We start from the raw sequence: 115343 nt of genomic DNA, 5'->3' as shown, positions 1-115343 counted from the left end.
GCTGGCTTGATAAAATTCACTTAACCTTATTACCCAACAGTAAATTACAGATTGACACAGAAGTCACTGGGCTAAAGGAAGAGTCTCCCTTACTTTCGACCGGATTAGGCCATAGTCAGGCTCAAATAGAGATCATGAAGGAGATTTTACTCATCGGGGAGCCCTTAAAACCTGATTCCTTTAAATTAAAAGCTACCGATGGAAAAATTAACGCTCAACTAAAAGCTAAAAACTCTTCTACTTCTATACACGCAAAGATTGAACAAATTCAATGCAGAATGGAAGATAATGTCGAATGCATTTTTGACTTAAAAGCTAAGTCACCTGAGCTTATCGACAAGCTAACCGACATTCGTTTAAGTGAAATGAATATAGATTCCAGAGTTCATTTCCTGACAAGTGCTAACACCCAGATTATAAAACTTGAGCAGATGAAAGCATCATTCGATGAGTTAAAGACTAAAGATTTCCACATTAGCCAAGGGAAAACTCAGTTCCCTAATACCAACTGCAAATTTTCTAAAAATGCTACAAGTTGCACCAGTGAGAAATCGAGTAACCAGTTTAATACTTTCACTAGCGAGTATACGACTCTCTCTGGAAATCTCGATGTTAGCAACTTTAAGCTAGTATCCTCACTAGGAAACACAGAGTTCAGTGGTAACTTTGGCAGTAGTAGGCTTGAAATAGAATCACCTGAAAATTATGCCCTACAGGCCTCACTTATTGGATCATTCTCTTTAAGTGGAAATAAACTACAAGGGCAAAGCCAGCTAAAGGCCGGCAGTTTACAATTTAATTCTAGCTGGCAACATGATCTAGAGCTGGCTGCTGGAGCAATTCAATTTTCTTTACCAAAAGTCAATTTTGATTCCAAAACGCCTCTCAGCAAGTCTGTCCGTAGTTTACCTGTAGATATTGTTTCCGGAAGCCTTGCTGCCAATGGCACTATATCCTGGCCCCCCCTACAGACAAAAGATACTATTGCTATAACCCTTAACGATGTTGCTGCTGTCTATGATGGTAGTTTTGCCACAGGTATTGACGGGAGTATCCTGGTAGAAAACCATGGAGAGCATTGGTTTACACCCAAACCACAACCCTTGACAATACAATCTATCAACGCAGGTTTACCTTTGAGTAAAGTGTCCTTTTCCCTGACCATGGACAGAGATCAGGATCTTGTTTTGGAAGGTTTTTCTGCAGAATTTCTCGATGGGAAGCTAAGCTCTGATGCACTGTATTGGAACCTGGATAATAAAGAGCGCAGCAGTATCTTGTACGCAAAGGACGTGTCTTTAGAGCAACTTGCTGAAGTCACCGAGTCTGAAAACTTTAAGGCTAAAGGACGCCTCAACTTGACCATTCCTGTCACTACCGGTCCCCGTGGAGTCACTGTAAATAATGGCCACCTGGAAGCAATAGAGCCTGGTGGAGAGCTTAGATATTACGGGGCATTCTCTCCGCAAATGCTCGCAGGTAACCCGCAGCTTAAACTGATTTCCAACGCTCTTGAGGACTACGACTTCCGCACACTGGAGGGCAATCTGCAATATCCCCCCAGTGGAGACCTGCAACTCAACCTAAAACTTGTAGGGCGTAGCGAGTCTATGGACGCAGAGCGAGACCTGATTATTAACCTCAACCTTGAGAATAATATCCCTGCAATGCTGCGCTCTTTGCAGGCCAGCCGCGACCTGACCACAGCCCTGGAAAAGCAACTGGACCAATAGGTTAGTAGTAAAGTAGGCTTCCCCCATTCGGGGCAGAATGGTCGGCTAGTTCAGAGCTGGTTAAGGTAGAACCTATACAATAAGCAACTGTGGTCACTCCCGACACAGTTGGCGAACCTGGCCTGATATTGACGTAACTGCTAATTATGCAACAAATACAAGGTGCCAGAGAGGTACCGTAAGGAGTATCAGATGAGGGCCAGCCGGCTGATTCCTATAGGACTGCTGTACGTTATGGTTGCTGCAGGATGTACGCCCACTGTTGCAGTAAAGGCCCCTAGCGAGCCTATTACTGTTAACCTGAATGTTAAGATTGAGCACGAAATCCGAGTCAAAGTAGACAAGGATCTCGAAAACCTGTTTGACGACAAGGAAGGCATTTTCTAAGGAGACACAATATGAGTATGTTTAAAAGAGCTCTATTATTGTTGGGCTTGATGGTGGCGTTACCCGCAATGGCGATCTCCCTGGATGAGGCCAAAAAGCAGGGGTTGGTGGGAGAGGCTAACAGTGGCTACATCGCCATCGTAGACGCCAGCTCACCCGATCTGGAGAAGCTGGTGAAAAAGGTCAATGCCGAGCGTAAGCAGGCATATACCGAAATCGCCAAAAGCCACAATGTGGATATTGCCCAAGTCGCGGCACGCGCTGCAGAGAAACTAGAGGCTCGCTTGTCCCGAGGTGAGTACTATCAGGACAACCTTGGCCGTTGGGTGAGAAAGTAAGCCGGACCAGAGGAAAATTGTAACTCTAACAATTTACATGGCTCCCCCAGGTTGTCCCAGGAAACCCCACAAAACACGCCGTTCATGGGGTTTCCTTATCTAGGGGCCAACTTTAAAGATTTCCAAACAGGGACTGCCCATCAAGCCCTTGCTTTTCCATGACTTCCCTAAGACGCTTGAGCGCATCAACCTGGATTTGACGAACCCTTTCACGAGTAAGGCCAATTTCACGCCCAACTTCTTCCAGAGTACTCGCTTCAAAACCACGCAACCCAAATCGCCTGGAAACAACTTCACATTGCTTGTCTGGAAGCTCACCAAGCCAACGGTTAATGCTGTCGAAAAGATCGCTATCCTGAAGAAGCTCCGCGGGATCAGACTCCTGCTGGTCAGGAATGGTATCAACCAATGTCTTTTCTGAAGAGGGGCCTATAGGGGTATCAACGGAAGTGACCCGCTCGTTGAGCCCTAACATCCGCTCAACATCCTCTACAGGTTTCTCCAACAAGTTAGCAATCTCTTCTGCGGATGGCTCGTGATCCAGCTTCTGCGCAAGCTCACGAGATGCTCGAAGGTATACATTTAACTCTTTTACTACGTGAATGGGCAGGCGAATAGTACGAGTCTGATTCATAATGGCTCGTTCTATTGTCTGACGTATCCACCAAGTAGCGTAAGTAGAAAAGCGGAAACCTCGCTCTGGATCGAACTTCTCAACAGCGCGAATTAACCCCAAGTTGCCCTCCTCGATCAGGTCCAGCAAGGCAAGGCCACGACTTACATAGCGACGAGCGATTTTTACAACAAGGCGTAAATTACTCTCAATCATACGCTTTCTTGCCGCAGCATCACCACGTAAAGCCTTACGAGCGTAATAGACCTCTTCCTCAGCGGTCAGTAGGGGAGAAAAGCCAATTTCATTTAGATAGAGTTGGGTGGCGTCCAGGTTCTTCTGTAGATGACTATCGCCATCCAACCTGCTAACCCTACTCTTCTCAGTGGGGGAGGATACGGAGTTATTTTTTGCCGTGTTTCTCCGCGTACGGCCACTACCTTTTCCTTCTTTGGGATTTAGTTTCTGCTCATCATTCTCAACCGCCAACTCAGGAGGAAAGTCTTCTGCCTGGCCAGCCGCCATGGACTGGTCTTGCCGTTGTGCTTCCATTTCCCCTGCTCCTTGTACTTTGCCAATATCAACCGCATAGCATGAGCCCAGAATTGGTCAAAAATACGACCAACTATGTGCACATGTGCGACAGCCACTGAATCGGCTTGACCCTTTGGTCGCCACGATTACGGTGACTACCCCAAGTGGTATTAGTTAAAAGTCCATTTTTATTTGCAGAGCTTTAGAACACCCTCCCGACTCACGGTAGATACGCAAGAGGATCCACTGGTTGACCGTTTTTTCGTATTTCAAAGTGGAGCTTGTCGCGGTCGGTACCACTCGAACCCAGTTCCGCTATCCGTTGTCCAGCTTTGACCTTACTACCCTCTTTCACCAGTAACCGGTGATTGTGAGCATAAGCACTTAGGTATACCTCACTGTGCTTAACGATCAGCAGTTTTCCATACCCTCTCAACGCACTACCAGCGTAGATAACGGTGCCATCAGCTGCTGCCGATACAGATTCTCCCTTTTCACCGGCGATATCAACACCCTTCCTCAAGGGGTCTCCAGGGCGGAACTTGCTAATGACTTGCCCACTGGCTGGCCAGCGCCAGTGAATCGTCCCTGTATGCTTAGTTTGAGGCTTTTGGCGCGCAGAACTTTTCGTTAAAGATTTTTTACTCTTGGCGGGAATAGCTTTCTTTGGTGTTACCGGCTTAACCACGGGTTTTTTAGTGATCACGGGTGATTTTGATGCAGCCTGAAGCGGTACAACGCCACTCAGTTTCAGACGTTGGCCCGGATAAATACTGTAAGGGGGTTTAATGCCATTGATTGCCGCCAGCTGCCGAAAGTCCTTACCGTAACGCCAGGCAATAGAATACAGGGTATCCCCGCGGCTCACAGTATGGTGGTTGAGGCGGATACTGGGAGGCTGCTTTAGGGAACTGCTGGGTGCCCTGTGGCCGGCACAGGAAACCAGGGCCAGGAGCACTATAGCAACGCCTAATATTTTTAACGGCAAAGTCAAAAAATGACCAATATTAGGGTTATTGTTCCGCCAAAAAAGGCCCTTAACACGTCGTAAAAGATGACATTCCATTATTCTCTTTTTACATCAGACCACGGCATTTATGGAAAAAGTGTCTAAAGAAAAGCTCTAAAAATCTCTGAAAAAGCTTCATAAAAAGCTGCCATACCGAGATATTCCAGATCTTATTGCGGCGTGGCGTAGGATTTTCCTCGTTGGCCCCCGCCAAAATAGTCCACCGCAAGAACCAGTATCGCTGCTGCCAGGGCCGCAATAACCGCCGGCCCAAGACTCGCATTTTCACCAGTTTGGGCCATAAAGTTCGACGGGGACGTATTAGCGAGCAGAGGCGTGAGCTTACTGGAAACGGGTTCAGCGCCATCCATTGGGAGCTTCCAAGGCCAAATTATTTTTAGACTACCCAGTAAAATTCCGGCAAGGAAAGCCAATGTTCTGGCAGCATATTTATGCATCAGCCAGGAAAGTAATCGGCTAAAGAGCATAAGTCCCAAAGCTGCTCCAGCAGCGAAATATAATAAATTCGATATTTGTAGCTCATGCACTGCAGCAAGCACTTTAGGGTAGATCCCAATCATGAGCAGGATAAAGGCACCGGATATTCCGGGTAATGCCATCGCACAAATAGCCAGTGCCCCAGAAAAAAATAATGTGAGCGGAGTGGCCGGGATATCTCCGGGACGAAGCTCACTGACAGCAACTGCCAGCGCAATCCCCAACAAAAGAAAGACAACCGTCGAAAGAGACCACTTGGGAATATTGCGAAGGATCGGGAAGGTAGAAGCCAACACCAGGCCAAAGAAGAAAGACCAGACCAGAATAGGGTATTGCTCCAATAGGCTGCTAATGATCCTTGCCAGACTGAAAATACTGATCAACACCCCTAAAAACAGGGATAACAGGAAGCTACCATTAATATACTTCCAAGTTGCCGACAGCCCTTCATCCCGCAGAATTGTGATGCAGTGAGGGCCTATCCGGCTCAAAGAATCGAGTAACTCCTGGTAGATACCAGTAATAAAAGCAATGGTACCCCCGGAAACCCCCGGAACCACATCTGCTGCGCCCATCCCCATTCCACGCAGTACTACGCCCGGGTAACGGCTCTTGAAGAGCTCACTAAATTTCATCGAACAACACCACTTAGCAGTGGTACAAAACGCACTGCTTCTAGCTTCTCCACATCGAATTGATCAGTATCCTGGCGCCGAGAGATCATCATCAGGTGCTGCTGCTCCGAACCCACCGGAATAACCAAGACACCGTTGGGACCTAACTGCTGCTTCAGCTCATCGGGGATTGTCGAAGGAGCCGCTGCTGCCAGGATTGCATCATAGGGCCCTTTTTCCGGCCAACCAAAACCACCACTGCTGAGATTGTATTCAATATTCTGGTAACCCAGCTCGGTCAGGCGCTGTCGAGCCTTATCCAATAGCGGTTCGACACGCTCGACAGAAAAAAGTTGTTCAACCAGTCGAGAGAGTATGGCGGTTTGATAACCGGAACCAGTGCCTACCTCCAATACCCGGTGCAGAGACTTGGCTCTACTCAGCAGCAATTCCGTCATACGGGCAACGATATAGGGTTGGGATATCGTCTGGCCATAACCTATTGGCAGGGCGGTGTCCTCATAGGCGCGGATCGCCAGGGCTTCATCCAGAAACAAATGCCTTGGAGTTGAAGCCATTACATCGAGGACTTCTTCATTGCTAATGCCCTCATCCCGCAATCGCTGGATCAAGCGATTACGGGTGCGCTGGGAGGTCATCCCTAAGCCTTCGTGTCTCAAGCGGTCCATAAGCTGTCTATTTCCATCCCCTGTATAACTCTCTCGCTTTCAGCCACAAATTTTATGTGTCCGAGTTCACATTGACCAGCTGTGCCACCTCCCTGAGTAGGGCTGTTGCAAATGCGCCGGGCGGTAAAGCAAACTCCAAAAGGAGGTCGTCAGACTGCCACTCAAAACGAAAGGCCTCTGGACGGAGAATCAGCGGTCTGCGCTCCTGCTTGAGCCCGCAATGCTCCAGCCAGTTACACCAAGCCTGCCATTTCTCTAATACTCGCTGCTCTATTTCGCCTTGAGGACCCGAGGCGAGGTTCCTGCCGCGCCCCCACAGAGGGCCAGTTGACTCACTTTGTGGCTCACCTTCAAGACATTGCTGCCAGTTATCGATAGTAACTCTCTCAGCCAATATCTGATTAAACAGCCAGCTGCGCGCAGCCGACATCGCGAAGGCCTTTTCGCTCTTGCGGCAACGCCCCTCTTCTTCTGCCAGATTACGCACCAAATCCAGGTTGCCGCCATTAATACCGAAGCGCTGCTCACCAAAATAATTTGGCACTCCACCGCCAATTTGCTCAAGCACCTTTTCCGCAGCCGCCCGATCACCGCAGACGTTGCGAAGGCGAATTTTAAACCGATTACCAGCATGCTCACCGCGACGCAGCTTACGGGCACCCCTGAAAAACTGCAGAAGTGAAACCTCATCACTATTGATCTGTGACCAATCTGCCTCTGGTTTCTGTCCGAGCCAAACACTAAACCACTGCGTGGTAACTGCATGCCGATCCTTTAGCCCAAAGTAGCTCACATCCAGAGGACGCACTCCGGCGAGTTTAGCCAGTTGCTTTGCCACCCAGGCAGTGTTGGCACCCCGCTTCTTGATATGCAGGTAGACATGCTCGCCATCCTCTGATGGCTCGGGAAATGCCAGCTCATCGACAACAAAATCTTCCGCAGCCGTGCGGAAATCAGCGGAGATTGCCGCCCCACCCAAAGCGCGGGGCCAATTCAGATTCCAAACCTCAGACATCACTTCGCTCAATTAACACAACGGCCTGAGCCGCAATTCCTTCGCTCCGACCGGTAAAACCAAGTTTCTCCGTAGTCGTTGCTTTCACACTAATATCCGCGACATCCACACCACAATCTGCCGCAATGTTGCCGCGCATGGCTTCGATATGAGGAGCCATCTTGGGTGCCTGGGCAACCAGTGTGGTATCCGCGTTCACCAGGCGATATCCCTTCTCCCTTAGCAGGGCCATAACATGCTGCAAAAGGACACGACTATCAGCACCACTATAGCGCTCATCCGTATCGGGAAAATGATGACCGATATCACCGAGTGCCAAAGCACCAAGGAGTGCATCGCACAAGGCATGTAGCAACACATCCCCATCGGAATGGGCCTTTAATCCAAAGCTATGGGAGATTTTTACTCCACCAAGCACAACATGATCACCAGGGCCAAACGCATGAACGTCAAAGCCCTGGCCAACTCGAAAACTCACTATCGATGATCCTCTGTGGGAGCGTAGCGCAGGCGTAAAATGGTCTCTGCCACTACAATATCGGTGGGATGGGTCACTTTGATATTGTCGCTCCGCCCTTCAACAAGTTGGGGAGAGTGACCAAAAATTTCCAGGGCACTGGCTTCGTCGGTAACAGCTTCACCTTGCTGTAAGGCCTGGCTAAGACAGGAGCGCAGTAGCTCAAGAGGGGCTCGTTGGGGGGTCTGCGCAAGCCAGACCTGTTTGCGATCCAGGGTTTGCTCTACACATGGAATGCCACCTATCTCACGGCTTCGCTTGACTGTATCGCTGGCGGGACGCGCCAACAGCGCAGTCTGTGCAACCTGGCTATGCAACAGTGCATGAATGTCTCCCAATGCTACACATGGCCTCGCGGCATCGTGTACCAGCACTGGGGTATCTGCCTGCTCCCTTTGAGCGAGAAACTCCAAGGCCGAGAGGACAGAATCTGCCCGCTCAACACCACCAGTCACGGTATGTATTAGCGGGTGCGAAGCTTCTTTCAGGTGTGGAAAAAATGCATCATCTTTTGATAAGGCCACAACAACACCAGCGAGCCCCGGCCAGGTTAAAATATTTCGCAGGGTGAGGGACAACAAGGGGCGCCCCAATAATGGTAAATACTGTTTGGGACGGTCTGCCCCCATGCGTTTACCAACGCCTGCAGCGGGTACAATCACCCAATAATCTGTAATCACTTTTTAGCCTCTTCCGAATCCAGGAAGATAAACAGGGTTTCCCCTTCCTTTATCAACCCCAGATCATAGCGTGCCTTGGCTTCGACACCATCAGTGCCCTCTTTCAGGCTTCGCACTTCTCTCAATAACTGGCGATTTTCCCGCGCCAAGGCTGCATTTTTTTCCTGTTGTTGGGCGAGTTGTCGTTTGAGACGGGTAACTTCGGCGAGACTGCCATCACCGACCCAGAGACGATACTGAGTGGCAAGCAGAATAAAGGTAAGAATTCCCAGCAGCCATTTCATACGAGATTACGATATTTCGCTTGTTCGTATTAGAGGTATTGCAGAGGAAGCCCTCTGCAATACCAGTGTGCAATTCAAAAGTTGATTATTTGAATTCAGCACGGCCGCGGTATGGTGCAGAACCGTTCAGTTCAGCTTCGATACGCAGCAGGCGGTTGTACTTGGCAACGCGATCGGAGCGGCACAGGGAGCCGGTTTTAATCTGACCGGCAGCGGTAGCTACAGCCAAGTCGGCAATAGTGGTGTCTTCGGTTTCACCGGAGCGGTGAGAGATCACAGCGGTGTAGCCGGCATCTTTAGCCATCTTGATCGCATCCAGAGTCTCGGATAGGGAGCCGATCTGGTTGAACTTAATCAGGATAGAATTACCCACACCTTTCTCGATACCTTCTTTGAGGATCTTGGTGTTGGTTACGAACAGGTCGTCACCGACCAGCTGTACTTTGTCACCAATCTTATCGGTGAGCACTTTCCAACCATCCCAATCGCTTTCATCCATGCCATCTTCGATAGACAGGATCGGATAGTTTGCGGAAAGCTCGGCCAGATAGCTGGCGAAACCTTCGCTATCGAACTGCTTGCCTTCACCTGCCAGGTCATACTTGCCATCTTTGTAGAATTCAGAGGAAGCGCAGTCCAGAGCCAGGGTAATGTCATCACCCAGGGTGTAGCCGGCTTTCTCCACGGCTTCAGCAATGACTTTCAGAGCAGCTTCGTTGGAAGGCAGGTTCGGAGCAAAACCACCTTCGTCGCCAACAGCGGTGTTGAGGCCGTTGCTAGACAGTACTTTTTTCAGGGAGTGGAAAATCTCAGCACCCTGACGCAGAGCTTCGGCAAAAGACTCAGCCTTAACCGGTTGCACCATAAATTCCTGAATATCCACATTGTTGTCGGCGTGCTCACCACCGTTAAGGATATTCATCATCGGTACCGGCATGGTGTATTGACCGGGAGTGCCATTCACTTCGGCAATATGCTGATACAGCGGAATTTTCTTGGAAGCTGCTGCAGCCTTGGCTGCCGCCAGGGAAACTGCCAGGATGGCATTGGCACCCAGCTTGGCTTTGTTTTCAGTACCATCGGCATCGATCATCGCTTTATCCAGGGCGCGCTGATCCGTTGCATCCATACCTTTGAGCAGGTCGGCGATAGTAGTATTGATATTCTCAACCGCTTTCAATACCCCTTTGCCCAGGTAACGGCTCTTATCGCCATCGCGTAATTCCAGAGCTTCGCGAGAACCGGTAGAGGCGCCGGAAGGAGCGCAGGCGGAACCAATGGAACCATCCTCCAGAATCACATCGGCTTCAACGGTGGGGTTTCCGCGGGAATCCAGCACTTCATAGGCTTTAACAGCGACAATCTTGCTCATTAACAATGGGCTCCGTATTGGTACTAACTAAACTTGTTACGTATTAAAAATTGGTAATGACTGAAAGAAGTTTACAAATGACCGCGCGCAAAACTTAGAACGCTTATTCTTGGGATACTTATTTCAAAATTTGTTTTTGAGAATATTTCTGATGGCCGCCTCTATAATTATGACAGCCTCAGAGTAAGTACCAAGCGCCCTACAGTGCGCTAACCTACAGTGCGCTAACCTGCAGTGCGCTAAAAGGGCGCGCGCAAACTAATTCTTTCTTTTATTCGGTATCCAGAGGCGTAAAGCCTTTAATCAAATCATCCACGGCTTTCATCTGTGCGAGGAATGGCTCAAGCTTGTCCAGGGGCAATGCACTGGGGCCATCGCACAGGGCTTTGTCTGGATTTGGATGTGCTTCCAGGAACAAGCCAGCAATGCCAATAGCCAGACCTGCACGGCCCAGTTCGGTTACCTGGGCACGACGGCCACCAGAAGCTGCACCGGAAGGGTCGCGCATCTGTAAAGAGTGCGTCACATCAAAAATCAGTGGTGCACCGCCGGAAGCATTGATCATGGTTCTGAAGCCCAGCATATCGACGACCAGGTTGTCGTAACCAAAACAAGCTCCACGCTCACACAGGATAATGTTTTCGTTACCGCATTCAGCAAATTTCTCCACCACATTTTTTACCTGGGGTGGGCTCATGAACTGCGGTTTTTTCACATTGATTACCGCACCGGTAGCGGCCATAGCAGCAACCAGGTCGGTCTGACGAGCGAGAAAGGCTGGCAGCTGGATAATATCCACGACCTCGGCTACAGGCGCAGCTTGGTAGATCTCATGGACATCGGTAATCAAAGGAACCTTAAAAGTGTCTTTGATTTCCTGAAAAATCTTCAGCCCCTCTTCCATTCCCGGCCCGCGATAAGAGTGCACGGAGGAACGGTTGGCCTTGTCAAAAGACGCTTTAAAAATATAGGGAATACCCAGCTTTTCGGTGACTTTTACGTAGTGTTCAGCCACCTGCATCGCCAGGTCGCGGGACTCCAGTACATTCATGCCACCAAACAACACGAAAGGCTTGTCGTTGGCAACCTGGATATTTCCGACTTCAATGGTTTTCACTGTTTACTTCCTGTTATCTTCCCAAGCCTATCGAGCCAGGGATGGAATTACTCTTTAACCCTGGTTTTCACGCTGCTTCATTGCAGCTGCAATGAAGCTTTCAAACAGCGGGTGGCCATCGCGTGGAGTAGAGGTAAACTCCGGGTGGAACTGACAGGCAACGAACCAGGGGTGGTTCGGCAGCTCAACCATCTCTACCAGAGTGTCATCGGCAGACCAGCCGCCAATTTTTAAACCGGCCTGCTGCAGACGATCAACGTAGTTATTGTTCACTTCGTAACGGTGACGATGACGCTCAACGATGACGTCGGCACCGTAAATTTCACGGGCCTTGGAGTCTTTGGCCAGGCGACATTCCTGGCCACCCAGACGCATAGTACCGCCGAGGTCAGACTGCTCGTCACGCTTTTCAATTTTACCTTCGCTATCGATCCACTCAGTGATCAGACCAATAACCGGATGCGGGGTCTTGGTATTGAATTCAGTACTGTTGGCGCCTTCCAGGCCGAGTACGTTGCGTGCATACTCGATAACTACAGACTGCAAACCAAGGCAAATCCCCAGGTAAGGAATATTATTTTCACGAGCGTAACGCACCGATTCCAGCTTGCCTTCCAAGCCGCGCTCGCCAAATCCACCGGGAACCAGGATCGCATCGGCATCTTTGATCAGGTCGATGCCGTTCTCACCCTCAACGTCTTCGGCGTTGATAAAGTCGATATCCACCTTACAGCGGTGTTTTATACCCGCATGAGTCAGGGATTCGATCAGGGATTTGTATGCGTCCAGCAGCTCCATGTATTTGCCAACCATGGCAATTTTCACTTCGTGCTGAGGGTTCAGCTTGCCATCGACCACTTGGTCCCACTCGGATAGATCCGGTGCCTGGCATTCCAGCTGCAGCTTCTCCACAACGATATCATCGAGGCCATAGCCATGCAGCAGGCGCGGTACGCCATAAATGGTCTTGGCATCGGGCAGCGGTACTACAGCGCGCTCTTCAACATTGGTGAAGAGTGCGATCTTGCGACGGGAATCCTCATCGATCTCGCGCTCAGAGCGGCACAGCAGAATATCCGGCTGCAAGCCGATAGAACGCAACTCTTTTACCGAGTGCTGGGTCGGCTTGGTTTTGGTTTCACCGGCAGTGGCGATAAACGGTACATAGCTCAGGTGGATCAACAGGGCACGGTTGGTGCCCATTTCCACACGCAGCTGACGCACAGATTCCAGGAACGGCTGAGATTCGATATCACCTACGGTGCCACCGATTTCAACAATAGCCACATCGACATCGCGGCCACCTTCTACAACGCGGCGTTTGATCTCGTCGGTAATATGGGGGATCACCTGTACGGTGCCACCCAGGTAGTCACCACGGCGCTCTTTACGCAGTACGGTCTCGTACACACGGCCGGTGGTGAAGTTGTTACGCTTGGACATCCGGGTACGGATAAAGCGTTCGTAGTGACCCAGGTCCAGGTCAGTCTCGGCACCATCCTCGGTGACATACACCTCACCGTGCTGGAAGGGGCTCATGGTACCCGGGTCTACGTTGATGTAGGGGTCCAGTTTGAGGATGGTAACCTTGAGGCCACGGGCCTCCAGAATGGCGGCCAGAGAGGCGGAGGCGATACCTTTCCCCAACGAGGAAACCACGCCACCAGTTACAAAAATATAGCGCGTCATGCAAAACCTTGGTCAGTTGAGCGCTCGATGAATGTCGAGCTTACAGGGCTGGCCCGGGCGGATAATCCAGCTTCTCCCGGTGCCTTTGAGACGGGGCGCCAGGGTAGCAGAAAACCCCTTCCCGCTCAATCGAAAAACCGCCAGCTGGGCGGTTTCAACAACTGCGCTCCTGGCACAGTTGAGCCCGCCTTACAGCAGAACAGCCCAGCGACAGCCACCAGCTTCCCATTCAGGTAGACCAGGGGTACCCTGTCCCGCAGCCAGGGTTCCAGCGCCCACTCCTGCAAAACCTTCTTGAGCGTCTGGGAACGTGGCCGAATGCGAGGTTGAGTGCGCTCACCACCCCGGCGGTACCTCACTTGATATGCTCCCTGGGGCCAGTCTGGCGCCGGTTCCAACACGCCACCTCTAGGGAGTGGTAGTGCTGAGACACCGTCCCAAAGGAGTACTTCATCGGTGCTGACAAAGGATTCCAGGATGGGGGTGAGATATAAACGCTGGTGAAAGCGGCGTACAACGCGTCGACCCAAGCGCACTTCCACTTGCGCATCGGCACTCGCTCTCTCTATCTGCGCCAAAGCTTCCTGTAAGGCCACTGATTCCGGCGCCATACCAGCTTGTCGCAAAATCCAGTTCCGCAATAGATTTTTGCGTCGCGCAAGACTCAAATCGCTAAATGCCGAAATAAGGAGGCTCTCCCCAAACCTTTCTTTCCTGATATCACAGGCCTGCATGTCAGCAAGTGCCAACTCCTCCAGTAGTAACGCTGACTCCCTGAGATTATCCGCAGCCCGCTGAATACTCTGCCGCGCCGGCCAGCGTGCGGATAACAGAGGCATGACCTTTCGGCGCAAGTAGTTGCGCTCAAAAGTCTCATCGGCATTACTCTCATCCTCAATCCACCTGAGCCCATGTTCAAGCGCCCATGCTTCCAGCTCATTGCGCCCGACTGACAACAAAGGGCGAAGTAAGGATTTTCCTTCGCCCAACGGCCGACTCTCCGCCATCCCCGAAAGCCCAAGGGCGCCCGCTCCACGCATTAGCCTATATATAAAGGTTTCCGCTTGGTCATCCCCATGGTGGCCGAGCAACATTTGATCACCGGAGGACATCACCGAATCAAAAGCCTTGTAGCGAGCCTTGCGCGCCCCCTGCTCCACCCCTCCATCGCATCTATCAACTTGCATACGCACCGCAGTGAAAGGCACCTGCAGCTCGCGGGCAAAGACTTCGCAATGGCGAAGCCAGCGCTCGGCATTACTGCTGAGGCCGTGGTGCACATGCACTGCCCGAACGGGGATACCATTCTGATTGAGAAGGTGCAGCAAAACAGTGGAATCCAAACCACCAGAAAACCCTACCCACAGCTGCCCGTTTGCCGGGTGACGCTGCATCGCGGACTTTATAAGTTGCGGAAGAAAATTTGCTGCGGATTTGGAGATCACTGCCTATGCCCTGGAACTGAGATCGACACAGTATACCTGTGCTGGGAACTGGCGTTGATGGACTGTTAAGCGGGAAGCAGAATATTGAAGGGCTGTGGCTTGCCAGCAAGCTATCAGATAGGTATCTGATAGGCACCTGCGATGCTGGAGTTTTAACCTCTAGGATTGAGTCCCTAAGAGATGCGGCCCAGGCCCCAATGCTGGCTGGCCTGGGCACTTCATGAATAAAAGTCGCTAGGAATGAAAGTGACTAGCCGTCACAGCGAATATCGGCAGACACTGCGGCATCGGGCACCAATCGTACATTGGCTACGGCTATCGCTGCGGCCCCCTCACTCTCCAAGCGGAACGCACTGAAAACCTTGCTAAAGTCAGCACCAGCTTTGGCAAAGCATTGCAGGTCTACCGAGAGACGGGTCCAATCATTCAGAGGCATACTTTTCAGGGTGGACTGCAGTGGCACCCTGGCAATACAGCCCTCTCCACAGGTCACTGCAGCTTGTAACGGCTTACGCAGTTCCTGATCAATGCGAATATTCAGACTCAGAGCTGAACCCTCCTCCAAATAAACGCCCAAGTTCTGCATATACTCCGCAGACAACTGCACGGCACCAGGACGCAGGCCCTTCCACTCGAATAAACGCGCATCTTCCTGAGACGACATATCGATCGAAGTTACAACGATATTGTTATCCTCACCACTGGCTGCACGATTACCATTCACTGGAACTACCTCGGCTCCGTCCTCGGCAATATTCAATACCCAGGGAGCGCGCGGACGGGAGACCAACAACCAGGCATCCTCCAGTCCTCCTGCAGCCATATTTTCGCTAGCCTCAGGTAAGTCATTGCTGACCAAGGATTCCTCACTCGCGCTCAAGCCGTAACCCAAGGCAAACAGGGGATCGTAGTGCTCATGATATGGATTCAAAACCGTTTGATTGGTGTACATCGGCCAGCTAAAGGGCAATTTACCAGTGAAGTCGTAGCGAATCTCACCTTTGGCATCTCGGAATAACACATCGGCCACACCGGCACCCTCAGAGCCCGGCAGCCAGGCAGCTACGAAAGCATCCGATGCATTCAGTTCACTATTCACCCAGAGCGGGCGACCAGATAGGAAAACACTGACAACTGGAATTTCCTGCTCACGCAATTTCTTCAACAGTGCCAGATCTTTCTTGTTGCCCCGCTGATACTCAAGGTTGGTGATATCCCCATGCCATTCCGCGTAGGGCTCCTCACCATAAATGGCGATAGCCACCTGGGGTGCCTTGCCATTGACAAAGCTGGCATGGTTAAAGCTTCCATCCTCACTCAGTATGGCTTCACCACCCGCTCCCTTTACCGCTGCAACAATGCCTTCAAAGATAGAAGTGGCACCGGGAAAATCTTCACGGGTATTACCAGTGCCCTGCCAGGATATTGTCCAACCACCACTTTGCTTGGAGAGGTTGTCGGCCCCATCGCCGACGACTAGAACATTCTGCTTCGGAGCTAGCGGCAACAACTGATCATTGTTTTTCATTAGCACCAAAGACTTGCGCACCGCCTCTCTGGCAATAGCGCGGTGCTCGGCATTACCGAGAATCCCAGCCTTGCCCGCCAAAGGCATGTTGCGCTCGAACAGACCCGCGCGAAGCTTCACTCGCAGTATGCGGCGCACCGCATCATCCAAACGCTCAGTGGGGATTTCACCGCTCTTCGCCTGGGCCAAGGTATTGTTGTAGAGGGCCTTCCAATCCGCAGGCACCATAAACATGTCCAAACCGGCGTTAATTGCGGCAGCACAGCTTTCCAGGGTGCAACCCGGCACGAAACTGTGGCCATTCCAGTCCCCGACTACAAATCCATCGAAACCCAAACGCTCCTTCAAAACATCTGTGAGCAAGTATTTATGGCCGTGCAGCTTCTCACCATTCCAACTATTAAAAGAAGCCATTACCGTTTGCACACCAGCGGGCAAAGCGGTCAGGTAACCAGCCGCATGCACTTCTGCCAGTTCCTTTTCAGGCACAGCGTTATCCCCGCGGTCGATTCCGCGTGCAGTTCCACCGTCACCGACAAAATGCTTAGCCGTGGCCACCAGGTTTTCCCCGCGCAGGAAACCGGCATCACCCTTGGCCCCCTGCAAGCCTTTCACCATGGCTTCCGCATAGTCAGCCACCACGGCCGGATCTTCAGAGTAACTTTCGTAAGTGCGCCCCCATCGGTCATCCCGCACTACCGCCACAGTGGGAGCAAAGGTCCAGTCGATACCGGTAACAGCGACCTCTCGGGCGGTCGCGCGACCAATACGCTTGATAAGCTCGGCATCCCTCGCCGCCCCGAGGCCAATATTGTGTGGAAAAAGGGTTGCCCCAATAACGTTATTGTGGCCGTGTACCGCATCGGAGCCCCAAATCAGGGGAATGGCAACACCACCATCGGAAGTGTCCATGGAAGCCTTGAAAAAGGCATCGGAAAGCGCCAGCCAATCTTGAGGCGTGGCAAACTTATCGTTGTTTGGGAAGGCACCACCACCGTTTAGCACAGAGCCCAGGTGATATTTCTTAACATCTTCAGGGGTGACGTGGCGGATCTCCGCCTGAATCATTTGCCCCACCTTCTCTTCCAGAGACATGCGTGACATGATTTCGGAAATACGCGCTTCCAACTTTTCGCTGTGTGGAAACGCGGGCTCGAGTAGCGGCCAGTTTTCCAGGCTACCGCCACTGCTTATCTGGGAGCTATCCTCTTTTGCCGGAACTTCTTCCCCCTGCGGCTGACAGCCAACAAGTGCCGAGACACAGAGCATTAAGCTCAGTGAAAATCGTTTTTTAAATTTCACGGATAACTCCCAAAGTTTTCCCACGCTTGCCCTTCTGCCCTACCAATTCCATCGCTATCAGAATGAGTAACACAGATATTATTATTTCAGTGCAAATCCCAAACTCCAGCCACAGCCAATAAGGCCCCGATTGGATTTCAGGTATTCCACGCAACGGTATCAACGGAGCAAAGTGCAATACTTGTCGAGGAGCGCCAATAGAAATCCGATGGATTGGGCCAAATCACAGACAAGGCGGAAAACATTTTCTAGCCGGACTACTGAAAAAATAGCCTGGTGCAAAGTTTCAACTGCCTTTGTCCACTACTCCATCGCAGCGCCACGCAGAGTCGGAGAAAAAGCACCGTAATAAGCGATATAGCAGTAGCACAGCAGCGGTACTAAAAAAGAAAGCTGGATACCCGCTTCATCGGCGAGCACTCCCTGAAGCAATGGAATAACCGCACCGCCAACAATGGCCATGCACAGAACACCGCTGCCCTGACTGGTGTACTGACCCAAACCTCGCAGCGCCAGGCTGAATATGGTTGGAAACATAATGGAGTTGCAAACCCCCACAGCGACAATCGACCATACAGCCAGGTAACCAGAGGAGAGCATCGCCACCCCGATAAGCACTACGGAACCTAGCGAACACACCGCCAGTGTTTTTCCCGCAGAGACATAGCGCAGTAATAAAGCCCCGGCAAAGCGGCCTACCATAGCGCCACCCCAGTAGTAGGAAACATACTTTGCCGCTTCAAATAACTGCATTTCAGCAACAGAGGATTCACTAAAGAAGCTAACCAGGAAACTTCCTATAGCCACCTCGGCACCTACATAGGCAAAAATACCAATTGCTCCCAGAGTCAACCTGGGAAAGCGCCAGATGGAAAAAGTCTCACTGCGAGACGGGTTTGTACGGTGAGAAAGGCGGTGTTCGGGGATCGCCGGCAGGCGAATCCAGGAGAAATAAGCCACCATCATCAACAGCACTACCGCCAACCAGAAATAGGGTTTTTCCACCAAGGCTGCTTCCCTAGCGCGAAATTCATCGACACTAGTGGCCGTATCGGGATCAGCCCCCATTGAAATCGCGGCAAAAAAAACGGCACCACCGGCAACCGGCGCCAAGGTAGTTCCCAGAGAGTTAAATGCCTGGGTCAGGTTTAAACGACTTGGAGCCGTTTTGGCACTGCCTAAAGCGATAACGTAGGGGTTTGCCGATACTTGCAATACTGTAATTCCGGAAGCCAGTACAAAAAGCCCCAATAGAAACACTTCATAGATTTGCAGGCGTGCCGCAGGAATAAAAACCAGGCAACCGGCACAAGCCACCAATAATCCAAAGACCAGCCCCAACTGGTAGCCAACTCTACGCAATAGCAACCCAGCAGGAACAGAAACCAGAAAATAGGCCGCAAAAAAGTAAAACTGTACCAGGACAGCGCGGGTATAACTCAGCTCAAAAACATTTTTAAGGTGTGGCACCAGAACATCATTCAGCCCGGTAATAAAACCCCACAGAAGGAAAAGAGAAGTCAACGCTGCAAGATTTAAATACCCTGGAGAGCGCCCCTCTTGGGCCTGGGCATCTGAATCACAAACAGCCATTTCGTTCGAGTGAAGACTCGACTCGGGCAACATCTGGCGCATTGGAAACCGATCCCCAAATTTCAAACTCGTTTCTCGGCGATTATACTGTTCTTCCTAAACGCTTTTGAGTCGCCAGTGGAAAATTAAGGACAAAATGTGCAAATTTTTAAAGCCCTTAATTAAAAACACTTTCACTCAATGAAAGTTGTCATATGGGTCCAGATTGCCGAAAGTAACTTGACTAATCACCCCGGAAAGCGACAAAAAGGACCAAATAAGGGCTAAGCTGGAATCCCGGCGCACAGGCCCACTGGCGGGCTCCGGTAAGCCAAGGTAATATCTTCCGGATAATAATGAACGCGATGATGAGCGTCTATCCCGTCATTTTCACAAAATTAAATATACGGGACATCATGCAGTACTCTACCCGTCAATACTGGAATGCAACTGCGGAAATTCCTTCGACCCGCTGGTTTTGGAAATTACAGCTGGTCAGCTGGATTGGCATTTTGTTGGTGACATTTCTCTCCCTGACTCTCTGGCATTCACCCACTGAGTGGCCGCGCTTCGAGCCGGCAAATACTATTTTCCAATGTGCTGTGGCTTTTGTTCTCTCGGTATTCCTGAGACCCATTTTTGATATCGCCTGGTACTCTGAACTGGCCGTTCGCACAGTTATTTATCTACTCGCCGTTGCGGTGATTTCCGGCATCTGGACCCTGGTGCGCATGGAGGCCTATATCCGCCTGAGCGGGGAACACTCCATCTGGTCTGAATTCGGCGGCTGGTATTATGCCTCCCTCTTTGTCTTTCTCTTCTGGAGTGCACTCTACTGCGGGGTTAAATACCACATACTGCTTCAGGGTGAGCACAAGAAAATGCTTGAGGTAGCTGCAGTCAACGAGCGCGAGCAGCTGCGCAGGCTCCAGGCAGAGGCTATCGCCAATGAGGCCCAGCTTAAAATGCTGCGTTATCAGCTCAACCCACATTTTTTGTTTAATACCCTGAATTCCATCAACGCCCTGATTCGCTTTCAACAGGCCGATGAAGCACGCGAAATGGTGGTACGTCTCAGCGATTTTTTACGCCTCTCCCTTAAGGAGAGCCCCATGCAAAAGGTAGAGCTCGAGCGGGAAGTGCAAGCGGTACTGCTCTATCTGGATATTGAGAAAACCCGTTTTGCCGACCGCCTGGCCGTTGACCTCAGTATCGATGAGACAGCCCGGCATGCACTGGTGCCCAGCATGTTGCTGCAGCCACTGGTTGAGAATTCAGTTAAATATGCCATCGCTCCCAATGAACTGGGCGGCACCATTGGAATCCATGCGAAGTGTAGTGGCCAACGCCTGTTACTGGAAGTACAGGATTCAGGCTGCTCAGAAGATTGCACCGGCGAGAGAAATTTTCAGGCCAGCTCCACCGGTGTCGGACTTAAGAATGTACGGGAGCGGCTCTCCAGCCTATACCCACAGAATTACCGTATAGAACAACAGGAAAAACCTGATTGCGGCATGTCGATACGGATCGATATACCGTTGGAAAAATCCACGCACCCCACCAATGAAACACAGGGAGAAGTCCAATGAACAAACTCACTGTCGTGCTGGTGGACGACGAACCCCTAGCCCTGCGCCTGCTGCAAAGCATGTTTGAGGAATTCCCGGATATAGAGATTGCCGCCTGCTGCCGCAATGGGCGTGAGGCATTGCAAGCCGTATCTGAATACAGTCCAGACCTACTGGTTCTGGATGTACAAATGCCAGGCATGAACGGCTTTGATGTGGTCAGTCGTCTACAGGCCGATACCATACCATTGGTAATATTCGCCACTGCTTTCGACGAATATGCCCTCAAAGCTTTTGAGGTTCACGCTGTCGATTATGTTTTAAAACCCTTAGATAGCGCTCGCCTAGAAACCGCCCTTGATCGCGCACGCCAGCGCTTGCAATTGGCACATGCCGGCAAAAAAGACATCCACCAGGAAGAAAAAAACCGGCTGCTGCGCTCTATTGAGGAAATGAGTTCAACCAAGGGACAAGCCTCTGAGACTCGCACCCCAGTGATCAACAATCGCCTAGCGATTAAGGATCGCGGCAGTATTACTATGGTCAATCAGCAGGATATCGAGTGGATAGATGCTGCCGGTGACTATATGTGTGTGCATGTAAAAGGGGAAACCCATGTTATGCGCAGCACCATCAAAGACCTGCAAAAACAGCTGTGCCCGGATAATTTCAAGCGTATTCACCGCTCCACCCTGGTAAATCTCAACTATATCGAACACATCAAAGTACTTACCAAAGGGGAGTACTTTCTCACCCTAACTAGCGGCGCCAAAGTTAAAGTCAGCCGTAACTATCGCCTACCGATCAAGGAATTTCTTGAAGCCAATCGACGCGTAGCTTCGGAAGTTTCCTGATAAGACGTCCACTTCCATTCACTCAATACTGGCAGGGATTTGCCAGTATACCTAAAATTCTCAAACGAGAAAAACATCAGCCACATTGCCCACTAGTTAATACAGGGTAATTATTTCTTTATAAGCAAAAAAAGCCGGTATGGAAATACCGGCTAAACGAGCTCAGAAGAGAAGAAAAAATTAAGCGCGTTTGTCTGGGCGGTGACCAATGGCACCGTAATAAAGAATGTAGAGGTAACAGAAAATAGGCAGCACAAATGCCAACTGGATACCCACTTGGTCCGCCAATAATCCCTGCAATAACGGCACTATAGCGCCGCCGACTATAGCCAAGCACAAGATACCAGAACCCTGGCTAGCCGCCTTGCCAAGTCTCGCAAGAGCTAAACTGAAAATTGTTGGAAACATAATGGAGTTACACAGCCCCACCGCCAAAACAGCATACATTGCCAGGTAGCCATCAGCCGCCACGGTAATAAGCAGAAGTAGACAGGAACCCAGGGAACAAATTGCCAGTACTTTCCCCGCGGAAATAAAACGCATAATCAAGGCACCGGCAAAGCGCCCAACCATGGCCCCACCCCAATAGAGTGAGATATAAAAAGCCGCCTCAGACTCCTCCAGACCTGCTATGGAGTCTTCGGCAATAAAATTCACCAGGAAACTGCCGATTGAAACTTCCGCGCCGACATAGACAAAAATCGCTACCGCTCCTAAAACGAGATGGCGATAACTCCAGGCTGAAGCTTCACCTACCTGCGATGAAGTCTGTGAAGTATTACTGACAATAGATGGCAGATTCAAAAACGCAAAAACCAGGGCCAATACGGCTAGGGTAGCCGCCAGAATCAGGTAAGGCACCTCGATCACCGAGGCACTGACTGCGCCGGCAGCAACTCCCGCAGCTGGGAGAATTAATAATGCACCGAATTGTGGGGCTACGGTGGTACCTAGTGCATTAAAGCCCTGGGTCAATGTCAGGCGGCTGGGTGCCGTGCGCTCATCTCCCAATGCGGCGACATAGGGGTTGGCCGATACCTGTAAGATAGTGATACCGGAAGCGAGAATAAACAGGGACCCAAGGAATAATCCATAGACCTCCATACGCTCCGCGGGAATAAATAGCAGGCAACCCAGCACCGCAATAGTGAGGCCTGTGACAATACCTTTTTGGTAACCGATTTTACTCACCAGGCTACCCGCCGGCAGGGAAACCAAAAAATAAGCCCCAAAAAAGCAGAACTGCACCAGCATTGCCTGGGCATAGTTCAGTTCAAAAATACCCTTCAGATAGGGAATCAGGATATCGTTCAAACAGGTTATAAAACCCCACATAAAAAACAGTGAGGTCAAAGCCACCAGAGCAAATTTTTGCCCTGCTTGATCGCCAGCTTGCAACTGTCCAGCATCCGTTGCCGTATTACTTTGCAAAATCGCCATATTTATTTTCCAGAAACTTCTGCTGTGGCTATACCGTAAACCGCAAGCCAGCACCTAAACACTTGTTATTCTTTTTACTTTCTACCATGAGGGCACAGAGGCCTTGCAGCGGTTTTCGATAAGGAGGGCCAAAAATGGGGGCAATAGGGCACTACGCAAAGTGTCTTTGATGCGTTCAAGTAGCGAAGCGAATCAATAATAAGAGGCGAATGGCCGGTCTAATATAAAGGGATGCCGTAAAACAGACAGCTTGAATCGAATAAAAAGAGGCAGGGCTCCCAGGAGGGCAAACCAGGAGCGTAAAAAGGGACAGCTCCGTGATAGGGAGCTATCCCTCGGAGAATATTAAGAAACGATATTGCCGTAGCTCATCAGGCGCTGGTAACGCTTCTCCAGCAGCTCATCGATGGGGATAGCACTTAGCTGCTCCAGTTGCTCACCGAGGCGCTCCTTCAGACTCACGGCCATAGCATCGGGATCGCGGTGGGCACCGCCGAGGGGTTCGGGGATGGTTTCATCCACAATACCCAACTCTTCCAATACACTGGAAGTCACCCCCATAGCCTCAGCCGCCAGCGGGGCCTTCTCTACGGTTTTCCAGATAATATTCGCGCAGCCCTCAGGGGAAATCACAAAGTATGTGGAGTACTGCAGCATATTAAGCTGATCGCCGACGCCAATCGCCAGGGCGCCACCGGAGGAGCCCTCACCGATCACGGTGCAAATAATCGGCGTGCGCAAACGGGACATCACTGCCAGATTCTGGGCAATGGCCTCACTGATCCCGCGCTCTTCACTGTCGATACCCGGATAAGCCCCTGGAGTATCGATCAGAGTCAACACCGGCATTTTGAAGCGCTCGGCCATTTGCATAATACGCAGCGCCTTGCGATACCCCTCAGGCTTAGGCATACCGAAGTTACGAGCGACTTTTTCGTTAACAGTACGACCCTTCTCTTCGCCGATCACCGCGACCGGCTTGCCATTTAAACGGGCGATACCGGCAATAATCGCCTTGTCATCACCGAAATGACGATCGCCGTGCAGCTCGTCCCAATCGGTAAACAGTCGCTCGATATAGTCCTTGGAGTAAGGCCGCTGCGGATGCCTGGCCACCTGGACTACCTGCCAGGGGCTCAGATCTGAGTAGATGGACTCGGTCAGAGTTCTGCTCTTATCCCGCAGTCGGGTCACTTCATCGGCGATATTCAGCTCATTGTCGTCCCCGACCAGCTGCAACTCTTTAATTTTGCTTTCCAGCTCTGCAATCGGCTGCTCAAACTCGAGAAAGTTGAAATTCATGAAATCTGCGCCTTAACTCTTTTCCATGCCACTGGGCAATCACAGCGACATAGCTTAACTGTACAGAACCGACCAGTCGAGCCCAGTGGACTTTAACGCCGTTCGGCGTATTGAAGCGCCACCCGCTCCCGGCCCAACAGCTCCCGTAGGGACTGGACCATCTGGTCATTCGGCTCCACATTCCACTGTGGAGGCAGGCGGTAGAGACCTCGCGCATCGTGGCGCAACACTTCCAGGCTGACCCCGCACTGGCCGCCGGTATAGGGCTGCAAACACGAGGCCAGGCGCTTGGCTAGTCCAGGTGCCACAACACCGGTATCGACTTGCAAACGCACACCGGTCACCCGGCTCTGGCGCAGCTCATCCAGGGTGGAGACCCCATTTACGGTCATTTTCAGACCGCCACTGTAATCGTCATTGGCTACAGGGCCTTCGAGTACCAGCAATGCATCCTTGGCCAGCTTGTCGCGGTGCTCACCAAACGCCTCGCTGAACATGGCCGCCTCAATGCGACCGCTGCGATCATCCAGGGTAACAATAGCCATGGAATCACCGCGCTTGGTCTTCATCACTCGCATGGCAACCACCAGACCTGCCACTTTTTGTGCTTCACGGCCGGGTTTTAAATCGGCGATTCGCGCCTTGACTAGGTGCTGTAACTCATCGGCATATTCGTCGATGGGGTGGCCGGTGAGGTACAGACCCAGAGTGTTTTTCTCACCCTCCAAGCGCTCGCGAATACTCCAGCAGCGGGTACGACGGAAATCCTCGTACACATCGCCATCGGAAGATTGGGGCACCACCTCGCCGAATAGGTCCATCATGCCGGCATTTGCATTGGCCTTTTGCTGTTCCGCCGCCTTTACCGCTTCATCCAGTGCGTTAAACAGCACCGCGCGGGAATAATCCAGTCCATCGCTGCCGCCAGTATCCGGCCCGATAGTGTCAAAAGCACCGGAGCGCACCAGCGCCTCTAATGCACGCTTATTCACCTTGCGTGGATCGACACGGGAGCAGAAGTCAAACAGGTCGGTAAAGGGACCGCCCTCCTTTCGCGCCGCAATAATATTTTCAATCGGCCCCTCACCCAGGCCCTTAATAGCACCGAGACCGTAAATAATGCGGTTGTCGATATCCACCGAGAACTGGAAGCTGCCCAGATTCACATCCGGCGGCACCAACACCAACTCCATGGCGCGGCACTCTTCGATAAAGGTCACCACCTTATCGGTCTTATCCATATCCGAAGACATGGTCGCCGCCATAAACTGGGCCGGGTAATGGGCTTTCAGCCAGGCCGTTTGATAGGACACCAGTGCGTAAGCTGCCGAGTGAGACTTGTTAAAGCCATAACCCGCGAACTTCTCTACCAGGTCGAAGATCTTAATCGCAAGTTCGGGGTCGATGCCTTGCTCTTTTGCCCCGTTTTCAAAAGTGGCCCTCTGTTTGGCCATTTCCTCCGGTTTCTTTTTACCCATTGCCCGACGCAACAGGTCGGCGCCACCGAGGGTATAACCCGCCAACTCCTGGGCGATCTGCATCACCTGTTCCTGGTAAACGATCACCCCGTAAGTGGGCTCCAGGATCGGTTTCAGCTTCTCGTGCTGGTATTTTGCATCCGGGTAGGCCACCTGGGCGCGGCCGTGCTTCCGGTTAATAAAGTCATCCACCATGCCCGACTGCAGTGGGCCCGGGCGGAACAGGGCCACCAGGGCGATCATGTCTTCGAGGTTGTCCGGCTGCAGGCGCTTGATCAGGTCCTTCATTCCCCGGGATTCCAGCTGGAATACCGCGGTGGTCTCCGCTCTTTTGAGCATTTTGAAGGTTTCTTCATCGTCCAGCGGCAGCGCGGCAATATCCAGGGGCTCCTCACCCTCGCGCGCACGGGTCTCGTCCACCATGCGCTTGGCCCAGTCGATGATGGTCAGCGTCCGCAGGCCGAGGAAGTCGAACTTCACCAGGCCCGCATCTTCCACATCGTTTTTATCGAACTGGGTGACCAGGCCCGCGCCGGTCTCGTCACAGTAAAGCGGCGCAAAATCGGTGAGCTTGGTGGGGGCGATAACGACACCACCGGCGTGCTTGCCCACGTTACGGGACACCCCTTCGAGCTGCAGGGCCATCTCCCAGATTTCCTGGCCCTCGTCATCGTGGTCGAGGAATTCCCGCAGGATCTCTTCCTGGTCGAAGGCCTTTTGCAGGGTCATACCCACGTCCGGGGGAATCATTTTGGACAGCTTGTCGGCGAGGCCGTAGGACTTGCCCTGTACCCGCGCCACGTCCCGCACCACCGCCTTTGCGGCCATGGTGCCGAAGGTAATAATCTGGCTCACCGCCTGGCGGCCATAGTTATCCGCAACGTAACCAATTACCCGGTCGCGCTTCTCCATACAGAAGTCGATATCGAAGTCGGGCATCGACACCCGCTCCGGGTTGAGGAATCGCTCGAACAGCAGATCGTATTGCAGCGGGTCCAGATCGGTAATATCCAGCGAGTAGGCCACCAGGGAGCCGGCACCGGAACCCCGCCCCGGGCCCACCGGGATATCGTGGTCTTTGGCCCACTGAATAAAGTCCATCACGATCAGGAAGTAGCCGGGGAATCCCATCTGGATAATGATATCCAGCTCAAAGCGCAGGCGGTCCTCATAGACCTTGCGACGCTCGGCATAGTCCGCAGCGGATTTGTCGAGGATGGTGGCGAGGCGCCGCTCCATGCCCTCGTAGGAGACCTTCTCGAAGAACTGGTCCTCAGTCATACCCTCGGGAATGGGGTACTCCGGTAAGAAGTATTTACCCAACTGGATTGGCGCGGAGCAGCGTTTGGCGATCTCCACGGTATTTTCCAGGGCTTCGGGGATATCGCCAAATAGCTCCCACATCTCTTCCGGTGTACGGAAATACTGTTCGGCGGAATAGCGGCGCTCGCGGCGGGGGTCGTCGAGGGCACGACCTTCGTGGATACAGACACGCACCTCGTGGGCCTCGAACTCGCTCTCTTCCATAAAGCGCACATCGTTAGTGGCCACCACTGGCAAATTCAGTGTCTGTGCCAAATCCACCGCCGAATGCAGGTAGTCTTCATCGCCAGCGCGACCGGTGCGCTGTAACTCCAGGTAATAGCGGCCGGGAAATAACTCCGCCCACTCCCGTGCCAGTTCCTCTGCCTGGGCGCGACGCCCCGCAACCAAGGCTCGGCCTACATCGCCGTACTTGGCACCAGACAGCATCAGCACCCCATCGCTGTACTCTTTCACCCACTCGCGCTTGATATAAGCGTTACCATGGTACTGGCCCTCCATCCAGGCGCGGGAGATCAGCTCGGTGACATTTCGATAGCCATCGGCATTCATCGCATAAAGCGTGATTAGCGTGGGCTTGCCTTCGCCGCCCTCGCTGAGCCAAAAATCCGCTGCGGTAATTGGCTTGATACCGGCACCCAAACAGGCCCGGTAGAACTTGATCTGGCCGTAGAGGTTGCACTGGTCGGTAATCGCCAGGGCCGGCATTTCCAGCTCCTGGGCACGGGCAATGGCCGGTTTGATACGTACCAGGCCATCGATCAGGGAAAATTCCGAGTGAATTCTTAGGTGGACAAAGGGTTGAGTCATAGTCGCGTTTAGTTCCGGGCCCTGCGAGGCCCGGCCCCGACAAAGCGCTATCGATTGTTTACCAGATTCGGCCCATTTGCCGCGCGCGCTCGGTGCAGAGCTTTAACACTGCACGGCGCTCATCATTGTTCATTGAGCCCCAGCGGCTGATTTCGTTACCATTGCGAAAACAGCCCTCGCACAGGTCCTGCTCATTCAGGGCACATACGGAGATACAGGGGGATTTCACCGGGCGCTCTTTCGGCTCCACGGTTTTTACCGGTTGTTCAGACAACTTCTTTAAACCTCAAGATTTAGCCTCAAGAGACTCGAGCGGGACCAGCTCACTGGCAAAATATTTGCCGTTGGCCGCATAGTGATCGCTGCTGGCTTTGAGCAGCTCGTAGGTGGCGGGATCGAGAGATTTTACTACCTTGCCGGGAGAGCCCAGCACCATAGAGTAATCGGGGATTTCTGTGCCCTCGGTCACCAGCGCATTGGCGCCAATGATACAGCACTTGCCGATTTTGGCCCGGTTTAAGATCACGGCATTAATACCTATCAGGCTGTAGTCACCAATGTCACAGCCGTGCAGCATCACTTTATGGCCTACGGTGACACCGGTGCCGATGGTTAATGGCGTCCCGGGATCCGCATGCAGCACGGCGCCATCCTGCACATTCGTATTTTCGCCGATGGTAATCTGCGCACAGTCACCGCGAACCACCGCGTTAAACCACACAGAGCTATGGGCAAGCATGCGCACATCACCAATTACATGGGCACCGGGCGCAATATAGTGGCCCTCACCTTCCAGTTGTGGCTGTTTATCCCCCAATCTGTACAGCATTTGGCCTCCGGTTCGATCTGGTTACGAACCGCTTATTATCCTGCTCCGAAGGGGATGTGGCTAGCGCATAACAACTGTGCCCTAAAGCAACTCACCTTGAGCTACAAAATGAGCACCCTCCAGGGTAAGCAATCGAGCCTTTAGTGACAGACCGCCGGCATATCCTGTGAGACTACCATTGGCCCCGATCACCCGGTGACAGGGAATCACCACCGCTATCGGATTGGCGCCGTTGGCCCGCGCCACTGCGCGAATGGCACGGGGCTGACCCAGCGACCGGGCCTGCTCGCTATAGCTGCGGGTTTCGCCGAAGGGAATCTTTAACAGTGCCTCCCAGACACAACGCTGGAACTCGGTCCCCTTAGGCGCCAAGGGAAGGTCGAAGCTTTGACGCTGCCCGGCGATAAATTCGCGCAGTTGGTCCGCAGCCCTGTCGGTCAGCTCGGAAGCTCCCCTCTGCCAACCAGAACCCACACGAAGCGGCCGCTCCATATCAAAAAACTGCAAAGCGACGATCCCTTTACTATCCCCTTCACTACCCTCTTCGCAGGCTGCGATGGCGACCTCTCCCAACTCCGTGGTGTAACACTCGTAAACAATCATTTCTTATCTCCTGATTTCAGGGATTGCCATAACAACATGGCTCCATAAGCCCGCCAGGGCCGCCACTGTTCCGCCCGTGCCAAGGCCTGCCTGGGTTTTGCCTTTTCACCCTCACTGCCAAGCGCTTGCAGAATACCCAGATCCGAAGACGGAAAGGCATCCGGCATAGATAACCCGCGCATGGCGATATATTGGGCGGTCCAATCACCAATACCTGGCAGCGCAGTAACCTGCTCACACCAGGCTTCCAGGGATTGCTCGGCAAAATTCACTCGGCCATCCAGAGTTGCCGCAACAAACCCGCGCAGGGTTTTGGCTCGAGTGCGCGTCAATCCCAAGTCGGCAAAGTCTGCCCCGGCGAGCTGTTGCGCTGTAGGAAACAAAAATCGCTCTTCGCCAGCATCATCCATAAAAGACTCCCCATAGCGAGCCACCAAGCGCCCGGCGATAGTGGTTGCCGCCGCCACGCTGATCTGCTGGCCGAGGATCGCCCGCAGGGCATATTCAAACGGGTCCCAGGCGCCGGGAAGACGCAACCCAGGCTGTAGGGTTAGCTGCCTTTCCAGCAGCGGGTCGCCATTTAATGCCGTTTGGATTTCCTCGATATCCGCATCCAGATCAAATAGACGGCGCAGGCGCTGATTGAGCAGGTAGAGCCCCGCCCCCCCTTCCTGGCCGGAGATCTCCACCACTAGGCGTTTTCTCTCCGCGTCATTAGATACCCGAATCGAACCGCGGCAGCCATCCAAGGCAATGCTGCGCGAATAGACTTCTCCATCCACCTGTTCCACGCCCTTCAGGGCACGCGCGCCCAAAAAGGACAACAGTTGAGACCAGCCCAACGGTGGGCGGTAATCAAGATACAGGCGAACTTGAGTGGCAATTCCCGGTTTTAACTGATCACCGCTCCCTTCTCTGCGCACTTCGGAAGGGGTGCGCTGATATATCTGCTTAAAAACGCCATTAAAACGACGCAGGCTATTAAAACCGGACTCGTAAGCAATTTCAGCGATAGGCAAGTGGGTATCGCGTAACAGGCGAAAAGCAAACAACGCTCGCTCAGTCTGCCACACCGCCAAGGGGCTCACACCCAGGTGCTCGGCAAATAAACGACGTAGATAGCGGCTGCTGACGCCGAGACGCTCGGCCAATCGCTCCACCGATTGCGGCTCCCTTTCACTGCGCATTAACTTCAAGGCCCGCTGCACCGTGGTCGATACCAGACCCCATGCTGGGCTTCCCGGCGCAGAATCCGGTCGGCAGCGCAGACAGGGCCTAAAACCGGCATTGGCCGCCTCGGCTGCAGTGGCAAAATAGGTGACATTGCGCTCCAGGGGCGGTCGCGCAGGGCAGATGGGGCGGCAAAAGATTCCGGTCGTCTTCACCGCAGTGAAAAAACGCCCATCGAAGCGCCGATCACGGGCAAGCCGCGCGCTAGAACAAATTGCCGCATCAATTTTCATGTGCCCCTCCCGTATATGACTTCCAGTCTATTTCTACGCCGCACAATAAACTAGTCAAAAACGGAACTGGTCAAAAACCTTTCTGACCAACTGGTCAAAACAAGAATCCAGTCGCCACTACCTTGGATAAATAATTCAAGTAAACAGCGTTTCTGGCAGCACCAGCTATTGTTTGCTAGCCGATGAATTGGCGAATCTGATTATTCTCTTCCCACCGATAAAAATAATCAGGGTCATTAATTTCCACCTCACCAGCAGTTCAGAAGAGAAAGGCATAGCGACACCTGCCACTCATTCATCCACATCAATGTCGGCCACTTTATTTTTTTTCATTGAAAAAAATAAAACCCACAAAATAAACCGCCTTTATTTCCTCAATCATTACCTTTATTCAGAGAAAACACACATATTTACCCACATCGAAAATTCGGTGGCTTATCTAATCTGAAAAGAAATAAATATCAGATATTTATCCCCCGAAATCTATCTAACGGGAAGAACCCATAAAAAAGTGACGATTTAATTTTCACTTCTTTTCGCGCAAGCCATAGGCCACTTCTTCGCCGAGCAGATAACAAAAAAGGATTTGTCCCCGGAGATTTTCAACATGCCCAAAATACCGCTGATTGTATTTATTCTCTCTCTACTGCTATTGAGCGCCTGTGGTTCCGACAAAGGGAGAGGTAGGGCCGCCGAAGACTTACTCCCCGGCTCCAATGTCACAGACAGTGATAGAGACGGCATACGAAACTCCGATGACAATTGTCCCAGCATCAGTAACGCCTCTCAAGAGGATCTGGACAGTGATGGCAGCGGTGACGCTTGTGACAGCGACGATGACAATGATAACCACCTGGATTCCGAGGATAACTGCCCACAAGTCGCCAACACCGATCAGGCAGATAGTGATGGTGACGGTCTTGGCAATGCCTGCGATGAAGACCTCGATGGCGATGAAGTGGTAAACGAAGAGGATAACTGCCCTGCAGATGCGAACCATGAACAGGGTGATATAGACAACGATGGTGTAGGCGATAGCTGCGACAACGATCGTGACGGTGATGACTACACCAACACCCTCGACAATTGCCCAAATGTCGCCAACCCAGATCAGGCTGATCAAGACAGTGATGGCATTGGCGATCTTTGTGATGCCGATAGCGATGGTCTGGACGATGGCGTAGACAACTGTCCGCAAGTGCCCAACGAAGATCAAGTGGATACCGATAGCGATGGCGTAGGCAACGCCTGCGATAACGACGATGACGGTGATGGTATCGAAGACAGTGGCGACAACTGTCCAAGCACTCCGAATCCCGCCCAGGAGGACCAAGACAACGATGGTCTCGGTAATGTGTGCGACCCTGACCGGGATAACGACGGCACTGAGAATGAAGCCGATAACTGTCCCAACGTCTCCAACGCCGATCAAACTGACACCGACTCTGATGGGCAGGGCGACCTTTGCGACGGTGACGATGATGCAGATGGCATTGAGGACCAGAGCGACAACTGCCCACTTGAAGCCAACGCCGACCAGACCGACACCGATGGCGATGGCCTCGGCGACCTCTGCGACTCGGATCGGGATGGCGATGACGTGGACAACGATGCGGACAACTGCCCACTTGAGCCGAATGCAGATCAGGCAGATCAGGCAGATAGCGACGGTGACGGTTTCGGCGACGCCTGTGATAACAACGCCGATATTGACGGGGACCTAATTCCCGACAGCTTCGACAACTGTGTAAACGTTGCCAATACCAGTCAAATCGACCGAGATGGAAATGGAATTGGTGACGCCTGTGACAGTGATCTGGATGGCGACGGCAGCGATAACGAAGTAGATAACTGCCCGGCTATTCCCAACCGGAATCAGGCAAATAATGATAACGACCAGTACGGTGATATCTGTGATAGCGATGATGATAACGATGGCATCAACGACTCTGCTGATAACTGTCGCTACGCCTCCAATGCCGACCAGAAAGACAGCGACGGAGACACCCTCGGCGATGCCTGTGATTCCGATCTGGATAATGACGGCATCGAGAATGCTAACGACAATTGTCCCAACGCCTCCAACACCCTACAAGAGGACCGGGATGGGGATGGCATAGGCAATGTTTGCGATACAAACACCGATAGTGACAATGACAGCTATGACGACGGAGTAGACAACTGCCCAACCGTAACAAACCCGGATCAGGCGGATCAGGATAAGGACGGCAATGGAGATAGCTGTGATATTGACTGGGATGGAGACGGCACGGCCAATGGGCAAGATAACTGTCCCTTTGTACCCAACGATCAAACCGATAGCGACAGCGACGGCTCCGGTGACCACTGTGATAATGACCTCGACGGTGATGGTGTCGAGGACAACCTAGACAATTGCCCCCATGTGCCAAACCCAGGACAGGAAGACGGTGATGATGATGGCAATGGGGACGCCTGTGATAGTGATGTCGATAATGACACCCTGGATGACAGCGCAGATAACTGCCCAGCTATTTCCAACCCAACCCAAAGCGATAGTGATGGAGACGGACTAGGAGATGCCTGCGACCCCGATGTGGATAACGACGGAGTGGAAAATGCCTTGGACAACTGCCCACAAAGTTGGAATCCAAATGGCGAAGACTCTGATCAGGACGGCATTGGCGATGTCTGTGATTTTGACACCCTCCTCTCCTGCACAAGCTTCGAGGGGCTAGAAATAATGGATGGGGCCAGCACTGAACTGGCGCATGGTATCAATGCCCCCTGCGAGGGCTGTTCTGTAACTTCTTTGGGCAAGGTAAGCAACGGCATACTATCCGATGCCGCCAGAATGGAAGTAGCGAGGGGCGCTGGAGGTAGCACTTATATCCAGGTCAACCATGAAGATGTAAGAACTGGGCGCTATATGGTCAGCTTCCTGGTGGAGAATACCAACTCCCTGCTGGATCTTATTTACCTGAATAGTATTACCATCAGTACCTACCTGGATGGAACAGCCACAGGTGAAAATATCAGCGGCTATAGGCTGGCGCCCTTTAAGGTCAACGGTGCGCGGAATCACCGCCTGCTACTCGCAAATACCCGGGCAGACTTTAATCAGGTTCGCCTGACCCTTAGAGGCCTGGAGCTTAGCAACAACAAGCTAGATGTCTATCTCACCTGTGCGGTACCAATAAGCCAGGAGTAATGACTTTATAATCAAAACAGAAAAGCCCCGGTGTTTCGGGGCTTTTTTTATTAAAAATGTCATTAAAGCACTATTTTACCGCACATATAATCGACCGCTTGGCCAATAAGTATGACCTCATTATTGACAACCTCACACGTCAACACACCACCTCTCTTTGACAGCTGCCTGGCACTAAGACGCGATTTCCCCAATACCTGACTCCAATAGGGGGCAAGCTCACAGTGTGCGGAACCGGTTACTGGATCCTCATTTACCCGCAGCTTGGGGTAAAAACAGCGGCTGACAAAGTCACAGTGATCCCCCGGTGCGGTAATGACGACTCCTCTTAAATCTAACTCAGCAAGCAGCATAAAATTCGGCTTAATGCTTTTTAATTCAGCCTCGCTATTTAGCACAACGATATAGTCAAACGCAGCCAAAGTTTGTAGCGGTGCTACACCCAAAGCGTCGGGCAAACAGGAAGGACACTCAACCGGAGTGGGCACACTGGCGGGAAAATACATCTTATAGCCATCTTCACAAGCTTCCACTTTTAGTAGACCACTGCGAGTCTCAAAGTGGATGACAGGCCTTTTATAGGACAAATGCTTAAATAACACATGGGCCGTCGCCAGAGTGGCATGACCACAGAGATCCACTTCAGCTTCAGGGGTAAACCAACGCAGCCTGTAACCATCACCCTCGGGTACAAAAAATGCTGTTTCAGATAAGTTATTTTCCTCAGCAATTCTTTGCATCTGTATATCTGGCAACCACTCTTCTAAAGGACAAACCGTTGCCGGGTTACCGGAAAACACTTCAGACGCAAAAGCATCCACCTGATAAAGATTAATCTCCATATTTTTCTGCACTATCCATCCTAAAGGGAAAAGCAGAGATTACTATCAATAGCGCTGACAATACAGGGCGATCATCAAAATGCAACCACAGCAGAAACTTAAAAGGGGCATTCAGATGCCCCTTAAATAGAAACGATGCGCTAACAATGAGATAATGCGTGTTCAATACTTGGCTAAAAATCTCACAAGGGGCATGCGCAGTAGTTTAAAGAAACAAAGAAAATTTTTTAGCCGGCTAATCCAAAGGGCAAACACTTGCCAGAGAAGTTGTGAAAGCACGCTTCATAAATTCAAACTGCTCATTGGTTTCCATATGTTCACTCAATGAGTTCCTGGCAGAAAGAAAGCGCTTCTTCTCCGAATCTGTCATACCTTCATGATAGAGGTATAGCTTTTCAACTGGCTTCATCGCCGATTTTTCGCTTCTATAAAATTGATCCTTGGACATTGCCAGATCAACCTTATCCCGAATTGAGCCATCCGGCATTATTTGAACAGAGACGCTGGGAACATAGTTTGCTATCGGTCCCTTTAGATTTAATACTTCTGGATTAAGCTCACTCAGTTTCTTGGCGATATAAACTTTCAGCTTATTATTTCTAACTTCCAGTTTTACAAACGGCTTTATTATCTTGAACTTATCTTTATCCTCTTCAAACAATTGCACAGACGCCTCTAACATCACCAAACTCTGGGTGTTCAGAAAACGCTCATACTCCTCTAACTGGCAAGATGCTTGTGCATACTGACTGAAGAAAAAGGCGAGAACCAGGGCTGGTATTTTCATTGTTCCAATGATTATCCTTAATTTTTAGGTATTGGCCGCCCAACTCCATTAGGCGAATCTGACGTATATCACACCCTATTTTAGTCGCCTTTTTCTCTTGCATAACCTATAGGTTCACATTTGCGGGATTCCCCACAGAAAATACGTGGCTTCCTTCTTTTTTCAGGCTATACACGCCATTAAAAGACAACGGGGAGAAGATGGAAAGAAAGACCAGGGCATTACCTCTAAAGGTTTGCCCTCTGTGCAGCCCAATGCAATAAAACTGAACTCTTCTTAATTAGCGATAATTATCCAGGATAATCGGGGGCAGGCTCCTGGCTTCCGACATCCACTCTTCCACACTCTCTCTAGCAAGAAGCCTTTTTATCCACTGGTGGGTCAGAGGCCAGCTTCGCATTTGAGGGCGGTGAGAATAAATTCTGATTACCGTGGGTACCAGTGCGAGATCGGCCAGGGAGAGATCACCACATAGGTAAGGGCCGCCACTAAGGCTAAGTTCTTGCTCCCAACAACGAAACAACCGCTCTGCATCTATTTGCTCTTCCTGGCTCATCTGCCGTTTATCGGGATAAAAAGCACTTTCAAAAGATAGCCGTGGACATAGCCCTGAGAGTCCCGCATGCTGCCAGCTTAAGAAGGATCGCGCTCTAGCCCTTAGCAAGGGATCTGAAGGCAATAAATTTCCACCACCAATATCATTGACATACTCCATAATAGCCAAAGAATCAAAGATGATACTTTGGTTCTCCATCAGTACAGGCACTGAAGCAGCTGGGGAGATCTCACCAACTCTACGAAGATTGTTGAAACGCTGTGGCTTGCGAATATCAACAACCTGCTCTTTAAAATCAATACCCAGCTCCCTTAAAGGAAGCCATGCTCGAAATGCCCAAGTGGAGGCATTCTTTGTACCAATGTATAAAATACGTTCCATGTTTAGCCTTAAAAAATTTAAGAATCAATCTTACAGCCAGATAACAAGGTAATCACAATAGGTCCACTCTTTTTCCCATCAGAGACTCCAACCTATCGAAGCTTTCTTTCCAGGCAAAGATACACAAAGAGGCTAGCCTAAAAAATCACAACAATAAAAATGCCATCACCAAATTATTGATTACCTCTCATGCTTCACACATCTATATAGGCATCCGGCTCCCTAGAAAAATATCAAAACAAAAAACCCGGCAGGAGCCGGGTTTTTGAAGGTAGTTTTTTGCTTATTTTAATCCAAGCACTTCTTTGCCCTGGATAAAAGTAACATCGACAGGAATATTCGCTTCAGCCAGTCGGTCCAAATCGGACTGCAACTCGGGGCCAATAACGCCCTTTTCGGCAAGCAGAGCTTTAGCTTGGTCGTAGTTACCATCACCTTGGATAGTGAGGATCAGGCGCGATAGATTGGTCATAGCCTGCTGCATTTTTTCGAAATCCACGCTGTACTGCCCGGTTTTCGGGTCACGGGTAAAGGCGCCCTGCTCTTTAAAAAAGTTAAAGCGCATCATATTGGCTTTACCGTGGGCACTGGCTGCACCGAAGCGCACACTGCGGAAAATACCGGCCAAGAAGGTAACGTAGTTATCCATCAGTTCACCTTCTTGGATCTCCCCCTTCTCATGCAGGCGGGTCACCATATACAGGCCGAGAATATCCGCTTTGCCTTCTTCCAGGGAGGAGGAAGTCTCCTTCAGTGCCTGACGCACATTTGCCCCGCCAGTCACAGTCTTCTTAATACCTAGGCCGTGTGCCACTTCGTGGAACATGGTATTAGCAAAGAAAGCGGGGAATGTGATGTGCTTACGCTGATCCGGCGCAATCAACACATCGCTGATGGGCACCAGGATCTTATCGAACTTAGCGCGCATAGCATTTTTCAGCTGTAGCCGACGAGTGCCTTTCGCCAGCTGCACTTCTTCATCATTAGGCAGGTTAATGGCGATGGTCTTGGAACCCGCATTGCTGTGACCCGCGTAGAAGAGTACATCGTAGGCATTCAGGTCGGAATCGGTACCCGGCTCTTCGGCTTTGTACTTTTCCTCTACCGGCAGGCCTTCCTGTAGTTCAGGCAACAGCGCAGCAAACTTGGCCAGCTTCTTACTCCACTCTTTATCTTTGAGGAGTACATAAGACTCATAGGCCGTGCGATAGGCGAACATCTGATCTTCGTAATTTTCGATGGGCCCGATCACTACGTCGATATCATTTTCCTTCATGTCCATCCAAGCCATGTCGCTGGGACGGAAATTATCATTGAGCAATGCATCCGCGCGCATAATCAAGTAATGAGCGAACTCTTTACTTTCCGCCAGTGAAGCTGCCTGGCGCAGGATATCCGCAGCCTTCTTCAGGTCAGCATTGTAGGCTTTGCTGTAGGGAATCAGCTCCAGCTTGCCGGCATCGTTCCGACGCACCAGAGAGTAAAGGCCATCTTTTCCCGGTTGGTCCCAGTTCTCAAACTCTTCGCGGGTCATATCTGCCGGATAGAAGTTGGCACCCAGGGGTTTCGGGCCGTAGCCGGTAATAAACGGCTTGTTGTCATTGAGGCGATCCCAGGGACCGTAATTAATCTCGGCAAACTTGCGCGCGCGGTTGTCCTCGATATCGGGCAGCAGTACTTCTGCCGGGCCGTACGACTGCAGCCAGAACAGTTGATCCATGATCCGGCTGGCATCGATCAGCAGGCCGATCATTTTTCGCTGGTTCGCGGTGAGATCGCTCATGTCAGCGGTGAGTTCTACCGGTACATAAATATCAAAGCGCTTATCGGCATTTTCTATGGCTTGCCCTGCGGGTGGAGTGACCGTCTCAGATTCAACGATCTGCGCCTCGGCTTCGTCTTTACGGATTTCCTCGGACTGTTTGTCTTTGCTACAGCCGCCCACCAGCGCCAGGGCCAGCAGTGCGGCAGCGATCTTGGTGGTGTGAAAGGGGATGGTCATATCGCTCTGCCTATCGTTTTTTTGTTTCGGCGCCACATTAGTCTGGCTGCGCACAATTATCAAGATAGGTCTTCAGGGCTCCGCAACTTGGGAAGTCAAAGCCGATTCCTCCCCTATTCCAACCGTACGCTCCTGTTGTTGCATACGCCACAGGGTCGCATAGTGCCCGCCCTCCTCCAGCAGCTGATTATGGGAGCCCTGCTCCACAATCTGGCCCTGGTCCATAACCAAAATTTTATCGGCATCCACCACTGTGGAGAGGCGGTGGGCAATCACCAATGTGGTCTGCTCGCGGGCAATTTCCTTTAAGGAGGCGACAATGCCGCGCTCAGATCGGCTGTCCAGAGAGGAAGTGGCTTCATCAAAGATCATAATCGGCGGTTTTTTAAGCAGCGCCCGTGCGATAGCAACCCGCTGTTTCTCACCGCCGGAGAGCTTGAGGCCGCGCTCGCCTACCAAGGTATCCACTCCCTGGGGAAGCTGGCGAACAAAGTCCGACAGATGCGCATGATGAATTGCGGCCATCACTTCCTCATCAGTGGCATCAACCCGCCCATAGCGCACATTATCTTTGATCGACTGGTTGAATAGCACGGCATCCTGGGGCACTACACCGATCGCGCGGCGCAGGGATTCCTGGCTCACGGCGCGAATATCCTGACCATCAATACGAATAGCCCCACCGCTCACGTCATAAAAACGGAACAACAACTTAAACAGGGTGGATTTACCAGCCCCGCTGGCCCCTACAATCGCCACCTTTTGGCGCGGTGACACAGAGAAACTAACCTGGCGCAAAATTTCACGATTGTCTTTGTAGCCAAAGCGCACGGCATCAAATTCAATACGACCTTCCGATACCAACAAATCCTGGGCTTTAGGCTTATCTGCCACCGCAGGCTTAACCGAAAGCAGAGAGAACATCTTTTCAATATTGGCCAAAGCCCCTTTCATCTCCCGGTAAACAAAACCGAGAAAATTCAGCGGAATAAAAATTTGCATCATAAAGGCATTAACCAAAACAAAATCCCCGATGGTCATCTGTCCTTTGGTCACACCTACCGCCGCCAGTATCATAGCCGCACACATGGCACTGGCGATGATGAATGCTTGGCCCGTGTTTAAGCTAAACAGGGATAAGCGATTTTTACGCCTAGCCCGCTCCCAGACAGCAAGCTCTCGATCGTAGTGATTCGATTCATGCCGCTCATTGGCAAAATATTTTACCGTTTCATAGTTGAGCAGGCTGTCCACGGCACGGCTGCTTGCCTGGGATTCTGCCTCATTCAGGGCCCGCACAAAACGGGTGCGCCATTCGGTAGCCAATACAGAGAAACCGATATAAACAAACACGGCGACCACTACCACCAGGGCAAACACACCGCTGTAATTCCACCAAAGCAAGCCGGCCACCATGGCAATTTCCACCAGGGTTGGCACGATATTGAACACCATAAAACGCATCAAAAAGCCGATGCCGCTATTGCCACGTTCAATATCTCGGGAGAGCCCACCGGTGCGTCGGTCCAGATGGAAATCCAGGTCCAGTTTGTGCAGGTGTTGAAATACTTCCAGGCCAACCCGGCGCTGAGCCCGCTCGGTTACCCGACCAAAAATGGTATCCCGCAATTCACCAAATAAGGTGCTGGAAAATCGCACCGCACCATAAGCTAATAAAAGCCCTAGCGGCAGTGCAATGGCCTGGGCAATACCGCCGGCATTATCCAGATTGTCGACGATATGCTTGAGGATAAATGGCAGGGTAACTCCGGCCACTTTCGCCCCAATCAAGCACAAGATTGCTAGGGCGACAGCCCGGCGGAACTCCAACAAATAAGGAAATAGGGTTTTCAGCGCACCCCAGTGCACCTCATCCAGAGAAACAGTGGACTTGGGTCTCGGCATAATCGTTTCCGGAAGGCAAAATAGCCGCCCATTATAAATAGACTGAATGAGTTATATAGACGCTCAATCGTATTAATTGGCTGGTGCCCAAGTCTTTGGCTTACTACCGAACCAGCGGGGTTCACACCTTCGCCACTAAGCCACCATCGACATTAAGCGTTTCCGCAGTAATGAAGCGGGAGTCATCAGAGGCCAGGAATACTGCCGCATTAGCAATATCGTGAGGGTAGCCCGGCCCCTTCAACATTTGTGCGGTCTCGAGGAAGTTAGCAAAAACATGTTTGCCATCTGGAGAAGTAACTGCTTCGGTCAGTATTTGCCCCGGGCGCAAGCAGTTCGCTCTAATATTGTGGCGGGCTCCAATCCCGGCAATATAGCGGGTAAAGGCTTCCACCCCAGCCTTGGAAGCGTAATAGGAGGCTGATGGCAGGAAACCGACTTGATCCAATTGATTATCCGTGGGTGCACTCTGTGCTGCCAGTGAGGACACATTGATAATGGCCCCACCACCAGCACCTATCAGGTAAGGCCAGACTGCCTTACACATCAGGAAGCAGCCTGTCATATTGACTTTAAACACTTCCTCCCACTCTTGTAAGTTCTCATAGGGGAACATATTTGGGGCGCCGGTACCTGCACCGTAAAATAAAGCATTGATAGCCCCATAACGGTGGATAACCTCCATCACAGCCTGGCTCACTAAATTGTTATCAGTGACATCGCAGGAAATATAAGCGGCCTCCCCTCCGGAGGCGAGAATAGATTGTTCAACCTTACGCCCCTCTAAGGCACGCCGTGCCAAAATAGCCACCTTGGCGCCCTCCTCTGCAAAGCGACGAGCGGTTCCCTCACCGATACCTTCATTGCCGCCAACGACAATGGCGACTTTATTGTTTAGTTTTCCCATAAATCGACCTGCCAAAGCCAATAATTACTGCAGTGATGACGAGATTATTTATATTTTAGGGACCTCTGAACAATTCCATAATACAACTTTGGGCCTTGAAAGCGACAGAATTTAGTCCCTGCTCACCGCGAATGGCTATGGCCCTTTGCAAGTGGTGCAACGGAGCAATTGCAACCTTAAAGAGCAGTTTTCTGATTTCAGAGCGGCTCACAGAATTTTGCAGGGAGCCCTTAATTTTAAAAAGCGGCATTACCATTAATGGCGTAGAGCAAACCTTTTATGGGGGATGGGAATATCCTTTATTTTGGTCTTTCATCTGCCTGACGTTTGCGCTAACTGGTGGCAGGAAGTGGTCCTTAGATGCACATTTAAGAAAAGCCAATTCTGCTATTATAAGATTTTTAAGCCAATATTTTATCAACCTGTAAAAAACAGCTTGCAAAATAGACGACTGACAGGCAACAAGCCTGTATAGCACTGATCAATAGATGGTGAGTAAAGGATTAATCTGTGAAACATCGCCTTCATCTGTTAGTTGAAACCGATGCACATGAAGGCCTCGTATGGGTAGACTGGCAAAAGAGATTATATTTTACCTCCAAGCCTTCAAATGATTACACCATACCATCGGCGATTCGTTATTTCGATTTCAAAGATAAGTCCGTTCATACCATTATTGAGCGAAGCAATATGGCAAATGGTATGTGCCTAGCTGCTGATAAGAACCATCTACTGGTAGCTGAACAGGGTTTCAATAATAATCCTGGTTGTATTAGCCGCATCAACTTAAATACTTTTTATCGTGAGATTATTGTTGACAGTTTTAAGGGGCTACCATTCAATTCACCTAACAAAGTGGCTCAGGCGAATTCCCACTTCTTTTTTACTGACCCCGATTATGGCTATTACCAGGGCTTTAGACCACAAAGCGATTTGCCCACTGGGCTCTATTCCTATGACGAGCAATCTTCGCAACTTTATTGCCTGGGGGACGAGTTTATCGTTCCTCACGGGGTTGCACTCTCCAAAAATCAAGAAACTTTATTTCTAGTTGATAATTGTAGTATTACAAAAGAAAACCCTTTTATAACCCCAACCATGAACAAATAATATTCACACTTCAGCTCAGCTGTGAGTCCAGTACAGCCCAACCAGAAACAATCATTGAAATCCCCCCAACAGGTTTTATCGATGGAATACTGATGGGAGAAAATTCACAGCTTATCTTTACCAGTTTGAACAAATTGATGACCTGCTCCACACAGGGACAAAACCTGCAGTGTCTCTTTGAGGGCTCAGAAGACTTAAACTTTATCAATATAGCAATGGCAGAGGAAAGACTTTACGCCACCACCGATAACGCCATTCATTATCTTGAAATTTAATACAAAGCATGAAAACAAACAAAAGTATTCGGCAAAAGTACTACCACCTTTGGACGGATGAAAATTATATCTCCCGGACAACAGAGCAGTATTTTACTGACTTCGCACTAATCCAATATTCCAACCCCACCCCAGAATATCACTACCAAGCTTTACCAGTGGTAAAAGGCAGTGAATTTGCCATCTTACCTCCCGGCTGGGAAAGTGACTTTCATCCAACTCCCAGCCCACAATGGGTAATAACCTTATCGGGCCAATGGAGCACAACAACAAAAGATGGCGTTTCCATAACATACCAACCCGGTGATGTACACTTTGGGGGAGACTTACCGATAGAGGAATTACCGTTAAACCAGCAGGGTCATAGAGCGTTTAACCCATCCACCAATGAACCTGCAAAGGTATTGATAATTTCTGTCAACACCCCACTTTCCCCACCTCAAAATCGGGATTCGCCCTGAACACCACAGGTTACATCTTAGAAGTGGCCTCACAATTTTAAATCAACTATTTTCTTACAGATCTATAGAAAAGTGACCAGCAGCAATTTCCAGCAAGCTAACCCTTACCCCTGGGCTTATTTGGACCTCGCTTCGCATCGATTTCTATGTACTCGATAATTTTACCAGCAACATCAATATCTGATGCATTTTCAATGCCCTCCAGCCCAGGAGATGAGTTAACTTCGATGACTAGTGGGCCGTGTGCGGAGCGCAGAATATCTACCCCGGCCATATCAAGTCCCATCACCCTTGATGCACTAACTGCTAATCTACGTTCCGTCGCGCTTAGCTTGACCATTTCGGCACTACCACCGCGGTGAAGGTTTGACCTATATTCACCCTTGGCAGCTTTCCGCTGCATTGCAGCCACAACCTTTTCACCAACGACAAAGCACCGAATGTCTGAGCCACCGGCTTCCTTGATAAATTCTTGCACAAGGAAATCAGAGCCGATACCGCGAAATGCGTTGATAAGCGCTTCCGCTGCTTTTTGCGTTTCTGCCAGCAACACGCCATTGCCCTGTGTGCTTTGAGTTAACTTAACAATTAGGGGCGCACCACCGACAGATTCAATCAATGGTGCGGTTGCCTTTGCGGAGTGAGCATAGCTTGTGACGGGTTGACCGATGCCTTTTCGAGCAAGTAATTGATGCGCTCGCAGTTTGTCTCTAGAGCGTGTAATTGCGATTGACTCATTTATCGAATAGGTGTTGGCTACCTCAAACTGCCTTAGAACCGCGCAACCATAACTTGTAATACTTGCTCCAATTCTAGGAATTATTGCATCGAATGAAAGCTCTTCAACATGGCCTTCCTTACTTTGATAGTAAACATTTGGATCATTTGCGGTGATGTTCATGAAGCACTTAAGGGCATCAATCACGCGTACTTCGTGACCGCGCGATGTCGCCGCCTCCACAAGTCGGCGGGTTGAATAGAGTTTTCGGTTTCTAGATAGTATGCCAACCTTCATATTTATTCCTTGTTTATATACTTCCAAATCTCCGTAATGCAAAGCAAGCCCGCATCAAAATCTTTAAAAAAACACCATCAACCAAGCATACCCAACTTCAAATTAGAGTGAAACCACACCAAACAGTAAAATTAACTTATTACAATAAATATCAGTTAATAAAGCCCTCACCTCTTTATTAACCATAGATCTCGTTTTAATATCACGTCCTGAGCAAACCATCTACCTTTACCCAGATCTCTAGTAGTGCTTGGTAAAGGAGGGAGAGAAGAGTAAATCCAACCTCTTATAGGTAGAAATGTTCCCAAAAACTAAACAGTACCTTTAAAATACACCTGGCTACCAACGGGAATCACCCTCGAGCTAGCTTTTAATTGAGGAAGAAAAAGCTCAATCAGCTTTCATTGATCGTCAATTAATTCTGACTTAAATCTACTTACATCTATTATCCGCCTTTTAATCCGTTATTATTCTAGGGCCACCGCTTCAAGTTATATAATAGTTTACAAATATTTCCTAGTAATTACTCTGCTTCCAGCCTACCTTCCCATCTAAGGTTATCAACTTGGAAGCTCTATGAATCCGTTACAGGAATGCATTGAGAAGATTGCCATCTAGGATTTACTGGCACGATTCACCCTTTGCATCGACAACCATGATGCTATGGGATGGGTCTCTCTCTTCACCGAGAAAGGTCGCTTTGAAAACGGTACACTTATGATCAAAGGGCGGGAGAAGCTACGTCAACACCTGGTTGTTCACAGCCAGCTGGGCACACGACATATCACCTCCTCCCCCCATTATGAAGTTTCTTCCGATGGAATGAGCGCCGAGAGCAAAGCGACAACGGTAGTTATAGGAGCCACCCGAGCAGGCCACCGCGTAGTGATGGCTGGGCAATATGACGATGAGCCGGTCAAAATCGGTAGTAACTGGCTGTTCCTGCGCAGGAGTGCAGAGGCATTTAGTTTACCTGAAGATCCAGAGTTTTCATTACTCAGTGCAGACCGGCAATCTGCACATGTAATAAAACCCTTATTAGATGCATCGCAGCAACTGGGCGAACCCATCACTTCAATTAGTATCTGCCTAGGCCCTAATCGATTGACTCTGATATTTTAACCACACCCCAATGCCGGCAATATAGTCAGTTAAGCCTGCACCCCATCCGTAGAGGTCTATTCAGAGACTGAGAAAAGCGCTTCAATTACGCATTTGTCGTGCACTTAGTGCAGCGAGTAAAAACACATTGATGACCTGCACCACTCCCTGCACAAAGCTGCAATGTATCGATGTCGAAATAAAAGAATTAATATGCTTTAGCTCCAGCTCTGGCTATCCATGCCTTACACGCACCACAAGGAGGTCTTCTATCTGATTTCCCTTTGTGCTTATTGGGCTGACGAGCTGCAAAGATACTGTTTCTGATAGATTGGCTGTTTTCTCCTGATCTACGTCGCTGGCTGAATGCCCTTCTCAGGCAGTCTACCTCAGCACAGGTTCGACCAAAGATATATCGGTCCACATCCAGTTCTGCCGGAATAGTGTTCCAAATCGTATTCGGTATATATCCTCGACTGGTTCCATTTCCCGTTGATCCTTCAAACCACTGTTCTAATACGCTGTCGTACATGACCGCTACCATACTCGGTGTGTTCGAACCATTTCCGCCACGATCCCTGGCTAGTGTTCTAACTTTATTGACGGCCTGATTCCCCAAATTTTGGGCAGAGCCAGCCTTAGGTACTGTCTGAATATATTTGACATATTTTTGGCAGTGCAACATTGGCCGGTGCTTAGGGGCTATCCCCTTGTAGATAGGACCAAACTGACTGATAACATTGTGGGCATGGTAATAGGCATGCTCCATCACCGGAGGAGGCAGCGGAGAACCATTTTCGACCACAAAAATACCACACTTATTACACTGAAATTTATGATGATATTCTGGCATCTTGTATATCCTTTACTTTAACGCAGTTTAATTAAAAAATTGTTCTTTTTGACTATCAAAGAAAGCTGCACACCCTTAAATTGAAAAGGCACTTTTTAGTCGAGGGTAGATCTATTTTTGTTACATTAAATACCTATAAAAATCTACCTATTAAAATTGATTAAAAATTCTTGACTAATGAGCATTGGCGGTACAGCTTATTCAAAGCGTAAATCTAAAAAAAAGTAGAAGTATTGATACTGTTACTTTCAGCTTGGTTCTATAGCCTCAAAGTTGTCCTCGCGCAGGCGCATGGTTCCATCCTCTTGCAGAACCCAGAGTTCCCGAGTGATAACTCCTTGCGCATTGTTCATCTTCCACTTACTGGTCAGAACTGTTGAGGAACCATCAATTACCTCAATCTCGGTATCCTGATAAGCCACATCAGAGAATCCCTGAGCCACTAGGTTTTGCCAGAAAGCTTTTATCTGCTCCCGGCCTAGAAATACCCCAAACGGCTTGGCATTCATTTGAGCACTCTGTTCATACATTGAAGCGCAGCCCTCAGCATTCCCTTGATTAAAAAATGACTTCCACTGCTCGCTGGCAACAATAGTTTTCTCAATAAGTAGTTTGTTCATATCCGACTCCTTAATAAAAGCTTGATTATTAATTTACATAAGCATATTGCCCTAACGCACCGCCTGTGATAAACCCACATTCAATCATAATAGTGTTTAGTGAAATTAAACTATGAAACCCAGCCTAGAAGACATGCAGATATTTTTAGCCGTAGTAGAGGCCCGAAGCTTTACTGCCGCAGCAGACAAGCTGGTACGTACCAAGTCGGCAATTAGCCAGGCAGTAACTAGATTGGAGGAAGATCTCGGCACAAGGCTGCTCTATCGGAGCACCCGCTCGCTTTCACTGACGGAGACAGGAGCCCAATTCTACGCTCACTGTCGCGAAATCCGGGATATCTACAACACCGCCTTGGACGATTTAAAAAGTAGTAACAAGGAACTCTCGGGCATACTGACAATCACAGCTCCCCACGCGCTCTGCGAGCCGGTTATAGTCCCTGCAATTAGGCAGCTTAGCGATCAGCATCCACTACTGGGGGTTCGTTTACTGGCAAATGATGCCCCAATGGATTTGATTGACTCACAAGTTGACTTGGCAATTCGGGTAGGCAACTTGGATATGCAATCTGCCAAAGTGTCAAAGCTAGGCATACTTCGGGAAAGCCTCTATGCGAGCAGAGGATATATAGAGCAACAGGGAGGAATACCTGAAGATCTTACCGAATTACACAACTGGCAACATATCATCAATGATTGGCAAGGCACCCCGGTGAAATATCAGCTGGGCAGTAAAAAAGAGATTCGAGTCATTCCTAAGATACGCTGTAACTCACCACATGACATTCTGCAAATGACAGCGATGGGTTTAGGAGTTGCGAGACTGCCAGACATTGTTGCAGCAAAATTGGTTAGGGAAGATTCTCTAAGACAGTTAGCCACAATAGCTTCAACCCCTGTTCACTATATGCACCTTTTCTCTAAAAGGCCTCCACCAAAGGTTCAGCACTTCACCAAGATTTTGAGAACATTAATGTCATCTTATCACTAGCTTCCGAGTTACCTTCTACTGAGGGGCTATCAAGCACCGGTAGAATTTTAGAGTTAGGATCCGATAAAGATTCACTATGAATGCGAAGAAAAAACTACCGATAGGATCAATTTTCAAGTGCCAACGTTTTTCCCCGCTCCACAAAAGAGCGTTTTAAAAATTCAGAGGCGCTAACACCCAGCTCCTCTCTGAAGGCCCGTGAGAACTGGCTGGTACCGTTAAATCCGCAGTTGAATGCCACCTGTAAAATACTGGCATCGCGCCCGGCAGCCAACAACTGGGCCGACGCTGCCTCCACTCTGGCACGCCGTAGCACGTTGATATATGAGGTATTGTGATAACGCATTGCTCGATGTAGATAAGAGGGAGAGATGTCCAATGAAGTGGCCAACTGGTGAGCGGACAAGTCTGCGTCACAGCAGTATTTTTGAATGAGCCGACAGACTTGATGAAAAATAGCATTTAAGCGACTCGGAGTTTCCGCCTCCGCCTGTAAATTACCGCGACTCTCCTGGATACAGGCAATGATCAGCTCCGCAATCGGATTAAATAGTATCTCTGGAGAGGCAAAAGTGCATTGCTGCTTGGCCTGGGGAAACAATAAAAGATAATTGCGCAACAAAAGCCCCGGCCCACTACTGCCATCAATTTCCAGGGGACGGTTATCTTCGGGACCCGAACGAAACTTTTCAAGCTTATTACGTGGAATACGGCATAACATCGAACGGCTCTCATGCACCAGATCATGGGTAATTGTCTGTGCCAAATCTACCAGATAGAGGCCGCCTGAATTCATCGGAGTAAAAAAGTTACCACGCTGAATGGCGCCTCGTCCCGACAACAAATAAATTAACGTATAATTCGCATAGCCATCACTTAAATGATTAATTGATCGTCGAAAAGAGTTCCCAGAGAAACAAGCACGGGCAAAAGAATCGCTGGTATCAGGATTGGCAGAAACTGCAAACTCTCCAAAGTACTCGCGACTGTGATGGGACTTAAGCAGCAATTCACAACGGTAGGGCAGACTGGCTTCCATCAGCTCTTTCCAGCGACGCCAACGCTCTTTGGGCGGAAAATTCTCAGTCTTCGCCACCCAATCAAAAAACGGGTTCTTGGGTCCTTCCTGTATAAACTCATTCTGCATGGCACGCTTATCCTTAAGCTGTCCATTTAGGGCATTAAGCAAGAATAATATATTTTTTTGGATTTACTCTAAGACTTAAAAGTGGCTCTTTATGGGCTTTCTTTTAACCACACCTCCATTATCTAGATATCTCTCATCCAAAACTTACCCGCCCAAACCTACTTCACTTAAATTTCTTTAACTATAAATCAAATTTCAGAGGAATTTCACAAACCCAAAACAATCAATTAAATAATCTTACCGACGTGTCACTTTCATCCCCACAATTGATAAAACCAATATTCCAATTTGGAATTCCAATAATATTCCTGCTTCAAAAACCAGATGACGCAACCCCTGAACGATTTAACCTTTATAAAAAGGGCTGTTCATCAACATAAGACCGACACCTATGAGAAGGAAGTTTGGTGATAAAAAATGACAACAAAGACTAAAGCTGTATCAAATACACTTATATTTAGGTTGAAGAGGGTTCTTGCGGTAGATATCCCCTGAACCCTGCAGTGAAAGCTAGTTTCATTTACCCCCCCTCATATCAAGCTCCAGGTTAGAACGATGAATGATATTCAATTATGCAAGGACCGATTTGCAATTAGTGACCTGCTCGCTCGTTACACCTTAACCATTGATAACCGTGATGCCCATGGCTGGGCGTCACTATTTACCCCTGACGGCCGCTTCGAGCATGGCAATCGTGTAATCCAAGGCAGGGAAAAACTAGAGCGCTATGCAGTTATCCACAGCAAACTGGGAAGCCGACATATCACCTGCTCGCCGCTACATCATATTTCGGAAGATGGAGAATCTGCCTCAGGCAGAGCGACCACCGTGTTTATCTTAGCGACTCGGTCTGGTTATCGAGTTGCTGTAGCCGCAGAGTACCGGGATGAGCTGGTCAAGGTGGATGGCAGTTGGTTATTTCAACGCCGACGTGGTGATGTGGCTAAGCTACCGGAAGATCCTGACTTTCCAATGGTCACTGCGGATCCCGACACGCGTGATTATATAAGTCTGCTAGAGGATGCTTGGAAGGATCTGGGTGAACTGATATCAGATTAAATCAGCCAAGTTGGCAGGAACCAAAACATCCTAAACTTTAAAGTGCTCGTCCAGAACAGGTCTAATTCAATGTCCTCAATGGCACATCATCCCTGCGTCCAATAGGAGCACCCAGTATTTTTACCAGAAATTCGGTTAACACTCCGGCGGTAAAACCCCAGATTTCGTAGTCACCAAACTGATAAGCAGGCAAATAAATAGGCTGGTCATCAATAGTGACCCGATCTGTGCGGATGCGGGGATCGGCGAGAAAAAACGACAAGGGCACACGAAAAATTGCGTCCAGCTCGCCAGGATTTGGGCTGAGATGGGTGTCCGGTGGAATGACTCCCACCCAAGGCGTTACATGTACCTGCCAACGCGTGGTGCGGGGCCACAGGGGGCCAAGCATACGCACTTGGCTCATGGGAAGAGCCACTTCCTCTTCCGCCTCGCGCAAGGCCGTGTACTGCAAAGAGGGATCGGTGGCATCCCAGCGCCCACCGGGCAGGGAAACCTCTCCGGAGTGGGTCGAGAGCGTATCGGCGCGCTTGGTCAGTACTACATGGGGGTCCGGCTCTTCGGTGAGTGCAATCAACACGGCGGCATGGCCATACAATTCCGACCCTGTTGGGACACCAGCCTCCAATTCCTCAATCTGCTGGGAAATTTTTTTCTCAATAATCGATATCATATACACTTGCCTTGCCTCCTTACTGCGAAGGCTCCCTAACTTTCATCATACTAATTCCCGGCGATAACACCGAGTTGTATGCCGCAATTTCCATTTGCGACTCCCGGCCAGTTAATGCCCCTCTACCCTAGCTGCATCCTGCTGGGTCTGAGGGGTATAACCCCCTTTTGAGCTTCTCTCTAATCGCCTGCACCAGCGCGTAGTACACCGGCACCAATAGAGTGGCAAACAAACTGGCTGCCAGCATACCGCCAAATACCACCAAACCCAGTGAGATACGGCTCACAGCACCGGCACCTGTAGCCACCAATAACGGTATCACCCCAAGAATAAAAGACATTGCCGTCATCAATACTGCCCGGAAACGCAAGCGGGTGGCGGAGATCGCAGATTCGGCAATGGATTTGCCTTTATCGCGCTCTACACATGCAAATTCCACAATCAGAATGGCGCTCTTCGCCGCCATACCAATTAACAATACCAGACCGATCTGGGTATAGAGATTATTAATGGAGCCGGCCAGCCACACCACCAACATGGCACCGCAAATAGCAATAGGCACACACAAAAGCACGGCGAAGGGGATACTCCAACTCTCATACTGGGCTACAAGAAACAGGTACACAAAGACAATGGCCAGACTGAACAGGATAGGAGCCAGATTGCCCGAGGTAACCTCCTGCAAACTGATCCCGGTCCATTCATAGCCGTAACCCTCAGGCAGCCTGGAAGCCAGCTCCTCCATAGTATCCATGGCCTGGCCACTGGAATAACCGGGCGCCGGGGCACCGTTGATTGTCACACTGTTATAGAGGTTATAGCGGGTGATGGTTTGCGGAGCCACAACAGGTTCAATAGTGGAAACGGAAGTGATCGGTACCAAGCCACCACTATTGGCGCGCACATAAAAGCCCGCCAGGTTTTGTTCATCATCGCGAAACTGCGCATCCGCCTGGGCGATAACGCGAAACACTTTGCCGTATAAATTAAAATCATTAATGTAATAGCCACCCAGAAATGTCTGCAATGTGGAGTAAACCTCCGGCAGTGGCACGCCAAGCACATGGGCCTTTTCCTTGTCGATTTTTAATTCCAGTTGCGGTGTAGATGCCTGAAAACTGGTAAAAGCCTGGGAGATTTCCGTACGCTGATTAGCAGCGCCCAGCAAATCAAATAAAACCTGGGATAACTCCGTAATACTGCGCCCTTGCAAGTCCTCCAATACAAACTCAAAACCTCCCACAGTGCCGATACCCGGCAGGGGGGGAATGGCAAATGGCATAATTTGCGCATTGGGGATCTGCGCCAGTTTTTTCTGCACCCGCTGCATAATGGCGAACTGATGGTCCTCTTTATTGGGGCGATCATTCCAGGGTTTTAATACGGCAAACATCATGGCGGTATTGGAGGAGACACTACTGGTAAGCAGGTTGTAACCGGGCACCCCCACCACATGAGCCATGGCGGGCTCTTCCAACAATATATCCGTTACCTGGTTCACAACCGGTCCAGTGCGCTCGAGGGAGGAGCCATCCGGTAGCTGCACATGCAGCATAAAAGTGCCCTGGTCCTCATCGGGAATAAACCCTGTAGGAATACTGCTAAATAACCAGAAGGCCAGCAGGAAAATACCAATAATCGAGATAATTCCCATCAAAGGGATTTTTACGCAGGCTTTTACCATGCCTACATAGAAATTGGTGGAGCGATGCAGCCCGCGGTTGAAAAAACCAAAAATGCCGGTCTCTGTAACCCCGGCTATTTCACCTTCCTTTCCCGCTTTGAGAATACTGGCGCATAGTGCCGGGCTCAGGGTTAGCGCATTGAGGGAGGAGATCGCTACCGACATGGAAATGGTAACGGCGAATTGCTGGTACATTTTCCCGGTGATACCCGGCATCAGCATGACCGGTACGAAGACCGCAAATAGCACTAAAGTAGTGGCAATTACCGGGCCGGTGACTTCGCGCATGGACTGCAGTGCAGCCTCTTTTGGCGTCAGTCCTTCAGCCATTAACCGCTGGGTGTTTTCCACCACAATAATTGCATCGTCCACCACAATGCCAATTGCCAGGATCAGGGCAAATAAGGTGATGGTATTAATGGTCATGCCAAAGGCCAGCATCAGGGCAAAAGTGCCCACCAGAGAGACTGGAATAGCAATGGCGGGGATCAGGGTGGAACGCCAATCCTGTAAAAATAGAAAGACCACCGCGATGACCAGAATCAGGGCGATAAAGAGTGTCTGCACAACCTCCTTGATAGAGGCCTGTACAAACAGGGTGGTGTCGTAGAGAATCTCCGCCTTCAAGCCATCAGGAAAACGTTGGGATAACTCCTTGACCTTGGCTTTTATACGCTCGGCCACATCGATCGCATTGGCTTCTGGCAGCTGGTAAACACCAATTACCGCCGACGCCTGGTTATCCAGTTGCCCATAGGAGGAATAGGACTCACTGCCCAATTCCACTCGCGCCACATCTTTCACCTTAACCATGGCGCCATCGGGCTTGGCACGGATAGTAATATCCTCAAACTCCTTGGGATCCACCAAGCGACCCTGCACCAGGATGTTGTATTGAAATTGCTGATCCTTGCGGATAGGAGGCGAGCCGATTTGCCCCGCGGCCACCTGCACATTTTGCGCCTGTACCGCGCTTATGACGTCCTGGGTGGTGACATCCAGCGAGGCCATCCGGTTCGGGTCCAACCACAGGCGCATGGCGTAATTGCGCGAACCAAAAATCACTACGCTGCTCACCCCCAATACGCGCGCCAATTCATCCTTTAAATAAATTTCCGCGTAATTAGCCAGGAAAAGCTCATCGAATTTTTGGTCCGGGGAAAATAGGTTCACAACCAGAAGCAAAGTGGTGCTCTGCTTGGACACTACTACGCCATCGCGCTTCACATCCTCTGGCAACTGCGGCGTTGCCTGTTCTACACGGTTCTGTACATTGACCTGGGCGATATCATCGTCATAGCCGGACTTAAACGTTACCGTAAGGCTGTAAGAACCGTCGTTGCCACTAGTGGAAGACATATATTCCATACCCTCCACCCCATTTACCTGGGATTCGATGGGCACGGCAACACTATCGCGCACGACTTCAGCACTGGCTCCAGCGTAATTGGCAGCAACATTAATAGTGGCCGGAGTAATTTCCGGAAATTGGGCCACGGGTAACAATGGCAGTGAGAGGATACCCGCGAGGGAGATCAGTATAGAGATGACAAAGGCGAAGCGGGGCCGCCGTATACAAAAGGCACTGATCATAAAAGCGCTAAGTGCCCCGCGCCCCGGGCGGGCTACTTGTAATCATCCACTTCTCCCTCGTATCGGTGACGTTCACTCTCCTTTCCAGCATCAGGTGCACTTTCAGGAAGTTCCAGGTCGTCAGGCAAAAGCGTCCCCTGCCCAGTGCCAATAGGCTGTTTAGAACTCGGCTTCTTCGCAGGCTGGCCGCCGCCAAGTGCGGGCTCCGCCGGCTTTTCTGTCACGTCGTAGGGATCGCGCGGGGTGTTCTGAGGCGTGACCGGTTTGCCCGCAACAACCCGCTGCAGGCCGTTGACGATTACCGACTCACCGGTAACCAGTCCGTGATTGACCGCCCACAACTCGCCCTCCCGCTGTCCCAGGGTGACATAACGCTTTTCCGCGATATTTTTCTTGCCCAGCACGAAGAGATAGCGCCCCTGCATGTCCTCCATCACTGCCGATTGCGGCACCAACGGCTTAAGCGCCTCGCTGCCGGCATACAAACGGATGGAGACCCGTGCAAACTGCCCCTGTACCAATAAGCTGCCCGGGTTGGGAAAAAGCGCGCGTACAGCGACAGAGCCGGTATTTGGGTCTATCTGGTTGTCGATAAATACAATCCGCCCCTCGTAGGGGTAATAGTTGCCATCCGGCAGCTCTATGCGCACATCCAGCTTCGTAGGGGGCAGCCCCTCCCTGCGGCGTCGCTCTGCATCCACCTGCACGGCGTAGAGCTGATTCTCGGGAACTTCAAACAGTACATAGATCGGGTCCATCTTGACGATGGTGGTGAGTGGGTCCGAGTTGGGCCCCACCAGAGAACCCTCGGTATATTGTGTGCGACCAATACGGCCGGTAAGTGGCGCATAAATCTTTGTGTAAGAGAGATCCAGCCGAGCACTTTCCACTTTGGCACGATCGGCATCTACCTGGGACTTGGCCTCTTCGAAAGTGCCCAGCAGTTCATCCATCTGTACTTGGCTGATGGCCCCCGTAGCCACCAATTTACGACCACGGCGATAATTGCGTTCTGCGATGCGTAGAGAGGCCTCGGCACGCTCCAGGTTAGCGCTCTGGTTATCCAACTCGGCGATAAACGGGCGTGGGTCTATTTCAAATAACAGTCGCCCCTCTTTGACGGTTTCCCCTTCCCTGAAATCACGACTCTGGATATAACCTTCCACACGGGGACGCACCTTAAACTCATCGGTGGCCTCCACACGGCCGACAAATTCAAAGCGCGGAATGACAGGCTGCTCACGCACCACCAACACCTCTACTGGTGGCGGTGGTGGTGCCTTTTCTTCATCGTCTTTGCCGCCACAGGCCGACAAAACGATCACTATAAGCCCAAAAAATAAAATACGCGCCATAGTGAAGCTGGCACCGCCTTATGAACTTCAACATCTTTAACACCTTTAACAACTATAGGCGTCAAAAAGCTGGAAGCTGGCGCTGGAATCTTGCATAGGTATACTGACGTCATGAAATTCTGTAGCCAATGCGGCAGCAATGCCGTCACATTTTCCATCCCCAAAGGGGATGACCGCCCACGCCACCTATGTGGCAATTGCGGCACCATTCACTACATCAACCCCCGTGTGATCGTCGGCGTTTTGCCTTATTTGGAAGACCGGGTCCTACTGTGCAAACGTGCCATTGAGCCACGCCTTGGGCTTTGGACCCTGCCAGCCGGTTTCATGGAAAACGGGGAAACCAGTGAAGAGGGAGCTCTGAGGGAATCTTGGGAGGAGGCTCGCGCCAGTATTCGTGTGGATGAACTCTATTCGATTTACGACATTCCCCATATCAATCAGGTCTACCTGATGTATCGCGGAGAACTCACCGATACCAATTTTGGTCCAGGGCCTGAGTCATTAGAAGTGTCGCTATTTCGGCAGGAGGAAATTCCCTGGGATGAAATCGCCTTCCCGATTATGCACAAGACCCTAAAGCACTATTTCGCCGACACCCAACAGGGGCAATACCAGCTGCACCGCGGTGTTATTTCACGAAAACTTTAGTCGCAAGAGCCGCATTGCAATTACCGCACTGAGCAGGGGCGCAGGTTGAGAGAAGAATCCCCTGTCCGCCAATGATTATTAAAAGGATGTTCCGATGAAATACGCCTACATGCTTGCTGTCCTGCTATTGGTGGGGGTGGGCTTGCCCATGATTATTCCTGGCCCTGACGGCAAGCCGATAATGTCTCCCCAAGACTGGCTTCCAGATCAACAAACCCTGGACTCAGTCCGCCAGCAGGGCCAACGCGCCTTTCAGGCGGTGAGCGACAGCACACAGAAATCGGCCGAGCAATTGGAAACCCTAGTGGAATCCAGTGGCCTTTTGCCGGAAGAGCAAAACAAGCCGACAAGGGAAGTATTCAGCTGGCAGGACAATGAAGGTAATTGGCACTTCTCCGATTCGATACCCGAGGGAATGGATGCCGATGTGCGTATCCACCAGGTAAAACCCATCAATACCCTGCCCGCCAGCCAGACCGTTAGCGATATGCAGCCGCAAGAGCCCCAAGCGCAACTCCTGCAGGAAAATAGCGGAAGCGAAAACCAAATCACTCAACTTTTAAAAGAAGTTCAGGCACTAAAAGAAAAGAGCCAGCAACGCCAACAGGCACTGGATAACCTCTAAAACCCTCTCATGCGAATAGCAGGATATCGCTCATATCCTGCTTTTAGAGGTTTTTACCGCCACAACGGCTATCCAGGCGCCAGAGATCGAAAGCCGGCTCTTCATAGGGATGCGCCTGGTAAAGGGCCTCAAGGGCCGCATCTACAGACTCATCGGCACACACCATTTCAACCCGATATTCCTCCACTTGTTCTACCTGCCCTGATTCGCCAATAAATGGCTGGCTACCCTCTAAAGGACGAAATTGGCCAACACCCAAAACCTGCCAGCAACAACTGTCGTAATCTCCAATTCTGCCGGCCCCAGCGTCAAACAGGGCTCGTTTCACAACTTCCAGATGCGTTGCGGGTATATAGACGCAGAGCTTATGCATTCCGGTTATTCACTTTTTAAAGGTGGATAAAGCAAAGGGGCCGTCAGGGCCCCTTTGCAGTGCAATACGATTGAAACGCTTTAGAACAACAACGTCATCAGTTTGCGCTGATATTGGGTGGCGATAGGGTCGCCGGCACCCAAGCTTTTCACGATATCGAGAAATGCCTGCTTGGCCGCACCATCGGCAAAATTCATATCCTTGCGCAGGATATCCAGCAACAGCTCCAAGGCTTCCTGATGGCGGTTGGCCTGACTGTACTGCACCGCCAGCTTATAGGCAGAATCGTAATCTTGCGGGTTTTGCTCCAAGGCTTTTTGCAGCGCCTGTATTTCCGGTGTATCCGCCGCCTTTTGCTTCAGTTCCAACTGAGCCATTAAGCGCTGGTATTCCGCATCCTGATCCGCCAGAAGGATTTTACCGAGCACCGTTTCCGCTTCCTGTGCGCGGTTTTGATCGAGTAATAACGCCGCCAACTGCTTGGCGATATCCACCCGCTCGGAGGATTCGGTATACGCCTGGCGCAACAACGGCAGGGCTTCATCCACTTTACCCTCACCGATCAGGGCTTGGGCCTGCTGCAATTTGATATCCCAGGGTTTTGGCAGATATTTATCGAGCATTTCGCGGATCTGGCTTTCCGGCTGCGCTCCGGCAAAGCCATCCACCGGCTGCCCCTCTTTAAGCAGCATGACTGTGGGCAGGCTGCGCACCCCCAACTGGCCAGCAATCATCTGCTCGGTGTCGGCATTCACTTTGGCCAAAAGAAACTGGCCCGCGTATTCATTCGCTAGCTTTTCCAAAACCGGCATTAACTGTTTGCACGGTTCGCACCAATCGGCCCAAAAATCCACCAGGACCGGGCGATTCATGGATTCTTCGATGAGTACCTGCTGGGCGTTTTCTGCCGTTACATCGACAATAAAATCGTTCACAAACTCTCCTGAGTAATGTCTTGCTATTCTGCTGTTGTTCTAGCGGTAGAGGGTATCCGTGCCATAGGCCAGCTCAAGGGATTCCCGCTCAACTTTGCGCAGCCCCTTTACCACCAGGCCATAGGAGCGATCCGCCATCCGCTCAATTTCATAATCCGGCACTGTGCCATCGAGCAATACAGTATTCCAGTGCTTCTTGTTCATATGGTAACCCGGTAACACACCGGGAAAGATATCCCGCAGGGCCTGGGCCTCATCGGGATCGCACTTCAAATTGGTGGCATCTACTTCGCGATAGCGGCTGAGAGTGGCGAACATACGTCCCTTGATCTTGTACACCGCAACCTCTGGACCAAAAGGGAGATCTTCTATCACTTCGGGCCGGGCGAGTAGATAACTTCTCAGTTCCGCTCTTTGCATCATTGGGTCCTACCAATCCAGCGAGGAGGGTAAGCGCGGCGAAGACAACAGCTTAGCGAAGCGCTGCCAGCGCTCTTCTGCGCTGTTGGTATCCCGCTCCACATAATCCGCCACCAACTTCTTGCCCCAGTTGTAATTAATCACATAGGCACCGTAGGCATCGACAAAATCTTTGCGCTGTTTTGCCTTAGCCGGGCTCATCAGAGTGTATTTTTCAAAAAGTGCCGCCACTTGATCAGCGGCAATTTCACCATCGATATACTGGCGCGCAATTTCATTGCCGGCAAAACTGAGCTTATCCACCAGAGCCATCACCCGGTCATATTTCTGCGCACTTTGCGGGTCCAGTCCGGCGAGGGGATAGAGTACTTCCATCTCGAAGCGAGTTTTCTCCTCTCCGGGGAAGGCTAAATCGATACCGTAGTTGGCGCTGCCCTCGGCAATTAGAGATTGGGGGCTGAACAGCGGGTATACGCTGTATTCCACCCAGCGGCGCTCTTTGACCAGAGTCTGCTCCAACAGAGCGTTATAAGTGTGATGGCCCGGGTAGCCCTCATGGCAGCCCAGGTCGATAGCGCGATCAATGGTGATCGGCAAACCGTGATTCACCTGTATCAGGCTATGCGCACCCCCTTGATACCAGTTGTAACCGCTCCAGGGTTTGTCACTGACATACTCCAGGGCAAAATTTTCATCCTGCGGCAACGGGATATACTGCTTGGTACGCAGGCGACACTCTGCAATCGCCGCATCAAAAACCCCCTGGAGCTTATCCGCAGGAATTTCATACTGCTGTCGAAACGCCTGCACTCGCGCACTCAGAGGCTCCTCTCCGGGCAACAGTTCATTCAACTCCTGCAAAAGCGGGTCGAAACTGGAGAAATCCTGCCTGGGGGGCTCGGTGTCATAGAGCTCGCGGGCTTCTTTGGCAAAGTTGCGTTCGCTTTCGCCAGCAAGGCTGCGAGCGTGTGCCACTAGTGCAGCCAGCTGAGTTCGCAGGTAGTGCAGGCGCAGACCGTCAAGGGAACCATCCGCCACGCCCTCCCCGGCTAGCTGAGCGATCAGGGCGCTACCGCGTTTGGCAATATCCGCCGGGCTGGCCTGGCTCTGCTCCGCCTGCGCTCGCCACTGCGCCGGGCCATAATAGGCATCGACGTAACTCTTGTCGTGATTACCCAATTCCAGCACCAGGGCAACATAGTCCCTGGCCACAGTGCCCATCGCTATATCCCCTTTCCCTTTTTCTGCGGCCGATACCGCCTCGACACCTGTCGCTTTCTGCAACTTTGCCTCCTGGGATGATTTGCCCTCACAGGCTGCAAGGAATAATGGTGCGGCCAGTATAGGCAGCAGGCGCACCGCCTTTACCACTCGTTTCATTATTGTTTCTCTTAGAATTGATTTCTTATTTCTTAATTTACCGGGCTGGCAACTTAGGGAAACCAGGCCCCCTCCCAAAATGGTGGGGGCTGCCGGGTAAGAGCCTCAGCTCTGGCGACCAGGATTTTCCTGGGTGGAGTCATCTCCCTTCTCGGTGCTCTCCGGCTGGTCCCCGCTATCCTCCCCTTGCTCGACGTCCTCATCATCTGCCTGGGCATCAAACTCCTCAGAAACCGGCGCAGCACGCAGTACCAGGAAGCCAGCGATACCGGCAATTACGGAGGCAATCAAAATGCCCGCCTTAGCCTGAATCAGCAGGTCACCCTGGCCGCTAAAGGCCAGCTCGGAGATAAAGATCGACATGGTAAAACCGATACCGCCGAGCAGTGCCACACCGACAATGTGCTGGAAACTGGCCAGCTTGGGCAACTTGCCCAAGCCCAATTTCCAACCGATCCAGGTGGCGCCCACAATCCCAATGAGTTTACCGAACACCAGGCCAGCGATAACCCCGAGGGTCACGGGATTGAACACTGCAGCGGAGCTGGTAAAGCTGTCGAAGGGAATTCCCGCATTGGCCAGGGCAAAGATCGGGATTACCAGGAAGCCCACGGGAATGTGCAGGCGGGTTTCCATGCGCTGCAAGGGAGATTGCGCCAGGTTTACACCATTGCCTAACGCCATAACCCGCGCGCGCAGGGCATCGTTGGCAATAATTTTGTCACCGGGGCGAAAACAGCGGTCGAAACTTCGGATAATATCTTTTACAAAAGTACTAAAGGCCACCGGATCGTATTTAGGTTTGGCCGGCAGCGCCATGGCGGTAATGACACCCGCGATGGTGGCATGTACCCCAGCCAGATAAAACTCATACCACAACAGAATTCCCACGAACACATAAGCGGGGGAGTTGCGCACACCTGCGGCCTTAAGCAACCACATAATCACGATCAGACAACCCGCAGCGATAAGCGCCGCCACATTGACCTGTTCGGTGTACCAGATGGCTATTACCAGGATGGCACCCAGGTCGTCCACAATCGCCAGCGCAACCAGAAAAGTTACCACGGCACGGGGAACCCGGTTGCCCAGTAGCGCAATACAACCCACAGCAAAAGCGATATCCGTCGCCATGGGAATACCCCAGCCACGTTCCGCCTCGCCACCGGCATTAAAAGCCGCATATATCAATGCCGGCACCACCATGCCGCCGATAGCCGCCATCACCGGGAGAACCGCCTGACGTAAATCGGACAACTCCCCCACCATAAATTCGCGTTTTAATTCCAATCCCACCAGGAAAAAGAAGATCGCCATCAGGCCATCATTAATCCAATGGTGCAGAGATAAAGAAAACTCCCAATCCCCTGCATTTAAGCTAATGGGCATATGTAGTAGGTGCTTATAGGCATCTTCCAGAGGGGAATTTGCGATAATCAACGCCGCCAGTGCGGAGAGCATGAGTAAAATGCCACTGCTGCTTTGTCGATGGATAAACTCTTCGAAAGGTGTCACCAGGCGCCCAAATGCCTCTTCTAAAGGCGCCTCAAAAACCTTTCCTTTGCGAATCTTGAACTTGTTCAGAACGCTTTTTGCCATCGACAAACATCCTCTTTCCTAAAGATTAGCCCTACTAGATGCGGGGCCACACTTCTACCTATGGGAGCCAGAGGTTAGCATGGCCACTGTATTCTTAACCATATTGACAGGACCCAGTAGCAAAACATGACCCGATTGGACCAACTGCTTGTACAGAGAAAACTCGCCAATTCCCGCACCCACGCCAAGAAGCTGGTCGATGCCGGCCGGGTCATGCTATCGGAAGGCGGCCCCATGGAACCGGCGCGCAAAGCCAGCCAGTCTGTCAGAGAGGACTGCAGCCTGGAGGTCACAGCACTGCCCGAAGACCAATATGTTTCCCGCGCCGGCCTAAAACTCGCCGCAATTCTCGACCAAACGGGTCTAAACCCTCATGGCTGGCATGCCCTGGATGTGGGTTGCTCTACCGGCGGCTTTAGTGACTGTCTGTTACAGAGAGGTGCTACTTCCGTAGTGGGGGTGGATGTTGGGCGGGACCAACTAGCTCAGAAATTACTGGACGATCCACGCATGCACCTGTTTGAGGGAATTAATGCACGCCATTTAGAAGCATCACACCTTTCTCCCTACGCAGATAATGGCTTTGATGCCATCGTTATGGATGTCTCCTTTATTTCCCAAACACTGATACTCCCGCAACTGCCATCCCTACTGAAACCCAAAGGCCAATTGTTAACCCTGATAAAGCCACAATTCGAGGTGGGACCAGAGGGTATTGGTAAAGGAGGATTGGTACGTGACGAAAAGCTCTATCCTCAGGTACGAGAAAAGATTACAGCTTTATGTGATGAACTAGGCCTTGAGGTGAAAGAATATATTGATAGCCCGATTAAAGGTGGGGACGGTAACCGGGAGTTTTTACTCTGGGCTGTTCGGAAAAACAATCATTGAGAACACTGAGAAATCAAGAGAGCAAACCATCTAATCCAGGTTTTCATAACCGAGCTCTACACCTAGCTCTATTTTCTCTAAATTTGCACACACCGCTGGGCTCTTAAACAGAGGGGGCCCAGATAATCAATGAAAATATACAGAGCCACAAACATCTTACATAGTAAAAAGTTATCTATTACAAGCTTTCATCCTTTCCTTAATAAAAAATAATTTTTTCTATCACAAACGCTCAATAAGCACGTCATAACCGGTCCTTATCCTGCGCACATCCAATAACAACCAGGATAAGACCTAATGAAAAGACTACTTTTGTTGTGTGCATTCTCCACCCCATTACAAGCCGCGCCACTCACCAATTTTCAGATCATAGATGGTGATACAGTTCACGGTTATATTGGAAGTGAGTACACAGAGATACGCCTACAATGTATTGATGCACCGGAAACCTATCCTAGCACTCAATCCCATGGGCCAGAATCCACTCAAACATTGATCGACTTATTGTCATATGGCCCAGTAGATTTCCAATCAACAGGGAAGGACCAATATGGCAGGGAAACAGGTTATCTTTTCGTCAACGGCTATAACATCAACCAGGAAATGGTTGCACGGGGAGCCGCCTGGAATTACGCCTACTACTGCGGAAACAAGTTTGAACTTGAGCAGGATATTGCCTACTACTCTAATCTAGGGCTTTGGGAGGATTCTGACGCAAAGGATCCCTATTGCTTCCGCAAAAATCTGGATCGAGATTTCTGCTACTACAACCCGGAAAACAATTTTATTCTTGATGACTAATTATCAATCCAACTCTCATACTGACCAATCCCCAAGCAATCAATAAGCCATATAAATAAAATAACACACTTGGAATCGTAAAAGGCACGGATGCCGATTAAAATTCTAAAGTGAGATAATTATATCCAAAGACATTATCAAGCCTACTAAACTTCAAAACTGGAACTGGAACTGGAACTGGAACTGGAACTGGAACTGGAACTGGAACTGGAACTGGAACTGGAACTGGAATGGCTTTTACGGGGCAGACCAATAATAACAACCCTAATAGAACATTAAGACTACAGCTACTGAAACAACAAAGTTATTACAATAGCAATATGGCATAGCCTTCAATTACCCTGAAAGCTCTCAGGGCAACAACTTGTTTAAATACTGCCATATACCAAATAAAGCAATCACAAAGAAAGCAATTTAAACAAGAAAACAAAAACATCTAAAGATAAGCGATAACACATAAGACCCTCTATATTATTAAAATAACTACGGAAAAGTCCGGCCATAGGGGTACAGCTCAACTTATTTGAAACTTAAACAGATCACCATGCAATATTCTCGTGCAAAACCTATGCAAAATTGATAGTTTATCATTTAACAATTAGCCCTCCCCAAGGAAAGGGAACATAGAATGGTTTCTGTTGAATTTTTAATCACTTCTCTGATTGTAGTTTTGATTCCAGGTACAGGCGTTTTATATACCGTTGCTACTGGGCTCTTTGTGGGTAAGCGAGCCAGTCTTTATGCCGCACTTGGTTGCACCCTTGGCATTATTCCAGCGCTACTGGCCAGTGCATTTGGTCTCGCCGCCATCTTTCATACCAGCGCACTTGCTTTTCAGATCATAAAGTATGCTGGCTCTGCCTATTTACTCTATCTCGCCTGGCAAATGTGGAAATCATCCACCTTTCTATCTGCAAATGCGCAAAAGACCAAGAAAAAAATTACTGACATTGTCTTAAAAGGGTTCCTGCTAAACATTTTAAACCCTAAACTCTCAATCTTCTTTCTTGCATTCTTGCCGCAATTCATTCCGGCTACAGCCAACAGTGCTCTAATTTACATGCTGATCCTAGGCACTGTGTTTATGCTAATGACTTTCGTGGTATTTATAGTATACGGTTTAATGTCAGGTCTTTTCAGCGAGTTTATAACAAGCTCTAAAAGAGCAAGCATCAACATGCAGAAATTTTTTGCCAGCAGCTTTGCCGCACTCGGCTTAAAACTGGCGTTTAGTGAGCGGTTATAAATTTACTCATGTCACTAACTGTGACAGAGGTAGAGGGCATGCGACTTAATTTGAAGTTTGAACACCAGCCTTGCAGCAGAATCTCAGGAGCCATGAAACTTAAAACCATATTCCAAGTAAACAGGTATAAACCGAGTTAGTATATTTTTGAGAGTTAGCCATATTAGACTTCTACAGTGAGCTCTGGAAACCTCAATAATAGCTACCACACATCTATTTAATAAAGGTCACCATCAGCCATTATCAAAGCAGTTTACTGCTAGCTATAGCAGCACTCTCCAGAGTAATTAGAAAGCCAATTTGGTAACTACCGGCAATATTTATACAAGCTACTTAATAAGGTGCATACCCTCTGTATTTGGACTACTCAATTCAAAGCCAAATTTTTTATATAACTCAGGGACATCCGCCATAAGGGTAATATAAGCAGAAGGAAGCGCCTCACGATCCAAGTAAGACATAATGTGTTCCATTACAATTCTTCCCAACCCCTGACCTTGATAAACTGGGTCGACAGCGACATCCACAATTTCAAAGTTTAGGGCTCCATCACCAACTACCCGCCCCATGGCAATAGTGGTTGAGCGGGTTTGAATGTGAATACCATAGAGACTGTTTGGTAACCCCTTCTCTGCTGCCTCCCTACTTCTTGGGGAGAGCCCACTAATCTGCCTGAGGCGAAGAAAATCCTCAACTGAAGCCACCGTTTCAATAACTTTAAACATACTGCTGTCTATATAAGTAATTATGGAAACTACTCACCTCAATGAGTAGCTATACCTCCCGAATCTCAGTAACCACTTCCGTTTTTACCGAGTTAGCAATAAAGCACTGCTTATGGGAAAGATGATGGATTTTTTCTAACTGCTCCCGGTTGGGTTTTTTATCGCCGGAGAAGCGTACCAAGGGTCTCAGGGTGACTTTCGTCATCGCCAGTTTGCCCTTTTCAGTCGTGGCCATCACCCCTATCGCTTCATCTCGGTATTCGTCAATTACGTAGCCGCGTTTGGCTGCGATTGCGAGAAAGAACAACATATGACAGCTGGAAAGCGACGCCACGAAGGCTTCCTCTGGGTCGAGATTTTCCGGGTGTGAGTAAGGGATTGGGACAATGTGAGGGGAGGAAGAGGCAGGGACAGATAAACCGCCGTCAAATTGCCAAGTATGGGCGCGACTATATTGATTATCGGTGAAAATCTGATCATCGCGTTGCCAGACTACCGTGGAGGTGTACTCAGACAATATCCATCTCCTTCTATCCAGGGTACACAATTTCAACTTTCGATATTAACAGCTCCAGAATAACTTTCCGCTCAGGCCTATGGGGGTAAAGTATTGGCTATGAGCAGGGCGGTAAAGACTCTCTCTCAACCAACATCAGTTTAGGAGCCAACCTGGCAGGTAAAATATTGGGGCGCTAGATGCGCCCCGGGGGTTCTGCCTATTCGGCATTCACTTGTTGGTCAGTACGCGCTGCCATAATGAAGTCGTTCTTATGTAGTCCCTTAGCCTCATGGCTCCACCAGGTAACGGTTACCTTCCCCCACTCTGTGAGCAGTGCCGGGTGGTGTCCCACTTCTTCGGCAATGGCGCCAACGCGGTTAGTGAACGCCAGCGCCTGCTTGAAGTTGCGGAACTTAAATACCCGCTCCAGCTGCATAATGCCGTCGCGTGTCATTGGCGTCCAATCGGGGATTTGGCGCAACAGGCCCGGGAGCTCATCGTCACTGACGAGAGGGGCATCCGCGCGGCAGGCTTCACACTGTTGTTGGGCTAGCTCAGTCATGAATAAGTCCTCAAAACCTTGTTTATTATCGGTTATTTCGCGTGATGGCCACTCTAACCGGGCCCTCTCAACGACACAAGCGCAGGCGGCAAAAACGCATTTTATACGGTTTTTCCCTGCCAATATGAAACAGTGTGCTAAATGCTTAGGGCTCGCTACGCTGTGGAAACATCCAGTGTCAGGCTGAACAAGGAATGTTGGCAGATGTGATAGCTTCTTAAGAGCCGCATAAGTGATTACGGACCCCCAGGGTAAGGATCGCCATGAAAATCCTATTTACGATGTTGACTTTAATGTCATTCACTCTTGTTTGTGCCTGCGGCCCCCAGAGTACAGACAGAGAGCGTATAGTCCCCCCACAAACTGAAACCATGAATGAAATGCGCGCCGAGACGGAACTGGCTTTTCAGCAACTGAGCCAACAGTTCATCAATGGCCTATGGAAACTCTTTCCTTCCTGGGCAGTTCGGGAGGGTTATTATGAAGCCGCCATACATATACAAGTGCCCGATAAAACCTATCGCGCCTACCTACTGGATTTTGCGCAAACTTATGAGCGTAAATTTGCCGCCCTGGATAGTAGCTTACTCAGCATCAATTCCCTCACGGATATGGCGCTCATTAAAAACTTCTTGCAACGCCTGCAGTGGGAATACACTTCTTTTAAATCCTATCAGTGGGACCCTTCTATTTATAACGTATCCCATCCCTTTTCTCTGATCCTAAATACTCAATATGCGCCTTTAAAAAAACGACTACGCGCTTTCAACACCCGTATGCGCCTAGTGCCCGATTACTATGAGGCCGCCAAACAGGCAATACGCAGGCCCGCCGCGCCACAATTAGCCCTAGCCATTCAGCAAAATACTGGTGCCCTGGAGGTCTTCGGGGACAAGGTTGAGAAGCTGGTGAAAGACAGTCAAATGTTTGATGATGAAAAAGAAGTATTCAAATTACGCTTGCAAGCCTCCCGCGAAGCGATAAATAGCTACATCAACTTTCTAAAAGACTTACAAACCAGGCTGGAGAAATCTTCTGGTTTTCGCGATTTCCGAATTGGGGAAAAGCTTTACGAGGAAAAATTCCGTTTTGACATTCAGATCGACGCCAGTGCCAGTGCGCTGTATCTGCGCGCACTGGAAGAAAAAAACCAGATTCACAATAAAATGGCAGAACTCGCCGGGAAGCTTTGGCCTAAGCATTTCCCCGACACTCAGGCACCAACGGATTCAATGGAAAAAATCCGCAAACTAATCGATAAACTCTCACTTAACCATGCCAGCAAAGACACGTTCAAAGATGTGATAGAAAAGCAGATACCACAATTGGCAAACTTCGTGACGCAACACAATCTGCTCTATCTGGACAAAGAGAAGCCACTAATAGTCCGCACTACCCCGCCCTACCTACGCGGTTTTGCCGTTGCATCCATAAATGCTCCCGGCCCCTATGATAAAAATGCAAACACCTATTACAATGTATTACCCATTGAGGAATACAGCGATGAGCAGGCGAATAGCCTGCTGCGGGAATATAACCATTACACATTGCAAATACTGAATATCCACGAAGCCATCCCCGGCCACTACACACAATTGGTCTACGCCAACCAGTCCCCCAGCATTATTAAAACCATTCTCGGTAACAGTGCCATGATTGAGGGCTGGGCTGTCTATGCCGAGCGCATGATGTTGGATGCCGGATATGGTGATTTCTCGCCTGAACTTTGGCTGATGTATTACAAATGGATTTTACGAGTGATCACCAACACCATTTTGGATTACGGTGTACAGGTTAAGGGGATGACGGAAACTGAGGCAATGAATTTAATGATTGGTGGGGCTTTCCAACAACAGGCGGAAGCCGAGGGAAAGTGGCGTAGAGCCACCCTCAGCCAGGTACAACTCACCAGCTATTTTGCTGGTTTTACCGATATCCTCGCCCTGCGTAAGGAGGTAAAAAAAAGGCTCGGGGATAAATTTGACTTAAAAGAATTCCACGAGAGCTTTTTAAGCTTCGGCAATGCACCAGTGCCTATTATCCGTGAACTTATGCTGGCCAAAATAGAAGAAAAGGGTGAGCTTTAACCCAACACCAAAGCAGCCCCAGTAAATAAAAGTGCAATGATAAAATGTGCGGTTATAAAAAAAGCCGATCACCAGGGGCGATCGGCTTTTTCAGTGGACAATTATTGAAGGGCGGCGGGTTCACCTCCCCCTTAAACCACACCTTCTTCGATCTTGGCTTTCCAGATCAGCGGCCCAGTCGTGTGTACAGACTCACCTTCACTATCCACTGCAACCGTTACAGGCATATCTTCTACGTCGAACTCGTAGATAGCTTCCATACCCAGTTCCGGGAATGCGATGACCTTGGAAGCCTTGATCGCCTGGGCGACCAAGTAGGCTGCGCCCCCTACTGCCATAAGGTAAACCGCCTTGTTATCGCGGATCGCTTCAATCGCCATAGGACCGCGTTCAGCTTTTCCGATCATGCCAAGCAGGCCGGTCTCTTCGAGCATAGTGCGGGTGAACTTATCCATGCGGGTGGCGGTGGTGGGACCAGCCGGGCCAACTACTTCGTCGCGCACCGGATCTACCGGGCCCACGTAGTAGATAAAGCGGCCAGTGAGGTCGACCGGCAGCTTCTCGCCCTTGGCGAGGATATCCACCATCTTTTTATGGGCGGCATCACGACCGGTAAGCATTTTGCCATTGAGCAGCAGAGTCTCACCGGGCTGCCAGCTGCGCACGTCTTCAGCAGTCACGGTATCCAGGTTCACACGGCGGGTGTTACTGCCGGCTTCGCGGGTGATTTCCGGCCAATCTTCCAGCTTTGGTGGAGTCTGTTGTGCCGGTCCGCTGCCATCCAGGGTAAAGTGGGTGTGACGGGTGGCGGCACAGTTAGGGATAATCGCCACGGCCTTATTGGCGGCATGAGTGGGATAATCCTTCACTTTCACGTCTAACACTGTGGTCAAGCCGCCGAGGCCCTGGGCACCGATGCCCAACTTGTTGACGGAATCGTATAGCTCCAAGCGCAACTCTTCTGCGCGGTTGGAGGCACCACGCTCCTGCAGTTCCTGGATATCGATAGGATCAAGCAGGGATTCCTTGGCCAACAACATGGCTTTCTCGGCGGTACCGCCAATGCCAATACCCAACATGCCCGGCGGGCACCAGCCGGCGCCCATCTGAGGCACCATCTTCAGAACCCAATCCACTACGGAATCGGAAGGGTTGAGCATGGCAAACTTGGTTTTGGCTTCACTACCGCCACCTTTGGCTGCTACATAAACTTCCACCGTATCACCGGGAACAATTTCATAGTGAATCACTGCCGGGGTGTTATCACCGGTGTTCTTACGGGCACCATCCGGATCGGCAAGAATAGAAGCGCGCAGCACATTGCTGGCATTTTGGTAGGCACGGCGCACACCTTCATTCACCATGTCGGTAACGCTCATGTCCGCTTCCCAGCGGACATTCATGCCCACTTTCAGCTTCACGGTGACAATGCCGGTATCCTGACAGATGGGGCGATGGCCCTCGGCACACATACGTGAATTGATCAGGATCTGGGCCATGGCGTCCTTGGCCGCCGGGTTGACCTCTTTCTCATAAGCCTTGTTCAGGGCCTGAATGAAGTCCTGTGGGTGGTAGTAAGAGATAAATTGCAGCGCGTCAGCAACGCTGTCGATCAGATCATCCTGGCGGATAGTGGTCATGGCCAACTCCGATTAACGTCTCAAGGCCGGCGATTCTACACGAAATGTAGGGTTATTGGCCCGTTATTGATATGGCTACTGATTTTACTCGGGGAATAGATAGATTTTCCCAAGGCAATAAAAAAGGGCGAACCCAGGTTCGCCCTTTTTAGCCTTTTAAAAGGGTTACATCGAGGAAGCCGTTGGCTCGCTGGACTGTAAGGAGCGAATCGCATCGCGCAGCTGTACCAGATCCTTATTCACCGAGCGGCGGTAGGCATCGATCGACTCCACGGCCTCTTCGTTGGCGCCGACACGCATAGTCAAGTCACTGCGTACAGAAGCCAGCTGACGCTCCAAGCTGGAGATCTTGTCGGTCATTTCACGCTTGCTTGTAATGCTGCCTTTGCGCAATTCCGCCAGGGCAGATTCCACTGAAGCGATTTTTTTCACGCTGGCATCCAGGCTGCCGAGCTTGCTGTTTAGTGAAGCCATCTGCTTCTTGTTCGCATCGTTTGCGGCCTTGTTGGCGGCAATATTCTTGCGGTTGGTATCGTAAGCCACACCCCAGAGCTTGCGGATCTCAGAGGCATTTTCCTTGGCCTTGGCGTTCAACACCTCAACCGAAGCGGTGGACTCCTCATCGGAGAGACTGAAGCGCTTCTCCAACTCGGCAATCCGATTCTCGGCATCGGCGATGCGGTTCTCCGCATTGACCAGCTGGGTACGGCTTTCCTGCCACTGCTGGTATAGGAAACCAGAAGCCGCTAGACCGCCCATAGCCAGGACCAGGGCACAGAGGCCCAAGAAAGAGAAGCCGCCACGGCGCTCCTCAACGATGACTTGTGGCTCCTGGGTGGACTCGGCGCGCTCAGGGGCGCTGGGCTCCAGTGTGGGTTCAATGGCGGCGCTGCCGTCCAATGTGGGCTCTCTGCGTTGCATGTATCAATACACCCGGTAACTAATCTGGTGGGTTCGGTACTGGTCAGTTCGGATTGTCCCGCCCGGCACCGCTAAATTCACAACTTAGGGACAATCAAGCCGGGACAGATTCGTCGAATTCTGCGGCAGTTATACCAAAAATTGACGAAAAAGTAAGCGGCCACAAGTAAGAATAGACGACAGCAAAACAATGGTGACATCAAACACCACCCCTTGAGTTCGAGGAAAACGTCCCAAAATCCCCTATTCAACTGCGCCGGCTTAATTCTGGCATACGGCGCGTGTAGAATGCTCTCACCAATAACCCTAAACAAAGGAAGGAAGACCCCATGGCTTTCGAATTGCCCGAACTCCCCTACGCGATGAATGCCCTGGCCCCCCATATCTCTGAAGAGACTCTGGAGTACCATTACGGTAAACACCACAAAACCTACGTCGACAAGCTGAACGGCCTGCTGGAAGGCACTGCGGACGCCGACAAATCCCTGGAAGAAGTGATCAAATCCTCCTCCGGTGGCGTATTTAACAATGCCGCCCAGGTATGGAACCACACCTTCTACTGGAACTGCCTGAGCCCCAACGGCGGTGGCGAAGCTACCGGTGCTATCGCAGAGGCTATCACTGCGGCATTCGGCAGCTTTGACAAGTTCAAAGAAGAGTTCACCACCAGCGCGGTAAACAATTTCGGCTCTGGCTGGACCTGGCTGGTGAAAAAAGCCGATGGCTCTGTAGCGATCGTAAACACCTCCAATGCGGCGACTCCGCTGACCGAAGAAGGCGTTACCCCGCTGATGACCTGCGACGTATGGGAACACGCTTACTACATTGATTACCGCAACCTGCGTCCTAAGTATATGGAAGCTTTCTGGGCGCTGGTGAACTGGGAATTTGTAAACCAGAACTTCGCCTAATCGCGGGATCACCTAAAAAGCGGGCTAAGCCCGCTTTTTTTCTTTTCAGTGGGTGAAAATCACTGCTGATGTGACGCCAAAAATCCTACCCCTGGTCAAAGACCGCGCGAGTGCGCACAATACCCGCTGAGTTGCGCTGTTAATAATGCGTTGTACGCAGTTTAGGACAGCCAAGAAAATCTAAATAATGCCACCTAAGTGGTACAAAGTAGCCATGATTATCCGAACACTGGGAATATGCTTATGAAGTTGAAACCAACCCTGATCGCAGCCGCCATAAGCGCGCTGGTTATCAGCGGCTGTGACCGCGGTGCCCCCGAAGCTACGCAACAGAATGCGGCCTCCGTCACTGCGGAAAGCAAGTCCACTCAAGACAGCACTGCCAAGGTGAGCCAAGAGGCCATCAAGCAAGTTAACCAGATGTTCGAGGACTTCTTCCAGGAGCACCTGTCTCGCAGTCCTGAATTCAAAACCTTCCTGGGCAAGAAAGAAGATTACGATAAGTGGGATAATCTCTCCCCAGAATTCGCCAAAGAGACGCTGGAAATCAACAAGCGCCAGCTCGCCGAGCTGAATAAGGTTGACCCCAATACCCTGGATGAAGCAACCCGCCTGAGTCTGCGTCTTGCCAAGCGCAATCTGGAGCAGGATATTGAAGGCTACAAGTGGCGCAACCACTACTACCCTGTCAACCAGATGTATGCCACCCACACCAGTGCGGCTTCCCTACTGATCAGCCAGCACCGCATCGATGACGTGAGTGATGCCGAGGCCTACATCGCCCGTCTGAACGGCATGCCCCTATACTTTGCCCAACTGGAAGAAAACCTGAAAGCCAATGCCAAGGCCGGCACCATTGTGCCGAAGTTTGTCTTCCCCTATGTGATTAGCGATTCACAAAACCTGATCAGCGGCGCACCTTTTGAAGGTGAAAAAGACAGCCCGCTTTTTGCTGATTTCAAAGGCAAGGTAGAGAAACTCGAGATTAGCGCCGAACAGAAAAAAGCGCTGATCGATAAAGCCAGCACGGCTTTGCAAGAGAGCGCTGGCCCGGCTTACAAAAAACTGATCAGCTACTTACAGGAACTGGAAAAGAAAGCCACTACCGATGACGGCGCCTGGAAGCTGGCCAACGGTGATGACTTTTACAAGTTCCGCCTGGGCGTATACACCACCACCGATATGACTGCCGACGAGATCCACCAGACTGGTCTCAAGGAAGTGGCGCGAATTCACGATGAAATGCGCGAGATTATGCGCAAAGTGAAGTTCGAGGGTAACCTGCAGGAATTCTTCGAGTTCATGCGTACCGACAAGCAGTTCTACTACCCAACTTCTGAGGAGGGTAAAGCGGAATACCTGGAGAAGGCTACCGCTATTATCGATACGATGAAGGGCCGTCTGGACGAGCTGTTTATCACCAAGCCCAAAGCCGACCTGGATGTGAGAGCTGTGGAACCTTTCCGCGAAAAATCCGCAGGTAAAGCTTTCTATCAGCGTCCGGCGCCGGATGGCTCACGCCCAGGTATCTACTACGCCAACCTGTATAACATGGAGGATATGCCCACCTACCAAATGGAAGCGCTGGCTTACCACGAGGGCATCCCCGGCCATCACATGCAACTCTCTATCGCCCAAGAGCTGCAGGATATCCCCAAATTCCGTAAATACGGTGGTTACACCGCCTACACCGAAGGCTGGGGCCTCTATTCTGAGCTGGTTCCGAAGGAATTGGGCTTCTATGAAGACCCCTATTCCGACTTTGGCCGCCTGGCTATGGAACTGTGGCGTGCCGGCCGCCTGGTTGTAGACACCGGCCTTCACGCCAAGAAGTGGACTCGCGAACAGGCCATCGATTACCTGGTAGAAAATACACCGAACCCGAAAGGCGATGTGGTTAAAGCCATCGAGCGTTACATCGTAATGCCCGGTCAGGCGACAGCTTACAAAATCGGTATGCTGAAAATTATTGAGCTGCGAGAGAAAGCCAAAACCCAACTGGGTGATAAATTTGATGTGCGCGGTTTCCACGACACTATCTTGGCTAACGGTGCAGTTCCGCTGAACGTTCTCGAAGAGTTGGTGGATAACTGGGTTGCCGGTGTTAAAGCGAAAAGCTAACTTCACCGGGTAAATAGTGCCCAATGAAAAAGGCCACTCTAAGAGTGGCCTTTTTTACGGCTATAAAAAGTTACAAAAAATTACTTTATCCTTTTTTTGTGGCAATCCAGCCATCTACTTGACGCTCCAAAACTGCCAATGGCAGGGCGCCGTTGGTCAGCACCACATTGTGGAATTGACGAACATCAAAGGCCTCGCCCAATTCTGCCTGAGCTCGATCGCGCAATTGCAGAATTTTTAACATTCCAGCCTTATAGGCCAGCGCCTGTCCAGGCATAACCAGGTAACGTTCAATTTCTGTGGTCACCTCGGTTTCTGTCATACCGGTTTTTTCCACCATATACTCGATGGCCTCTTCACGATCCCAACGCTTGTAGTGCATGCCGGTATCCACCACCAAGCGCACTGCACGGAACATCTCAGCCTGCAAACGGCCAAGATCATCGTAGGGGTTTTCCTGGAAGCCCGCTTCCTTGGCAACCTGCTCAGCATAAAGCGCCCACCCCTCGGCATAAGCCGTAAACAGGCCCAGCTTGCGGAAAGTGGGTACACCTTTTAGCTCCTGGGCAATCGCCAACTGGAAGTGGTGGCCGGGAACCGCTTCGTGATAGGCCAGCGTGCGCATACCAAATTTCTTGGTTTCATGTACATCGCGCAGGTTTGCATAGAAAACCCCCGGACGGGAACCATCCATAGCCGGAGGGTTGTAGTAAGCCCCCGGCGCACCCTGTTCTTTGAATTCTGGTACACGCCGTACTTCAACCCCCATAGCCGGTTTCACATCGAAGTAGCCTCCTAGTCCAGCATTAATCTCATCGATCATCGCTTGGTAGTCGGCAACTATTTGCTCGCGGCCCTCGTCCGAATCTTCATATAAAAACTGGGGATCATTGTTAATTGCCGAGAAGCGGGCGCTGATACTGCCGCTATCCTGCCCAATCGATGAGAAAATACGATTCATCTCCCCTTCTATTCTTGCTACTTCCTCAACACCAATCTGGTGCAACTCCTCAGGGGACAAATCCGTTGTAGTATGACTGCGCACCTGATAAGCGTAGAACTCATCGCCATCAGGAAGCGCCCAAACACCATTATTTTCGGTAACCTTGGGCTGTAACTCACTGTAGTAAGCAATCAGACTCTTATAGGCAGGATATACCTCTGCATCGATCAGGGCCTCTCCCTGACCGAGGATACGTACACGCTCCTCATCCTCCAGGCCTTCGATCTTATCGAGACGCTCTTCCAGGGAGGTATAAAGAATATTCTCATGGGCCGGTACGGCAATAAAATCCTGCATCTCCTCCAACACACTGTCGATGACAAAGCGGGGAGGCAAAATATTTTTTTCCTCTCGAACTTTTAGGCAATCAAGTACCTGTGAAAATTTACGGTCGACCTCACTCAGGCGGGAAAGATAATAGTCGGCTTCTTTAATATTATGAATCTGGTGCACTTCTGCCAGAAATTCCGGCAGGCTGTTTTGCACACCAAACATCTGGTTGAGCGGATAATCGTGGTGTTTCCAGCGCTCGCCTTCCACCATATTGCCAAGGAAATAGGCAAAAACATCGTAAGAGATGGCTTGCTGGCCATCCATACCTGCACGATCATACTCCTGCAGCACGGCAAGCTCATCCTTAATCATCTGCATTTGGCGCTGCTGCTCAGCTTCAGAGGCGTCATCGAGATGCGCATTGTGTCCATCAATGCCAAATTGTTCGAGCAACCGCAATTGAGAGAGGATTTCCGGGCTGGTACTGCCTAGCTTGAAAAAAGCCCGTTCAAAATACACATCTATCGACCAGGGTTTAAAATAGATCGCGTTGACCGCAAAAACAGAAACCGCCGCAACCCCCAATAACAAAATACCACCAAGCCATTTGGCTAAGGTTTTAATCATTTTTTATTCTCCTAATTTAGATATTGCGGTTCTAACGCCTCCCCGCCCTGAGAGCGCTATGGTCGGCCATAAAACCATCTTGCCGACACACCGCATTCCCATATTAAGCACTATATCTTGATGGGAGAAACAAAATCACTGGGCTTTAACGCAAGCAGAGAGCAGGTCACCTTTTGCAGGATATTTTCCGCAGTATTTCCCATAATAAAGCCAGGGATACCGGCACGCCCCACAGTACCCATGATAAGGAGATCCAACCCCTCCTCATCGATCAATAGAGGGATATAGTTATCCGGGTGGGCAATCACATGATGGACCTGAATATCACCACCGATCCCTGAGGCCCGAATCAGTACATCCAATTTTGAACGGTGTTGGGCACGAGCTGCCTCGGTGGCCTGGTCCAACTCCTCTTCGGATGCACTGATGGGGAAGTGACGGCGCAAATACTCGTCCACATCGTAATCCCAGCAGGAAACAACATGCAGAGTGCCGTTACAACTGTCTGCCAACACCCGTGCCCAGCGTAATAAGCGAATTGCCAGATCGTAGGTACTACCCTCATCACACTCGGGATCAATCGCCACTGCCACCCGTATCTCTGTGTGCGTGCGCTCTATGGGGCGACACAGCCAAACCGGGCAGGGGCACTTCCGTAACAGCTCCATATCAATGGCTTTAAAGCCTTTGAGCTGACTCAGCCCCTCCACATTCTTGATCACCAGATCATAGCCCTCGGTGAGCACGCGACGAATAACTCTCTCCGCCGGGCGGGGACCACAGTCCGATTCAATTTCCATCTGCACCTGGTCCTTTGACAGGTTCATCCGCTCCCGAGCCGCTGCAATCCCTCCATTTACCCGCTCCAGCATTGCCTTCACACAAAAGTTACTGAAATCCTCGAAACCCTCCGGCACCGCCGGACAAACCAACAACACCTTAATTTCCGCTTGGTTGTTGCGGGCGATAGCAAATGCCTGTAGCAGCCCACTGGACTCATCTTCAGCGGCATGGCTCACATAGAGGACTTTATGAATATTTGGCATAACAATTTCCTCAAACTGTGGGCATTAGAGGTAAAAGCAGGCAGAAACCTCCATTAGACCCTTGTGGCCACCACCATTTAATACTGTGGCAGCGGTCCAATTCACAGAGGGAGACTTTACAAGCCAGATTGGTCGCCGGTACAAGAGATACAAGCAAGAGCATCAAGAAAGAGCAACCAGCAAAGTGGAGCTTAGTAGCTACAGGGGGCTGCGGCCCGGGAGGCCCTTGCTCCCGGGTCAACTATTTGGATTGCAGGGTTGCTTGGATATGCCTTAGATATCCAGCACCTGCTTTACAAAGGGAATGGTGATTTTGCGCTGCGCCATCAGGGAGGCTCTATCCAGCTGCTCCAGCAATAGGAACAGAGCGCGGGTATCTCTAGGCGCACGGTGCAAAATATATTGGGCAACATCTTCCGGCAGGTCGAAACCGCGTAGGCGGCTTCGCCTGCGCAGCGCGGCGACCTTGTCGCGATCATTCATTGGCTGGAGCTGGAAAACCAGCGACCACTGCAGGCGCGAAAGCAGGTCTGCCAGGGAAATATCCATCCCCCGAGGGGATTTACGCGCCCCCAATAGCAGCTGCCTGCCACTATCCCTAACCCGGTTATACAAATGAAACATCGCCGTCTGCCACTCGGGTTGCCCTTCTAACAGGTGCAGGTCATCAATACACACCAGGTCGAGCTGCTCAAGGCCATCGAGAAGTACAACTGGGTCCATGGTCATTAATTCGGCCATGGGGATGTATTGGAAACTGCGGCCATTGGCCTCGGCACACTGACAGGCGGACTGCAGCAGATGGCTGACGCCGCTACCCGCATCCCCCCAGATATAAATCACCGCTTCGGGATTTTGTCCACTGGCGAACGACTGCAGTAGGGCTACAACCTGGCGGTTGGGGTCCGACTCAGACAGATAAAAGTTATCGAAAGTGGCATCGTCTCGCAGGGATACCCCCAGCGGCAGCTGTTGCGGAATACTCATTTCAGTCCCAGCGATAGCGCAACGGATTATCAGCGCTGCCCAGGGGTGCACGGTATCCATTCAATTCAATGGCATCCCCGTCCCCATGTGCCCGCAGCTTATGATTTAACGCTAGAGCATCGCGTAAGCTGCGGAGTCCCACAGTAGTGGCCAGTGCCAAGCGCATCCGATCCCCCTCCACTGATAGGAGATCTGCACTGCTCACCTGCGCCAGCCCCTGCAAATAGGCCGAGGCCTCTGCGTAATCGGCGAAACTATCTACACCGGATAGCTCCACAAAAATTGAACCCTGTTGGGCATCTTCAACACCGGGGCGCACCGCATAGCGCTGGGCGAGAAGATTAGCCATCTGGTTGACGCCTCGCAGCGCAACCTCTTCCAAGGAGCCGCCATTACTGTCAAAAGCGTAACTGCGGCCACCATGTAGTAACAACCAATCGGCTTGCCAGCGGCGTCCCGAAGCCTGGAGTAGACGCCCCATCAAAGTGGCATCCGGCCTGTAACGCAAACCGGCACGCTCTGCGGCCTGCTCGCTCTGCGCCCAGAGGTCACCCAGAGGCATATTGTGTTGATCGTTGAGGTCCATCACCGGGAAATCCAGGGGCACGCCGCGCTCCACGGCCATGGCATCCAATACTGAAAAGAGCTCAGGAGCATCTTCTTCACGGAGGATACTGCGCCCCTCTTTTAGGGTATCCACCGCCATCCACACAAGGGTGCCGGGGCGGTTATTAGGCCACATGGGTAGCCCCAACTGATGTATTTGCCTAGAGATAGCCTGAGGGTCGAAAGAGAGATGAAGGTAGAGCTGGTTGTCTTCGCTAGTGTAGCGATAGCCTTGTATAAAATGCTGAGCTTTCTGCAAAATAGGCTTCAGGTTTGGGTTGTTGCCGATAGCAGCATCCCCGGTGACACGCACAAATACCCGCTCCAGCCCCCGGCTGCCGGCACTCGCGCGGTCTGTAGCCCCACGGCTCGGTACAGCCTCGACTACTTCATACAGGTCCGAGATAACTCGGGCCTGGACTGGCAGAATTAGGGCGCCGAACAACAGGACCAAAAACTGCAACACCAATCCCTGCCGGAGCAGCTTGTGCATAGGATTTCTCTCCAAACCTCATTCCAGCCCGTGAGCTTGCACGAAATCGTTGTTGTTGCGCAAGACGCAAAAATCCACGGTCGGGATAAAAATTGGGGCTATTGTATCAGCGTCAGCGACTTCTCTCAGCCCCGAGTTCTCACTATTGGAGGGTTTATCGCCGTTTACTTGGGGATAAATACCAGATTCCTACATTGAGATGCCCACTGGGCGTGGCTACCGGACCAAGACCCGGCTAGAATACGCGCCCTTCGAATACCCACCGCAGGAAGAATCATGAGCGATTCCAAGCCGCAATCCACTGAAACATCCCTCTCTTATAAAGACGCCGGTGTCGATATCGACGCGGGTAACGCCCTGGTAGAGCGTATCAAGCATGTCGCCAAGCGCACTTCCCGCCCGGAAGTCATGGGCGGCCTGGGCGGGTTTGGCGCTTTGTGCCAACTTCCCAGCGGCTACAAAGAGCCAGTCCTGGTTTCCGGTACCGATGGCGTGGGCACCAAATTGCGCCTGGCCATGGACCTGGGCATTCACGACACCATTGGCATCGACCTGGTTGCCATGTGTGTGAACGATCTGGTCGTAGCCGGCGCCGAACCGCTGTTCTTCCTCGACTACTACGCCACCGGCAAGCTAAATGTGGATATTGCCGCTGAAGTTGTCACCGGTATCGGCAAAGGCTGCGAGCTCGCGGGCTGCGCCCTGGTCGGTGGCGAAACCGCCGAGATGCCGGGAATGTACGAGGGCGACGACTACGATCTAGCCGGCTTCTGCACCGGTGTTGTGGAGAAGTCAGAGATCATCGATGGCAAAAAGGTGAAAAGTGGAGACGTGCTCATTGGACTCGCTTCCAGCGGCCCCCACTCCAATGGCTACTCCTTGATCCGAAAAGTCCTCGAAGTTAGTGGCGCCGATTTACAACAGGAACTGGGCGGCGAAACGCTTGCCAAGGCATTGATGGCCCCCACGCGCATCTATGTTAAAAACCTGCTGCAACTGATGAAGAGCGTCCAGGTAAATGCCCTCAGCCATATCACCGGCGGCGGCCTGCTGGAAAACCTGCCCCGCGTGCTCCCGGAAGGCTGCCTCGCTCGCGTAGACGTCACCAGTTGGGAGATGCCCGAGGTATTCCGCTGGCTCCAGCAGGCGGGCAATATTGACGCACGCGAAATGTACCGCACCTTTAACTGTGGTGTCGGCATGGTGATCTGCGTTCCAGCAGAACAAGCCGATAAAGCGCTGCAAGCGCTGAAAGAAGCCGGCGAAGACGCTTTCGTAGTGGGCACAATCGAAGATGCCGCTGCAGGCGCAGAAGCCGTAGAGCTGGCGGGCCTGTAATGTCACAAGGAGTATGCAAAGTTGCCGTACTGATCTCCGGTAGCGGCAGCAATTTGCAGGCGCTCCTGGATGCCTCGGCGAATGCCGGGGCAGACTTCTCCGTCTGCACAGTAATCAGCAACAAGCCCGAGGCCTTCGGCCTCAAGCGCGCTGCCGAAGCCGGGGTTCCCACAGCGGTGGTTGATCATCGCAACTTCTCCGGCAGAGAAAGTTTCGACCAGGCACTGATCGCAGAAATCGACAGCCATCAACCAGACTTGGTTGTCCTGGCCGGATTTATGCGTATCCTCACGCCCGAGTTTGTTCGCCACTACAGCGGCCGCCTCCTCAATATTCACCCCTCCCTACTGCCTAAATACCAAGGGCTACACACTCACCGGCGCGCCCTGGAAGCCGGAGATAGTGAGCACGGCGTTACTGTTCACTTTGTCACCGAAGAACTCGATGGCGGCCCCCCCATTGTTCAGGCCGCTGTGCCTATAAAGGAGGGGGATACTCCCGACTCCCTGGCAAAGCGGGTCCAGGTACAGGAACACATCATCTACCCCATGGCTGTATCCTGGTTTGCTCAAGGGCGCCTAAAGATGCTGGGGGACCGCTCGCAACTGGACGGTGAGCTTCTGCCGCCAAGCGGGGCCAGGATAGACAGCTAGCTCAAGCCAAGCTGGCGGGGTTAGCCCTGCAATGTACTTTGCGCTTCCCGCCGGCTAGTATTCAAGGAGATTCAGATTTTGCGAGGCTCTGTCGTGCGCATTTTTATCTCCTCTCTGTTTTTCCTTCTTCTCTCCAGCCAATCAATTGCCAGCCAACTGGAACCTTTTAAGGCGACCTATACCGCAAGGTACAACGGCATCAGCGTCACTGCCACCCGCGAACTTACAGGCCAAGAAGGCAACTGGCGACTGGACTTTAAGACCTCAGCGCTCTTTGCCAGTATTAAAGAGTACTCTCGCTTCACTAACCAGGACGGGAGTATTACTCCCTACCACTACGAATATCGCAGAAAGGGTCTTGGCCGCGATCGCGGCACCGTTCTCAGTTTTGAGCCCGACAAAAATATGGTCCTCAATGTCTCCAATCCCGAGCGAGACATGGAAAATGTGCCGCCAAACATCCTGGATAAATTGAGCTATCAAATGCAACTGGCGCTAGATGTCGCCGCAGGCAAAGAAAATCTCCAGTACGAAGTCGCCGATGGCAAAAAGATTCGCAAATATACTTTCGCCCAGGAAGGAACCGAAGTGGTGAAAACACCTATGGGGAAAATAGAAGCCATAAAGGTGCGCCGAGTTAGAGATGCCGACTCAGAAAGAGAGACGACCGTCTGGATTGCCCCCCAGTGGAATTACGCCCTGGTAAAACTGGTGCAACTGGAAGAAAATGGCAAAAAATATCAAATCACCTTGAAAAATCTATCCATCAACGGCAAAACTGTCGGTGCAGGCCAATAAATTACCATTTTTTTACAGAGGCAAAAAAAATATTCACATTTAATGGATTTTTGCCTCTGTTCTCTTTATAAAGTGACTCCTTTCCCTTGCGCGGGCAATTCCTTATTGCCTACCCTGTTTTAAAGCGAGGGATTTGCTACGAAAAAGGAAGGTATCTATATAAATCTAATGGCCTTCCTTCCATATCTTGGCATTTCCAATGCTAATTTTGGTTTTCAGTAATCAGCAGACTAAGAGATGGGCTCTCATGAATAAGAAATACCTGCGACATGCAGTTCTAGCCGCAGCAATCGGCTCCGTTTCCCAAGGCGCTATGGCCGCGGGCTTCTATCTACAGGAAACCAGCGCATCCGGCCTTGGCCGCGCCTTCGCTGCCGAAAACACCATCGGTGACAACGCCTCCATCCTAGCCCGCAACCCGGCGGGTTCTGCACTGTTTGACACTTACACGCTGACTGGTGGCATTACTTACGTCGACCCTGAAATCGACGTGGCCGGTGATGTTACTTATTTTCTACCTGTTGGTGTTGGCCCCGATGGCGTCATTTATGCTGAATCCAGTACTGTAGCCGACGCCACCGACTACGCCAGCAGCGCCTTTATCCCCAATGGGTATCTGGCAGCACCAATCAATGACGATTGGTCCTGGGGTCTGGCCATGTATACTGACTTCGGCCTGGAAACTGATTTCCCTGACGACTTCCCCGGCACCACCATCGCTAACAAAACAAGCCTGCTGACCCTAAATATTCAGCCATCTATTGCCTACAGTATTAACGATGCCTTTAGTATTGGCGCCTCTATTAACTTTCTCTACGCCGATGCAGAACTAAAAACAGCCTTCCCTACTGATTTCCCTATCGGCGCCGTTATCGAAGAAAGAACAGGCGTTAACCCTGAAGGGGCCACCATTCTGGAGGTGAAAGGTGATGGCTGGGATGTAAGCTGGAGCGTTGGCGCCCTGTGGAATATTGATGACAATACCCGCGCAGGCATTTCCTACCACGCCAAATACGATCCCAAGTTAAAGGGTGACGTTAATTCAGATGTCACACCCTCAGACGCCCCATTTGACGATGCCAGTGGCAACTTAACCCTGAACTTACCCGATACTCTGGAGCTTGGACTGTACCACCGCTTCGAAAATAATTGGGCCATCGCCTTTGGCTATATGTACACCAACTGGAGCCGCTTTGAGCGTCTTGAGGCTTTCATCCCATCAGGCGGCGAAGGCTTCAACCCTCTCCTTATTAAAGAAGAGAACTTTGTAAGCGGTTCCCGTTACAGCCTTGCCGCTGAGTACTTCTACAATGACAAGGTAACGGTACGCTTTGGTTATGCCCACGACGAAGGCGCAGCTCGGGACGGCTTCAACCTCCACGAAGAAGAAACTATTAGGGAGGAAACCGGCTTAGATCTGCCCGTCACTTGGCGTACTCTCTCTATCCCCGATACCGACCGTCAGTGGCTAACCATAGGTGGCACCTACACGCACAATAACCGCCTGAGTGTGGATGCCGGCTTCGCCTACCTCTGGGGAGATGATGAGCTTATTCAGGAAGTCAGCAACTTGAATGGGTTTGTAACCTACTACGATGGCGGCACCACCAAAACCGAGGCCTGGCTATTCAGCGCAGCTGTAAACTACAGCTTCTAATCGCCCTCTCACTCGGTATAAGAAAGGCTCTACTTCGGTAGGGCCTTTTTTAATTTCCCGCTCAACTATCTTCCATTCTCACTCTCTTCCCGCTTTCTCCCCTCTCCCCATTCTAAATATCTTTACCACTAAAGAATTACCCCAAAGAAAAGTGGTTAGATATCTACCGACAAAAATTTGTTATACCTTCCCCCACAAACAAAACAATCCTTGAAGCCGATTTATTATTAAAAACAAATAAACCAAATGCACACCCTCGAAAAAAGAATAACCCCACATGACTGAAAAAGAAAAAATACCGAATTATTTTTTGCAATCCATCATGGTGCGCAACGGCAGCACTTCTAAAATAAAGCCCTAAGCCTTCACCTTAAAAATTCAATAACCTGGAACACACACAGCGCCAACAGAAAACACTTGAAAAATCATCAGAAACAGAAGCAGACCAAAACTCAAGAGTGAAACCATGAAGTTCTCCGCAGCATTTCTCCTATTAATGATAAGCCTGGATGTTTCAGCATTAACCATGGGTGAAGCAATTAATATAGCGGGACGCCAACGAATGCTGTCCCAACGAATCACTCAAGCCTATATTCTCTGCGGTATACAGTCCGATGCGCAGCGCCACCAAAAGGTCTTAACGCGATCAGTACAGGAATTCGAGCGGAACAACCAGAAACTCGGTACCCTCCCCGCAGCAGAAAAAATCAGAAATCAATTAGAAAAAGTAAGAAAAGAATGGCAAACGTTTAAAAAAATCAGCCTGCAGCCAGCCAGTAAAGAAGGGGCAACGGAGTTATTCCAACGCAGCAATAGACTTTTGTCAGAAGCCCATATTTACGTTGTGAAACTACAGCAACTGGCCAACCATAATTCGGCTGAACTGATTAATATTGCCGGTCGACAACGCATGCTCTCTCAACGAATTGGCAAAAACTACGCTGCTAAAATTTGGGGGATTTCTCCAGAGGATGCAGAAAGTGGATTGCATCAAGACCTTGTCGAGTACTCTAACCGCCTAACCCAGCTTCTTGAGAGCCCATTCAATACCCCAGAGATCAACCGTAACTTACAGAAAGCCAAAGATCATCTTAACTACGCCAGCCGCGGATTTGAGGGGGAAATGAAGATCTCTGAAAAGCGCCAGATTCAGGTAATCACAGGCACTACAGATTTGATGCTTCGCAATATGAACGTTATTACCGCTCAATATGCAAAGCTGCTAGATTCCAATGAAATTCTTGTACAATAATCAGCAGAGCAACGCCCATAAAAAAGGGGAGTTACACTCCCCTTTCCCGTCAGACAAACCTATAAGGCGCTAACTTACCAACCGCACTGACGGCCTTTGTTCTGCTCTTCCAAGTAAGCCATCAAAGGCTGGAAGTAATCGATAATGGCAGAGGCATCCAGGTCACGCTGACCAGTCAAAGCTTCCATCGCATCCGGCCAGGGCTTGCTAGCACCCATCGCCAACATGGTACGCAATTTCTTACCCGCTTCATCATTTTGATAAATGGAGCAGCGATGGAGGGGGCCAGTCTCACCAGCGGCTTCACACAGCGCGCGATGGAATTGGAACTGCTGGATGCGGGCCAGGAAATAGCGAGCGTAAGGCGTGTTACCGGGGATATGGTACTTGGCACCGGGGTCGAAGTTCGCCTCAGTGCGCTCTACCGGAGCCTGAATACCCTGATATTCCTCGCGCAGCTTCCACCAGGCCTTATTGTAATCAGCCGGTTGAACCTCACCATTGAAAACCTGCCAGCGCCACTTATCTACCAACAAACCAAATGGCAGAAATGCAATTTTATCCAGCGCCTGCTGCATCAGGTAACCGATGTCTTTACTCTCATCCGGCACCTCATCCATCAGGCCGATTTCCTTCAGGTACTTAGGCGTGATAGACAGAGCGATAGTATCGCCAACAGCCTCGTGGAAGCCATCGTTGGCACCCTCTTTATAGAGGAAGGGCTGCTCCTTATAAATGCGCTGATAGAAGTTGTGCCCCAGCTCATGATGGATAGTGACCAGGTCTTCGCCAGTCTTGTTAATGCACATCTTGATACGGATATCATCCTGGCCATCCATATTCCAGGCACTGGCGTGACAAACAACATCACGATCGCGAGGCTGGGTGAACTGAGAGCGCTCCCAGAAAGTCTCCGGCAATGGTTTGAAGCCGAGAGAAGTAAAGAACTTCTCACCTGCCTTAACCATATCCTGCTCGCTCATACCTGAATCAACTACGAGCTGGGTCAGGTCGTAGGGTGCCTGCATGTCATCGTCTTTGACCAGGTCATAGACATTGCCCCACTCCTGAGCCCACATGTTGCCAAGAAGGTGTGCGGGGATCTTACCCTGAGCAGGTACTACCTCATCGCCGTAGTGCTCATTCAGTTTGGCGCGCACATGACAGTGCAATGCCTCATACAAGGGTTTCACCTTGCCCCACTGAGCATCCATATCGGCAGCGAAGGCATCGGGCTCCATATCGTATTTGGAGCGCCAGAAAACACTCAGGTTGTCGTAGCCCAACTCTTCAGTACCGGCATTACCGATCTCCACCTGGCGCTCATATAGCGGCTTCATAGGCGGGGAAATTTTACGCCAGCCAACCCACAAATCCTTGAGCAGCTCTGGGTCGCGATTGGTCGCCATTACCTGACCCATCTCGGTCAGGGTGTAACACTTATCGACCCCCTCTTCTTCCCGACAGTACTTACCGGCACCATACATACCCTGCATTTTCGAGCCGATCTGGGCCAGCTCTGCCGTCAGGGCGGGATCCTTCGGCGCCGGGAATACCAGCCCCTGCTTCAGCATGGTCAGCTTGCGGCGGGTATCTGGATCGAGCTTCAGATCATTGAATTTAGCCGCTTCTGAAGCGAGCTCTACAGCCATGGTCGTATAGCGCTCAGAAGCGAGAGCCTCCACATACTGCGAGTCAAGATTGATATAGGTAGATGCCAACCAAGCGGCGTGGCTCATTTCCTGGGCCATTTTCTCCAGACGGGCCTGTGCATCATCAAGGAATGCTTTGGCATCCTCAGCTGTCAGTGGACCCTTTTTGGCCGCAGGGCTTTCTGCAGTGGCCTGCGCCACCCCCATGGATTTTTGTGACTGCTGAGCGCTGTCACAGGCAGACAGCGCGACTGCAGCTGCAATGGCAAGAGCAACTTTCTTCATCTTCCCCTCAGATAATCATTATTGGGCCTAGTTATAACTGTCGCCGTTTATAGCATAAGCCTGCCCTTACCAGCGATGGTAAGCCCACAAGTTAAATGCAGATCGGCACAAAATCTCCCATATTTGCCGTTTTCTGGGGAAAAATACGGTGCTATCGGAAACGACTACAGGCCGACGGGAGCAGTCAGAGCGAACGACGATGAGATACAGGAATAAAAGGAAATGGGGGATCAGTAAAAAGGAGGGCATTTAAGGAGGCGGCCCAACCAGCAACACCCTCGGCACATGATACCACTGCTACCGTTGCTCCCTTCCGGGCCTGGCGGGGTTCACAGCTGTTCATTGCGAGGGGACCGGAAGGGCCACCACAACGATCTTCGGTGCATCCGAAGAGGGCGCGATTATAGAGGGTTAAAGGCGCGAGTTCCAGCCCTATTAACAGGTTATAATAGGCGACTACTACTTTACCCCCTTCTGAAGAGTTACCCATGCACCTTTTTGTCGATAATTTGACCAATGTTGATTTCAGCTACCTGGACCATCAGCGCGGGCTCGTAGGCGAAACCTGGCTGGCGAATGCCGCCCTGGATGGCGCACTCGATAACCAGGGTATGGTTTGCGATTTTGGTATCGTTAAAAAGACATTGCGCCATTGGTTAGATGATCAGCTCGACCATCGCCTCTTGGTTCCCACCCTTGCCCCCGGTCTTACGCTGACCCATCAAGATGGCAATATCTCTCTTGAGTGGCTGCTCGCGAGTGGAGAACAAATCTCAGTATCGGGACCGGGGCAGGCATTCGCCCTGGTGGAAAGTGACATTATCAATGCAGAAAATGTTGCCCGCTGGAGTGTGCAACAACTGGCCAGCTCCTTCCCAGCCAGTGTCGAACAGCTCAAGCTGTCGTTTGAAGATGAACAAATCCAGGATGCTTTTTATCACTACAGCCACGGCCTGAAAAAACACCAGGGTAACTGCCAGCGCATTGCCCACGGCCACCGCTCACGGATCCAAATTTTCGTCGAGGGAGATCGAGACGATCAATTAGAGCAAGAGTGGGCGCAACGCTGGAAAGATATTTATTTGGGCACCCGGGAAGATCTTTGCCAAGACGATAACGAAAATACACACAGCCTAACCTTCGCCTACCGGGCCCAACAGGGAGATTTCACGCTAGAGTTACCCGCTAGCGCTTGTGAAATATTGGATTGCGATACCACCGTTGAGCAATTGGCCCAATATATCGCCACAACTCTCGCGGAAAAGCACCCGGGCAGTGAAATCAAAGTCCGCGCCTATGAGGGCCTTGGTAAGGGCGCCATTGCCAGTGCTAAGAGGTGAGCGGTGAAGACTCATTCGCAACAATAATTTTCCATAGCCTCAAGAGACCCGGTTTTGAACCTGATTCTTTTACATGAAGCTGACTTTATCAGCTCCGATATCGTCCGCCTCTTCGGCCGCAGGCTGGAACATATCATCAAAGTCCACCGGGCCGAGCCCGGCCAGCAACTGCGCGTGGGCCTGCTGAATGGAAATATCGGCTCTGGGCAAATTACCAGCCTCGACGATCAACAGGTTGAGCTGCGGGTGGAACTAACAAGGAATCCGCCTCCACCTCCACCAATCACCCTGATCCTGGCACTGCCACGCCCCAAAATGCTGAAGCGCATTATCCAGCATGTCACCGCACTGGGAGTTAAGAAGCTGGTCTTGATCAATAGCTACCGGGTGGAAAAATCCTACTGGCAAACCCCTTGGCTGGACGAGGAGAAACTGTTCGAACAGTGCCTGCTCGGACTTGAACAGGCTGTCGATACTCAAATGCCGGAAATCCTCTTGCGCAAACGCTTTAAACCCTTTGTAGAGGATGAGCTACCCGAACTCTCTCAAGGTTCACACAAACTGGTAGCCCACCCTATCGGTGGCACGACCTGTCCGGTGGATCTCAGTGAAAACTGCACCTTAGCCATTGGTCCCGAAGGGGGATTTATTGCCTACGAAGTTGAAAAACTCAAAGAAGCCGGATTCCATTCTGTACACTTGGGCCCACGGATTCTCCGGGTAGAGACGGCTCTGCCAGTTCTGGTAAGCCGACTTTTTCCCTCCAGTTAGTAATAAACAACCCCAAAGGAAAAATCTCGCGGAGTAGTCACAAGCCAGCTTCATAACGCTTGATGGTGCTTGTGACCCGCATTTTTCTAATTTTTCACAAACCGTTAATGTCGCAAACCTTTTGCATTCAAAAAGCCTCGGCAATATGACCTCTTTATTGCTCCAGTTTATTGCTCCAGCGCCATGACCTGCACTGAACTTAAGTTTGAGACTTTTGCACGCTTTATTCATCAAGATTTCATCATTTTGTCATAAATAAGACATATTTTGCGGCCTCGTTTTACTTCCCTAGGGTCCAGGTCACATGTACCTATTTTTTCAGCGATTATGCCGCTCAATAACATTCCTTCTTATTTGTCTTCTAAGTCCTATTGCCTCAAGCGCAGTCTCGACTTTTTCTTCAGACAGCAACGGAAAATTATTCAGCCTACACGGCTCTAATACCATTGGTGCTCAGCTGGCGCCCAGCTTGGTTCACGACTATTTCACTGCGAAGGGAGCCACTGATATCAGTATCAAGCCACTCGGAACTCCCAACGAAGTGCGAATGCAGGCAAAAGTTGGCAATAACACTGTATTTGTCGATATAGCTGCACACGGTTCCAGCACTGGTTTTAAGGGACTCAAACTGGCTCAAGCAGATATCGCCATGGCTTCGCGCCCTATCAAAGACAGCGAGTTCAACGCCCTAAGCCAAATGGGTGATATGCGCAGCCGCAAGGCTGAACATGTCATTGCTATTGATGGACTGGCGATTATCGTGCATCCGCGCAACCCTATTAACCAACTGACCTTACAGGAAATCAGTGCTATTTTTTCCGGCCAAATAAAAGACTGGTCAGAACTCGGCAAAGGCAAGGGCCGCATTAATATTTATGCGCGAGATGACCAGTCCGGGACCTGGGATACTTTTAAAAGTTTAGTACTAGGCAAGCGTTACTCTCTCTCCAGTAGGGCCAGGCGCTACGAGTCCAACGATCAACTTTCCGACCTTGTTACCTCAGACCCACGCGGAATCGGTTTTGTTGGGCTAGCATCCATTCGTCAGACAAAAGCTGTTGCCGTTTCTGACCAAAATACACTCCCGCAAGCTCCTGAGCACCTGACCATTGCTACGGAAGACTACCCCCTGTCGCGCCGCCTTTTCTTATACACTCCAGTTTATTCCTCCAACTCAACAGCAGAAGAATTTCTACGTTTTGTACAGAGTGAGTCGGGGCAAGAGCAGGTGAAATCCTCCGGGTTCGTCGCGCAAACTCCCATCGGCTTTAAACCAGAGGAGTCTCGGGAAGGACCAAGTGAATATTTGGAACTGACTCGAAATGCTGAGCGCCTCAGTATTAATTTCCGATTTTCAGAGGGCAGCGCCTCACTGGACAACAAGGCTCAGCAGGATATTGAGAGACTGGCAAAGTTTATGGAAAAACCGCAAAACCAGGGACGAGAACTATTACTTATCGGGTTTGGCGATGAAAAAGTCAGCCCAGAGCGTTCGGTTATCCTATCCAAACTTCGCGCAGTGACCGTCCGCTCAGCTCTGCGCGATTACAAAATCAATACCGCTCCCGTTCAGGGCTTTGGAGCCTACCTCCCTATTGCCTCTAATAATTCCAGAGCCAAAATCAAGAACCGCCGAGTTGAAGTCTGGCTATTCTAACCCTTAAAGCCCGGCCAGGCTCAGGGAAGAAGAGACGATAGAAACTGGGCGCATAAACAACCATGGGGAGGCTAGAGAGACCTCCCCTTTTTTTATTTCGTAACCAATAATGGTATTGATTGAGGGGAGAAATACGGCTGGGAAGTGGGCTACTTATCTTGCATCAGCAAGGGCCCCGATTAAGGACAGCAATACAGCAGCCATAAAAAAGCCGCGTACAAACGCGGCTACAATGGTGACAGAGGTCACCAGGTCTCACAGAGAGGAACGCCAAAGAGCGCTCCGGGGAAAATTCCCTTCAAAACAAGCGCGTTACCGCTTTCTTGTTCAAAAAGCAGCTGCATAGCAGCCGCAAATTATTAAGCTACAGCGCCTTCAGCCTCGGCAACTTTTTGCAAAGCCAGCTTGGGATCAACAAACTCATAACCCAATACATCGGCAACTGCCTTGTAAGTCACCATACCAGCGTGGACATTCAGGCCTTCCAGCAAATTGGCATCATCCAACAATGCCTGCTTGGCACCTTTGTTGGCCAATGCTACGGCGTAAGGCAGGGTAGCGTTGTTCAGAGCCATAGTAGAGGTGCGCGCTACACCACCGGGCATATTGGCAACACAGTAGTGCACCACACCGTCAACAACGTAAGTGGGCTCCTGGTGAGTGGTCGCTTTGGAGGTTTCGAAACAACCGCCTTGGTCAATAGCCACGTCCACAACCACAGCACCTTTCTTCATGCGGCTGATGATATCGCGAGTCAACAGCTTCGGAGCTGCAGCGCCAGGAATCAGAACTGCACCTACGACCAAATCCGCATCCAAAGCGTGCTTTTCAATCGCATCGTTAGTGGAGTATTCAGTACGCACAGCGCCGCCGAAGATATCATCCAGTTGACGCAGGCGCGGCAGGGAGCGATCCAGAATGGTGACATCGGCACCCATGCCCAGCGCCATCTTGGCCGCATTGGTACCAACCACACCGCCACCGATAATCAGCACCTTGGCAGGAGCTACACCGGGAACGCCGCCAAGCAATACACCCAGGCCACCCTGAGCTTTCTCCAGGTGGTGCGCACCGCACTGTACGGACATACGGCCGGCAACTTCAGACATCGGCGCCAATAGTGGCAGGCCGCCGAAACGGTCGGTCACGGTTTCATAAGCAATGCAGGTAGCACCGGATTTAACCAGGAGCTCGGTCTGCTTGGGATCTGGAGCCAGGTGCAGGTAAGTGTAAAGAACCTGTCCGGGGCGCAGCATTTCGCACTCGTGAGGCTGGGGCTCTTTTACCTTGACGATCATGTCAGCGGTGGCAAAAATTTCTTCCGGAGTATCGATGATCTTGGCTCCGGCTTGCTCGTACATTTCGTCGGTAAAGCCGATAGCGGTACCGCCATCTTTCTGTACGATTACCTGATGGCCATGGCCGATCAGTTCGCGAACACTCGACGGCGTCAGGCCAATGCGGTACTCGTGGTTTTTGATCTCTTTCGGGACGCCAATCAACATTTTCTGCTCCTTAATCTCTGCGTTTGGCGTAGTCTCTTCAACGAATTAGAGCCACACCTAATTTCTGCGTTTTCCCCAGTATAGGGCCATTTTAAAAGTGGATTTCTACAAGAGTTTTTATCAAACTAGTGGAATCAACTAGCCGCACTCGTATCAAGACCATTTTTTGAGCTGATCGCTCGCAAAGGAGACAAGGTATGCGCAAGCGCGCGGGAGAGCTGAATACCGTGGACCGCAATATTTTGCGGGTCCTGCAGAAAAATGGCCGCACCAGCTATGCAGAACTGGCCCGTCAGGTGGGATTGACTGCAACTCCTTGTGTCGAGCGGGTGAAACGACTGGAAAACGATGGGGTTATCCAGGGCTATACCGCATTGATCAATCCAGAGTTCCTCGACGCTGCCCTGGTGGTATTTGTGCAGATTCGCCTAAACCGTTCCGCCCAGGATGCCTTCGAGGAGTTTCGCAATGCCGTGGCGGCACTACCGGAAGTACAGGAATGCTATCTGGTTTCAGGCAATTTCGATTACCTGATCAAGGCCCGAGTTGCCGATATGAGTGCCTACCGCAAGTTTTATGGCGAAACGCTTTTGACTCTACCGGAGGTACAGGAGTGCACCAGCTACGTAGTGATGGAGGAAGTGAAAGAAACTTTAGAGGTGCCGGTCCATTACAACCGCTAGCCCAATTTGAGGAGTGAGATAACAAGAGAGGCGACTGGTCCACCGCCCCTCTCTTGTTATCAAGAAACGGAGTCAGTACTGAATACCCAGCTTGCGATAAATAAAGCCAATCACCCAAGCAGGGCCTATCAATAAGAATTGAACGTCTTTAAAGAATGAGGGTTTTTTCCCTTCGATATGATGACCGATAAACTGAAAAACCCACATCACCACAAACAGCCCTAGCGCCGTCTGCCACACTGGAACCCCCAGCCGCTCAACCACAGACCAGGCCCATAAACACACCACGGTCAACGCCGTCATTCCCAGGCCAATGGAGAAAGACAGGGCAAAATAGAACAACATCACGGGTACCGTAATCACCACTGCCCAATTCAACCAGGGAATTGCGGCCATGAACTGCGGTTGTGGGATATCCCATAAAAGACCGGCAACGGTGGCATAAATCACCGGCACCGCAATCCAGTGAATGGACTTGTTGATGGGGTTCTGATGGCTTTCACCGTATTCGGCAAACCACTGCTGGGCACTGCGCATGACAATCTCCTTTTCTTATTTTTTATTGCCAGTTACTTATCTTGCTTAACACTCGCAGCGCAATCAATGGCCGAATGAATCAGGCCAATGCGCAAAGTCACCAGTTAACGCCGCACATAGGCATCCAGCTGGGTGTGATAGAGCTCAGCCATTTCCTCGTCAAAACAACAAAAGACGATACTCAGCGGCGCCCCCTCCTTCTCCAGGTGGTGCTGCACCTGCTCCACTGCAATTTCCGCTGCCAACCTGGGAGGGTAATCGTAAACACCACAGCTAATTGCCGGGAAGGCAATAGAGCGCATACTCTCCCGCCGTGCCAGCGTCAGGCACTGGCGATAGCAGCTCGACAGCAACTCCGGCTCACCCAGGCGGCCGCCACGCCAGACCGGGCCGACAGTGTGATAAATACGTTTGACGGGAATCGAGAAAGCACTGGTAGCGCGGACCTCACCAACCGGGCATCCGCCGATACTTCGACATGCCTCCAGTAACTCAGGGCCCGCAGCGCGGTGAATGGCTCCGTCCACACCACCGCCGCCAAGCAGGCGGGTATTGGCGGCGTTGACGATGACATCGACGTTCAATCGTGTGATATCACCGAGATGAACTTTGATCACTCAGTATCTCCAACCGCTATTTGAATAATCGCTGCGGATGGAAATCCTTTTCGCTTCACAACAGTCGCGCCCACAATGGAGCGCGCCCTTCGCGCTGCAGACAAGTCGCTGGGCTCATCGACACAGAACCCTGCAGCCCCCAGGCTTATCCCAACAGCTTTTTATGTTGAGAAGCCACGGTTTCCGGACATTTCGTCAACGCGCTAACTATGACGATAGCAGCTGCTGAGAAAATGAAACCAGGCAACAACTCATAGATATCAAAGATTCCCCCCGAGAGCTGTTCCCAAACCACTACGGTGATACCACCCACGATTACCCCGGCAATGGCTCCGCTACCTGTCATACGTGACCAATAAAGGCTGATCAGCAGAGCGGGGCCGAAAGCAGCACCCAGACCAGCCCAGGCATAGCTCACCACATCCAGAACCTTGGAATTCGGGTCCATAGCAATCCATACAGCAATCAGGGAAAGGCCAACCACAGCCCAGCGCCCAACTTTCACCATGGCTTCCGGGCTGGTCTTGCGACCAAACCAGACATGATAGATATCTTCTGCCAGTGCAGCTGAAGAGACTAATAACTGAGAATCTGCGGTGCTCATAATGGCAGAGAGAATCGCCGCCAGCAGTACGCCGGCAACAACCGGGTGGAACAGCACTTGAACCAGTTCCATAAAGACAGTCTCACCATCAGGCAACCCCTGCTGCATCTGCAGATGGGCAAACAGACCCACCGCCATAGCGCCGAGAAAACCAATCAGAGACCATACTGCCGCAACTGTCGCCGCTGCAGGCACATCATCTGGGCTGCGCACCGCCATAAAGCGAGCCAGAATATGGGGCTGCCCAAAGTAACCCAGTCCCCAGGCCAGGGAGCTGAGAATGGCCACTAAGCCCAACGCCTGACCACTGCCATCCGTGAGCCAATGCGTTAATTGTGGTTGCTGCGCTTGCAACTGGGCCCAACTAGCGGAGAAACCGCCCTGGTCCGAAATCACAACCAGTGGTACGGCAATCAGAGCAGCGCTCATTAATAAGCCCTGGAACACATCGGTCCAGGATACCGCCAGGAAACCACCGAACAGGGTGTAAGAAATTACTGCGATGGCACCGACAATCACCGCCCAGTGGTAGTCCCAACCGAATACGGTTTCGAATAACTTGCCACCGGCAATCAGGCCCGAAGCCACATAGAAGAGAAAGAACAACAGAATAAAGATCGCACACACCGTCCGAAGATAGGGATGGCCCATTTTGAAACGGCGGTCCAGATAAGCGGGCACCGTGAGGGAGTCATCCAACTCATAGGTATAAATGCGCAGGCGACGCGCCATGCTTACCCAGCTCAGCAGGATACCGGAAAAAAGCCCTATAGCGATCCAACCGGCAGAGAGACCCGCAGCATAGGCGGCCCCGGGCAACCCAAGTAACAACCAGCCACTCATATCCGAAGCGCCGGCCGATAGCGCGGCAACCGCAGGAGGCAATGAACGCCCACCGAGAAAATAATCACTGGCATTTTTGGTACGCAAATAAGCGTAAACGCCAATCACCAGGATAAGGGCCAGGTAGGCAATAAAAGTCAGGGCAACGAGCCACTCTGCGGACATAGGAATTCCTTCTGCTCAAAACGGAGTGGCACCGAAAGAAGGCAATAGCTGTGACGCCCTGCTCGCTTTTTGAGCGAAATGCGCTACAGAACCGGAGCCACTTCAAAAATAATTATGTTTATTGCGCGTAAATCTACTTAACGGCTGGCGTCAACTCAATCCACAAACTAAATATTCAGAACAACCACAGAAAAAAGAAAATACTATGGGAATCTGTCTGGACGAACTGCGCCTCCAGGTTATCCGCCCAACCCTCAAGCACTTGAGAGCCTGGAGCCAGGGCATGGAAAACCTTTTGCTGGGCACTGCCGCGCAGGAATCTCAGCTGGGCTTCCACCTTAAACAAGGACGGCGCCACGGGCTTGGGATTTATCAAATTCAGCCCCACACTCACCGGGAAATCTGGGACGACTACCTGATTAATCACCCCGCATTGGCCTCAAAAATTCGGGGCCTCGCCAGCCAGCGGGATTTTCTCGATCACCCCCACAGTGAACTGACCACCAACCTGCGCTACGCCACGGCCATAGCCTGGCTGGTGTATCGCTCAGCCGAGGTGCATAAAATCCCCGAATCAGATACCTGCGATGTGACCAAAATGGCGCGGTTGTGGCATCAATACTTCCATCACGGACCCAGTGCCACTACCCAGGATTTTGAATGCAGTTACGCCCAACTGGTAAGCGGCGCCGACCCTACAAATTCAGCGCCGAGATATACTGGGGCTCAGCCTCCTGCGCATCATCCGGCTCCCAAGAGTTCACCTGGCGCTGAATTAAATGGTCAGGGCGCTCGGCAGCCGACGGCGTAGAGCGATCCAACTCCAGACTTTCGAAATCGTAGAGATCCCTGTCCGCCAGTTGCGACGGGGATATACGTGTTAATGCGGCAAAGATATTTTCACTGCGCCCTGGGAATTTATTGTCCCACTCCCGCAACATCTGCTTGATGGCCTGACGCTGCAGATTTTCCTGACTACCGCACAAGTTACAGGGAATGATGGGGAATTCCTTGAACTCCGCGTAACGGGCAATATCCTCTTCTCGGCAGTAAGCCAGCGGGCGAATCACAATATTGCGCCCGTCATCTGCACGCAACTTGGGCGGCATCGCCTTCAGGCGACCGCCGTAAAACATATTCAGGAACAGGGTCTCGACGATATCGTCTTTATGATGGCCAAGAGCCACTTTGGTGGCACCGATTTCCTCAGCAAAGCCGTAGAGGGTACCGCGACGCAGTCGTGAACAGAGACTGCAAGTGGTCTTGCCTTCAGGCACCACTTCCTGCACCACCGAATAGGTATCTTTCTCTACGATATGATGTGGCACGCCGAGGGAGCGAAGATATTCCGGCAGGATATGCTCAGGGAAACCGGGTTGCTTCTGGTCCATATTCACCGCCACCAACTCAAAGTTCACCGGGGCGGTTTTTTGTAGATTCAGCAGAATATCCAGCATGGCGTAAGAATCCTTACCGCCGGATAAGCAAACCATGATTTTGTCGCCTTCTTCAATCATGTTGAAGTCGGCAATAGCGCGGCCCACATGGCGGCGCAGGCGTTTCTGCAGTTTGTTGAATTCGAGTCGCTCGCGGCGATTTTCCACTTCGGACATGGTGTCTCTCTAACTATTTCGGTACCGGTGACCGGGACTGGGGGTCACAGCCATCGCCTATCAGTGTGGAGCGAGGCTTTCATATTGCTAGGGGGCGCGATTGTACGCATTTCGATCACGGAGTACACGACTCCCCATCCGACTTTTCCGCTAACAGGAACTCAACACAGGGCCAAACATGCTCCAGTAATGCCGGCTGTGCCTTGGCGGTTGGGTGGATACCATCGGATTGCATGGCACCGTCTTCAAGCGCGACAGTTTCCAGGAAGAAGGGCACCAACCCAACCTGTTCGGATTTGGCCACCTTGGGGTAAACAGCGGCAAAGGCATTGGTATAAGCGCGGCCGTAGTTGGGCGGAATACGCATGCCGAGCAGTAAAACCTCTACACCTGAGTTCTTCGCCAGCTTCACCATCTCCATCAGATTGCGCTGTAAAGATTGAGGAGGGTAACCCCGCAGACCATCATTGCCGCCCAGCTCAACAATCAGCCAGCGTGGGTTATGCTCCTGCATCAGGCGCGGCAGACGCGTCAATCCACCAGAAGTCGTCTCTCCGCTGATACTGGCATTGACCACCCGAACCTTTTTGCCCTTTTCCTGCAAGCGCTCTTGCAGTAATTGCACCCAGCCCTGCTCTTCATTGATGCCGTAAGCAGCGCTGATACTATCTCCCAGGACCAACAAGGTATCCGCCGCGCTCGCCTGGGCAGCCCCAATGGGGATAAACAGCAACAGTCCCAAGCTGAATTGAGCCGCCAACTGCCGAAAAAAGGCTGTCGTCATGTCATACTCTCCAAAAAGTCGCGCATCCGTATAGGGAACACAGTATGTCCGCCATTCTTACGGCAGAAAACCTGTATCACAGAGTCTCCACCAGCGAAGGGCCATTGACCCTATTAAACAATATCTCCCTGCAACTGGCGCGCGGAGAGAGCCTGGCTGTGACCGGTGCCTCAGGTTCCGGCAAGTCCACCTTGCTCGGTCTATTAGCTGGATTGGACAAGCCCAGTGAGGGAAAAATCTGGCTAGCCGGCGAAGAAATTACCGCCATGGATGAAGAACAACGTGCGGCGGTACGCGCCCGCTGTGTGGGGTTTGTCTTCCAAACCTTCCAGCTACTACCCGGCCTCACCGCTCGCGAGAATGTCATGCTGCCCAGTGAGCTGCGCGGTGAACGCGGCGCCGCCAAACGCGCGGAGGAGTTCCTGGCCAAGGTGGGGCTCGAGCATCGCCTGGGCCATTACCCGCGCCAACTCTCCGGTGGAGAGCAGCAGCGGGTCGCCATTGCCAGGGCATTCGCCAGCTTCAGTGGCGAGGACGCTATCCTTTTCGCCGACGAACCCACCGGCAGCCTGGATGCCGGCAACGGCGCCAAAATCATCGATTTACTCTTTAAGCTCAATGCCGAATCCAGCACCACTCTGGTGCTGGTAACCCACGAGCAGCGCCTGGCTGAACGCTGCGCCACTCACTTGCGTATGTCGGCGGGTGCCGTGGAGTCCTACGAGCCCCTCGCCGGGGATGACAACTTCTCGGAGGTGTCCGCCTGATGCTGCCTCTGCGACTGCTTTTCAGGGACTGGCGCGGTGGCGAGCTGGCTCTCATTGCCAGTGCCCTGGTACTGGCCGTGACCTGTGTAACCGCGATTGCCCACTTCACCGATCGCCTCACCCGCGCGATGGAGCAGCAGTCGCTTACCTTCCTGGCTGCAGAAAGAGTCCTGCGCAGCAGCCAGCCAGTCAACTCGGCTTGGCTCGATAAAGCCAAGGAACAAGGGCTGGAGCAGGGGCAAATCATTCAGTTTGCCTCAATGATCTCCGCCAACGACCAGTTTCAGTTCGTCTCGGTGAAGGCCGTAGATGGTGGCTACCCACTGGTTGGTCATCTGGAGATCCGGCGCTCGCCGGATGCCTCAAGTGAAATTGCGCAACAGGGGCCTCCCCCTGGAGAAGCCTGGGTGGAATCCCGCCTGCTGCCCCTACTGGAAATTGAATTTGGCGATTTCATCGACCTGGGCGATACACAACTCAAAGTGACTGGCCTGTTGGAGCGGGAGCCGGACCGGGGTACCAGCCTATTCGACATGGGCGCTCGGGTACTGGCAAATATCGAGGACCTGCCGGCCTCCGGCGTTATCCAGCCCGGCAGCCGAGTGCGCTACCGCTATCTCTTTGCCGGGGACGACCAAGCGCTTAAAAAATATTTTGCCTGGCTAAAACCGCAGCTTACTGAACACCAGCGGGTGCTGGACCTGCGCGAGGGCCAGCCGCGGGTGGCCTCAGCTCTAAACCGCGCTGAGCGCTTCCTGTTTCTCGCCGCCAGCCTCGCCGTGCTACTCGCCAGTGTTGCCGTAGGGCTTGCCGCACGCCGTTATGGGCTGAGACATACCGCCTATGTAGCGGTAATGAAAAGCCTTGGCGCCGGGCGCAACAAAGTACTCGCCATTTACCTGGGTCAGCTGGCCGCTCTCACATTGATTGCCACCGGCCTTGGCTTAGCCCTGGGCAGCTTTATTCAGGCCCAAGCGGTCAATCTGATGGCTGGATTCTTCCCGGTAGCACCACCCGCCAGCCACTGGGGCCCTCTGCTTGTGGGCCTCGCCACCGGTTTGGCCTGCGCATTGGGTTTTGCCCTGCCCCCCTTGTTTCGCCTGGCTCGTACCGATCCCATGCAAACACTGCGCAAGGATTGGAGCAACCCCGACAGGCGCGAATGGCTGGGACTCATCCTCGGCCCCAGTGCCATGCTGCTGTTGATCTGGTGGCTGTCCGGCAGTTTGGCTATGACCCTGGCCCTGCTCGCCGGTATGGGCCTGTTAGTGGGAGGCAGCGCCCTGGTCAACCAATTACTGGTGCGCGGAAAGCTGGCCTCTTTAGGTGGTGCCTGGCGTATCGCTCTGGGTAGTCTGCAACGCCGTGCCGCATTCAATACGCTGTTGATCGCCGCCTTTGGTACCGGCCTGCTGGCAATGTTGTCCCTGGTCTTTGCACGCACCGCACTCATCGACGAGTGGCGAATGCAGCTGCCTGAAAAAGCACCCAACCACTTCCTGCTGAATATTGCCCCCACAGATGTGGATGGAATGCAGCAGATGCTGGAAAAAGAGGCAGTCAGCAGCACCGAGTTCTATCCCATGGTGCGCGGCCGCCTGATCGCCATCAATGACACCCTTACCAAGGATCTTAAGGATCGCCCCAACGGCGTGCGTCGGGAACTCAACCTGAGCTGGACCGAAAACCTGGCACCGGATAACCGTATCCTCGAAGGCGAGTGGTGGGACAAAACCAGTAAAGGAGTCTCGGTTGAGGTGGAACTGGCCGCCCAGCTCAACTTGGCTCTAGGTGACAAGCTGCGGTTTTCCATCGGCGGACTGGAAGTGGAGGCCCCTGTGGCCAGCTTCCGTTCCCTGGATTGGAACAGCATGCGCCCGAATTTTTATATGCTGTTTGCCCCAGGCACCCTGGAGGGCTTTCCCGCCACCTATATCACCAGCTTTTATCTTCCCCCAGAGGACAAGCTGTTAGTTAACGACCTGGTACGCAGCTACCCCAGTGTCAGCGTGATAGAGCTGGATAAAATCATCCTGCGTATTCGCGACACCATCGACCAAGTGTCTTTCGCGATCGAATCCGTCATGGCGCTAATGCTCGTCGCCGGAGTACTGGTATTGATTGCTGGGGTGCGAGCCAGCATCGCCGAGCGTTTGCAGGAGGCCGCGATTATCCGCACACTGGGCGGACGCAGACGCCTACTGCTCAAAAGCCTGATGCTGGAATTTGGATTACTCGGCTGTGCCGCTGGATTACTCGCCGCCATCGGCGCCGAAGCCACCCTAATCGTGCTTTCGCAGCGGGTGTTCGAGCTGCCCCTGGTACTGCACCCCACCCTGTGGCTACTGGGCCCATTGGTTGGCGCCTTTTTGGTTGGCGTTGCCGGTACCTTGGCCTGCTACAGCTCCGTGAGCCAGCCTCCACTGAAAGTGCTGCGGGAGTTGGCCTGATTGCGATACATTGGCTTGATTATTGGCCGCACATAAAAAGAGATGTAGCTGTTTTATGGACCTGGAATTCGACCGCAAATATATCTGGCACCCCTACTCCTCACTGATCAACCCGCCACCGGTTTATCCTGTGGCCAGGGCTGAAGGGGTTCGAATTTTCCTGGAAGATGGCCGCGGCCTGATCGACGGCATGTCCTCCTGGTGGAGTGCCCTGCATGGCTACAATGTGCCCGAGCTGAATCAAGCCATGCGCGATCAAATGGAGAAGATGTCCCATGTGATGTTTGGCGGCCTCACCCATGAACCAGCCATTGAACTGTGCAAAAAGCTGGTGGAGATCACCCCACCGGGGCTGAACCGGGTTTTCCTGGCCGATTCCGGCTCAGTATCTGTAGAAGTCGCCATTAAAATGGCTCTGCAGTTTTGGCACTCCCAGGGCAAACCGGGTAAAAGTAAATTGCTGGCCCTTCGCAATGGCTACCATGGCGATACCTTTGGGGCCATGGCCACCTGTGATCCCGTTACCGGCATGCACCACCTGTTTGCCGGGCAATTGAGCCAACACCTATTTGCCCCCGCCCCGCAAACCCCTTTCGGCGAAACCTGCCCCGATGAAGATATCCGTGAACTGGAACAACTGATTGCGCAAAACAGCGCGCAATTGGCTGCGGTAATTCTCGAACCCATAGTGCAGGGTGCCGGCGGTATGCGCTTTTACTCCGCAGATTACCTGCGCCGGGTACGAGCACTCTGTGACGAATATGACCTGCTGCTGATTGCCGATGAAATCGCCACCGGCTTTGGCCGCAGTGGCAAAATGTTCGCCTGCGACCACGCCGCGATCACCCCGGACATTCTCACCCTCGGCAAGGCCCTCACCGGCGGCACCATGACTTTAGCGGCCGCGCTGTGTAGCGACCGTATTGCCGAAGGCATTTGCAATGGCGAGGCCGGAGTCTTTATGCACGGCCCTACTTTTATGGGGAATCCGTTGGCTTGTGCCGTCGCCGACGCCAGTATTCAACTGCTACTCAGCAGCCCCTGGCAGGAGCGAGTAACAGCAATCGAGCAGCAGCTGACCGAACAGCTAGCCCCATTAAAATCCGCACCGGGTGTCGCCGATATTCGAGCCCTTGGCGCGATTGGAGTGGTGGAAATGCGCGAGCCGGTAAACATGGCCAAGGTGCAGGAAGCTTTAATCGAGCGCGGCGTTTGGCTGCGCCCCTTCGGCAAACTGGTCTACGCCATGCCGCCCTATATGATTTCTAAAGAAGACCTCAGCCAATTAACTTCGGCGATGGTTGATGTACTGGGGGAGATTTCCTAGCCTCCGTACCAATTAATTTGTGAAGCCGGTCTCAATAATACCGGGTTAAGCGGCTCCTCCTGTAAATAACCCTCTCTTTGCTACCGCGAATAGAGGGTTAACAGATCGAACTCCATACCACGGGGGTCGCCTCCTCTTGGCTAAAGACCTCCGTTGGCCACTCCCCCACTCGCCATTCTCAGATACCATTTACTTAACCTGTACAAGCTTCGATCAGCCAGATCGCAATTTCAGCCAGAAATGTTTTGAGCCCCCAAAAATTCCTGTATCATAAATGTTAATGATAGTTATCCTCATTTACGATAACGATCAAAGTGACCAAAATGATCACTGTTAAATGTTAGGCATTCACCTCGCCCGATTAATGCCTTACCAACCCTTAAAGTTTGGGCGTCAGAGAGGAAAAATGAGAACTTTAATTGCATTACTTTTTGCGGTTACTTTTGCCACCACTGCTCAAGCGAGCGATGCTTCTGGAGAAAAGCCCATTCAGCACCTCAAAGTAGCGGATGTTACTTCGATGAAGGATGCCAAGAAGATTTTCGTTGAGAAAACCGCAGAAATTAAAAGCAAGCAAAAGCTGGATGCTGCTGAGCTTCACCAGATACATGTCATCACCTACACGCTAGAGAAAAGTGTTGAGTTTTTCGCTGAGAACCTGAAGGGTGAGAGGCAAGAGCTTGCAAAAGAGATTGCCGTTGTGGTGGAGAATATTCATCTTAACTCCGAAAACAACCGCACCGAGAAGACTGAGAAAGATCTGAAGGAATACTTTAAATTAGCAGACAAATTTGCTGCTGGATTTAAACATCACTAATAAAGATCATTCCCGAGCTTAACCAGCGGCTCTAGTCGCAGCGAGAGGCTCGTCTGGATCGATTGAAAATTAAAGCGCTAACTATCAGTAGTTAGCGCTTTAATGATAACACCACCAGTTCATGGCTAGACGCCACCATCTCGATCAAATTCTCAACGATTTCCACTGTCCATATTTCCTTCCCTTTTGATCCGCCTATAAATCTCCTCACGGTGTACGGACAAAGATTTAGGGGCGACTATTCCTATCCTCACCTGATTACCCACAACTTCCAATACAGTGATTGAAACGTTCCCTCCAATCCGTAAGTTTTCGCCTGTACGGCGCTTTAAGATCAACATATTTGTTTCCTACTGACACACAAACCATGGATAGACCTTCCACAATGGGAAAGTTTGGATAGAAAGGTTTTGAGTAAGCGCGAGGTGGTGCGCGAGAACGGTAGGCATAGAAAAAGAAAAGGCAGACGCAACGCCCCCAGGGCTTGGGGAATCTCTCCAAACCGCTGATTGTGCTCCACTTTATTGAAGACGAGCGGGTTTCTAGCGTACTATGCATATAGCCATCTTGATAGGTATCGTATCAATTTGGTTAGCTGGCCCCAGGTGTTCCAGCACCTTGGGTCAGCGCCTTTTACTTACTTTTACTTCACGCTACCGTTCTCCTTTGAGAGGTTGATTTTTTAGAAAAGTCTTAGGTCTCTTGATCCTTTCGATTCTCTTGAACTGAGCTGCTTTGATTGTTGCCTTCAGATGGCTTCTTAATCGCGGCCAAAATACCAATAAATATCTATCGATTTTACGTGGCTTTGACACTAAAACAAACCTAATAAAATCTAATAAGATTGTTTTTGTGCCTATATTTTTTGTTGCTCACGTATTGAAAATTTCGATTGCATATAAAAATGGCTGCTTAGATTAATATACCCACCACTCCCACGCTGGAGTTCAGACAACAATAGATCATCAATGCTTCGACTTAATACGTACTCCAAATATCTACAGAAAAGATCTCTCCATAGACCAAAGTAACTTGCAGACTTTTAGGATATTACTGCGAGAATTAGGAGCCTCTGAGCAACCCAGTGATGCTTCTACTTACAGAGTGGTTTCAATAAGAGCGCAGCTTCACAGGAATGACTAGACCTTAGAAGAAGTCTCAACACGGTGCATGAATCGTTATGGAAGCCCTCAGTCCAATCCTTGAAGGCCACAACAGCTGCGTTGCAACGCTTGAAAAGGGCTACATCCATTCGCGGCGAACTGCGCCTAACATCTTTAACCTTCAAGATCCGCAGAGATATTACAGAGTGATTCAGAGGCACACTGGATACCTTAACCACTCGCCAACTAATACCAGCCAGTAAAAGTTGGCAAGTGCTAGCTTAGGGATTTACGATCCTATTGACCGTAATATTGGAGAACAAGAAGATAAACCCAAAAACAATAATGAAATCAAGTGGTTACGGACTAGCGTTAAAACTGGGATAGTAGTCAAAGTGATCGCTTTTCCAGTTTGCACGGACGTATCAGGATGCTTTAAATCTATGGTTTTAAATAAAAATTTAGGCTTTGGCGTAGAAATTGATTCTAAGATAACAATCAGGATAATAGTGGTCAGAATGATTACTATATAGCTGTTAAGCATCAGAACATGCCCAGAGAAAAATCTGACTCAGAAAAGGCAGCGGGAAAGCTAATCTCAGCAATTCAAAAAGAATGGAACGAAGAGGCTGGCACTCCCCAAGCGGAGCAAAGTGAAGGCGTAATGGACCTGGCTCATGAGCTTTTACAGGCTCGTACAGGCAAAGCTATGGAAGCGTTACTCGCAAGTAGATCAATAAGCGAGTATTTGGGTGAGTTTTGGGTTCGTAGGCACCCGTCGGTTAGCTCAGCCATACATTCCCTAGAGCAAGCGATAGAGCAAGCGATAGAGCAAGCGATAGAGCAAGAACATGCTTAACAATCGCAAGCAGTATGCTACGGGCCTCCGCGGGACGCCCAACGCTATGCACATTTTGTGCGGGTCGCTGCGCTCCCAGTTTCGCACAAAATGTGCATAGCATTGGTCGCCCCTGTTGCGGGCGTTAGGTACTCAAATGCAGTGGAAAATAACTAAAGAGATACCACGTAAATATGTTGATGAATCATATTATTTGAAGGCAGAGCGGAGTTGCCCTGAAGGTATTCTTGTCCTAGAAATATGTTGGGCTCAAATAATGTATGCTTTAACCGTAGAACTATTCAATTGAAATAATCATCCTGACCTGATCTATGACAGCATGGTTTTTTACGAAGATCGCATTGAAAAGTACGGCCATCAAATTATGAGAATCACAGATTCTTCACCCGTTAGCAGGCTCAAGCGCTTAGACTCAATGCAAAAAGATGGTGTTTTAAATCACGTATTATGTGAAAAATATAATGTGGAGTTTAAATCCACACTACCAGCCAAAGATTAGCTTTGAATGGGGTAAGATCACGCTAAGAGCGCCGCTGCTTTGAGTGTTACGGGTCATGAGTAATTTACTTCGTACATTAACCATTATTGGAATATGTATAGCTGTGCTTGCAGGCTGTACTAGCACAACCTCGCTTAACGAAAACGAGTTGATCCACCCACAGATCAGAACAAAAAAAATCATACAGCGTGAAGCGCTACTTATGTCTGGCCAAGACACATGGGAAGAGGTACAGGAAGGAGAAGAAAGCTATTTTCGTGGTGCACCCTATCAACTTTACGATAAGGACCCGAGTAGTAATAGCTGGCGAAAGACTGGTTGGTTACCTGTTGGCACAGAAATAGAAATAACTAATGTCACCTATGTAAAGACTTTCTCACATGACTATATAAAAGCTGATGGGCTGGTTTTCTTATCCAAAGAAAAGCCATTACATTTCGTGTACTCTTGGCGGGCATATTCAAAGTGTCTCTCAATTAAACGGGCACCATGGGAAAGTCAGTCGGTTCCAGAAAAACGTAAAATAAAGGAGCTTGGGTGCTACAACACGCCCTAACAAGGCGGTCAATGAGAAACCTTCCCCCATGGAGTAGGCGCCTACCTTTTGAATAGGGTAGGAGAAAATGCCGAAAATATTGAGCGAAGAACGTGTTGTTGAATACTCAACAGAGTTTAAAGTTAGAGTGGTCGCACTCACTAATCAACTGAAAGTAGATACGACTACTATCGCCAACATCATTGGCCTACATCCAGTAATGGTGTATAGATGGCGACAAGAAAGCAGAGAAGGCTGTGGTAATTTGTAGTAGTGAGCCAGGCTCGGAATTAAAACAGCTGTGGAATGAATCGAAAGAATGGAGTTTCTATGTTAGCGGGTTACAGCTTCGTCTGAAATCCGCACTTAAGTCGGGTAGCCGGTAGCTTTTAGCTACCGGCCCCACACTACCCATCATGCGGGTCATGAATGCTAAACGGTTGGACCTACTTACCAGCCAGTGGCCACGCTGACAGAATCACCGAAACAAATTACACGGATTTACCAAAATAAGAGTATAAAATCTCACAAATCAGCTACATCATTAACCCTATCCATTAGATCACGTGGCTTTGGCACCCTTGGCCTACAGACTAAGCCACATAGGATGTTTCTGTTCGCCAACTCATAGCTTTGCTCGCGGCTTCCTCCCCACAAAACCTTATAGTATTGCTATTCGCTGGTAGTTAGAGGTCATTAAACGGTGATCTTCCTACTGAGGGCTTTCACATGTCAAGTGCGATTCTTATTGCCCCCATCCTTTACGCGGGCATTATAGGGCCCCATAATCGCTCTTTATCCATAAGCAGGATTAGATTTCTTGCCTCAAATACACATGGATATATGTCAATAGTATATATGATTAATTGCCGAACACTCGAAGCTGGTATCTAGTGAAAACTCCCAAACGTCTACAGCCTCTCATCGATGATGGCTTAATCGATGAAGTTATCAGCCGCCTAATGAGCGGCAAAGAAGCCGATATATTTATTGTCCGTTGTCGCGACGAAATTCGTTGCGCCAAAGTCTATAAAGACGCAACTAAGCGTAGTTTTAAAAAGGCCGCACAATACCAAGAAGGGCGTAAAGTTCGCAGTGGTCGTCAAGCACGTGCCATGCAAAAACGGTCGAATTATGGCCGCCAACAGCAGGAAGAAATTTGGCAAAATGCCGAAGTTGATGCTTTATCCCGTTTAGCACGCGCTCATGTACGAGTTCCCAAGACTTTTGGTTGTGTTGACGGTGTATTATTGATGGAGTTAATCACTGACGAAGCAGGCAATGTCGCACCACGGCTTGGCGATGTGACAATGTCAGAAGAGCAAGCAGTTAAAGATCATACATTAATGATCCATTACATCATGCTCATGCTTCACGAGGGAATTGTACATGGCGATTTATCTGAATTTAACGTACTAGTGGATGATTCCGGCCCTGTGATTATCGATTTACCCCAAGCTGTTAATGCCGCTGCCAATAACAGTGCACAAGAAATGTTCACTCGCGACGTCGACAATATGCGTCGTTATTATGGCAGATTTGCCCCCTCTTTATTACAGACTCAATACGCCAAGGAAATGTGGGCACTGTTTGAAGAGGGTAACTTGACGACTAGCTCAACGCTCAGCGGCAAGTTTGATGATGACGATGACAGCGCCGATGTCGACGCCGTGCTAGAAGAAATCAAAGCGGTGATGCAAGAGGAACTGGAACGAAAAGAGCGCATACGTGAATCTTCAGAAGATGCACAAATTTAGTTGAAAGCACCCGGTTTAGTAACCTTATTGGTTGCTGCGGGTATTATTTATTACCCTATTGCGCAAATTAGTACACACACATTAGGACACCCAAAGGCTGGAGGATGCTGTGAACTGTAGAGCAAGCTCTCTTTCTGGGGGCTGTTACCCTTTGATTTATAGGTAAGAGAGATTAAGTTCTGGGAATTGATATGCAGATTTTTGGAAATGCTATTTTGGATAAAAGAGTGGTAATCGTGTTATAGAGTATTTGGGGTAGGAGTAGATTAGCAGGGTGTGGCTGATAGGAAACACCGGCAATCCCTATTCCGTGTACTCAGCGTTTATCGAATTGGGGGCAAGCTTTCTTTACCGTCTCCACTGATCTGTATTAGTTCAGACCAAACCTTTAAAGCAGCTTTCAAAGTTCCAACTGAGATAGAGCCAATGTTTTGCTGAGATGCCCAGCCACTCAAGGATAGGGGGCGCCTTTTGAAAAATGGCACCGGGATTTTGGGGGCTAAATGCCGGCGACTCCAGTCAACTAGCGCCAAATAGTGATCCAGCTGAAAGCACAAACCTTTCGGCATATTAAGGCCATTTTTCTACTAAGCCCCTCATTGAGAATATCCTGTAAAAACACACCAGAGAATTGAAGTGTATAGCCCTCGACTGACTAACAGCTGTCACAATAAGGACTCGGGCGTTAAGTAACCAACTCCTAAAATGTTGAGCTACTAAATACTCCCCTTAAACTTAACTAAAAATTAATGGTCAAGTAACTCCGCATTAGTCGAGTACTTTTTAAGGAGTTCAACAAGTTTTTTAGTGCCATCCACAGGCTTCAGGCTGGTAAGCGTTCTTCGTAAAGCTCTTATCGTTGCAATATCTTTCGAGTTAAACAAGATTTCCTCACGGCGAGTACTGCTTTTAGCAATATCCAGGGCAGGGAAAATTCGCTGTCTCGCAATTTCCTTTGATAATACTACCTCCATATTCCCCGTACCCTTAAACTCCTCAAATATCACCTGGTCCATTCGGCTTCCGGTATCCACGAGTATCGTTGCCAGAATCGTAAGTGAGCCACCGTCTTCGATCTTCCTCGCAGCGCCAAACAGCTTTCTGGGTATCTCCATGGCCCTGGCATCTATCCCGCCAGACATTGTACGCCCCCTACCACTCTGCTGGGCATTATGTACCCGTGAAAGCCTTGTCAACGAGTCAACCACGATCATCACATCCTGGCCTTCACCGGCTTCCTTACAGGCCCTACCATGGAGTTCATTAGCTACTCTCACATGCTCTTCATAGCTATGATCAGAAGAGGACGCATAAACTTCGGCCGGTACACTTCGCTTAAAGTCAGTAACCTCCTCTGGCCTTTCATCAATAAGCAAAGCGTACAGCTTTATTTCGGGATAAGCCTCCCCCACTGCTTGGCAGATATGTTTCAGAATAGTGGTTTTGCCACAGCCCGGTGGAGCCACAATCAAGCCTCGCTGCCCCTTACCAATTGGCGTAATCAAATCCATCGCCCTTACAGTAAGTTGCTGAGAACCTGACTCAAGGCGAATAGGCTCAGATGGATTAATAGCTACTCCATTTAGGAACCGCTTCTTTGGATCAGAAGTATCCTCTTGCTTTTTATCAGCCTTCTTAGGCTCCTTATTTCTCTTTACCTTTAAGGATAATATTTTTCTGGACATAACATGCTCTTTACAAATCAATCGAGACCGGGGAGATTGTTGTTGATTGTTGATGTTTGGACAAAAGATTAAAACTCTCCAAAACTGGATACTATAGCCAGAACTTGCGGCTATGCGATTACCTTTCCGAACCCAAGGCAGACAAATAATCCTATTGAAACCCGAGAACACCAATTAACGTCAGCCTTAACCATTGAAACACCAATCAGAAGGTTGAAAAAAACGAATAATCGCTACTGACCGCAGGTGCACACTAGGACACCCACAGATTGAAAGGTCAAACCCAAAATTGTACAGGCTTTCCACCTTAACAGCGATTTCTTCTGGTCTGATTCGGATAAAGTGAAACGCTAAAAAAATATGCTTTAGGTTTGAAAATTGCTTGAATTGGTCAAATCGGAAGGAATGGCAACGATAGACCGGGAGGAAATTAGTGAGGTGTTACCGAAAGGAAACGCTGGCAGTCGCCTATGCCATGTACCCAGCGTTTATTGAGTTGAATACAGGCTTGCCATACAGCCTCTGCTGATCCCACCAGGCTTTGAAAGCGGCTTTCAAAGTTCCGATTGAGATAGAGCCCGTGTTTGGCTGAGATACCGAGCCATTCAAGGATAGGGGGCGTTTTTTGAGAAATGGCACAGCGCTTTTTGGCGGGCTAAGTGCCGGTCACTCCAATCTACTAGTGCCAAACTGTGATCCAACTGAAAGGGTTGCCCTTTGGTATATTCAAACGCTCAGCGTCAACAAACAGAAGTAGATTTTTGAACTTCTCACCTGAGTCTGCCGCACGAACACGCTGCTGAATTAAAGTGTAATCAGATTCTTCAGGCATCTTGACGATATTGACACGGATCAGGTTGAGGTCTACATAGGCCATATATTGGGTATCCAGAATCGGTAAATAGCCGGTTGGGCCTAATTATGAGTCAGCGGCCGCGCTGACAGGTTCACAGCAGCAAGCCAAAATGACCATATAGTATCGATAAGAATAATACCCCAAATACATTTAATGTTTGTGGAAGCATTATTACTTTGGCATGTAAGAAGTATCCCCCGACGCAAGGGTCAAAACAGTGGCCAACGTTTATAGTGAATAAAACACTGTAACTGGCTCAACGGCGTCAAACTGGCTTATTGCCCCCAGTCAACACAGGCTTTACCTGCGTAAACATCGAATTCCATAGGGAAACTCGATGCCCTTTGCTGGTCTTTTCTATTTCACCCACAGGGTGAAATGAGAAGTTGAAATTGGCATAGACCCTCTTGATAGATTCAAAATCTTAGTACAAATCAGCGAATTTCAACCAATCTTTTAGGTTAAGGCTATTATTATATTGCACATCAAGCTTAAGGCTCTGGCTCAAATGACAATATTTTAGGTACAGAGAAAACCATTATGTGTTTTTCAGCCACAGCATCATTCGGATCAGCAGCTGTCCTTCTTGTTGGCGGTGCTTTGTGCACAAGACACGCTATTAAAAATGATAAAACCTATTTGTTGCTCGCAATTACCCCTATCCTTTTCGCGTTACAACAAGCGAGTGAGGGCCTGGTATGGATTGGATATAACGAAAACTTAACATCACTAACAACAGCATCTTCCATTTTCTTTTTATTCTTTGCTCTGCTTTTTTGGCTTGTCTGGATACCAATTGTAGCCTTTAGTCTTGAAACAAAAAAATGGAAAAGAGTTTTCTTTATTACATTAATCATCATAGGCTTTGTTTTTGGCTTATACCTTTGGATACCAGTCCTATTAGAAACAGGATCAAGATATTTGATGAAAACGAGTGTATGCGGGCACAGCCTATGTTATATCACTTCCGATTACAGCTTATTCGCCATTACAGCAGGACATATTCTTTATTCTTTACTTGGCTTTTTATTTTTATTATCCAGCAATCAGATTTTTAGAAAATTTTGGGCACTTGTCATGCTGCTCGGTGTTATCGTCTACTTTACTCAGCGTGAAACATGGGTGTCAACCTGGTGTTTCTTTGCTGCAATATCGACCTTATGGATTTATTTTCTATTAAAAAATGACTATAAAGCTAAGATGAAAAAACAAACTTTATGATTGAACTGATAGAGCTAAGTTGGCCACAGCACAAAGGGAAAGACCAGCAAGGAGCTTTTTAAGGCGCTAAGGAAGCGATGCTTTTGAGCTGATGCTTACTTTCAACATCACCTAACGAGTTACCGCATCCGACTATGGTATAGTGCTGACAACACTATACAAGCCAACGCCACCCATTAAAATATTATGGATCTCAAATTTGTTTCGCCGAGCATGAAAAGATTGTTTTTCACTCTGTCAGTTATATTTATTTCCGGATGTGTTTCTACCGATAACATATATGAGAGAAATGTGAAAGCCAATGAACTAGAAGCACAGGCTGAAGACGCCAGAGTAAGGAATAATTATTCCATGGCGAAACAGCTGGACAGAAAGGCAGAGAAGCTACGGGAAAAAGACTCTATCAACAAAGAGGATATCGTTGCAGGTATTTTTTCCGAGCTTTTTAAGCGGTTGTTCGGAGGAAGCTCTAAAAATGATCAACATGGTTGGTGATAAAGCGAACCTTTACCAACAAGCATTAGGCAGTTCAAGATCTCTATGCCGAGGCTGATGGCACAATCTGATTTGGACCAGCTTTTTTTACAATCAGATATCAATACTATTCAGCTGACCACTGTGATTCTGGGATAGGCAAGAACTTATTCTCTATGAGAAAGGATACATTGGCATATGAGGTTTAGGGTGAGTGTTTAAACACTCCACCTGCTTAAAAAACACTCAGCTTTGCTCCAACTAAAAGAAGCCTTCGCAGGGCTGCCAATAGTATGCTTCACACGGGACTAGTTGCCGGTTAGCTTAGTGATAACTATGATTAGCAACTACACCCGAACGCTGCCCGAAGTGTTTAAAAGCCAAACTACCGGAAAGCCCGTGCACCCCATACTCTCCATAGAAAACCTGCAGTGCCGCTACGGCGAGCAGGTGGTTATAGAATCAGTTTCCTTTGCTTTACAGGCCGGGGAGATTGCCTGCTTGTTGGGCCCCAGCGGCTGCGGCAAAACAACGTTGCTGCACGCCATCGCTGGATTTCAGCCAGTCGCTGCAGGGAATATCCAGCTGTCTGGAGAAGTAATCTCTTCTCCCAAGGTTAAGGTTCCTGCGGAACAGCGGAAAATAGGGGTGGTATTTCAGGATTATGCCCTCTTCCCACACCTCACCGTTGAACAGAATATTGCCTTCGGTATCCAGTCAATGCCGAAAAGCGAGCGGCAGTCCCGCACCCAGTCGTTGCTACAACTAGTACGGCTGGAAGGCTTCGGGCAGCAGTACCCGCACCAGCTATCTGGCGGTCAGCAGCAGCGTGTCGCTCTGGCTCGGGCACTGGCACCGCGCCCCAAGTTGTTGCTGCTGGATGAACCCTTCTCGAACCTGGATACCGAGCTGCGCCGCAGTCTCGCCGCCGAAGTCCGCCATATACTGCGCGAAGAGAAGATCCCTGCGATTATTGTTACCCACGACCGCCACGAGGCCTTTATTGCCGGAGATAAGCTGGGAGTACTCAGCCAAGGTCAATTACAGCAGTGGGACAGCCCACAGGATACTTATCAGAAGCCAAAGAATTTGGCGGTTGCGAGAATCGTTAGTGAAGGGAACATTATCTCCGGCACTGTCCTGGGCAATGACCTGATCAGCACCCCATTAGGGGAAGTAAATATGCCGACAGCTGCATACGAAAATGGCAATAGGCTCGAACTGTTTGTGCGCAGTGAGGATATTGCCGCAGGCGAACATCCCGGTGCGGTTATGGCTCAGGTTGTGGAAAAGAATTTTCTCGGCAATCAAGTGAGCTATCGCTTTCAGTTAGCCGCAGGGGAAACTGTCGAGGCCGCTTTGAATGCAAATCTTCAAGCAGCTCCCGGTGATAAACTTCCCCTACGTCTCTGCTCTGCGCTGGTGTTTGACCAGGCCCGATAGCAGCTATCAAGACAGGGCGGGCGCTTCAGAGCTCGCCAGGGCTGTGCGCTCCTCACCTCTGCGCCATCCAATGGAGCGGCTCAGCAAAATCACTGGAATCAATCCCACCAGGACAATCAATAAAGCCCCCAAGGCCGAGCGTTCCAGCATCTCATCAGAAGCAAACTGGTAAACATAAGTCGCCAAGGTATCAAAGCCGAAGGGGCGCAATAGCAAAGTTGCCGGCAGTTCTTTCATACAGTCTACAAAAACCACCAAGCCACCGGTGAGCAGGCCTGTACGCACCAAGGGAAGATGCACAGCCCATAGAGTTTGCCAGCTATTACGCCCTAGAGAGCGGGCAGCCCTATCCATCGATGGGGTTACCTTCTCCAGACTGGATTCTATGGCCCCCGTGGATACCACCAGGAAGCGTACCGTGTAGGCAAAAATAATGGCAAAAATACTGCCGCTTAACAGTAGTCCTATAGAGATATCGAAGTGTTCACGTAAAAAAGCATCGACGGCATTATCAAAAGCGGCCAGTGGAATCAGGACTCCAATCGCCAATACCGCCCCAGGCATTGCATAACCCAACTTGGAAAAGCCGACTAAAAGCTTCACAGACCTCTTGGGTTGCAGCCGCTTACCGTAAGCCAGCAGCAAGCCCAGCAATACAGAGACCAGTGCCGCTGCGATAGACAGCAACAAGCTATTGCTGGCGATCTGTATAAAATCTTCACTCCAATAGCTGGAAAAGTTACTCAGTGCGTAACTACACAGAACCAGCAGGGGGATAATAAAACCAGACACCAACAGTAACCCGCAAAACAAAATAGCTACAGCGGATCGCCAGCCACGCAACACATAGCGTTCACGCTGGGAATTTGGCGATTGTACAAAGTGCTTCTGTCTCGCCCGCCCCATTCGCTCCAACGTAATTAGCAGAACAACAACAATCAGGGTACTACAGGCAATTTGTGCCGCCCCTCCTAAATTACCGTGGCTCAGCCAGGTATCGTAAATCCCGACACTCAAAGTGCGCACTGCAAAAAAGTCGACAGTGCCGAAATCGTTCAGGGTTTCCATCAATACCAGTGACAGGCCCACCGCAATTGCCGGGCGTGCCATTGGTAGGGATACGCGCAAGAAGCTCTGCCAGGGCGTGCAGCCCAGTGACCGACTCGCGGCCCGTATACTGCCGCACTGTTCGATAAACGCTGCGCGCGCGAGCATGTACACGTAGGGAAAGAGCACCAGTGACAGCATGGCAATAGCCCCACCCATACTGCGGATCTCCGGAAACCAATAATCCCTGGCCGTCTGCCAACCAAACCAGGCCCGCAAGGACTTTTGCACGGGGCCCGCATACTCCAGCAAATCTGTATAGACGTAAGCAATCACATAGGCGGGAACAGCAAACGGCAGTAGCAACGCCCACTCGAACAGCCGGCGCCCGGGAAACTGGCACATGCTCACTAGCCAGGCACTGCCCACACCTGCTATCAGCGTTACTAAACCGACACCACCAGCCAGAAGCATTGTGGAGGACACATAGTGGAACAGCACCGTGTCTAACAGGTGCGGCCAGATATTCTCTTCAGGAAAAAATGCCAACCAAAAGATAGATAGCACTGGCAAAGCTACTAGAAGGGAAATAGTAGCTACCAGAAGCAGCCAGCGGGAAGCTGATAAATTCGCTCGGTTTAGCATGAATTAAGAAATCAAAAGCTCATTATAAAAGAACGGCCCTGGTCTCTCGACAGGGCCGTTCGAATAAGGCTGAGATAGTGCTGCCAGTATGCGGGGCAGCAATTCTCACTCAGTTAACCATTCTAAAAGTCAAAGCGTACTTCATCAACCATACGGGAAGCCGCCGGAACGTAGGAACCGATTTCAGTGAGACTCAGATCGTCTTCCTTAAATTCACCCATATACTCCTTAATCAACTCAGAGCGGGCCGTGCCGGGGCGCACCGGGAACTCAAAATTTTTCTCAGCGTAAGAGTATTGAGCATCGGCGCCACTAAGGAATTCCAGCAGCTTAACAGCATTTTCTCGGTTGGGAGCATGCTTGGTCAGCGCCGCGCCGGAAATAAACATATGGGTACCGCGATCCTTCTGGTTAGGGAAGATCAGGTTTACTGATTTGGCCCAATCCACCTGCTCCGGCTGCTCCTTATTGGTGATCATTTTACCGAAGTAGTAGCTGTTACCCAGGGAAAGGTCACAGACACCTTCGCTAATGGCCTTAACCTGGGCGCGGTCATTGCCCTGCGGCTT

General features: G+C 50.6%; 101 protein-coding genes and 1 other RNA gene (2 of these 102 running past the window's edge). 41 read left to right on the top strand and 61 right to left on the bottom strand.

Annotation, left to right across the window (positions count from 1 at the left end; all coding sequences use genetic code 11):
* The 3 genes from ACJJID_RS03220 to ACJJID_RS03210 all read left to right on the top strand — a co-directional run.
* Window positions 1-1733: the 3' portion of an intermembrane phospholipid transport protein YdbH family protein gene (locus ACJJID_RS03220; RefSeq protein ID WP_444921461.1), read on the top strand. It extends 1261 nt beyond the left edge of the window; only the last 1733 of its 2994 coding nucleotides appear in the window; its start codon lies off the left edge, out of view; it ends in the stop codon at window positions 1731-1733.
* A gap of 192 nt (window positions 1734-1925) precedes the next feature.
* Window positions 1926-2120: a YnbE family lipoprotein gene (locus ACJJID_RS03215; protein WP_152454390.1), complete on the top strand. Its 195-nt coding sequence runs from the start codon at window positions 1926-1928 to the stop codon at window positions 2118-2120.
* A gap of 11 nt (window positions 2121-2131) precedes the next feature.
* The gene (locus tag ACJJID_RS03210) at window positions 2132-2458 is read left to right on the top strand and encodes a YdbL family protein (protein ID WP_444921460.1); all 327 of its coding nucleotides are present in this window, start codon (window positions 2132-2134) and stop codon (window positions 2456-2458) included.
* Window positions 2459-2570: 112 nt separating this feature from the next.
* Here the strand turns inward: ACJJID_RS03210 and rpoS are convergent, their stop codons facing one another.
* The 14 genes from rpoS to ACJJID_RS03140 form a co-directional block, all read right to left on the bottom strand.
* Complete coding sequence (gene rpoS / locus ACJJID_RS03205) at window positions 2571-3623, bottom strand: RNA polymerase sigma factor RpoS (protein ID WP_444921459.1); 1053 nt, start codon at window positions 3621-3623, stop codon at window positions 2571-2573.
* A gap of 202 nt (window positions 3624-3825) precedes the next feature.
* Window positions 3826-4563, bottom strand: coding sequence for a peptidoglycan DD-metalloendopeptidase family protein (locus ACJJID_RS03200; RefSeq protein ID WP_444921458.1), 738 nt, complete (start codon window positions 4561-4563; stop codon window positions 3826-3828).
* A 221-nt stretch (window positions 4564-4784) separates the two neighbouring features.
* On the bottom strand, window positions 4785-5747 hold the full coding sequence (locus ACJJID_RS03195) for a DUF368 domain-containing protein (protein ID WP_444921457.1): 963 nt from the start codon (window positions 5745-5747) through the stop codon (window positions 4785-4787).
* Window positions 5744-6415: a protein-L-isoaspartate(D-aspartate) O-methyltransferase gene (locus tag ACJJID_RS03190; RefSeq protein WP_172975411.1), complete on the bottom strand. Its 672-nt coding sequence runs from the start codon at window positions 6413-6415 to the stop codon at window positions 5744-5746. Before ACJJID_RS03190 ends, ACJJID_RS03195 begins: the two co-directional genes overlap by 4 nt.
* 52 nt (window positions 6416-6467) lie before the next feature.
* Window positions 6468-7430: a tRNA pseudouridine(13) synthase TruD gene (gene truD / locus ACJJID_RS03185; RefSeq protein WP_444921456.1), complete on the bottom strand. Its 963-nt coding sequence runs from the start codon at window positions 7428-7430 to the stop codon at window positions 6468-6470.
* The gene (ispF, locus tag ACJJID_RS03180; protein ID WP_444921455.1) at window positions 7423-7908 is read right to left on the bottom strand and encodes a 2-C-methyl-D-erythritol 2,4-cyclodiphosphate synthase; all 486 of its coding nucleotides are present in this window, start codon (window positions 7906-7908) and stop codon (window positions 7423-7425) included. Before ispF ends, truD begins: the two co-directional genes overlap by 8 nt.
* On the bottom strand, window positions 7908-8627 hold the full coding sequence (gene ispD / locus ACJJID_RS03175) for a 2-C-methyl-D-erythritol 4-phosphate cytidylyltransferase (protein WP_444921454.1): 720 nt from the start codon (window positions 8625-8627) through the stop codon (window positions 7908-7910). Before ispD ends, ispF begins: the two co-directional genes overlap by 1 nt.
* On the bottom strand, window positions 8624-8911 hold the full coding sequence (locus ACJJID_RS03170; RefSeq protein WP_226645888.1) for a septum formation initiator family protein: 288 nt from the start codon (window positions 8909-8911) through the stop codon (window positions 8624-8626). The genes ispD and ACJJID_RS03170 overlap by 4 nt, the downstream gene beginning before the upstream one ends.
* Window positions 8912-8996: 85 nt before the next feature.
* Entirely contained in the window at window positions 8997-10283 is a 1287-nt protein-coding gene (gene eno, locus ACJJID_RS03165; protein ID WP_152454397.1) for a phosphopyruvate hydratase, read from the bottom strand.
* A 271-nt stretch (window positions 10284-10554) separates the two neighbouring features.
* Entirely contained in the window at window positions 10555-11400 is an 846-nt protein-coding gene (gene kdsA, locus ACJJID_RS03160) for a 3-deoxy-8-phosphooctulonate synthase (RefSeq protein WP_152454398.1), read from the bottom strand.
* Window positions 11401-11454: 54 nt separating this feature from the next.
* Entirely contained in the window at window positions 11455-13089 is a 1635-nt protein-coding gene (locus ACJJID_RS03155) for a CTP synthase (protein ID WP_444921453.1), read from the bottom strand.
* Window positions 13090-13214: 125 nt separating this feature from the next.
* Window positions 13215-14534, bottom strand: coding sequence for a tRNA lysidine(34) synthetase TilS (gene tilS, locus ACJJID_RS03150; protein ID WP_444921452.1), 1320 nt, complete (start codon window positions 14532-14534; stop codon window positions 13215-13217).
* Window positions 14535-14784: 250 nt separating this feature from the next.
* Complete coding sequence (locus ACJJID_RS03145; RefSeq protein ID WP_444921451.1) at window positions 14785-17364, bottom strand: glycoside hydrolase family 3 protein; 2580 nt, start codon at window positions 17362-17364, stop codon at window positions 14785-14787.
* Between the two features lie 303 nt (window positions 17365-17667).
* Window positions 17668-18999 (bottom strand): sugar MFS transporter, encoded by a 1332-nt coding sequence (locus tag ACJJID_RS03140; protein WP_444921450.1) that lies wholly within the window; start codon window positions 18997-18999, stop codon window positions 17668-17670.
* Window positions 19000-19352: 353 nt separating this feature from the next.
* On the opposite strand from ACJJID_RS03140, the gene ACJJID_RS03135 reads away from it, so the two are divergent.
* Together ACJJID_RS03135 and ACJJID_RS03130 are read left to right on the top strand one after the other, a co-directional pair.
* Window positions 19353-20525 (top strand): sensor histidine kinase, encoded by a 1173-nt coding sequence (locus tag ACJJID_RS03135; protein ID WP_444921449.1) that lies wholly within the window; start codon window positions 19353-19355, stop codon window positions 20523-20525.
* Window positions 20522-21358 (top strand): LytR/AlgR family response regulator transcription factor, encoded by an 837-nt coding sequence (locus tag ACJJID_RS03130; protein WP_444921448.1) that lies wholly within the window; start codon window positions 20522-20524, stop codon window positions 21356-21358. Before ACJJID_RS03135 ends, ACJJID_RS03130 begins: the two co-directional genes overlap by 4 nt.
* Window positions 21359-21538: 180 nt before the next feature.
* Here the strand turns inward: ACJJID_RS03130 and ACJJID_RS03125 are convergent, their stop codons facing one another.
* The 7 genes from ACJJID_RS03125 to ACJJID_RS03095 form a co-directional block, all read right to left on the bottom strand.
* Window positions 21539-22798: a sugar MFS transporter gene (locus tag ACJJID_RS03125; protein WP_444921447.1), complete on the bottom strand. Its 1260-nt coding sequence runs from the start codon at window positions 22796-22798 to the stop codon at window positions 21539-21541.
* A 345-nt stretch (window positions 22799-23143) separates the two neighbouring features.
* Window positions 23144-24100, bottom strand: coding sequence for an acetyl-CoA carboxylase carboxyltransferase subunit alpha (locus ACJJID_RS03120; RefSeq protein WP_444921446.1), 957 nt, complete (start codon window positions 24098-24100; stop codon window positions 23144-23146).
* A gap of 92 nt (window positions 24101-24192) precedes the next feature.
* Complete coding sequence (gene dnaE / locus ACJJID_RS03115) at window positions 24193-27711, bottom strand: DNA polymerase III subunit alpha (RefSeq protein ID WP_444921445.1); 3519 nt, start codon at window positions 27709-27711, stop codon at window positions 24193-24195.
* A 58-nt stretch (window positions 27712-27769) separates the two neighbouring features.
* Entirely contained in the window at window positions 27770-27985 is a 216-nt protein-coding gene (locus tag ACJJID_RS03110; protein WP_444921444.1) for a DUF1289 domain-containing protein, read from the bottom strand.
* Window positions 27986-27997: 12 nt separating this feature from the next.
* On the bottom strand, window positions 27998-28540 hold the full coding sequence (locus tag ACJJID_RS03105) for a gamma carbonic anhydrase family protein (RefSeq protein WP_444921443.1): 543 nt from the start codon (window positions 28538-28540) through the stop codon (window positions 27998-28000).
* Window positions 28541-28621: 81 nt separating this feature from the next.
* Window positions 28622-29143 carry a methylated-DNA--[protein]-cysteine S-methyltransferase gene (locus ACJJID_RS03100; protein WP_444921442.1) on the bottom strand — a complete coding sequence of 174 codons (522 nt, stop codon included), beginning with the start codon at window positions 29141-29143 and terminating at the stop codon, window positions 28622-28624.
* Complete coding sequence (locus tag ACJJID_RS03095; protein ID WP_444921441.1) at window positions 29140-30606, bottom strand: AlkA N-terminal domain-containing protein; 1467 nt, start codon at window positions 30604-30606, stop codon at window positions 29140-29142. The genes ACJJID_RS03100 and ACJJID_RS03095 overlap by 4 nt, the downstream gene beginning before the upstream one ends.
* A 607-nt stretch (window positions 30607-31213) precedes the next feature.
* Here ACJJID_RS03095 and ACJJID_RS03090 point away from each other — a divergent pair.
* Window positions 31214-33796, top strand: coding sequence for a thrombospondin type 3 repeat-containing protein (locus tag ACJJID_RS03090; protein WP_444921440.1), 2583 nt, complete (start codon window positions 31214-31216; stop codon window positions 33794-33796).
* Between the two features lie 62 nt (window positions 33797-33858).
* On the opposite strand, the gene ACJJID_RS03085 is transcribed toward ACJJID_RS03090, so the two are convergent.
* The 6 genes from ACJJID_RS03085 to ACJJID_RS03060 form a co-directional block, all read right to left on the bottom strand.
* On the bottom strand, window positions 33859-34650 hold the full coding sequence (locus ACJJID_RS03085; protein WP_444921439.1) for a PhzF family phenazine biosynthesis protein: 792 nt from the start codon (window positions 34648-34650) through the stop codon (window positions 33859-33861).
* Between the two features lie 223 nt (window positions 34651-34873).
* Window positions 34874-35425 (bottom strand): hypothetical protein, encoded by a 552-nt coding sequence (locus ACJJID_RS03080; protein WP_444921438.1) that lies wholly within the window; start codon window positions 35423-35425, stop codon window positions 34874-34876.
* A 280-nt stretch (window positions 35426-35705) separates the two neighbouring features.
* On the bottom strand, window positions 35706-36362 hold the full coding sequence (locus tag ACJJID_RS03075; protein ID WP_444921437.1) for a glutathione S-transferase family protein: 657 nt from the start codon (window positions 36360-36362) through the stop codon (window positions 35706-35708).
* A 283-nt stretch (window positions 36363-36645) separates the two neighbouring features.
* Complete coding sequence (locus ACJJID_RS03070) at window positions 36646-38364, bottom strand: dipeptidyl-peptidase 3 family protein (protein WP_444921436.1); 1719 nt, start codon at window positions 38362-38364, stop codon at window positions 36646-36648.
* A gap of 72 nt (window positions 38365-38436) precedes the next feature.
* A complete protein-coding gene (locus tag ACJJID_RS03065; RefSeq protein WP_444921435.1) occupies window positions 38437-40269 on the bottom strand; it encodes an ABCB family ABC transporter ATP-binding protein/permease in 1833 nt (610 codons plus the stop codon).
* Window positions 40270-40390: 121 nt separating this feature from the next.
* Complete coding sequence (locus ACJJID_RS03060) at window positions 40391-41176, bottom strand: SDR family NAD(P)-dependent oxidoreductase (RefSeq protein ID WP_444921434.1); 786 nt, start codon at window positions 41174-41176, stop codon at window positions 40391-40393.
* A 510-nt stretch (window positions 41177-41686) separates the two neighbouring features.
* Between ACJJID_RS03060 and ACJJID_RS03055 the strand changes: the two genes are divergently transcribed.
* The 3 genes from ACJJID_RS03055 (at window position 41687) to ACJJID_RS03045 (ending at window position 43022) form a co-directional block, all read left to right on the top strand.
* Window positions 41687-42286, top strand: coding sequence for an SMP-30/gluconolactonase/LRE family protein (locus ACJJID_RS03055; RefSeq protein ID WP_444921433.1), 600 nt, complete (start codon window positions 41687-41689; stop codon window positions 42284-42286).
* Between the two features lie 92 nt (window positions 42287-42378).
* Complete coding sequence (locus ACJJID_RS03050) at window positions 42379-42561, top strand: hypothetical protein (RefSeq protein ID WP_444921432.1); 183 nt, start codon at window positions 42379-42381, stop codon at window positions 42559-42561.
* An 8-nt stretch (window positions 42562-42569) separates the two neighbouring features.
* The gene (locus ACJJID_RS03045; RefSeq protein ID WP_444921431.1) at window positions 42570-43022 is read left to right on the top strand and encodes a hypothetical protein; all 453 of its coding nucleotides are present in this window, start codon (window positions 42570-42572) and stop codon (window positions 43020-43022) included.
* 97 nt (window positions 43023-43119) lie between these two features.
* Here the strand turns inward: ACJJID_RS03045 and rimK are convergent, their stop codons facing one another.
* The gene (gene rimK, locus ACJJID_RS03040) at window positions 43120-44037 is read right to left on the bottom strand and encodes a 30S ribosomal protein S6--L-glutamate ligase (RefSeq protein WP_444921430.1); all 918 of its coding nucleotides are present in this window, start codon (window positions 44035-44037) and stop codon (window positions 43120-43122) included.
* 624 nt (window positions 44038-44661) lie between these two features.
* On the opposite strand from rimK, the gene ACJJID_RS03035 reads away from it, so the two are divergent.
* Window positions 44662-45159 (top strand): nuclear transport factor 2 family protein, encoded by a 498-nt coding sequence (locus ACJJID_RS03035; RefSeq protein ID WP_444922599.1) that lies wholly within the window; start codon window positions 44662-44664, stop codon window positions 45157-45159.
* Between the two features lie 187 nt (window positions 45160-45346).
* Here ACJJID_RS03035 and ACJJID_RS03030 read toward each other — a convergent pair whose 3' ends face one another.
* Both ACJJID_RS03030 and ACJJID_RS03025 read right to left on the bottom strand, forming a co-directional pair.
* Window positions 45347-45991: a hypothetical protein gene (locus ACJJID_RS03030; RefSeq protein ID WP_444921429.1), complete on the bottom strand. Its 645-nt coding sequence runs from the start codon at window positions 45989-45991 to the stop codon at window positions 45347-45349.
* Window positions 45992-46239: 248 nt separating this feature from the next.
* Window positions 46240-46611 (bottom strand): YybH family protein, encoded by a 372-nt coding sequence (locus tag ACJJID_RS03025; protein WP_444921428.1) that lies wholly within the window; start codon window positions 46609-46611, stop codon window positions 46240-46242.
* Between the two features lie 112 nt (window positions 46612-46723).
* On the opposite strand from ACJJID_RS03025, the gene ACJJID_RS03020 reads away from it, so the two are divergent.
* Complete coding sequence (locus ACJJID_RS03020; RefSeq protein WP_444921427.1) at window positions 46724-47602, top strand: LysR family transcriptional regulator; 879 nt, start codon at window positions 46724-46726, stop codon at window positions 47600-47602.
* Window positions 47603-47708: 106 nt separating this feature from the next.
* Here ACJJID_RS03020 and ACJJID_RS03015 read toward each other — a convergent pair whose 3' ends face one another.
* On the bottom strand, window positions 47709-48749 hold the full coding sequence (locus tag ACJJID_RS03015; RefSeq protein ID WP_444921426.1) for a helix-turn-helix domain-containing protein: 1041 nt from the start codon (window positions 48747-48749) through the stop codon (window positions 47709-47711).
* Window positions 48750-49304: 555 nt separating this feature from the next.
* Here ACJJID_RS03015 and ACJJID_RS03010 point away from each other — a divergent pair.
* Entirely contained in the window at window positions 49305-49808 is a 504-nt protein-coding gene (locus ACJJID_RS03010) for a nuclear transport factor 2 family protein (protein ID WP_444921425.1), read from the top strand.
* A gap of 61 nt (window positions 49809-49869) precedes the next feature.
* Here the strand turns inward: ACJJID_RS03010 and ACJJID_RS03005 are convergent, their stop codons facing one another.
* The 3 genes from ACJJID_RS03005 to ACJJID_RS02995 form a co-directional block, all read right to left on the bottom strand.
* The gene (locus ACJJID_RS03005; protein WP_444921424.1) at window positions 49870-50481 is read right to left on the bottom strand and encodes an NUDIX hydrolase; all 612 of its coding nucleotides are present in this window, start codon (window positions 50479-50481) and stop codon (window positions 49870-49872) included.
* Between the two features lie 127 nt (window positions 50482-50608).
* Window positions 50609-53758 carry an efflux RND transporter permease subunit gene (locus ACJJID_RS03000; protein ID WP_444921423.1) on the bottom strand — a complete coding sequence of 1050 codons (3150 nt, stop codon included), beginning with the start codon at window positions 53756-53758 and terminating at the stop codon, window positions 50609-50611.
* A gap of 32 nt (window positions 53759-53790) precedes the next feature.
* Window positions 53791-55113, bottom strand: a complete 1323-nt coding sequence (locus ACJJID_RS02995; RefSeq protein WP_444921422.1) for an efflux RND transporter periplasmic adaptor subunit — start codon at window positions 55111-55113, stop codon at window positions 53791-53793.
* Window positions 55114-55224: 111 nt separating this feature from the next.
* Between ACJJID_RS02995 and ACJJID_RS02990 the strand changes: the two genes are divergently transcribed.
* Both ACJJID_RS02990 and ACJJID_RS02985 read left to right on the top strand, forming a co-directional pair.
* Entirely contained in the window at window positions 55225-55764 is a 540-nt protein-coding gene (locus ACJJID_RS02990; protein WP_152452328.1) for an NUDIX hydrolase, read from the top strand.
* 94 nt (window positions 55765-55858) lie between these two features.
* Window positions 55859-56389: a hypothetical protein gene (locus ACJJID_RS02985; RefSeq protein ID WP_444921421.1), complete on the top strand. Its 531-nt coding sequence runs from the start codon at window positions 55859-55861 to the stop codon at window positions 56387-56389.
* Window positions 56390-56432: 43 nt separating this feature from the next.
* On the opposite strand, the gene ACJJID_RS02980 is transcribed toward ACJJID_RS02985, so the two are convergent.
* The 5 genes from ACJJID_RS02980 to nhaA all read right to left on the bottom strand — a co-directional run bounded on the left by ACJJID_RS02980 (window position 56433) and on the right by nhaA (window position 61096).
* A complete protein-coding gene (locus tag ACJJID_RS02980) occupies window positions 56433-56762 on the bottom strand; it encodes an NGG1p interacting factor NIF3 (protein WP_444921420.1) in 330 nt (109 codons plus the stop codon).
* 80 nt (window positions 56763-56842) lie between these two features.
* A complete protein-coding gene (gene trxA, locus ACJJID_RS02975) occupies window positions 56843-57697 on the bottom strand; it encodes a thioredoxin (RefSeq protein ID WP_152452334.1) in 855 nt (284 codons plus the stop codon).
* Window positions 57698-57736: 39 nt separating this feature from the next.
* Window positions 57737-58117 (bottom strand): MmcQ/YjbR family DNA-binding protein, encoded by a 381-nt coding sequence (locus tag ACJJID_RS02970; protein ID WP_444922598.1) that lies wholly within the window; start codon window positions 58115-58117, stop codon window positions 57737-57739.
* Window positions 58118-58126: 9 nt separating this feature from the next.
* A complete protein-coding gene (locus tag ACJJID_RS02965; protein ID WP_444921419.1) occupies window positions 58127-59497 on the bottom strand; it encodes a hypothetical protein in 1371 nt (456 codons plus the stop codon).
* Between the two features lie 105 nt (window positions 59498-59602).
* The gene (gene nhaA / locus ACJJID_RS02960; protein ID WP_444921418.1) at window positions 59603-61096 is read right to left on the bottom strand and encodes a Na+/H+ antiporter NhaA; all 1494 of its coding nucleotides are present in this window, start codon (window positions 61094-61096) and stop codon (window positions 59603-59605) included.
* 126 nt (window positions 61097-61222) lie between these two features.
* Between nhaA and ACJJID_RS02955 the strand changes: the two genes are divergently transcribed.
* The 3 genes from ACJJID_RS02955 to ACJJID_RS02945 all read left to right on the top strand — a co-directional run bounded on the left by ACJJID_RS02955 (window position 61223) and on the right by ACJJID_RS02945 (window position 64034).
* On the top strand, window positions 61223-61987 hold the full coding sequence (locus ACJJID_RS02955; RefSeq protein WP_444921417.1) for a TlyA family RNA methyltransferase: 765 nt from the start codon (window positions 61223-61225) through the stop codon (window positions 61985-61987).
* A 297-nt stretch (window positions 61988-62284) separates the two neighbouring features.
* Window positions 62285-62788: a thermonuclease family protein gene (locus ACJJID_RS02950; RefSeq protein WP_444921416.1), complete on the top strand. Its 504-nt coding sequence runs from the start codon at window positions 62285-62287 to the stop codon at window positions 62786-62788.
* Between the two features lie 628 nt (window positions 62789-63416).
* Entirely contained in the window at window positions 63417-64034 is a 618-nt protein-coding gene (locus ACJJID_RS02945; RefSeq protein WP_444921415.1) for a LysE family translocator, read from the top strand.
* 329 nt (window positions 64035-64363) lie between these two features.
* Here the strand turns inward: ACJJID_RS02945 and ACJJID_RS02940 are convergent, their stop codons facing one another.
* From ACJJID_RS02940 to ACJJID_RS02930, 3 genes are all read right to left on the bottom strand, one after another.
* Complete coding sequence (locus ACJJID_RS02940) at window positions 64364-64759, bottom strand: GNAT family N-acetyltransferase (RefSeq protein WP_444921414.1); 396 nt, start codon at window positions 64757-64759, stop codon at window positions 64364-64366.
* A 49-nt stretch (window positions 64760-64808) separates the two neighbouring features.
* Window positions 64809-65276 (bottom strand): OsmC family protein, encoded by a 468-nt coding sequence (locus ACJJID_RS02935; protein WP_444921413.1) that lies wholly within the window; start codon window positions 65274-65276, stop codon window positions 64809-64811.
* A gap of 199 nt (window positions 65277-65475) precedes the next feature.
* On the bottom strand, window positions 65476-65820 hold the full coding sequence (locus tag ACJJID_RS02930) for a 4a-hydroxytetrahydrobiopterin dehydratase (RefSeq protein ID WP_444921412.1): 345 nt from the start codon (window positions 65818-65820) through the stop codon (window positions 65476-65478).
* A gap of 263 nt (window positions 65821-66083) precedes the next feature.
* On the opposite strand from ACJJID_RS02930, the gene ACJJID_RS02925 reads away from it, so the two are divergent.
* On the top strand, window positions 66084-67907 hold the full coding sequence (locus ACJJID_RS02925; protein WP_444921411.1) for a DUF885 domain-containing protein: 1824 nt from the start codon (window positions 66084-66086) through the stop codon (window positions 67905-67907).
* Window positions 67908-68038: 131 nt separating this feature from the next.
* Here ACJJID_RS02925 and ACJJID_RS02920 read toward each other — a convergent pair whose 3' ends face one another.
* Both ACJJID_RS02920 and ACJJID_RS02915 read right to left on the bottom strand, forming a co-directional pair.
* Window positions 68039-69547, bottom strand: coding sequence for a fumarate hydratase (locus ACJJID_RS02920; RefSeq protein WP_444921410.1), 1509 nt, complete (start codon window positions 69545-69547; stop codon window positions 68039-68041).
* 165 nt (window positions 69548-69712) lie between these two features.
* Window positions 69713-70468: a hypothetical protein gene (locus ACJJID_RS02915; protein ID WP_444921409.1), complete on the bottom strand. Its 756-nt coding sequence runs from the start codon at window positions 70466-70468 to the stop codon at window positions 69713-69715.
* A gap of 329 nt (window positions 70469-70797) precedes the next feature.
* Between ACJJID_RS02915 and ACJJID_RS02910 the strand changes: the two genes are divergently transcribed.
* On the top strand, window positions 70798-71379 hold the full coding sequence (locus ACJJID_RS02910; protein ID WP_152452292.1) for a superoxide dismutase: 582 nt from the start codon (window positions 70798-70800) through the stop codon (window positions 71377-71379).
* A 243-nt stretch (window positions 71380-71622) separates the two neighbouring features.
* Entirely contained in the window at window positions 71623-73500 is a 1878-nt protein-coding gene (locus ACJJID_RS02905) for a DUF885 domain-containing protein (protein ID WP_444921408.1), read from the top strand.
* Between the two features lie 85 nt (window positions 73501-73585).
* Here ACJJID_RS02905 and ACJJID_RS02900 read toward each other — a convergent pair whose 3' ends face one another.
* From ACJJID_RS02900 to ACJJID_RS02885, 4 genes are all read right to left on the bottom strand, one after another.
* The gene (locus ACJJID_RS02900; RefSeq protein WP_444921407.1) at window positions 73586-75403 is read right to left on the bottom strand and encodes a DUF885 domain-containing protein; all 1818 of its coding nucleotides are present in this window, start codon (window positions 75401-75403) and stop codon (window positions 73586-73588) included.
* A gap of 110 nt (window positions 75404-75513) precedes the next feature.
* Complete coding sequence (locus tag ACJJID_RS02895; RefSeq protein WP_172975326.1) at window positions 75514-76449, bottom strand: universal stress protein; 936 nt, start codon at window positions 76447-76449, stop codon at window positions 75514-75516.
* Window positions 76450-76722: 273 nt separating this feature from the next.
* Window positions 76723-77436 (bottom strand): DnaA regulatory inactivator Hda, encoded by a 714-nt coding sequence (gene hda, locus ACJJID_RS02890; RefSeq protein WP_152452284.1) that lies wholly within the window; start codon window positions 77434-77436, stop codon window positions 76723-76725.
* Between the two features lies 1 nt (window position 77437).
* The gene (locus ACJJID_RS02885; protein WP_444921406.1) at window positions 77438-78535 is read right to left on the bottom strand and encodes a DUF2066 domain-containing protein; all 1098 of its coding nucleotides are present in this window, start codon (window positions 78533-78535) and stop codon (window positions 77438-77440) included.
* Window positions 78536-78811: 276 nt separating this feature from the next.
* On the opposite strand from ACJJID_RS02885, the gene purM reads away from it, so the two are divergent.
* From purM to ACJJID_RS02860, 5 genes are all read left to right on the top strand, one after another.
* On the top strand, window positions 78812-79873 hold the full coding sequence (purM, locus tag ACJJID_RS02880; protein ID WP_444921405.1) for a phosphoribosylformylglycinamidine cyclo-ligase: 1062 nt from the start codon (window positions 78812-78814) through the stop codon (window positions 79871-79873).
* Complete coding sequence (purN, locus tag ACJJID_RS02875; protein WP_444921404.1) at window positions 79873-80526, top strand: phosphoribosylglycinamide formyltransferase; 654 nt, start codon at window positions 79873-79875, stop codon at window positions 80524-80526. The genes purM and purN overlap by 1 nt, the downstream gene beginning before the upstream one ends.
* A gap of 78 nt (window positions 80527-80604) precedes the next feature.
* Window positions 80605-81324: a DUF3108 domain-containing protein gene (locus tag ACJJID_RS02870; protein WP_444921403.1), complete on the top strand. Its 720-nt coding sequence runs from the start codon at window positions 80605-80607 to the stop codon at window positions 81322-81324.
* Window positions 81325-81571: 247 nt separating this feature from the next.
* Window positions 81572-82981: an OmpP1/FadL family transporter gene (locus tag ACJJID_RS02865; protein WP_444921402.1), complete on the top strand. Its 1410-nt coding sequence runs from the start codon at window positions 81572-81574 to the stop codon at window positions 82979-82981.
* A 466-nt stretch (window positions 82982-83447) separates the two neighbouring features.
* Window positions 83448-84233 carry a type IV pili methyl-accepting chemotaxis transducer N-terminal domain-containing protein gene (locus ACJJID_RS02860; RefSeq protein WP_444921401.1) on the top strand — a complete coding sequence of 262 codons (786 nt, stop codon included), beginning with the start codon at window positions 83448-83450 and terminating at the stop codon, window positions 84231-84233.
* 74 nt (window positions 84234-84307) lie between these two features.
* On the opposite strand, the gene ACJJID_RS02855 is transcribed toward ACJJID_RS02860, so the two are convergent.
* Window positions 84308-86170, bottom strand: coding sequence for a M2 family metallopeptidase (locus tag ACJJID_RS02855; RefSeq protein ID WP_444921400.1), 1863 nt, complete (start codon window positions 86168-86170; stop codon window positions 84308-84310).
* A gap of 261 nt (window positions 86171-86431) precedes the next feature.
* Window positions 86432-86529: signal recognition particle sRNA small type (gene ffs / locus ACJJID_RS02850), an RNA gene on the bottom strand.
* 129 nt (window positions 86530-86658) lie between these two features.
* Here ffs and ACJJID_RS02845 point away from each other — a divergent pair.
* The 3 genes from ACJJID_RS02845 (at window position 86659) to ACJJID_RS02835 (ending at window position 89938) form a co-directional block, all read left to right on the top strand.
* On the top strand, window positions 86659-87510 hold the full coding sequence (locus ACJJID_RS02845; protein WP_444921399.1) for a 6-carboxytetrahydropterin synthase: 852 nt from the start codon (window positions 86659-86661) through the stop codon (window positions 87508-87510).
* 54 nt (window positions 87511-87564) lie between these two features.
* The gene (locus ACJJID_RS02840; RefSeq protein ID WP_444921398.1) at window positions 87565-88281 is read left to right on the top strand and encodes a 16S rRNA (uracil(1498)-N(3))-methyltransferase; all 717 of its coding nucleotides are present in this window, start codon (window positions 87565-87567) and stop codon (window positions 88279-88281) included.
* A gap of 547 nt (window positions 88282-88828) precedes the next feature.
* Window positions 88829-89938 (top strand): substrate-binding domain-containing protein, encoded by a 1110-nt coding sequence (locus ACJJID_RS02835; protein WP_444921397.1) that lies wholly within the window; start codon window positions 88829-88831, stop codon window positions 89936-89938.
* Window positions 89939-90297: 359 nt separating this feature from the next.
* On the opposite strand, the gene ald is transcribed toward ACJJID_RS02835, so the two are convergent.
* The gene (gene ald, locus ACJJID_RS02830; RefSeq protein ID WP_152452266.1) at window positions 90298-91443 is read right to left on the bottom strand and encodes an alanine dehydrogenase; all 1146 of its coding nucleotides are present in this window, start codon (window positions 91441-91443) and stop codon (window positions 90298-90300) included.
* Window positions 91444-91640: 197 nt separating this feature from the next.
* Here ald and ACJJID_RS02825 point away from each other — a divergent pair, with 197 nt between their 5' ends.
* The gene (locus tag ACJJID_RS02825) at window positions 91641-92126 is read left to right on the top strand and encodes an Lrp/AsnC ligand binding domain-containing protein (protein ID WP_152452263.1); all 486 of its coding nucleotides are present in this window, start codon (window positions 91641-91643) and stop codon (window positions 92124-92126) included.
* A gap of 72 nt (window positions 92127-92198) precedes the next feature.
* Here the strand turns inward: ACJJID_RS02825 and ACJJID_RS02820 are convergent, their stop codons facing one another.
* From ACJJID_RS02820 to putP, 3 genes are all read right to left on the bottom strand, one after another.
* Window positions 92199-92663, bottom strand: coding sequence for an Mpo1 family 2-hydroxy fatty acid dioxygenase (locus tag ACJJID_RS02820; RefSeq protein WP_152452261.1), 465 nt, complete (start codon window positions 92661-92663; stop codon window positions 92199-92201).
* Between the two features lie 104 nt (window positions 92664-92767).
* Window positions 92768-93280: an O-acetyl-ADP-ribose deacetylase gene (locus tag ACJJID_RS02815; protein WP_444921396.1), complete on the bottom strand. Its 513-nt coding sequence runs from the start codon at window positions 93278-93280 to the stop codon at window positions 92768-92770.
* Window positions 93281-93425: 145 nt separating this feature from the next.
* Window positions 93426-94892 (bottom strand): sodium/proline symporter PutP, encoded by a 1467-nt coding sequence (gene putP, locus ACJJID_RS02810; RefSeq protein WP_444921395.1) that lies wholly within the window; start codon window positions 94890-94892, stop codon window positions 93426-93428.
* 205 nt (window positions 94893-95097) lie between these two features.
* Here putP and ACJJID_RS02805 point away from each other — a divergent pair, with 205 nt between their 5' ends.
* On the top strand, window positions 95098-95703 hold the full coding sequence (locus ACJJID_RS02805; protein ID WP_444921394.1) for a hypothetical protein: 606 nt from the start codon (window positions 95098-95100) through the stop codon (window positions 95701-95703).
* On the opposite strand, the gene ttcA is transcribed toward ACJJID_RS02805, so the two are convergent.
* Both ttcA and ACJJID_RS02795 read right to left on the bottom strand, forming a co-directional pair.
* Window positions 95588-96505, bottom strand: a complete 918-nt coding sequence (gene ttcA / locus ACJJID_RS02800) for a tRNA 2-thiocytidine(32) synthetase TtcA (RefSeq protein WP_152452255.1) — start codon at window positions 96503-96505, stop codon at window positions 95588-95590. The two genes, ACJJID_RS02805 and ttcA, sit on opposite strands and share 116 nt — an antisense overlap.
* Window positions 96506-96620: 115 nt before the next feature.
* Complete coding sequence (locus tag ACJJID_RS02795; protein WP_444921393.1) at window positions 96621-97289, bottom strand: arylesterase; 669 nt, start codon at window positions 97287-97289, stop codon at window positions 96621-96623.
* A 44-nt stretch (window positions 97290-97333) separates the two neighbouring features.
* On the opposite strand from ACJJID_RS02795, the gene ACJJID_RS02790 reads away from it, so the two are divergent.
* From ACJJID_RS02790 to ACJJID_RS02775, 4 genes are all read left to right on the top strand, one after another.
* The gene (locus ACJJID_RS02790) at window positions 97334-98056 is read left to right on the top strand and encodes an ABC transporter ATP-binding protein (RefSeq protein WP_252085010.1); all 723 of its coding nucleotides are present in this window, start codon (window positions 97334-97336) and stop codon (window positions 98054-98056) included.
* A complete protein-coding gene (locus ACJJID_RS02785; protein WP_444921392.1) occupies window positions 98056-100506 on the top strand; it encodes an ABC transporter permease in 2451 nt (816 codons plus the stop codon). Before ACJJID_RS02790 ends, ACJJID_RS02785 begins: the two co-directional genes overlap by 1 nt.
* Window positions 100507-100561: 55 nt before the next feature.
* A complete protein-coding gene (gene bioA, locus ACJJID_RS02780; protein WP_444921391.1) occupies window positions 100562-101833 on the top strand; it encodes an adenosylmethionine--8-amino-7-oxononanoate transaminase in 1272 nt (423 codons plus the stop codon).
* Window positions 101834-102239: 406 nt separating this feature from the next.
* Complete coding sequence (locus ACJJID_RS02775; RefSeq protein WP_444921390.1) at window positions 102240-102650, top strand: DUF6746 family protein; 411 nt, start codon at window positions 102240-102242, stop codon at window positions 102648-102650.
* Window positions 102651-102802: 152 nt separating this feature from the next.
* Here ACJJID_RS02775 and csrA read toward each other — a convergent pair whose 3' ends face one another.
* Window positions 102803-102991 carry a carbon storage regulator CsrA gene (csrA, locus tag ACJJID_RS02770; protein ID WP_444921389.1) on the bottom strand — a complete coding sequence of 63 codons (189 nt, stop codon included), beginning with the start codon at window positions 102989-102991 and terminating at the stop codon, window positions 102803-102805.
* A 1312-nt stretch (window positions 102992-104303) separates the two neighbouring features.
* On the opposite strand from csrA, the gene ACJJID_RS02765 reads away from it, so the two are divergent.
* The 4 genes from ACJJID_RS02765 to ACJJID_RS02750 all read left to right on the top strand — a co-directional run bounded on the left by ACJJID_RS02765 (window position 104304) and on the right by ACJJID_RS02750 (window position 107403).
* Window positions 104304-104612 (top strand): hypothetical protein, encoded by a 309-nt coding sequence (locus tag ACJJID_RS02765; RefSeq protein ID WP_444921388.1) that lies wholly within the window; start codon window positions 104304-104306, stop codon window positions 104610-104612.
* A 554-nt stretch (window positions 104613-105166) separates the two neighbouring features.
* The gene (locus tag ACJJID_RS02760; protein WP_444921387.1) at window positions 105167-105667 is read left to right on the top strand and encodes a hypothetical protein; all 501 of its coding nucleotides are present in this window, start codon (window positions 105167-105169) and stop codon (window positions 105665-105667) included.
* A gap of 67 nt (window positions 105668-105734) precedes the next feature.
* Window positions 105735-105917, top strand: coding sequence for a transposase (locus ACJJID_RS02755; protein WP_444921386.1), 183 nt, complete (start codon window positions 105735-105737; stop codon window positions 105915-105917).
* Window positions 105918-106539: 622 nt separating this feature from the next.
* Entirely contained in the window at window positions 106540-107403 is an 864-nt protein-coding gene (locus ACJJID_RS02750; RefSeq protein WP_444921385.1) for a PA4780 family RIO1-like protein kinase, read from the top strand.
* 746 nt (window positions 107404-108149) lie between these two features.
* Here ACJJID_RS02750 and rho read toward each other — a convergent pair.
* Window positions 108150-109088: a transcription termination factor Rho gene (rho, locus tag ACJJID_RS02745; RefSeq protein ID WP_444921384.1), complete on the bottom strand. Its 939-nt coding sequence runs from the start codon at window positions 109086-109088 to the stop codon at window positions 108150-108152.
* Between the two features lie 679 nt (window positions 109089-109767).
* On the bottom strand, window positions 109768-109965 hold the full coding sequence (locus ACJJID_RS02740) for a hypothetical protein (protein ID WP_444921383.1): 198 nt from the start codon (window positions 109963-109965) through the stop codon (window positions 109768-109770).
* A gap of 519 nt (window positions 109966-110484) precedes the next feature.
* On the opposite strand from ACJJID_RS02740, the gene ACJJID_RS02735 reads away from it, so the two are divergent.
* The 3 genes from ACJJID_RS02735 to ACJJID_RS02725 all read left to right on the top strand — a co-directional run bounded on the left by ACJJID_RS02735 (window position 110485) and on the right by ACJJID_RS02725 (window position 113082).
* Window positions 110485-111165 carry a DUF6629 family protein gene (locus ACJJID_RS02735; RefSeq protein WP_444921382.1) on the top strand — a complete coding sequence of 227 codons (681 nt, stop codon included), beginning with the start codon at window positions 110485-110487 and terminating at the stop codon, window positions 111163-111165.
* A gap of 291 nt (window positions 111166-111456) precedes the next feature.
* The gene (locus ACJJID_RS02730; RefSeq protein WP_444921381.1) at window positions 111457-111660 is read left to right on the top strand and encodes a hypothetical protein; all 204 of its coding nucleotides are present in this window, start codon (window positions 111457-111459) and stop codon (window positions 111658-111660) included.
* A 315-nt stretch (window positions 111661-111975) separates the two neighbouring features.
* Window positions 111976-113082 carry an ABC transporter ATP-binding protein gene (locus ACJJID_RS02725; RefSeq protein ID WP_444921380.1) on the top strand — a complete coding sequence of 369 codons (1107 nt, stop codon included), beginning with the start codon at window positions 111976-111978 and terminating at the stop codon, window positions 113080-113082.
* A 6-nt stretch (window positions 113083-113088) separates the two neighbouring features.
* Here ACJJID_RS02725 and ACJJID_RS02720 read toward each other — a convergent pair whose 3' ends face one another.
* Together ACJJID_RS02720 and ACJJID_RS02715 are read right to left on the bottom strand one after the other, a co-directional pair.
* The gene (locus tag ACJJID_RS02720) at window positions 113089-114696 is read right to left on the bottom strand and encodes an ABC transporter permease (protein WP_444921379.1); all 1608 of its coding nucleotides are present in this window, start codon (window positions 114694-114696) and stop codon (window positions 113089-113091) included.
* A gap of 200 nt (window positions 114697-114896) precedes the next feature.
* Window positions 114897-115343 carry the 3' end of a Fe(3+) ABC transporter substrate-binding protein gene (locus ACJJID_RS02715; RefSeq protein WP_444921378.1) on the bottom strand. The gene runs 585 nt beyond the window's last position, so 447 of the gene's 1032 nt are visible here — the last part of the coding sequence; its start codon lies beyond the right edge, outside the window; the stop codon is at window positions 114897-114899.

The sequence above is a fragment of the Microbulbifer sp. CnH-101-G genome, assembly GCF_052466775.1.
The sequence above is the reverse complement of the archived record's forward strand: the minus strand, read 5'-3'. Positions and strand labels throughout refer to the sequence as shown.

Excerpts from the sequence above, each read along its gene's own strand:
- ACJJID_RS03215 (WP_152454390.1), top strand. The coding sequence starts at position 1,926 with ATGAGGGCCAGCCGGCTGATTCCTATAGGACTGCTGTACGTTATGGTT.
- ACJJID_RS03210 (WP_444921460.1), top strand. The coding sequence starts at position 2,132 with ATGAGTATGTTTAAAAGAGCTCTATTATTGTTGGGCTTGATGGTGGCG.
- rpoS (WP_444921459.1), bottom strand. The coding sequence starts at position 3,623 with ATGGAAGCACAACGGCAAGACCAGTCCATGGCGGCTGGCCAGGCAGAA.
- ACJJID_RS03195 (WP_444921457.1), bottom strand. The coding sequence starts at position 5,747 with ATGAAATTTAGTGAGCTCTTCAAGAGCCGTTACCCGGGCGTAGTACTG.
- ACJJID_RS03190 (WP_172975411.1), bottom strand. The coding sequence starts at position 6,415 with ATGGACCGCTTGAGACACGAAGGCTTAGGGATGACCTCCCAGCGCACC.
- truD (WP_444921456.1), bottom strand. The coding sequence starts at position 7,430 with ATGTCTGAGGTTTGGAATCTGAATTGGCCCCGCGCTTTGGGTGGGGCG.
- ACJJID_RS03170 (WP_226645888.1), bottom strand. The coding sequence starts at position 8,911 with ATGAAATGGCTGCTGGGAATTCTTACCTTTATTCTGCTTGCCACTCAG.
- eno (WP_152454397.1), bottom strand. The coding sequence starts at position 10,283 with ATGAGCAAGATTGTCGCTGTTAAAGCCTATGAAGTGCTGGATTCCCGC.
- ACJJID_RS03155 (WP_444921453.1), bottom strand. The coding sequence starts at position 13,089 with ATGACGCGCTATATTTTTGTAACTGGTGGCGTGGTTTCCTCGTTGGGG.
- ACJJID_RS03140 (WP_444921450.1), bottom strand. The coding sequence starts at position 18,999 with ATGCGCCAGATGTTGCCCGAGTCGAGTCTTCACTCGAACGAAATGGCT.
- ACJJID_RS03135 (WP_444921449.1), top strand. The coding sequence starts at position 19,353 with ATGCAGTACTCTACCCGTCAATACTGGAATGCAACTGCGGAAATTCCT.
- ACJJID_RS03130 (WP_444921448.1), top strand. The coding sequence starts at position 20,522 with ATGAACAAACTCACTGTCGTGCTGGTGGACGACGAACCCCTAGCCCTG.
- ACJJID_RS03125 (WP_444921447.1), bottom strand. The coding sequence starts at position 22,798 with ATGGCGATTTTGCAAAGTAATACGGCAACGGATGCTGGACAGTTGCAA.
- ACJJID_RS03120 (WP_444921446.1), bottom strand. The coding sequence starts at position 24,100 with ATGAATTTCAACTTTCTCGAGTTTGAGCAGCCGATTGCAGAGCTGGAA.
- dnaE (WP_444921445.1), bottom strand. The coding sequence starts at position 27,711 with ATGACTCAACCCTTTGTCCACCTAAGAATTCACTCGGAATTTTCCCTG.
- ACJJID_RS03105 (WP_444921443.1), bottom strand. The coding sequence starts at position 28,540 with ATGCTGTACAGATTGGGGGATAAACAGCCACAACTGGAAGGTGAGGGC.
- ACJJID_RS03100 (WP_444921442.1), bottom strand. The coding sequence starts at position 29,143 with ATGATTGTTTACGAGTGTTACACCACGGAGTTGGGAGAGGTCGCCATC.
- ACJJID_RS03095 (WP_444921441.1), bottom strand. The coding sequence starts at position 30,606 with ATGAAAATTGATGCGGCAATTTGTTCTAGCGCGCGGCTTGCCCGTGAT.
- ACJJID_RS03090 (WP_444921440.1), top strand. The coding sequence starts at position 31,214 with ATGCCCAAAATACCGCTGATTGTATTTATTCTCTCTCTACTGCTATTG.
- ACJJID_RS03080 (WP_444921438.1), bottom strand. The coding sequence starts at position 35,425 with ATGAAAATACCAGCCCTGGTTCTCGCCTTTTTCTTCAGTCAGTATGCA.
- ACJJID_RS03075 (WP_444921437.1), bottom strand. The coding sequence starts at position 36,362 with ATGGAACGTATTTTATACATTGGTACAAAGAATGCCTCCACTTGGGCA.
- ACJJID_RS03070 (WP_444921436.1), bottom strand. The coding sequence starts at position 38,364 with ATGACCATCCCCTTTCACACCACCAAGATCGCTGCCGCACTGCTGGCC.
- ACJJID_RS03065 (WP_444921435.1), bottom strand. The coding sequence starts at position 40,269 with ATGCCGAGACCCAAGTCCACTGTTTCTCTGGATGAGGTGCACTGGGGT.
- ACJJID_RS03060 (WP_444921434.1), bottom strand. The coding sequence starts at position 41,176 with ATGGGAAAACTAAACAATAAAGTCGCCATTGTCGTTGGCGGCAATGAA.
- ACJJID_RS03050 (WP_444921432.1), top strand. The coding sequence starts at position 42,379 with ATGGGAGAAAATTCACAGCTTATCTTTACCAGTTTGAACAAATTGATG.
- ACJJID_RS03045 (WP_444921431.1), top strand. The coding sequence starts at position 42,570 with ATGAAAACAAACAAAAGTATTCGGCAAAAGTACTACCACCTTTGGACG.
- rimK (WP_444921430.1), bottom strand. The coding sequence starts at position 44,037 with ATGAAGGTTGGCATACTATCTAGAAACCGAAAACTCTATTCAACCCGC.
- ACJJID_RS03030 (WP_444921429.1), bottom strand. The coding sequence starts at position 45,991 with ATGCCAGAATATCATCATAAATTTCAGTGTAATAAGTGTGGTATTTTT.
- ACJJID_RS03025 (WP_444921428.1), bottom strand. The coding sequence starts at position 46,611 with ATGAACAAACTACTTATTGAGAAAACTATTGTTGCCAGCGAGCAGTGG.
- ACJJID_RS03020 (WP_444921427.1), top strand. The coding sequence starts at position 46,724 with ATGAAACCCAGCCTAGAAGACATGCAGATATTTTTAGCCGTAGTAGAG.
- ACJJID_RS03015 (WP_444921426.1), bottom strand. The coding sequence starts at position 48,749 with ATGCAGAATGAGTTTATACAGGAAGGACCCAAGAACCCGTTTTTTGAT.
- ACJJID_RS03010 (WP_444921425.1), top strand. The coding sequence starts at position 49,305 with ATGAATGATATTCAATTATGCAAGGACCGATTTGCAATTAGTGACCTG.
- ACJJID_RS03005 (WP_444921424.1), bottom strand. The coding sequence starts at position 50,481 with ATGATATCGATTATTGAGAAAAAAATTTCCCAGCAGATTGAGGAATTG.
- ACJJID_RS03000 (WP_444921423.1), bottom strand. The coding sequence starts at position 53,758 with ATGATCAGTGCCTTTTGTATACGGCGGCCCCGCTTCGCCTTTGTCATC.
- ACJJID_RS02995 (WP_444921422.1), bottom strand. The coding sequence starts at position 55,113 with ATGGCGCGTATTTTATTTTTTGGGCTTATAGTGATCGTTTTGTCGGCC.
- ACJJID_RS02990 (WP_152452328.1), top strand. The coding sequence starts at position 55,225 with ATGAAATTCTGTAGCCAATGCGGCAGCAATGCCGTCACATTTTCCATC.
- ACJJID_RS02985 (WP_444921421.1), top strand. The coding sequence starts at position 55,859 with ATGAAATACGCCTACATGCTTGCTGTCCTGCTATTGGTGGGGGTGGGC.
- ACJJID_RS02980 (WP_444921420.1), bottom strand. The coding sequence starts at position 56,762 with ATGCATAAGCTCTGCGTCTATATACCCGCAACGCATCTGGAAGTTGTG.
- ACJJID_RS02970 (WP_444922598.1), bottom strand. The coding sequence starts at position 58,117 with ATGCAAAGAGCGGAACTGAGAAGTTATCTACTCGCCCGGCCCGAAGTG.
- ACJJID_RS02965 (WP_444921419.1), bottom strand. The coding sequence starts at position 59,497 with ATGAAACGAGTGGTAAAGGCGGTGCGCCTGCTGCCTATACTGGCCGCA.
- nhaA (WP_444921418.1), bottom strand. The coding sequence starts at position 61,096 with ATGGCAAAAAGCGTTCTGAACAAGTTCAAGATTCGCAAAGGAAAGGTT.
- ACJJID_RS02955 (WP_444921417.1), top strand. The coding sequence starts at position 61,223 with ATGACCCGATTGGACCAACTGCTTGTACAGAGAAAACTCGCCAATTCC.
- ACJJID_RS02950 (WP_444921416.1), top strand. The coding sequence starts at position 62,285 with ATGAAAAGACTACTTTTGTTGTGTGCATTCTCCACCCCATTACAAGCC.
- ACJJID_RS02945 (WP_444921415.1), top strand. The coding sequence starts at position 63,417 with ATGGTTTCTGTTGAATTTTTAATCACTTCTCTGATTGTAGTTTTGATT.
- ACJJID_RS02940 (WP_444921414.1), bottom strand. The coding sequence starts at position 64,759 with ATGTTTAAAGTTATTGAAACGGTGGCTTCAGTTGAGGATTTTCTTCGC.
- ACJJID_RS02930 (WP_444921412.1), bottom strand. The coding sequence starts at position 65,820 with ATGACTGAGCTAGCCCAACAACAGTGTGAAGCCTGCCGCGCGGATGCC.
- ACJJID_RS02925 (WP_444921411.1), top strand. The coding sequence starts at position 66,084 with ATGAAAATCCTATTTACGATGTTGACTTTAATGTCATTCACTCTTGTT.
- ACJJID_RS02920 (WP_444921410.1), bottom strand. The coding sequence starts at position 69,547 with ATGACCACTATCCGCCAGGATGATCTGATCGACAGCGTTGCTGACGCG.
- ACJJID_RS02915 (WP_444921409.1), bottom strand. The coding sequence starts at position 70,468 with ATGCAACGCAGAGAGCCCACATTGGACGGCAGCGCCGCCATTGAACCC.
- ACJJID_RS02910 (WP_152452292.1), top strand. The coding sequence starts at position 70,798 with ATGGCTTTCGAATTGCCCGAACTCCCCTACGCGATGAATGCCCTGGCC.
- ACJJID_RS02905 (WP_444921408.1), top strand. The coding sequence starts at position 71,623 with ATGAAGTTGAAACCAACCCTGATCGCAGCCGCCATAAGCGCGCTGGTT.
- ACJJID_RS02900 (WP_444921407.1), bottom strand. The coding sequence starts at position 75,403 with ATGATTAAAACCTTAGCCAAATGGCTTGGTGGTATTTTGTTATTGGGG.
- ACJJID_RS02895 (WP_172975326.1), bottom strand. The coding sequence starts at position 76,449 with ATGCCAAATATTCATAAAGTCCTCTATGTGAGCCATGCCGCTGAAGAT.
- hda (WP_152452284.1), bottom strand. The coding sequence starts at position 77,436 with ATGAGTATTCCGCAACAGCTGCCGCTGGGGGTATCCCTGCGAGACGAT.
- ACJJID_RS02885 (WP_444921406.1), bottom strand. The coding sequence starts at position 78,535 with ATGCACAAGCTGCTCCGGCAGGGATTGGTGTTGCAGTTTTTGGTCCTG.
- purM (WP_444921405.1), top strand. The coding sequence starts at position 78,812 with ATGAGCGATTCCAAGCCGCAATCCACTGAAACATCCCTCTCTTATAAA.
- purN (WP_444921404.1), top strand. The coding sequence starts at position 79,873 with ATGTCACAAGGAGTATGCAAAGTTGCCGTACTGATCTCCGGTAGCGGC.
- ACJJID_RS02865 (WP_444921402.1), top strand. The coding sequence starts at position 81,572 with ATGAATAAGAAATACCTGCGACATGCAGTTCTAGCCGCAGCAATCGGC.
- ACJJID_RS02860 (WP_444921401.1), top strand. The coding sequence starts at position 83,448 with ATGAAGTTCTCCGCAGCATTTCTCCTATTAATGATAAGCCTGGATGTT.
- ACJJID_RS02855 (WP_444921400.1), bottom strand. The coding sequence starts at position 86,170 with ATGAAGAAAGTTGCTCTTGCCATTGCAGCTGCAGTCGCGCTGTCTGCC.
- ACJJID_RS02845 (WP_444921399.1), top strand. The coding sequence starts at position 86,659 with ATGCACCTTTTTGTCGATAATTTGACCAATGTTGATTTCAGCTACCTG.
- ACJJID_RS02835 (WP_444921397.1), top strand. The coding sequence starts at position 88,829 with ATGCAGGCAAAAGTTGGCAATAACACTGTATTTGTCGATATAGCTGCA.
- ald (WP_152452266.1), bottom strand. The coding sequence starts at position 91,443 with ATGTTGATTGGCGTCCCGAAAGAGATCAAAAACCACGAGTACCGCATT.
- ACJJID_RS02825 (WP_152452263.1), top strand. The coding sequence starts at position 91,641 with ATGCGCAAGCGCGCGGGAGAGCTGAATACCGTGGACCGCAATATTTTG.
- ACJJID_RS02820 (WP_152452261.1), bottom strand. The coding sequence starts at position 92,663 with ATGCGCAGTGCCCAGCAGTGGTTTGCCGAATACGGTGAAAGCCATCAG.
- putP (WP_444921395.1), bottom strand. The coding sequence starts at position 94,892 with ATGTCCGCAGAGTGGCTCGTTGCCCTGACTTTTATTGCCTACCTGGCC.
- ACJJID_RS02805 (WP_444921394.1), top strand. The coding sequence starts at position 95,098 with ATGGGAATCTGTCTGGACGAACTGCGCCTCCAGGTTATCCGCCCAACC.
- ttcA (WP_152452255.1), bottom strand. The coding sequence starts at position 96,505 with ATGTCCGAAGTGGAAAATCGCCGCGAGCGACTCGAATTCAACAAACTG.
- ACJJID_RS02795 (WP_444921393.1), bottom strand. The coding sequence starts at position 97,289 with ATGACGACAGCCTTTTTTCGGCAGTTGGCGGCTCAATTCAGCTTGGGA.
- ACJJID_RS02790 (WP_252085010.1), top strand. The coding sequence starts at position 97,334 with ATGTCCGCCATTCTTACGGCAGAAAACCTGTATCACAGAGTCTCCACC.
- ACJJID_RS02785 (WP_444921392.1), top strand. The coding sequence starts at position 98,056 with ATGCTGCCTCTGCGACTGCTTTTCAGGGACTGGCGCGGTGGCGAGCTG.
- bioA (WP_444921391.1), top strand. The coding sequence starts at position 100,562 with ATGGACCTGGAATTCGACCGCAAATATATCTGGCACCCCTACTCCTCA.
- ACJJID_RS02775 (WP_444921390.1), top strand. The coding sequence starts at position 102,240 with ATGAGAACTTTAATTGCATTACTTTTTGCGGTTACTTTTGCCACCACT.
- csrA (WP_444921389.1), bottom strand. The coding sequence starts at position 102,991 with ATGTTGATCTTAAAGCGCCGTACAGGCGAAAACTTACGGATTGGAGGG.
- ACJJID_RS02765 (WP_444921388.1), top strand. The coding sequence starts at position 104,304 with ATGCCCAGAGAAAAATCTGACTCAGAAAAGGCAGCGGGAAAGCTAATC.
- ACJJID_RS02760 (WP_444921387.1), top strand. The coding sequence starts at position 105,167 with ATGAGTAATTTACTTCGTACATTAACCATTATTGGAATATGTATAGCT.
- ACJJID_RS02755 (WP_444921386.1), top strand. The coding sequence starts at position 105,735 with ATGCCGAAAATATTGAGCGAAGAACGTGTTGTTGAATACTCAACAGAG.
- rho (WP_444921384.1), bottom strand. The coding sequence starts at position 109,088 with ATGTCCAGAAAAATATTATCCTTAAAGGTAAAGAGAAATAAGGAGCCT.
- ACJJID_RS02740 (WP_444921383.1), bottom strand. The coding sequence starts at position 109,965 with ATGGCCTATGTAGACCTCAACCTGATCCGTGTCAATATCGTCAAGATG.
- ACJJID_RS02735 (WP_444921382.1), top strand. The coding sequence starts at position 110,485 with ATGTGTTTTTCAGCCACAGCATCATTCGGATCAGCAGCTGTCCTTCTT.
- ACJJID_RS02725 (WP_444921380.1), top strand. The coding sequence starts at position 111,976 with ATGATTAGCAACTACACCCGAACGCTGCCCGAAGTGTTTAAAAGCCAA.